Genomic DNA, 91593 nt, shown 5'->3' with positions numbered 1-91593 from the left:
ATGACCCAGCCAAAAGGCGCGGGTAGGGTTGAGTTCACAGGTCATGGTGATCTCCAAAACCAACAAGAGATCATTAGTGTGAAGAGGCGTAATTAGCTTGAGTAGATGGGTTTGGTGGCTCGCTTACAATCAAAGTAGCGAAGCCGTCGCCTCCAGCTCTACGCAAATTGCCAGCGGCAGCCAGGATCTCGCTTCGCGTACAGAGCAACAAGCCGCAGCTTTGCAGCAAACCGCCGCGAGTATGGATGAAATTTCATCGATTGTGCAGCAAAACGCAGATACTGCCGGTCAAGCACAGCAATTGACCCAGGACGCCGCGCAACAGGCGAATAGTGGTAAGCAGGCATCTGAACGCACCAGCCTACTGATGCGGGAATTAGAAGAGACCTCGCACAAAGTCCATGACATTATTCAGGTGATTGACTCAATCGCCTTTCAAACCAATATCCTGGCGTTGAATGCATCGGTAGAAGCTGCCCGGGCTGGCGAGCACGGTAGAGGCTTTGCGGTGGTGGCCAGCGAAGTTCGCTCCTTAGCCACCAAGACCTCCACCTCATCGAAAGAAATACGCACCATGATTGAAGATATCTCACAGCGTATTGTTGTCGGTGCGGAACAAGCAGCGAAAAATGGCCATGATATGGCGGAGATCAACGAAGCTATTCGTAAAGTGACGGAAATGATGCAAGAGCTTGCTCTCGCCGCAAAGGAGCAGGAGTCGGGCATTAGCCAAGTCAGCACAGCGGTATCCCAGATGGACTCGGCGACCCAGGAAAATGTATCGCTGGTTGAAGAGACCAGCACCGCGTCAGCCTCACTCCAGGATGAAGCTACTCGTTTGGCCGAGTTAGTCACGACCTTCAAACTTAAGCGCGTAACGCACGGTGGCTCGGAATCCCCCACCGCCTCTTCATCACCGCAGGCACTTGCAGCGTCTAACGCTTACTCAACTAGAAAACTGCCCAATGCCACACCTGATTGGGAAGAGTTTTAATTCATGTTTTTGGGCCAGCTTGACTGGCCCTTTTTCCATTGGTCTTCCGCTTCAGGTCATAAAAATTAGCGGCTCGTTAAATGCGAATATCGACATAATACAACTTGCGGATGGCGCCCTGTATGCCGCTAAAAGCAAAGGCAAGCATCAGCAAGCGATTCACAAACCTTAGTCGCTCACGTCAAAACAGTGCTGCAACTGCTGCTCAGCGACGTCGCTGCCCATCGCCGTTAACTTAGCGATATTGCGCTCAGGAATCGCGTCGGTATCGCCGTAAAACTCGATCGCCTTTTCAACACTCTCTTCACGTAGCAGATGCACCATGGCATAGGGAGAGCGATTGGTATAGTTGGCAGCGTCATCGGGCTCAGCCCCGTCGAAGCAGTAATCGGGATGAAAAGTAGCGAGCTGATAGACCCCTTCATATCCCTGATCGACCAAGATACTTTCGGCCAGCTCAACAAAATCCAGGTAGTGATCAAAGCTTTTAAAAAGCGTAGGAAATACCAGCAACGTCGTTTCAGTTTCAGGGTGTTCGTCCAGCCACGCTACCTCGACCATCAGCTCTTCAAGCGCCACTTCAATTTTTTTAGAGCGCACAACCTCAACGCGGATGGCTTCACGCGCTAGCTCCCGCTGAGCGAACGGGCAAATATCGTGGGCGACAATGAAGGTGCGCACCCAGTTCAGCGTTTGCGCGGCTACTTGGTCATCTGCGTGTTGGTTATCTGTGTGCATAGCACCCTCATGATCATGGTTAGGTCGGCGATGGCCGACGCTTTATGCGCAGCAGTTTACCAACTGTTCATGACCAACTACACGTGCTCTTGGTAGCGCTTCAGGGCGACTTCATAGGATTTATGGATATGGTCGTCCATTAATTCACGCGCTGCTTTAGCATCCCGCTGTAGCGCCAGCTCCACCAGCTGATGATGCTGCTCGTCCAGCTCTTGACGTATCGTCGGCATTTTTGGCCCCAAACGTCGGTAGCGATCGAACTGGTCGTGTAACTGCTCAATAAAACGCAATAACCAGACTGACCCACACGGCGCCACCAGGGTGCGGTGAAACTGTGTATGCAGATGCTCCCACTCTTCGCCTTTATCCAGGGTTATATCGGCCCGTTTCAGGCGATGTGCGGCGGCAAGCAAATCGGCCTCCCAAAGCGAGTCACCGTTAGCAATAGCTCGCTCTAGCGCCATCCCCTCCATTTCCAGGCGCATTTGGGCAATATCGTCCAGTTCATCCCGCGATAGCTTCGGCACCCGAAAGCCGCGCTGATTCTCCTGCACCAGCAACCCATAAGCCGCCAATCTATTGAGCGCTTCTCGCAGCGGGCTCAAACCGACTTGATAGCGCTCTTTGAGCGCATTGATAGCGAGCTTTTCACCGGCCACAAAACGCCCACCCACCAAATCCTTGCGTAAATGATCAAACACGCGACTTGATGCGGTACCCGCTGGCCCCACTGGCCCTACTGACTTGGCTGACGTAGGTAGAGAATTATTCATCACGATGTCCTTTGTTTATCTCAGTTCCCGCTGTCCATTCTGTTTTGACTGTTGACGTTGGGTCGGGCACTACCTATATTCTATTTTAGACAAGATAATCGATTTTTTAACCTACAAACGATAAATAAGGTCTAGGTATGCTTCTGATCTCCTCTTTGGCTTCGCGGGATATGCATCAATGACACCACCCGCCACCTCCTGGCAACTTTTCTGGGCCTTTTTCCGCATCGGCATCTTTGGTTTCGGTGGCGGCCCCGCCATGATCCCATTAGTGCGCGCCGAGGTCGTCACCCGTCACCATTGGTTAACCGATGAAGAGTTTGCCGATGTACTGGCGATTGGTAATACCTTACCCGGCCCCATTGCCACCAAGATGCCCGGCTATATTGGCTATCGTGTAGGTGGAGTCGTCGGCTGTATTGCGGCCGTCATTGCTATTATCGTCCCGATGATTGTGGCGATGATTGTCATGTTAGGCATTTTCAGCCGTTACCGTGATGTGGCTTGGATTCGCGGCATGGGCCAAGCCGTGGTGCCGGTGGTCATGGTGATGATGGCGCAGCTCACATGGGACTTTTTTGATAAATCCCAGGCCGCTCTTGGCTGGCTGGTCAGCATTGCCATGGCCATCATTGCCGCCGGGCTGATCTACTGGCTTGGCATTCACCCAGGCTGGGTGATTGGCGCCATTCTACTTGCCGCCCTCCTGCGCCCTGCCGGTAAGAAAAAAGCGGAGGGAGCGGCATGATTTATTGGGATCTCTTCCTAGCCTTTTTTATCCCAAACATTATCGGCTATGGCGGCGGCCCGGCCATTATTCCACTGATCGAAGCCGAAGTGGTTGGCCGTTATGGCTGGATGACCGCACAAACCTTCGCGGAAACATTAGCCCTCGGCAACGCATTACCTAGCCCTATCGCGACCAAAATGGCCGGCTATGTGGGCTATGAAGTAGCGGGTATTGGCGGTGCCTTCATTGCCGTAGCTGCCACAGTGATCCCTACGCTGCTACTCATGTTAGGCGCGTTAGGGTTGCTCTACCGTCATCGTGATTCCCCCCGGGTTAAGCGCATGAGCCAATGGGTGCGCCCAGTCATCGCCATGATGATGGCCTGGCTGACCTTGGGGTTTCTGCTCGAAAGCCTTAATACCAGCGGGGCGATTCATACCCTGATCATTGGCATAGTCGCCGCTATAGCACTGATTCGTTTTAACACGCACCCCGCCTTTGTGGTTATGGGCGCCCTGGTTTATGGAGGGCTTATTATTCCGTAAAGATAACTCAAACTTTACAAAAACTTATAAGTAACACCACTCAACACGCCAAAACTCACAACAATTCATGGATCAATGGGGTAAACAATGACACTTAAATCGCTATTCACTACCACCGCCTTAGCAGCAGCACTTTCTATACCCGCCTTTGCAACAGCTGCTGATAATTATCCTGAAAAGCCAATCGAATTTATTGTGCCCTGGGGGCCAGGTGGCGGCAGCGACTTGCTAATGCGTTTGGTAAGCAAACATCTTGAAACAGAGTTAGGCCAAGCGGTGCCTGTGATTAATATGCCTGGAGCAAGTGGAACGGTAGGACTGCGTGAAGCCTCACGCCGAGATAGCGATGGATACACTATTTCGCAAATACATGAAGGTTTGCTGATCGCGCACCATTCGGGGGTGACAGACCTCAACTGGGACGATTTTGATGTCGTTTCCATGATGACCAGCGATAACTCGGTCATCGTAGTAAATGCCGATACTGGTTGGGAAACACTCGAAGACATGCTCGAAGATGTCACCTCAAACCCAGGTGAGTATCGGATGGGCGTTACATTAGGTGGTATTCCACACTTATGGGCAGTGCAATTTGAAGAATCCACAGGCACTCAGTTTGGCTATGTGGGGTATGAAGGGACTGGAGAAAGGTTACGTGCGCTCGCGGGTGGGCATATCACAGTGGCTATAGAGGACTATTACTCAGCACGCGCCTTCGTAGAAAATGGCGATTTGAACGTGTTAGCAGCGGCTACTTCTGAACGCATTGAAGAACTACCTGATACACCCACACTTAAAGAACTGGGGCATGATCTTGAGTTTTTAGTTACTCGTGGGGTTGTTGTGCCCAAAGGAACACCCGAGTCGGTCGTTTCAACACTGGAAAGTGCGCTTAAAAATGTCGCTAATAGTGAAGGGTTTAAAACCGACATTGAGAATGTAGGCGGCACAGTGCGTTACCTTAACAGAGAAGACTATACCGCTTATTTAGAGCGTAATAACGAGTTCATTGAAAACAACGCCCACCTCCTTAATTAAGGTAACGTTGTGCTTTAGGAGGTTTTTATGGAGCGCAGAAGCGCAGAGACAGCTCTAATCCCGGCGTTACAAGTGCTGTCTTACCTTATCATCGCCCTCGGTGCTTTATTCATGGCCTTCAAGGCCGGCTCATTGCCGGCCTCTCGTTGGGAACCCATGAGTGCAGGTACTTTCCCACAAATTATCTTTTTCAGTATTGCAATTTTATGCGGCATGGCAGTTATCTTTGAACTCTCCAAACACGGCTTACCGCGTACAACCTTTTGCATTGCCTGGAGAAGACTAACCGCACTTAAAGCCGTCATCATCAACCTGGTGCTATTTACTGTGTATATGATAGCAATGCCTATTGCGGGATTTATTATCAGCACTTTTGTATATCTGCTTACTACACAGCTTTACCTAGCCCCCAGGAAGGCTACTACCGTAGCGATTGCCATCTTCGTCGCCATTCTCTTTTCTGCTGGGCCTTACTATTTATTTTCTGAGGCCTTCAACATCTATCTTCCTCGTGCTCAATGGTAACGTAACCTATGACTGATGCTTTCCTCGTAGCGCTAGGGGGCGTGACCGAGCCCTATACGCTATTACTCATGGCAGTAGCGACTTTTGCAGGTATTGTTGCCGCCGCAATACCCGGCTTTACGATTACCATGGCCATAGTCCTTACGTTGCCTCTTACATTTGCCATGCCCCCCATGCAGGGCATTGCGGTCATGCTATCTGTCTACGTAGGTGGACTAAGCGGTGGCTTATTTAGTGCCGCTCTGCTGGGCATCCCAGGCACGCCCTCATCAGTTGCAACCACCTTTGATGCCTTCCCTATGGCTCGACAAGGTCATCCTGGGAAAGCACTATCCTTGGGATTATTTGCTTCATTCGTGGGCTCTATTATTTCTATTGCTGTGCTGATCGTGGCCGCGCCTCCACTCGCACTTCTAGCGGTTAAGTTAGGACCCTGGGAATATTTTGCGCTTATTATTTTTGCTTTGACTGTCATAGCAAGCCTAGTGGGTGACTCTCTTATCAGGGGGCTAATCGCGGGTCTAATCGGGATCGGCATCGCCACTATTGGGCCTGACCCACTCATGGGGCGCGAGCGTTTTACCTTTGGCTATGAAATCCTGACCGCGGGCATACCGTTCCTGGTTGTATTAATAGGCATGTACGCCATGAGCCAGCTACTCTCCGAATTAGAGCCTGCCGCCGGAGACAAACAGCCCTCTTCTGGCGCATTAATCAGTGGAGACATGCGCCCTCACCTTTGGCAAACCATAAAAGACATCTTATTGAAGCCCGCCAATGTTATACGCTCATCATTGCTCGGTGTGTTTATTGGTGCAGTACCCGGTGCAGGTAGCTCAATTTCTAATCTATTAGCTTACGACCAAGCTAAACGAGCGTCTAAGCACCCAGAAACTTTTGGTAAGGGTGAACCACAGGGCGTTGTTGCTTCTGAGTCAGGCAACTCATCAACGGTAGGCGGCAGCTTAATACCATTGATAGCGTTAGGCATACCAGGGTCTCCCGCCGATGCAGTTCTCATGGCAGCCATCATGGTACACGGCATCAGCATTGGCCCGCGCTTAATACTTGATCATCCCGACTTGGTTTACAGCATGTTTATTGCCATGGCGATAGCTTCTGTCTTCATGCTGTTAATAGGCGTTATTTTAATGAGGGCTTTTTTACGCCTACTAAATGTACCTAAGTATATTGTTGTTCCCGTTGTATTAGCTTGCTGTGCAATTGGTACTTACACCCTGAACAACCGCTTATCCGACCTTTATCTACTTGCCTGCATTGGTGCAGTGGGATATCTGCTTAAAAAACTGGATTATCCGCTAGCACCTCTTGTACTTGGCGTTGTATTGGGCCCTATAGCAGAAACCAACTTAAGACGGGCCTTCCAGACAAGCACTGACTGGACGCTCTTCTTCACTCGGCCAATATCAGCGCTGCTGCTTACACTGGCGGTTGTTTCTGTGATTTACAGTATTTATAGCTATATGAAACAGCGCCGCCTAATGGCTCGCCGTCTAGATGCCACATCTAAATAGGAATCACAATGCATACTGACCCACACTATTACCCTTCCGCCTCACGTCGTATGGTCACGTTTGGAAAACGTGGAATGGTCGCTACGTCTCAGTCGCTTGCTGCACAAGTCGGCATAGATATGTTACGAAAAGGTGGCAATGCCATTGATGCTGCCATTGCTACAGCTGCTGCTTTAACCGTCGTTGAGCCAACCTCTAATGGTATTGGTAGCGATGCTTTTGCTCTTGTGTGGGTAAAAGGTGAGCTACATGGCCTCAATGCTAGCGGCCCTGCGCCAAAGAGTATTTCATGTGATGCCGTCAAGGCCCTGGGTCATGAGGAAATGCCCGCCCATGGATTAGTGCCAATCACAGTACCCGGTGCGCCAGGCGCCTGGGCTGCGCTTTCAGAGCGTTTTGGTAAACTGCCTTTTGAGCAGCTGTTAGCGCCAGCAATAGAATTAGCTGACGAAGGTTTTGCTGTATCAGCAGTAGCCAGCCAACTCTGGAAAAGTGCAGAAGAGCGTTATGGAAAATACGGGACAGATGAATTTGCCTCCTGGTTTACGCACTTCACTCCCAATGGGCAGGCTCCCAAAGCAGGTGACATTTGGCGCTCTCCTGATATGGCAAAAACGCTGCGTGAAATTGCCAATAGCCATGCGGATGCGTTTTATCAAGGCAGCCTAGCGGATGCGATGGATGCCTTTTCACGTCAGCATGGCGGCTTCTTACGCAAAGAAGATTTACAAGCTTTCAAACCAGAATGGGTCAAACCCATAAGTGTCCGATATCGCGGCCATGATATTTGGGAAATTCCTCCCAACGGCAGCGGATTAATTGTGCTTCAAGCCTTGGGTATTCTTGAATCTTTAGGCGAACAGTCAAATGATCAGATAGACACTATCCACCGCCGGATAGAGGCTACAAAACTTGGTTACGTAGACGGCTTAAACTACATTACTGAACGCTCATCTATGCAGCCGAGCGTTGAGCAGATGCTATCGAATGAGTACCTTTCGCAACGCGCAGAGCTTATTGGCCAAGACGCCATTGACCCCATTCATGGCAATCCATTAAGGGGGGGCACCGTTTACCTGGCAACCGCTGATGATGAAGGTAATATGGTGTCATTCATTCAAAGCAACTTTGAAGGCTTTGGCTCTGGCATCGTAGTACCGGGCACCGGCATTAGCCTGCAAAACCGTGGCTGGTCGTTCTCCCTCGACCCGCAGCACCCTAATGCACTAGCCCCCGGCAAGCGCACCTACCACACCATCATCCCAGGCTTTATCACCAAAGATAACCAAGCCGTTGGGCCGTTCGGTGTGATGGGTGGCTATATGCAGCCCCAGGGCCATGTGCAGGTGGTAACGGCGATGCTTGAGGATCAACTGAATCCTCAGGCGGCGCTCGATATGCCGCGTTGGAAATGGACCAAAGGCAAAACCATCGAAGTTGAAGCCGACTTCCCCAATCACTTAGCGCTTGCCCTGGCACGCCGCGGCCACGACATCGTTAAAGTCGCCGATTCAATCAGCTTTGGCCGTGGCCAAATCATTCTGCGCGATCCTGACACCGGCGTACTCCAAGGTGGCACCGAGCCACGCACCGATGGGGCTGTGCTCCCCTGGTAATATCTCACCACTAAACTGGGTCTCCGCCGTGTTGCCGTTGAAGGCAACCGGCGGCTGAGCTGGCTATCCACGCTCAACCACCGCATCATGGCACTCTTTTTTTCGTCGGTACTTTTTGCCAGCCTAACTATGTCTCCACCACCTTCTGAATCGACTTCCTCACCACTAAGCGGCTTTTTTGGCGTATTTCGCTATAGCCGACGTGCACTTGGCTTAGTCTGGGAAACCTCTCGCTGGATGATGCTTGGGCTGGCGCTGTGCACGCTGGTCGCAGGGGTTCTGCCTGCCGTGGCGGCCTGGGTGGGTCAGTTGATTGTGGATGGGGTGGTGAGTGCCATGGAAGCCCATCAAGCAGCCACTGATCCCAATCTGCTAGCGTCCATCACACCGGTGCTAACGCTGGTGGGGATCGAAGCCGTGATTATTGCGCTCATTGCCCTGGCCCAGCGCGGCCTCTCAGCCCAACAGTCACTGCTGCGTGCGCTGCTGGGGCAGAAGGTCAATGTGATGATTCTGGAGAAAGCGGGACAACTGTCACTTAGCCAGTTTGAAGATTCAGAGCTTTACGACCAGCTCACGCGAGCGCGCCGTGAAGCATCTACGCGCCCGCTTGCACTGGTGAATAAAACCTTTGGGCTGCTGCAAAACGCTATCTCGCTGGGTAGCTTCGGCGTGCTACTGGTGCAGTTCTCCCCTTGGGCGCTGCTGATTTTGGTGGCAGGCGCCCTACCGGTATTTATCTCAGAGGCCAAATTCTCGGGCGATGCTTTCAGGCTGTTTCGCTGGCGCTCGCCGCAAACCCGTATGCAGATCTATTTAGAGACGGTGCTTGCAAGGGAAGACAGCATTAAAGAGGTCAAACTGTTTGGCCTTGAAGGGCTGTTTCTCAAGCGCTATCGCGACATTTTTACCAAATTGTTTGCTGAGGATCGCCGCCTAACTTTGCGTCGTGAAAGCTGGGGGTTTCTGCTCGGCCTGCTTGGCACCTTAACCTTTTACGCCGCCTACGCCTGGGTGGTGATTGAAACGATTGCCGGGGCGCTTACCCTGGGCCAGATGACCATGTACCTGATGGTCTTCAAGCAGGGTCAGGCCGCGCTCTCCGCAAGCCTCACCGCGATCAGCGGCATGTACGAGGATAACCTCTACCTCTCCAATCTTTATGAGTATCTTGAGCAGCCAGTGGAGGGAGAGAGCGGTACACTCACTCAGGGGGCACTGCCCGGTGACGGGCTGCGCTTTGAGCACGTTAGCTTCTCCTACCCTGGCGGCGACTCTGTTCTCCAAGATCCGGTTCTTCACGATATCTCACTGCACCTCTGCCCTGGGCAGAGCCTGGCTTTGGTAGGCGAAAACGGCTCGGGTAAGACGACCCTTATCAAGCTGCTCACGCGGCTCTACCACCCAACCCAAGGCCGAATTCTGTTAGATGGTAGCGACCTGCGGGATTGGAGTACCCAAGCACTACGTGAACGCACCGGGGTGATTTTTCAGGACTTCGTGCGCTATCAGTTGCAGGTGGGCGAAAACCTTGGTGTCGGCGATACTCATGCCTTTAACGACCAAGAAAGGTGGCAGAACGCCGCTCGTCACGGTATGGCGGATGAGTTTATTACTCGCATGGCCAACGGCTACAAAACCCAGCTTGGCCGCTGGTTTAAAAATGGCCAAGAGCTCTCTGGTGGCCAGTGGCAGAAAATTGCCCTCTCCCGAGCGTATATGCGCGAAAACGCGGACATTTTGGTACTGGATGAACCTACCGCTGCCATGGATGCTGCCGCAGAAGCCGAAATATTTGCCCGCTTTCGCGAGCACAGCCGCAATAAAATGGCGATATTGATCTCTCACCGTTTTTCCACAGTACGCAGCGCTGATCTCATTCTGGTTATTGATCAAGGGCATATCGTTGAACGCGGCACCCATGAAGAACTCCTGGCCACTGCAGGCCGCTATGCGAAACTATTTCAACTCCAGGCAGCGGGTTATAAATAGCCACTAAAATATTAATAATTCTTATTATAATTATGTTTAAACTCTTACCACGCTAATTAAAATCTCGAACGTGAACAAACGTCACAAGCGTTACAAATCTGTCGACCGTTCTAACGCTTTAAAGGTAATGTGCTCTCATGGTTTGACACTACAGGAGTGGCACATATGAACCGTCTTCATCAGATAAGAGTTAAGTATGCTCTTGCCTTTATCAGCGTTGCGTTAGCACTACTGGTTATTGTGGTAGCCGATGCACTGCTGGTTAATATGGTAAAAAGCCGTTTAGATACGTTTATCACCAACTATATTCCGGCGACTTCAGCCACACTCAACGGCGACCGAGACCTTTATCAAGCACGCGTTGCTGAGATTGAGTATCTGTTATCTGACCCCAGCTCCGAGCGAGCAACAGCGTTAATCGCCGAGTTTGAAGAGAATGCTCAGCAGGCTTATGACCGCATGGGGCTCTACGCCGAACTAATGCAGAACTACCCAGAGCTAACCAAGCAACTAGCTAACTTTGAAACGCTGTATAGCGATTGGAAACAAGAGGCAACACGTGTTTTTGAGCTGCACCAAAGCGGTAATACCGCAGCAGCATTAACGATGCTATCCGGTTCATCATTAGACGACTTTAATGCACTGCGTGATATATATGATGTATCGGGAATAAATATTGAGACAGCCACTTATCAAGCAGAAGCAGCGGTGGTTGATAGAATCCAAGTGCAGCAAACATCCACTATTATTGTTGCTTTAATCATCTTTATTGCTGCAACGCTTATTGCGCTACTGGGGCCGCTAATGATGTCTCGGGCTATCCGTCAAATTAGTGGACGTATTAAAGAGATTACCGAAGGCGATGGCGATTTAACCGCGCGGATTGAGAGTCAACGCCGTGATGAAATTGGTGAATTGGCACAACAGTTCAATGCCTTTATTAAACGCATTGACGATACGCTTCAGTCAGTTAGCAGCAGTACCGTTAGCCTGCAGCATGCATCTACTGAAATTGCCAAAGGCAGTCAGGAGCTTGCGGCACGTACTGAGCAAGCTGCTGCGAATTTACAGCAAACCTCTGCTTCGATGGAGCAAATCGCAGCAGTGGTCAACAACGCCTCTGATTCTGCCCAGCAGGCTGACCAGTTGGCGCTTTCAACCCGGGATCTCGCTCAACAGGGTTTGCACTCCATGCACAGTGTTGAGCAGACAATGGATACGATTAACGACTCTTCCTCTGAAATCAGCAGCATCGTCAACCTTATTGATAGCATCGCTTTTCAAACCAATATCCTGGCGCTGAATGCGTCTGTAGAGGCCGCCCGCGCAGGCGAGCATGGCCGAGGCTTTGCGGTAGTTGCCCAAGAGGTACGTATATTGGCCAGCCGCTCAAGTGATGCATCCAAAAACATTGCCACTCTGATCAATACGTCGTTAAACCGCACAAAGGTGGGCGTTGACCAAGTGAAACAAACCGGCGTCACCATGCAGGAGATGGTAAAAAGCATCGAGCGTGTGGCGGACGTGATTGCTGAGATCAGTGCTGGTGCTAAAGAACAGAGTGTAGGTATCGGTCAAGTAAATGACGCAGTCAACGAGCTGGATAGCATGACCCAGCACAATGCCTCCATGGTAGAAGAGTCCAGCGCTGCGGCGGCGGAACTAAGAGAACAAGCCGACCGACTGGGCGTGCTAGTGGGAGGCTTCAAGCTCAGCAATGCTAACGCGCAACCAGCTCTTGGCAAAGCAGCGCTTGCCCCTACAGCTAATAAGCCCTCACCTACGCCTAATGTCCCGCGTCGTTTAGCGAGCTCACAGCAGCCTGAATGGGAGTCGTTTTAAGCAATCTCCCTTAGTTTTCTAAGTATCCTTGGACTCATACTGAGTCCAAGGAAGTTTCGTTACCGGCTTATATGCTCATCCATTTCAGCAAGCTCTTCGTCTAGCCGCAGCCGCTCATCGTAGTCATCAAAGGTATATGTATGCTGTCTGGTGCTTTAATTATTGATGATGATTGTAGTGTCCAACTATTGGGCAGAATGCTACTACGCCAGCACGGTTATCAGGTGGTGACGGCAAGCAGTTTTGGCGAGCTGGTGCGCCAACCCGACCTACTCAATGTCGAGCTGATCTTGCTTGATCTCGGGCTAGGTGAATTTACGAGCCTTGATATTCTGGAATATCTTTATGATTTACGCTTAAACGCTTCAATTTTATTAATTAGCAATTATACGGAAGAAACTGCCGCGCATGCGCTTGCAGCAGGTGAAGCAAAAGGCTTGAAAATGTTAGGTTTCCTATCTAAATCCAAGCTACTCACCGGTCTAACGACATTTCTGGGGCCATTAAAAAAAGCGCCCAAAGCGCCTACAAGCGTTGAATTGGCGAAGGCCATTCGTGAACAACAGCTTTTTCTAGCTTTTCAACCCCAAATAAGCCTGCAACAAGGCACTCAACAAGGGCAGGTTATTGGCGTTGAAGCGCTGGTACGCTGGCAAGACCCTCAACGCGGCGTGCTATACCCCGACAGTTTTATACCTCTAGCAGAGCAAAACGACCTGATGCTTCCACTCACTTGGTACGTTATTGAGCTTGCCATGAAGCAGCAAGCCCAATGGTTGTCACAAGGGTGGGACTTAGACGTCTCGATAAATATACCGGCGGCCTTTATTCAAGCAGAAGGCGTACTAGACGCGTTTGATCAACTCACCCAAGCGCATCATGCTGTGCTTAGCAAGATCACCCTGGAACTCACCGAAACAGCGGGGGTTGAGTGCTTGGGCTACGCTAGCTACGTGCTCAAAGCGTTGCGACAACGGGGCTGCAAACTGGCGTTAGATGACTTTGGTACCGGCCACTCTTCGCTGACACAGCTCTATCGGTTGCCTTTCAGCGAGCTCAAAATTGACCGTAGCTTTGTCTCACTGATCGATCAGGACAAAGAAGCACTGGTGATAACAGAGTCGATTGTCGACTTAGGCAAACGCCTGGGACTGACTGTTGTCGCCGAAGGTATCGAAACGTCGGCACAGTTCACTCGGCTTGTTGAAGCCGGGTGCACTGTTGGACAAGGCTACGGTATTGCACACCCGTTAACCGCCGACGCTTTCAACACCTGGTTACGCGAGTACTCACCGTCCGCCCCCTAATAACGCATCAAACGAACATGCTTTCTTGCTCCAAAGCCAGCTTAGTAGTGGCCTCAAGAGCAACTAAACGCTTCAGATAGATCATCAATTCGCTTAATGGGGCTTCTAGCGCTGCTTGCTCCAATTGGCTTGCTTGCTCAGCAATCGCAGCACAGCCTAGAGAGGAAGCGGCACCCTTTAGTGAATGGGCTTCTAGGCACAAGGCTTGTCGATCCTCTGACTGCCAGTAGGCATTCAAGCGAGCGATACGTTCACCAAGCCGTGTTAAAAACGTGGTCAGCAGCGCATCCAGTGCCTTGGGTTCAAAGGTACTTTGCAGCTCTTCGCAAAGACGCTTATCGAGTACTTGAACTGCCCCAGCGCTATCACCCAGCGATTCGGGGCTTTTAATAGGAACGGTAGCGTGAATACTGACAGATTCAACGCTTTCATCATTTAACAGATAGCGGCCAATCACCTGATGCAACTCATCGCGCGTAAAAGGCTTGTGAATCATATCGTCCATGCCGCTTTGAATGCAGCGCTCTCGGTGCTCAGGCATCACATTGGCGGTCATCGCCACTATGGGCAACTTAGGCAGTTGATGCACAGCTTCATAATCGCGCCAGCGTTGGGTGGTTTCCGTGCCATCCAGCTTAGGCATCTGCATATCCATTAACACCAAATCAAATCGACCATGGTCTGCTTTCAACTGATCGAGCGCTTCCTGGCCGTTCTCTGCAACCGATACCTGCTGGCCAAGGCGCTCAAGCATGACGCGTGCCACCGTTTGATTTAGCGGGTTATCCTCTACCACCAAGATATGGTGATGGGAGGGCATTGCTGGCAGGTGTTCACCGCTTTGGTAAATGGCCAAAGGTTCGGTTTCCGGCAGGCTGACGGTGAACCAGAATCGACTGCCGAGCCCCTGCTGGCTGTTAACACCTATCTCGCCCTGCATGGCATCGACCAACCGCTTACAGATTGCGAGCCCAAGCCCCGTGCCTTCGTGACGACGCGCCATTGAGGTATCCACTTGCGAGAACGCCGAGAACAGCTGTGCTTGATCCGCTTCCGCGATACCACAGCCAGTATCGTGTACCTCCATAAGAATATTATCGTCTCCAAGAGGTTTTATCTGGCATTTGACGAACCCCTCTTCCGTGAACTTCAAGGCATTATTGATTAAGTTCATCATGACTTGGCGCAGCCGCGCGATGTCTCCCAGCACATAACGGGGCAGCGCCGGGTCGATAGCGTAACTAAAGGAGACCTTCGCCTTTGGTTCGCGGAGGGTATAGCTTTCACAAAGCTGGTCGATGCATTGGTGAAGATCAAACGGCTGGATATCCAGATCGAGGCGCCCCGACTCAATTTTGGTGTAGTCGAGAATATCGTTGATCACCGCGCGTAGGCTCTCCGCACTGCGCTTAAGAGCGGCTAAATAAGTCTCTGCACTTGTTGTTTTAACCTCCTCGCTTAACAAATCCGCCATACCCACGACACCATTTAACGGGGTTCGAATTTCATGACTCATCACCGCCATAAACTCAGATTTTGCCAGACTCGCTTTCTCTGCTTGCCTAGCTGCCTCATTTAGCTCTTGGCTCTTGGTTTCTAACGCCTGAGCCTTACGATGACTGGAGCGCCCTTCTAGAATCAGCGCGCGAACCAACATGCCACCTGAAAGCATTAACAGGACAATAAGCAACAGCACCAATCCGTTGAGACTTGTCAATGCGCGGTGTTCCTCACTATGCATATGGGAAACATGGGCGTTGGTTTCGATCAAAATGTTACCGCTGAGTTGCTGTAGCTCAGCCGTTTGCTGCAGGAGGATAGCCGTTAACTCGCTATTTAACTGGGTAGGGTTGTCCCATACCGTTTCGAGTAGGGTTTCCATCTCTAGAATGCGGATGTGAGCTTGTTGAATGACCGCCTCAATATCCTCGAGTTTCGCCACGACTTTTCCTATTTCACCTTGAAAAAAAAGTGATTGTCGGCTGAAGAGAATCTCAAAACGCAGCAACACATCATCAACCGTAGCCTTCCCAGCACTCGTTTCGAATAGCGACAAGCGCAATTCGCGCACCTCTCGATCAAACTGATACCCGGCCCATAACACATTTTCGAGCAACCGCTCCTCCTGCGCATGCTGACGGTTATAAATAACCCCACCGGTGGTTAGCGCTGAAAGAAAAAAAAGGATCGCCGAGAATGTAGCGACCCTGGTACGGCGGGAAAAATAGAACTTAAAAAAAGCCAGCATGATTGCTACTCGGTTATATTACTCAACGTCGATTCGTGTCACCTGCCACACAGAGCGCGAAAATATCTCTTCATCTAGCAGTTCGGGGTGCTGGTCAAAGGGGTAAATGACAAATAGCGGCCCCTGATCACGAATTCGCAGCGCTTTGCCGTTTGCCTGCATAGCCAGAATGACATCGTAATTCTCAAAATCGCTGATAGGCACCGTCGCGGCGTACTCATTCAACGCTACCACACGAATATTCTCCCCCTCGGCACCGACGGCTTCCAGGATAGCTCGCCCCAATGGGCCAGAGAAGCGCATCACGCCGTCGTGCCAGGGCGTGCGGGTAATCGTTTCGTGCTGCGCCAAGCCTTCTAGCATCGCTTTATCAAAATGGGCTTCGTCACCCACATTCGTCTGCCCCACCTTTCCACTCACCACCAATATCACCGGGCCTTCAGGTACTTCCAGGGCGATAGTGTGGGTCGACAGCAAGGCAAGTCCTACCGCGACGATGAAAACCACGAATTTAACAACCATAGGGCGACGTATCATGCTGCACCTCGGTGCTGACCGTTGAAAGTGCAGAAATTGTATATCGGCCGTTGGCGGGCTAACTGTGAACCTTTGTGTCAACGCATCATCATCCACTAAACTTAACGCGTGAGCTTGCCGCCTCTACACGGGTGACATTTATAAGACGACAATAAGGGAAATTAGCATGCATATTGGCGTACTTGAAGATGACCTCGACCAACAGGCCTTTATTGAGCAGTGCCTACTAACGGCAGAACACCAAGTCTCGCTGTTTAGTCGCTCTAGCGAGCTTCGCCGGGCGACGCAGCAGCACACCTTTGACCTGCTCATTATCGATTGGCGCCTGCCCGACAGCGACGGCATGGATGTGGTTGCTCATCTTCGCCAGCACGACAGCTGGCATGGGCCAATCCTGTTTATTACCGCCAGCCAGGGCGAAGACGATGTTGTTAAAGCCCTGGAGCGAGGCGCCGATGATTTTCTCGCCAAGCCCCTTCGCCCCAGTGAGCTGATTGCCAGAGTGAGTGCGTTAGGTAGACGCTCTGGCTATGCCACATCGCGCCCTGCACCGGCCTGTCCCGAGATATTTACCCTGCATACCGATGAGCACTACATCAGCGTGGCGGGCGACGCCATTGATTTAACCGAACGTGAATACCGGTTAGCCACGCTGTTTTTCTCTAAAATGGGTGAGCTAATTACCCGTGCGCACTTACTAGAGCTGGTGTGGGGCATTAAAGGAGATATTTCGACGCGTACCGTTGACACCCACGTAAGCCGCCTACGCCGCAAGCTGGAACTGGATGGTCGGCATGGCCTGCGTCTACGTAGCGTTTACCAATCGGGGTATCGCATGGAAACTTGCCAGCCCCCCCACCTTGAACAAGTCGCTAAATAGATTGACGCTCATATAAGCATCGGTTAAAACATAAGAGCTCCCCTTTAAGGGGCAGTTCTTTTTTATTAACGAAACTTTTTCAGAGACCTTCTCATGCGCTGGCAAATCCCCGCGACACGAATGAATAAGCTGCATCGCATTATTAATAATGCGGTATCAGCTTATTATTGTCGCGCGCCAGAGATGTAAAGAGGAAATTGGCCGCGGCAAGTGTCGCGGCCATGTTGTTTTATCGTTACCTTTGAGACTCCCTGATCGCGATGTTGCCCGGCCTCCTAACCCAGGAGACCGACCCCATGGCAATCGCAACCATTACCCGCAAACTACTCAGCGCTTTCACCCACTATCGTACCCAGCGGCGCTTTTACGAAGACCCGCGCTTTCATGACCCGCACCTGTTAAAAGATATCGGTTTACGCTGGGAGCAGGGCCATCTGGTATCCATTCATGGTGTAGAGGAACCAAGTCAGCGCAACCAACGCCATCAGGCTGAAACCCGCGATGCCTACGAAAAATGTCCACACTGTGGGAGTAGGTTGGCATAGCCAACGCCCCGGTCACAGGAAGTGGCCGGGGCGTTTTCACTTTATAACTCCCACACACGCTCATTTTTACGTGCCAGCCAAGAGCCAGACTTGTTCTTGGCATTGAAAAAAAACAGAGGTCTTGTTATTTTGAACCACCATTTCTTTTTTAGAGAACAACGATTCGGAGTATCTATGGAATTTCGGCAAGCTATCCACAGTGAACATGCGAAGCAACTAGACACCCAAGGGCTTCGCGACCAATTCTTAATCGAAGAGTTATTCGTAAAAAATCAGTTGACGCTGGTATATAGCCACCTTGATAGGCTCATCGTTGGTGGTGTAATTCCGGTCGACCAGCCCGTCCCTATATCTACGTCCATGTGCAAGCATACAGGCACCGATTATTTCCTCGAGCGCCGAGAACTAGGCACGATTAATATCGGTGGGCCTGGGAAGATTACCGTGGATGGTACGCAGCATTCTGTGAATACCCATGAAGCACTTTATATTGGTAAGGGAGGCCGTGAAGTGCAGTTTGAAAGCACTGACACTTCCAATCCTGCCGCTTTTTATATCTGCTGCACCCCAGCCCATCAGACTTACCCCACACGCAAAGTCACGCTGGATGAAGCATCTCCCCAAACACTAGGCAATGCCGCGAATAGTAACGAGCGCACCATTTATAAATACTTGGTACCCGACGTGCTTCCAACCTGCCAGTTACTCATGGGCATGACGCGCCTGGAAGAAGGCAGTCTCTGGAATACCATGCCTTGCCACACCCATGAGCGTCGTATGGAGGCATACCTCTATTTCGATATGGCTGATGATAGCGTGGTCTTTCATATGATGGGCGAGCCACAAGAAACGCGGCACTTGGTCGTCCGCAACCGACAGGTGGCCCTTTCACCCAGTTGGTCCGTTCACACCGGAGTTGGCACAGGTAGATACACCTTTATCTGGGCAATGGCGGGTGAAAACCAGACTTTCTCCGATATGGATCATATTGTGATGGATGACCTGCGCTAACGTACAAGGAGCCATAATGAGTAATGCTTTATTCAATCTAAGTGGCAAAACAGCCATTATAACCGGCTGCAATACCGGACTTGGCCAAGGTATGGCCTTAGGGCTCGCGGAGGCGGGCTGTAATATTGTTGGGGTTAATCGACGTTCACCTGCAGAAACCCAGCAAGGCGTCGAAGCAATGGGAGTGCAATTCCTGGCGATTGAAGCCGACTTGGGAAGTACCACGCCTATCGCTGAGATAATGCACAAAACCGAGCAGCAATTTGGAACAGCTGACATCTTAATTAATAACGCTGGCATTATTCGTCGCGCTGATGCGTTGGAGTTTACTGAGCAAGACTGGGACGACGTTCTCGACGTAAATCTCAAGAGCCTATTCTTTCTTTCCCAGGCATTCGCACGAGCCTGCATTCATCGGAAAGGTCGAGGAAAGATCATCAACATCGCATCAATGCTATCTTTTCAGGGCGGCATAAGGGTGCCATCGTACACCGCCTCAAAAAGCGGTGTGCTGGGTCTAACACGGCTAATGGCGAATGAGTGGGCCCACCTAGGCATAAACGTTAATGCTATCGCCCCTGGTTATATGGCTACGAACAATACAGAAGCGTTAAGAAATGACCCGGAGCGCAGTACGGAAATTTTAAAACGTATTCCAGCTGGCCAATGGGGCTCGCCCGAGGATCTTGCTGGTGCTGCGGTATTTCTCGCCTCTAACGCATCCAATTATGTACACGGTCATACACTCGCTGTCGATGGCGGCTGGCTTGCTCGCTAGCCATAGCCTTCCTTCAAACAAAAGGCGCCAACTATTAAGTCGGCGCCTAATGGCTCTGATGCCAGGTGCTTTGATTCCCACATTACTAAATTTAAGAAGCTTCTACAGGGTCAGAAAATTTGTACTCATGAAAACCCAGTCCAGAAGAAACACGTTGCCCGGCCTTAAACAGTAACTTGATATACTCGTCTCGCTTTTGCTCATCGTAACGAACAACAGGAAAAGACAAGCTTAGCGCCGCCACCGCCTTACCAAATCTATCAAATACAGGCACTGAAAGGCAGCGCACCCCCAGCTCAGCCTCTTCCCTGTCTTCAGCAACACCAGTAGAACGAATTTTAGGCAATTCATTCATCACGGCTTCCGTGCTAGTCAACGTATGTTGAGTACGTGCTATGAACTCTGTGGTTTCAAGAATCTGACGCGCTTTATCTTCATCCATCCAGGCTAATAAGGTCTTGCCCATGGCAGTTGAGTACACAGGGCTACGTCTTCCAATGCGCGAATTCATGCACAGATTGAAATGAGAGTCATATTTATGCAGATACACAATATGCTGGCCATCTTCATCCAGAGCGCCTAAATGAATAGCCTCATGGGTGTACTCAGACAGCGCCCGCATTTCAGTATTAGCCAGCTGAATCATATCCACGTTTTCGAGAGCCGCCCCACCCAGCTCAAAGAGCTTCAGCGTAAGAGCATATTTTTCCGTCTCCTCTTCCTGTACGACATACCCAAGCTCTTTCATGGTTTGCAGAAAGCGATACGCCGTGCTTTTAGAAGTGAAAGAGCGCTGCGAGAGCTCAGAGAGGCCTATGCTCGGTTGCTCGGCAAGCCCTTCAAGAATAGCGAAAACCTTCATGACGGCTGCCACATTGTCAGGCTTTTGCGAAGCGGCCATATATCACATACCTCGTTTCATAAAAATTGGACTGATGGTCTGAATTTACCTCAAAAAACATCTAATTGCCATCTCCATAAGAGAGCAACCCAATCGGAATAAGGCAGAAACTCGACCAAAGCATAAAAGAAACGCCGTTTCAATTTTAAAGACACGATGATACATTAAATACGAACCCGAGGGCCATTAAATGAAATTCTCATTCATAACGCTTGAACACGGCATGGGTTCGGACACTATCTAATAACACTAACAACGGAGAAAATATGACTATATTCCGCCAGGGGAAATGGGTAGCAGGAATCGCGGCAACCTGTACTGTACTGACGCTTTCCAGTACCGCATGGTCGGCAGAAAACATTCTGACTATGAAGTTAGAGCAAACGACCAATGATCATGCTTTAACGCTTCCCAAAATTGCTATTACACGGATATTTGAAGACTCCTCATCGTTAATGTTCGAAAAGTCTTGGTTCTGGCAAGATGGCGTTCATGAAAGCGGCTGGCCAAAACACGATGAAGCATTCGTTAATTACTCTTTCCCCTCGTTCCAGCTAGACCAACAAAATCAGTGGTCATTGACACCACAGGTTGGTGCAAAATTCAGATCCAACGTAACTCGCGCCCTGGCAGGCTTAAGGATAGGCTACAAAGGAGATGGCTGGGGGTTAGCAGGACGCTACCGTTACGAACATGACACTAGCCATGAAACTGCAATAGAAAGCCGTGCGGGACGGATAGATCTATATGCTACCTATAACGTAAATGACGACTGGATGCTGCTTTATAATCCCCATTACCATTTCAAACATGAAAGCAGCTCTCCAAACTTCGGCACTGGCGACCGCGACTACGTAGAACATGAATTCCTTGTCTTCAATAGCTTGAACGCTAATAACACTATCTTCGGCGGGTATGTTCATAGAGATCGCAATAGCTCAGATGCTGGCATGGATCCTGGGCAACGTAACAGTTCTTTGCTAATTGGTTATCAGTATAAATTTTAGTGTATAAAAAGGTAGGAGAAATTAATTTCTCCTACCTACTATCATCTCTGGACTAGGTAAACTGATAGCTAATTAGCAAACAAAAAGCACTTAAAGCTAAGAGAGAAATTACAATGCTAACAATACACGCCGCCATGGACAAAATATTAAAGCTCACATGCTGCCTACTTTTTATATCGATGGTGGGTGTCGCTAGTTGGCAAGTAATAGCTCGTTATGTACTCAACACACCTAGCACGATATCAGAAGCCCTGCTCAGATTTTCACTGGTATGGTTATCAATGCTAGCAATTGCTTACGTTACCGGCCAACGAGAGCATGTCAGCTTAACGTTACTCACCGACAAATTAACAGGAAAATGGAAAATTGGCTGCGACTTTTTAATGGAGTTTTTATTTATTGTATTCTCTGCCGTAGTACTTATTTATGGAGGCATGCAAGCGACCTCAAATAGCATGAGCCAAATTTACCCAATGCTTAATATACCCAAAGGTCTTCTCTACCTATCACTTCCTGCATCTGGAGCAATTATTATTGTTTACTGCCTTAATAATTTCTGCCTTATTTATAAAAATATATTTTTAACCAGGAGTCAGGCGTCATGATGTTAGATGCTGGCATTATATTAATAGCAACATTTCTTGGCCTGCTTATCATTGGCGTGCCGATTGGCATTTGTATTGCTGTCTCTTCAATGGCAACCATACTGATAGCCCTACCGCCTGAAATTGCTATTTTCACGACTGCTCAAAAAATGGTATCAAGCTTGGATAGCTTTACACTTTTGGCAGTACCCTTTTTTATTCTTTCCGGGGTTTTGATGAATCATGGGGGGATCGCTTTAAGATTGGTTAACTTTGCCAAGTTGTTCAGTGGCCGGATCCCTGGCTCGCTAGCACATACCAATATCATGGGTAATATGATGTTTGGTGCTATTTCCGGATCCGCGATTGCTGCCTCTACCTCCATCGGTGGTGTGATGGTACCCATGAGTGAAAAGGAAGGCTATAGTCGCCCTTTTTCTGCAGCTGCCAATATCGCTTCCGCTCCAACGGGTATGCTGATCCCCCCAACTACTGCTTTCATCCTTTACGCGCTAGCAAGCGGAGGTACATCTATTTCAGCGCTCTTTGCTGGCGGCTTGGTCGCTGGCTGCTTGTGGGGGCTAGGCTGTATGCTAGTTGCCTATATGACGGCGAAGTCTCGTGGCTACACCACAAAAATTGATTTACGTAACTCATCAGTGTGGAAGGTAATAACAGATGCCCTTCCAAGCCTGTTTTTGATTGTAATCATTATTGGTGGGATCGTACTTGGCGTTTTCACAGCCGTAGAAGCATCTGCTATTTCAGTTATATATACGATGCTGCTAACTATCTGCTTTTATAGAACCATTAATTTTTCGACGTTTCAGTCAGCGCTTATAAAAGCACTTGAAACGACGGGTGTTATTATGTTTTTGCTAGCAGCCTCTGCTGCAATGTCATTCGCCATGTCGATTACCGGGCTGCCCTCCGCCTTAAGCAGCATTATTCTTGGACTTTCTGACAACCCTGTAATTGTATTGCTAGTCATCACTGTGATGCTGTTAGCTATCGGATGTTTCATGGATATCGGCCCAGCCATCTTGATTTTCACACCAATACTATTGCCCATCACTAATCAGATAGGGCTTGATCCCGTCCATTTTGGGATCGTGATGGTATTCAATCTTTGCATTGGTACCATTACCCCGCCTGTTGGAACCGGTTTATTTGTAGGCGCTGGCATCGCAAAAGAGAAGGTAGAAAACTTACTTCTCCCACTATTACCTTTTTATATTGTCATTATGTTTACGCTGCTTTTGATCACCTACATCCCACAAATAACGCTATTCCTACCCAGACTCATGGGCCTTTAATCTCATAATCATAAATGGAGCATATCCACATGCAAGTATTTAGTGTAAAGCACAGCACTCTTTTAAGGCAGAACGAGCGGTTTATTGAAAAAAATGAAGTAACTGATCTGATCAATAAAACCATTCACAACCTGATTAATATACAGGATGAAACGGGTGAATTTCTGCTGCACCTTGATGATGGGAGAACCATAGATACCAAGGGCTGGGCCGGCTGGGAATGGACACATGGCATTGGCCTCTACGGCATTTATAAGTACTACGAACAAACTGGTGATAGCAACGCTTTGGACATTATTGACAAATGGTTCAAAGAGCGATTCAACGAGCGCTTAGCAACAAAAAACGTAAATACAGTATGCCCTTTTCTAACCCTTGCCTACCGCTATGAAGAGACTGGTCGTAAGGAGTGGCTCCCCTACCTGCAAGCTTGGGCCGAGTGGGTGATGTATGACATGCCCCGTACAGAAAAAGGGGGCTTACAGCATATTGTTTATAACAATGAGAACCATCAGCAAATCTGGGATGACACATTAATGATGAGTGTTCTTCCGCTAGCTAAGATTGGCCTCTTGCTAAATAAACCTGAGTACGTAGAGGAAGCCAAATACCAGTTCTTAATTCACATCCAATACTTAATGGATAGACAAACCGGTGCCTGGTTTCACGGCTGGACATTTGACGGCAACCATAATTACGCCAACGCTCTTTGGGCTCGAGGTAATAGCTGGCTCACCATTGTTATCCCTGAGTTTTTAGAACTATTGGATTTACCCGACAGCGATTCTTTCAGACGTTTCCTTATCCAGGCGCTTGAGTCCCAGGTAGAGGCACTGGGCAAATGGCAATCAGACTCTGGCCTTTGGCATACCCTGCTGGATGACTCTGACTCTTATCTTGAGGCGTCAGCAACAGCGGGATTTGCTTATGGCCTTTTAAAGGCAGTAAGACTGCGTTATATCGATGCTGCACATTTCCCTATGGCTGAAAAAGCCGTCAAGGGTGTTATCGAAAACATCAATTCAGAAGGTGAACTTGAACAGGTTTCTTTCGGAACAGCGATGGGAGAAAACCTCGATTACTACAGAAACATCCCTTTAACTTCGATGCCTTATGGCCAGGCTATGGCTATTTTGTGCTTATCTGAATACATGCGGACATATCTGTAACTGCAGTAAGTCCATAGGACGCTCTACACCAATAATATCAAACCAAGGAGTTGATCATGACCACGCCACATTACGCAAAAACACTTTTAACTGCTGCGATTGCTGCACTCTCACTAGGTACTGGGGCTGTTCACGCCCAGGACAATATCAATCTTAAGCTAGCCTATGCGCAAAATTCACAACCGGTAAAAGACGCGTTAGCCCTCTTTGGAGAGCTTGTTGAAGAGAAAACGAATGGCTCCATCAGCGTATCTTATTTTCCCGATAGCCAATTAGGGGGCGAAAGCGAACTGGTTGAATTACTCCAAGCTGGCGCTATTGATATGACCAAGGTTTCGGGCGGGCTAATGGGAAGCTTTTCGCCTCTTTATGATGTTTTTTCAATGCCTTATCTATTTGACGATCAGGAACATTTTTATCAAGTCATGAACGATAAAGAAATCATGCAAAATGTTTATCACTCAACAGAAGACCAAGGTTTTGTTGGCGTTGGCTGGTACGACTCAGGCCAGCGTAACTTTTATACTACCGGCGACCCAATAGAGAGTGTTGAGGATCTATCGGGTAAAAAAATCCGCGTAATGCAAAGCCAAACCGCCATTGATACGATGGAGTTACTCGGAGCGTCCCCTGTAGTTATGGCCCAAGAAGAAGTTTACACCGCTTTACAACAAGGCGTTTTAGACGGTGCGGAAAACAATGAATTTGCCCTTACCGCCGCCCGCCATGGAGAAGTTGTTGATCATTACACTCTTGATGGCCATACGCGTATTCCCGATATTATCCTCATTAGCAACAGAGTTCTTGAGTCGCTCTCTGAGGAACAGCGTAATGCTGTCACGGAGGCCATCCATGAATCGACTGAATTCCAGACTGAGCAGTGGCTGGAAGCTATAGCTAGCGCTAGAACTCAAATTAGAGATGAGTTCGGCGTTGAAATTAACGAAGTAGACATCGCTCCTTTCCAGGAAGCTGTACAGCCCATGTATGAAGAACTTGAAAACGTGCCAGAGCAGTACGCTATATATCAGCAAATTAAATCGGTGAATACGCAGTAACCATGTAGGGCTAAGAGGTGTGGCGCGGATCATCACGTCATACCTCGTCCACTTTTATTACCCTCCTCTCACGATAAACTTCAGCGAAATGGGTCAAAAAGTTCGCTATTTCGTGCGTGCTTGTATTTTGGAGATTTTATGAATATTGGCATTAGAGCCCATGACCTGCCTATGCAGTCACTAGAAAGCCTTGTGGAAGATATTTCGCATAGAGATATCAGCTCAGTACAATTAGCGCTAAATAAATCATTTGACTTTAGAACTGAGCCCGGCTTTTTAACACCGGGTTTGGCAAACCATATTAACAACGCTTTTCGCCAAGCTAATATTCAAATTGCTGTCCTTGGCTGCTATGTCAATATCATACACCCAGATATTAACCAAAGGCAGCAAGCCTTAAATCGTTTTAAAGAACACCTGCGATATGTGCGCGACTTTGGCTGCAGCATAGTTGGCACTGAAACGGGTAACATAAACGCTGACATTATATATACGGAAGAAAATTTTGCAGAGGCACCTTTTCTAGCAATGGTGGATAGCGTTAAGGAGCTGGTAGCGGAGGCAGAAAAATTTGGTGCTATCGTGGGTATAGAGCCTGGCGTTAACCACCCGCTTCATAGCCCGGAGAAAGTAAAACGTCTGCTTGAAGAGGTAAAATCTAACAATTTACAGATAATCTTTGACCCCGTTAACTTTTTAACAAGTGATAATTATCTTAACCAGAATGAGATACTTCAGGAAGCCATCAACTCATGGGGCGATAGAGTAGTTATTCTCCATGCCAAAGATTTCATTGTGGAAGAAGGGAATTTACGCTTTGTGCCCCTGGGTCAAGGCTGGCTGGATTACGACCTTATCTTTGAGAAACTCGTCTCCCGAAAGCCACACATAAGTATCATTATGGATGAAATCGATCAAGGTGATATAAAGAAAAGCTCTGAATTTATTACCAAAACAAACAATAAATTCATTTGAATTATTGACAGCTATAAAAGCGACGGAATAAATCCGTCGCTAATTAAATGACAATATAGGAAAATGCTAAAGAACTATCTTAGCCTGCTGAGTTTTGGCCTTCCCATTTCATCCATAAGGGCGTTGCTACAAACCAAACGACCGTAACTGCTAGGATAACTCCTTTCATTGTTGATTCATTCACTGCATCAAACAGGTAAAGCAGTGGAAAAATTACCGTTAAAATGAGCATTGAAAATGAAATAATTTGCAGTAGCGAGCGCATTAGGTTGACTCCTGTGTTGATACAGAAGATGCCATGCCTGTGGATCGGCCGGCCTTTGCCGATGATCGAACACCTTGCTCAGTCCGTTGGCGCTGTGTAATAAAGCTAAGAACAATAAAAAGTGCCGCTGCGATAAACCACCCAGGCAAGGCTACAAAAAATATTTCAATACCGGCAAATTTTGCCATAAACAAGCAAATAACCAAGGTGATTAACCAAGTCCCTATCACCGGCACAGTGAACTTATGTCCAGCATGCTCTGCATAAAAGCTTTTTAACCCAAGCCTTGGTAATACCCAATAGTCGATAAAGATCACGGCGCCAATGGGCATTAGCAACAAACCGTAAAGAGCAACGAAACCCAATAGCTGCATTGCAACACCAGGGAACAGCGCCACAAAGGTGGTGAGAAGCCCCGTCCCAATCGTGACTTTAAAGCGTGAAACAGAAGGGATAATCGCCTGGAATGCTAACCCCGCCCGGTAAATAGTTGGGTTCGCCGTTGTCCAGCCGGCAATGATGACGCAGATTAATCCGGCCACCCCGAGCGCTTGGTCAGCAAGTGGCCCTGGCAAGGGGTTGGGGATCTGGCCAGCTTCCGAGGCTGCAATAACCGCAGCATCACTGGTCAATCCTGCCTCGTACATTTGAAAGGCAAAGAGCATAGAAGCCGACAACCAAGCCATAAAGTGGCCCACATACATTCCTGCGGCCGAGCCTATGCTATACCAACTCTTGCGGGCAAAGCGCAGTATCGTTAAATCAGCCATCCCCACGTGCATGGCCATATTGGCAAACCAAGCAAAGAAGATAACGTGCCAAATTGAAAAACTGGGCTGACCGGGCACTTCAACACCCGTCCAGATAGCCGTCTCCGCCAGCATCCATAAATCGCTTGCCGAGCTTGCTTCTGCGCCGGTGGCATCAATAAACCACTTCAAGGAAACAATGCCAAAACCCAAAAACATCAGTACCATCCAGGGGGCAGCGATGTTGGCAAACCAGGAAACAAAGCGATAACCATAGGCAGCGACCAACGTAATCACGATGCCAACACCGATAACACTAAGTACCCAGCCAAGACTATTGGGCAACAAATCGGCAAGGGTTGGCAGAGGAAAACCAAACCATACGCCGACTGCCGTGGCAGATACGGTAATCATTGCGCCAGCAAGAAAGCAGAAGGCCAGCCCGTTAGCTAAGTTATAGAGTATGACGGTATAGCGGCCAGCAATTTTTTCCAGATGACAATACAGTGTTAACCGAACCCGCGTTGCAATCGGTGCAGTGAGTAACAGCCAGCTCAATACCGCTAGTAAGTTACCGATTAAAAGCCCTACTACTACATCAAAAGCGGCGACCCCTGCTAATACAAAGAGCGGACCAATCATCAACTCTGTACCTGCAGTGTGCTCACCTGCATACATACCGATAAAACTTTTGAAGCCCAGCTGAGCCTTTTCTGGCACCGGCGTACGCTCATACTCTCCACCCCCAACAGCAGGCTTTGCTGCCGCTGGGGCTGAGTAATTTGCACTACTCATGGCGTGTACCTCTATTGTTGTTAGCGTTGCGTATCAAGCCTCCAGATACACCACATGGCTATGGGTATATTCATAAAGACCGTGCTTACCATCCGCCCCGCCGATACCTGACTTACGGACGCCGGCGTGGAAGCCTTGCATTGCTTCAAAGTTCTCTCGGTTGATATAGGTCTCGCCAAAATCAAGCTCACGGCAGGCCTGCATGGCGTTATTAAGACTCCGGGTATAAATCGATGAGGTAAGGCCGTATTCACAGTCATTGGCCAGTGCTATGGCTTCATCAAGGGTATCAATGATTTGAATGGGCAGAACCGGGCCAAAAATTTCCTGGCGCATAATGGCCATGTCTTGACGACAGCCCGCCAGCACCGTCGGCTGATAGTGAAATCCGGCCCCCAGATCAGCCACATTTCCGCCGGTAATCAATTCAGCCCCATTCCCACGTGCGGTTTCTACCATTTGGGCCACTTTATCCAGGCCAGCTCGGTTAATCATGGGGCCCATCTCAACATCGCTATCCGCTAGCGGGTCGCCATAGCGGGTGGCTTCCATTGCTTTAGCAATACGCGCAATAAATTCATCCGCAACGCCACGCTGGACATAAACGCGCTCGGCGCAATTGCATACCTGCCCGGTATTAATAATCCGTGAACTGCGGATCGCATTCACCGCCAGGTCGAGATCCGCATCATCCAGCACAATAGCAGGGGCTTTACCACCCAACTCCAGGTTGAGCTTGGTGATGTTGTTAGCGGCATTGGCCATAATGCGTGAACCCGTTTCCACGCTGCCGGTAAAGCTGATCATATCGACCTGCTGGCTAGCAGTAAGCGCGTTACCCGCTTCAGCGCCTGTGCCGCTGACCACGTTGAAAACACCTTTTGGCAAGCCAACTTCATCGAGCAAGCGGGCGAACTCAAAACAGTTATTGGGCGTTTCTTCGCTGGGCTTAATCACGATGGTATTGCCCGTGACTAATGCCGGTGCCATCTTGCGTGCGATCAGGAAAAACGGGAAATTCCAAGGCAAAATACCAGCCACCACCCCAAGCGGCTTGCGGAAAAGGAAAATGTTCTCTTTAGGGCGATCGCTTTGAATGATTTCACCTTCAATGCGGCGCCCCCATTCGGCCATATAATCCAAGTAGTCGGCAGTAAAGTTAACTTCAACTTCCGCCAACCCACTGATTTTGCCCTGCTCTTCCGTAATGGTACGTGCCAAATGGGCAACGTTATCACGCAGTTTATTGGCTAAACGGTGTAGAAATGCAGCACGCTCGACGGCAGGCGTCGCTGCCCAGCTCTTTTGCGCTGCACGCGCTGCATCTAACGCTCGTTCGACATCGTCAGCATTGGAGGCGGGAACACGCGATAATAATGCCTGGTTGGCGGGGTTAAATACTTCCAAGTGCTGCTGGGCCGCTTCAAATGAGCCGTTGATATAGTTTTGATAAATGGTTGGCTGTGTCATTCTGGTTCTCCTATTGTGATTATATTGGCCTTGATCAGACCATCTGCTGGTAAGTGCTAAATTGATCAATGCTGATTAAGAAGTGCTTACTAACAAGCACTAAGTTAATAAGTGCTGGAAGACTGGTTCGCGGCTTGCCCCTTGTAGCGTGCAACGGTTGCAAGCGCGCCCTGGCGAAGAAGGCTAATATCGATCCCCACCGCAATAAACTGGCAGCCAAGCGCCTGATAGCGGCGTGCGTCGTCTTCAAGCGGCGCCAGGATACCCACTGGCTTACCCGCCGCCTGCACCGTTTTAATAACCTTCTCAATTACTTTTTGAACGTCTGGGTGCCCCGGATTGCCTGGATGCCCCATTCCCACTGAGAGGTCGGCTGGGCCAATAAAGACCGCATCAACGCCATCCGTTGTTGCAATCGCTTCCGCCTGTTCAACGCCTTTAGGTGATTCAACCTGCACGATTAGGCAGATCGACTCATGCGCCTTAGTTAGGTAGTCATCCACGCCATCCCAGCAGGTTGCACGCACTAAGCCACCGCCGACGCCGCGTATGCCATGGGGTGGGTAGCGAGTAGCACGTACCAGGGCCGCGGCTTGCACTGCACTTTCCACCATTGGCACCATCAGTGTCTGAACGCCAATGTCGAGTAGTTGTTTGATCAACGCAGAGTCCTGGTTAACGCTGCGTACCACCGGCACCGCTGAATAGGGCGCCACTGCCTGTAGTTGAGCCAAAATAGTCGGCACCGTATTGGGGGCATGCTCACCATCAATCAGTAACCAATCAAAACCAGTGCTCGCCACTATTTCAGCGGCATAACCAGTCGCAAAACCAGCCCAGCAACCCCACATGGGGTCACTTTTAGCCAGCGCGCTTTTAAATGTATTAACAGGCATTTGCATGCAGTAGCTCCTTGAAAAGCGATAAAGACCGTTTACTGCAGATTGACGTACATGCCCCCATCAACCAGCAGCGAGGCACCAGTGACGTACTGCGCCATTTCTGAGGCGAGGAAAACGATAGGGCCAGCCAGATCCTCAGGACACCCTAAACGGCCCAAGGGGGTACGGCTTGCCATATAATCGCGCTTATCCTGATCGGCAAGGTCGTCTTTGTTGATATCTGTTTCGATCGTTCCGGGCAGGAGTGCGTTACAACGAATGCCATAGGGGCCTAATGCAATAGCGCAAGATTGCATCAGTGATAACAGCCCGGCTTTTGTGGGGGTGTAGTGGGTTTGCATGCCGCCGCCCACCAGAGCGCTGATAGAGCTGACCGCGATGATGGCGCCACCACGGCCCTGGCGCTTCATCTGATTCGCTGCCGCCTGTACGGCAAAAAAGGCGCCGTTAAGATTGGTATTGACCGTTTCAAGGTACAATTCGCGCGGCATATCGAGAAAGCTGTGGAACGGACAAATACCCGCGTTATTGACGAAAACATCGACGCCGCCAAAATTACTGACGGCGGCTTCTACCAGTAGCTCACCGGTCTCCGGATCACCCGCTGGGGCGCCAACGGCCACCGCTCTCTGGCCTAATGCTTCAATTTCTCGAATTAGCTCCTCAACCGCTGAGCGACTGGAGGGGCTACCACTATAGCCAATGACGACATTGGCCCCTTGTCGTGCGCACTCCAGAGCGGCAGCGCGGCCAATGCCCCGAGAGGCACCGGTGATAATGACGTTTTTATCAGTCAACAGCATAGTCAATTCCTTTTCAGTGATAGGTTCTGTTTACAAGTGGTAAATACGCTGCGCGTTCCCCACAAACAGCGCGTGCTGTTCCTTTTTATTGGCATCGGCGATCACCTCGGCATAGGCGTGCCAAATATCTGCATAGCGCGCGTAGAGTCCGTCGACAGGGTAATTAGAGGCAAATAGGCAGCGTTCGGTACCGAAAGCGTCCAGTGACTCAAGAATCAGCGGGCGAATACTGCCCAGCGTCCAGTGATGATCCAACATCCCAAAGCCACTCAGCTTTACGACGACATTATTCTGGGCGGCCAACAAGCGCATACCATCGCGCCATGCACGCCAGCCCTCTACCCCTTGGCGGTCGACGTACATGCCAGCATGGTTGAGCACAAACTGTGTCTCAGGATGGCGAGCAGCCAGAGCGGCGGCCTGAGCCATTTGCGAGGGATAAATCTGTAAATCAAACGAGAGCCCTAGGCGCGCGAGCTGGGCGAAATTTTCTCTCCATAGGGGCTCTTGCATATAGTGCCGGCCCACGTAGTCATACAGTGGGTCGCTATGCACATTAAGAATTTGGCGGACGCCACGCACACGCGCTGAAAGTGCACATTGGGTCTCCAACTGCGCTTGAGCATCGGGTTGAGAAAGATCCACGCCGGCGACTAGCGCCCAGTTAAGCTTATCGTGTTCAGCCAGTTCACCGGTTAGCCACTGTGTTTCGGCGATAGGATTAACGGCATCGGCTTCGACATGAACCAGCCCTAGCAGCTCAATATCACCACGCTCTTCAAGCAATGTCTGTGGCCCAAAGTCGCGGGCCATTGGAGTATAGTCACCCAACAAATTAACGGTTGGGTGTTCAAGCCAAGGCTGATTGCCTTGGCCAAGGGCCCAGAAATGTAAGTGCGGATCGACTACTTGCATGGCTGCCCTCCTGGGAGAAATGCGAACACTTCATCAAGAGGTACACTGACCGGCGAGTGATCGTGCTCCGTCTCCATGATGTCAGCCATATAGGCCCACCAGCGCTGCATTACCGGCAGTTCAGAAAGCTGATCGACCTGGTGATCATCACGCATGGCCATAATCGCAAACAGGTGGTGACTGTGCGGATCCAGAAAAATGCGGTACTCCTCAATGCCAGCATCGGCCAGAGCTTTTGAAAGCTCCGGCCAGAGCGCATCATGCCTGCGCCGGTATTCATCTGCTTGACCAGGATAGAGGGTCATTCGCAGTGCCTTGATTAGCATAAGTGGCTCCTTAAGTAGCAAATCGATGAGTATAAAAGACCACATTAACGCCGTCGGATACCGCAATCGCTTGCGCCTGCCCACTCCCCCTAGGTGATTCAACCTGTTGCATAAACTGCTCCTTCTACGCCAGTGGTACTAGTCAAAAGCCCCAAGCAGGTCAGGTAGGCCAAGTGTTAAGAAGGGTAAATACATGATGCACAGCAACCCAATAACGAGAACCATGAAGAAAGGCACGAGTGGGCGCATTGTCTTCATGTAATCAACCTCAGCGATCTTGCAACCCAATAGAACGATTAAAGCCACTGGTGGCGTCAGCGAGCCTAAAAGCAGAGCAATAATGACCACGACTGAAAAGTGGATCATGTCGAATCCGAACATTTGGGCAATCGGCGTCAATATCGGCACCATCAAGATCAGCGCTGAAATTGTCTCGATAAACATGCCGACGAGGATCAGTACCAGCACGATAAGCAGTAGCACGATGGCAGGCTCGCTGGTCATGCTAGAAAGCCAAGTAGCTAATGTTGCGGGCACGCCCTCTCGAGCAATGATCCAACTGAACAAGGCGGCACTGCCGAGAATGATCAGAATGCTCGCGGAAGTGATTACCGATTGAAGGGCAAAGCGGTAGGTATTTCTGACATTTAGGCGATGAGAAACCAGTCCATACCCGAGCCCATAGGCGACGGCCACAATACCTGCCTCGGTAGGCGTGAATAAACCACTCTGGATACCACCTACAATGATCACCGGCATCACCATCGCGGGTGCTGCTTTCAAAAACACCTTGCCGGTTTCGCCCAGGCTGGCTCTAAGATGACGAGGTGCACCGATTTCATCAGCTTTCCAGTAAACCAGTGCCATCATGATCATGGCGAGAAATAGGCCTGGAACGATACCGGCCAAAAACAGCGTACCAATGGAAAGCCCCGTCATAGCGCCATAGATCACCATGAGTAGACTAGGTGGAATAATGGGCCCCAAGATTGCCGAAGCGGCGGTAATCACTACCGCCCATTCTGGCTTGTAGCCCTCCTTTTTCATCGCCGGAATCATCATCCCTCCGACTGCAGCCACATCTGCCGAAGCCGAACCGGAGATTCCCGAGAACAGCACGCTCGTCAGGATATTCACCTGGCCTAATCCGCCCCGTATATGGCCCACTAAGGAACGGGAAAAACCAACGATTGACGAGGTGATACCACCGTAATTCATTAGATTCCCGGCGAAGATGTAGAGCGGGATGGCCAGCAAGGGGAAGCTATCCAAAGAGCTGAAAAAGCGCTGAGGCAACACCAGAAGTGGTACCCCGCCATCAATGACCAGGACGGCAACGGCGCTAAGCCCCATGGCGAAGGCGATGGGCACGCCGAGAGCGAGAAGAGCTGTAAATAATCCAAACATTAAGGCAACGATCATAGTAGCTCCTCTACGTCTGATGCTTTTTTCACTTCATCACGACGAACAATGAAAGCAAGGATCGTCAGCACGCCCCCAATGGGGATGGGTGTATACAGCCAAGCTCTAGAAATACCCAACGAGGGTTGCATGGTGCCCAAAGCGCGTAGTGTGAATAGGTACCCCCAGTAGGCTAAAACGGCACAGAAAATAATTGAGATGGCTGCTACTGCGAAACGCCTCACCCTTTCAAAGCGTCCGTTGTTAAACCGAAACAGCTCCACCTTTATTTCATCGCATTTGTAAACCACCACAGGGGTTCCCATAAGTACCAGCCAAACCAGCAGCATCCTCACCACTTCTTCTGTCCAGAAAAGTGGCAGCCCCAGGAGAAACCGGTTGATGACCTGTATGAAAATCAACGCCATGATCGCCGCAAAGATGGCGACGGTCATGGCGCCAAGGGTGGCAAATGCATTATCCAGATAACGACGCATTTGCGAGCTCCTTTTCAGAGTCACTGCTGTCCAATGGACTCAAGGAGTTCTACGGCACCAATATTGGCAGCAAACTCCTCGCGAAAGCCTGCCAGCGCTTCCTGGAAGGGCACGGGATCCACCTCATTGATAGCGATTCCCTCTTCTTCTAGCTGGCTAAACCAGGACTGCTCACGCTCAAACCACTCACTGCGTTGCATTTCAGCCGCTTCCCGGGCGGCCCGGTTTACCGCTTCACGGTCACTATCAGAAAGGTTGTTGTAAAAGGACTCGTTGATGGCAAAACTACCGTCGAAAAGAATATGACGTGTTTTGGACAGTGACTCGGCAACCTCAAATATGCGGAAGGTGTAACCAACTTCTGGGGTGCCTTCCATGGCATCGACAACACCTGCCTGTAACGCGGTGTAGACTTCCGGCATGGGTACAGGCGTCGGCTGAGCTTCCAGTGCGGAGAAGGTGCCCACAAACACGGGGGATTCCGGTACGCGAATCTTCAAGTTATTGAAATCGTCCGGGCCATCGATTTGGCCTTCGGCCAGATAGGTATCTCGATAACCTGCCAGAATCCAGTTAAGCGGCCTGATCCCGGAGGTGGTAACCAATTGCTCAATCAATTGGCCGCCTATTTCACCTGCCACCACGTTTTCCCAGTGATCAACGTCGCGATAAAGGTAAGGTAGTGTCAGCAGACCAAATTCGGGTACATAATTGGCATAGAGGCCCGATTCGCCATACCCCATCTCCAGTACGCCAAGCTCAACAGACTCAATAATTTCTCGTTGCCCTCCCATTTGCCCGGCGGGAAAGATTTCCACCTGGACTTCACCGTCACTGTATTCAGCTGCGAGATCGCGAAATCTTTCAGCTGCTAAATGCTGCTCGGAATCAGTCGAAATATGGTGTGCGAAACGAATTTTCGTTTCAGCATAGGCAGTGCCAAAGGGCATCATGAAGAGCAAGCCAGCGGCACCAACAGTAGTCAGTTTGGAGATTAAAAGACGCGAGGTGTTATTCATTTTCATTGTAGTTTCCTCTGGTATTACTGGGTTCAGTCCCCCTACTTTTTAGCAGGGGTCACTGCTCATCAGGCCGTCATTTAATGTTGGTAAGGCCTAGAAAGTTCACAGTCTGGATTAAGGCGTACGCCAAACCCTGGCTTGTCGAGCTTAGAAGCCGCCATACGGCCATTTTCAGGCACCGGCTCATCCAGCAGCAGCGGATTAAACATGGGCACGACTTCATCGGCTTTCGGCGCCATCATCAAGAACTCAGAGAACGGGCTGTTGTGGCGTGTGATCACAAAGTGGTAGCTGTAAACCGACGAACCGTGGGGTACAACCAGCTTGTTATGCGCGTCGGCCAGCGCTGAAATCTTGATCAACTCTGTAATACCACCGCACCACCCCACATCCGGTTGGATAACGTCACAGCACTCCATTTCCAGCAGCATACGGAAGCCCCAACGGGTGGCCTCGTGCTCACCAGTATTCACCAGCATGCCTTTGGGTACATCTCGCTTGAGCTGCGCGTAGCCCCAGTAGTCATCGGGTGGAAGCGCTTCTTCGATCCATTTCAGGTCGTATGCCTGGGCCCCCTGAGCTAGCCGTGTAGCGTAATTGACATCAAGGCTCATCCAGCAGTCATACATCAGCCAGAAGTCATCGCCGACAGCGCTGCGCATTTTCGCCAAGTGCTCCAGGTTCTTCCGTAGCCCTTCATCGCCTTCAGCTGGCCCATGAACGAGGGGCATTTTGCCGCCAATAAAGCCCATTTTCTTGGCGAGGTCAGGACGTGCGCCAGTGGCGTAAAACACCAGCTCATCGCGAACCGGGCCACCTAATAGCTGATGCACCGGCAGTTGCCGCACCTTACCCAGCAGATCCCAAAGCGCTAGATCAACGCAGGAAATCGTATTAATCACCACCCCTTTACGACCGTAATAGAGCGTGGCGTTAAACATCTGATCCCAAATTTTTTCGATTTCAGTTACCTGTTTACCCTCAATAAAGCGAGCAAGATGCTTCTCGACAATCCAAGCACCAATTTCGCCACCAGTGGTCACAGCAAACCCTACGGTTCCATCGCTTGCCTCTACCTCAACCACCAAGGTGCCCAGAACATTGAGTCCAAAGCTTCCACGTGTCATGCGGTACTCTGGGTACTTGCTCATGGGCGTCGCGATCTGAGAATCGATCCAGTGACCTTCGGCTTGGTCATGGTAGTCAGCACCGCCACCCCGGACGGTGTAAGCGCGCACCTGTTTGATAGTGGGTTCGCTCATAAACACTCCTCGTTATGCTTGTTAATGTCATCTTGTTGAGGAAGTTCTAAGTAAAATCGAGCAAGGTAGCCAATGATTATCTGGTTCGTCTCAATACCTTTAAGTTATCACGGAGCGTTAAGCCAGCAATGGCGCCAGCTTGCGCGAAACCGCTCAATAATTAGAATCCGAACCACTAGACTAATGTCGCACAGCCAACTGAAGTGCAAACACCATACCGTTTGGGTATCAATTCAACAGCGAGATGAGAATGGAAAGCTTTCAATTGTTGGTAGCAAGGCTTCGTTATAAGCACCTTCTTATGCTCTCGACATTAGGCAAAGTGGGCAACCTACACCAGACTGCCGTGGCCATGCATATGTCACAGCCTGCCGCGACACGTATGCTGAGTGAAATTGAGCGGGTGTTTGCGTGCCAGTTATTCGAGCGCATGGCAAAGGGAATGCGTCCGACCAAAGTGGGCGAAATGCTGGTGGAATTTGCTGATAATGCGTTAACCCGTTTGGATCGATGCGCCGAAGAGGTTCACCGCTACCAACTGGGTGGACGCGGACAATTAACCGTTGGCGCCATTATGGGGGCCGCGCCTGACCTGGTGGCTCAAGCTATCATCGAGATGAAACGCCTGCGTCCCATGTTACAAATTCGTTTGATGGGTGAGACAAGCGATCAATTAGTGGCGCTACTCGAGCAGGGTAAAGTGGATATAGCAATCGCTCGCTATGCGACCTCCATCCAACATAATCAATTCGATTTTGAGCCATTGGGCAACGAAAATATGGTCACTGTGGTACGCCGTGGTCATCCATTAACCGATGAGCATTTGCCGCCTCTTGAGCAACTACTAGAAGACTGGCCCTGGATACTTCAACCGATAACCACACCAGCACGCCAAGCGCTCGAAAAAGAGCTGGAGATGGAAGGGTTAATGTCGCCACGCGATATCATCGAATGCGGCTCAATCTTTGCCGCCTTACAGCTAGTGCAAAAAAGCGATGCACTGTTAGTAATGGCTGAATCCGTTCTTAGAGACCATCTCAATATAGGGCTAATTGAGATGCTGCCACTGACCCTTGGACGAACGCTTTCACCGTTTGGGTTATTGACCCGAAAAGATACGTTTTATGGTGAACCGGTGACCGGCTTTTGCGACATTTTGCGCCGTAATGCCGTTCAGTGGGAGTAAATAAAAAAGCCGACCCATTGGATCGGCCAAACTGATGGGACATTGCACAGTATGGGGAATACTGCGCAGAGATGCCTGGGGAAGGCATCGCCAAAACGCCGGGTTAGGCGGCTTGGCGATGCCCTCCCAGAGAATTGCGTCCTTTCCGGGAGTAGCTCCCTTTACCTTTTTTCGGGGTTTGCTGCTGCATTTTAAACATCGGCGTTCGCAGCTGCGCTTTTAAAGCGTTGTCTTTTATCTTGCGCTGTTTCATCGTTTTCTCCATTCTTTTAAAGATGCCTGCCTGGGCAGGCACCCACTACGACACATACTATTAATTGAAGTTCATCGTTTAGCGTTTCAAGTCCTGGTTATTCATTCCTCTTACTCATCCCAGAGCGGCGCTATTTCAGGGTTGGCGATACGCTCTTTACGATCCAACTTGGCGATTTCCGTCATCTCGCTGTCGCTCAAGACTAAGTCAAAGGCGGCAATGTTGCTTTGAATATTTCGCGCTTTGGTCGATGAAGGAATCGTAATCATATTGCGCTGTTTTACCCAAGCAAGGGCAATTTGCGCGGGCGTGGCGTTATGCGCGTCGGCGATCTGCTTAAGGGTTGGGTCATCCATGACTTTACCCACGGCCAGGGGCATAAAGGCAGTAATCTGAATGCCATGCTGCTCGCAGTGCTCGGCTAGCTTACGGTTCTGTAAGAAAGGATGAACCTCGATCTGATTGGTGAGAATCTCACCTTTGCCCAGAATGCTGACCGCTTCGTCCACCTGTGCGATGGTAAAGTTGGAAATACCGATATTGCGCGCTTTACCCTCGGCTTTGACCTCTTTTAGCGCCGTCAGGTAATCGACCATTGGCACTTCGTCCTTAGGTGATGGCCAGTGGATTAACAGCAAGTCGACATAATCAGTGCCCAATTTCTGCAGACTTTCGTCCACGCTGGCTTTCAGCGTGGCGGGCTCCAGCTTATCAAACCACACCTTGGTGGTTAGGAAAATATCGCTGCGTGGCACGCTGCTGTCGCGAATTGCCTCCCCCACACCGGTTTCGTTACCGTAAAACTGCGCCGTGTCGATGTGGCGGTACCCGGCCTCAAGCGCCGCGTGAATACTCTGCTTGAGCGTATCGCCTTCCAGGCGAAACGTACCAAAACCGGGGTTAGGCATCACATTTTGCATCATTAACATCCTTTTCTATTGATAGCGTGTTAACTAACATGGGGTGGCTACAGCACCACTTCAACCCTTTGCTATTGAAACTCTTACCATGATGACGCCATGATCTTCGCTAACGAAACATCCGCCCGTGGCGAAGCGCCCTTACTCCCGCTTCACCGCCAATCAGGCTTTTTAAGTTTTTTGCTGTCGCGATTAGCCGCGGTATTTGCCATGCAGATTCAGGCCATTGTAGTGGCTTGGCAGGTTTACGATATCACCCGGGACCCGATGGCACTGGCCTATGTGGGTTTGGCGCAGTTCCTGCCAATGGTGCTATTGCTGCTACCTGCAGGGGATTTCGTTGATCGCTTCTCGCGCAAACGTATTTTGCAACTTAGCTGGTTGGTGCAAGGGCTATGCAGCGCCCTGCTGCTAACCCTTTCGCTGAATGAAAGTCATAATGTGGGCGGCTATTACGCTGTTCTGGCGCTGTTTGGTGCCGCACGCGCCTTTACCGGTCCTGCCTTACAAAGCTTGCTGCCCAATATTGTGCCCCGGGCGCAGCTTGCCTCTGCGATTGCCTTGAATAGCTCTATTATGAAAATTGCCGTGATCGCCGGCCCGTTATTGGGCGGCATTCTGTATGGGTTAGGCGGTGGCAGCCTTGCCTACGGCGTGTGTTTAGGCTGTTTTATTGCGGCACTTGTGCTGCTGCTCCCGGTGCCCATTCGCTACGCTGAAACCGCCAAAATACTGGAAAGCACTGCCATAAAGCGCTTTACCGCAGGTATTCGTTACATCCGCCATCAGCCGATTATTTTGGGCGCCATTTCGTTGGATCTGTTTGCCGTGTTATTGGGTGGCGTCGTGGCGCTACTGCCTATCTACGCCCAGGAAGTGCTGCACGTTGGGCCGGAAGGGTTAGGCGCGCTGCGTAGCGCCATTGCGGTGGGCGCCCTCCTAATGGGGCTCTACTTAGGCATCCGCGGCATTCAGCGCCGCGCCGGGTTGGTAATGTTTATGGCGGTGGCGATTTTTGGCATTGCGAATCTGGTGTTCGCCTTTTCAACGATTTTTTGGCTCTCCCTGATAGCCATGTTGGTGGCGGGCGCCGCCGATATGATTAGCGTCTACGTGCGCATGACGCTGATTCAGCTTGCCACCCCAGATGAGATGCGCGGCCGAGTGAATGCCGTCAACATGCTGTTTATCGGTTCCAGCAATGAGCTAGGCGAGTTCCGCGCGGGCAGCATGGCGGCAGGGTTTGGCGTAGTGCCGGCGGCCATTATTGGCGGCGTGGGCACTTTGGCGGTGGTCGGCGCCTGGATGAAGCTGTTCCCAACCTTGCGCCGGGTTGACCGTTTTGACGATGCGCGCTGATAACACTCCATCCCACCATCCTTAACGCACTAACAGAGCAATCACCACAATAGCCAGCGCTAGCGATGCACCTTTCCAGAACAGCACCGGATCACGTTCCAGCAGCGGTAACTGGGCGCGCTTCAGCATGTCTGGGCTTGGCGAGCGTAGCTCGAAGATAAACTCCGAAAGCGCCGGAAAGCGTTTGTGGGGAGTGGGATGTAATGCCTTTTTGAGCACCTCATCCACCCAGGCGGGCAGTTCACGGTTCTCGCTAAGCGCCGATTGGTAGGCAAGCTTATGCTGCGCTGCCCGAGTGCGAGTTTTGGCCACCTCGGTGCCATAGGGCAGCGTGCCGGTTAGCATCTGATAGGTAATCACTGCCAGTGAGTACTGATCCGAACGGGGCGTGCCTCCTTCACCCAGAAAATACTCCGGCGCGGTGTACTGGACAGTGCCTAGAATATCGTCGCTAGCCGCCCCGACCTCTTCGGCAAGGCCCGCCACCTTGGCAGCGCCAAAATCGATCAGCTTCACCGTTCCGTGGCTATCGATCATGACGTTATCGGGGCGTAAATCCTGATGCAGCATTTCCAGGCGATGAAAGGCGCGTAGCCCCTTGGCAATCTGCTCGACGATGGGACGAACGCTGGCTAATTCGGCGTTGGGGTGGTCACGCATCCACTGGGTCAGGGTTTGCCCTTCGATATACGCCAGCACGGTGTAAAGGTAGCGGCGAGGGCGCTCTTGGGCGGGGGCTTTAAGCACGTGCTGATTATCGATGCGTCGGGCAATCCACTCTTCGCGCACAAACCGCTCGATACTCGCCGGGTCTTGGCTTAGCTCGGTTGAGAGGGTTTTTAGTGCCACCTTCTCGCCACTGGCAACATCTTCCGCCAGGTAGACATGGCTACGACTGCTGGCATGCAGTTGACGCACAACGCGGTAGCCGTCCAGCTCGCTTCCTGCACGCAATTCAGACGGTGACGGCAGGGTGCTAAGCGCCGCGTAGAGTTCATTAGCGTGGCGCTCAGGCAGCGAATCAATGCGCACAATTTGCACGGTGAGGTTGTCATCGCTGCCATGATCGATTGCAGCCGCGATTAGCGCCTCAGCCGCCGCATCGAGATCGCCCCAATGGGCGTGAATCAGCGCGGCCATTTCAGCGCCGGTTAGCCACTCATAAACACCGTCGGTAGTGAGTACAAACACATCGCCCACACTCAGCGATACGGCGCAATAATCCAGCTCCAGGTGCTGGCTGGCCCCCATGGCGCGGCTTAAATGACTAACTTCCCGGGATGCCCAGAAGCGATGATCCTCGGTCAGAGGCTCCAGCGTATTGCCGACGAGCTGATAGATACGGCTATCGCCAACGTGAAACAGGTGCGCAGTGGTGGATTTAATCACCATCGAGCTCAGGGTACACACATAGCCACGATCCAGGTTGTAGCGGTACTGGCTTTGCCGGGTTTGGGCGTAAAGCCACGCATTGGTGGCCTGCAGTACCCGCTGGGCGGAGGTTTTAACCGCCCAGGTGGCCGGGGTGGCATAGTAGTCTGTTAAAAACCCGCCTACTGCTGCCTCGCTCGCTTCCCGGCTCACTTCGCTGCTGCTGATCCCATCCGCTAACGCGATCGCAATGCCTTTGGTGGCGCGCTGGGGGTCGCTGGGTAGATAAGCGCCATAAAAATCCTGATTGCTGGGCTTGCGCCCTTTATCAGAGTGCTGGCCGAGCGAAATGGTCAGCGCTGCCATTATGCTTCCCCTAAAAAAAGCCTCCGCCGGAGCGAAGGCTTGGTTAATGACAAACGGCTACCTATCAGATCATAGGGCTTTTTGCGGCGCGGTACGCACGTGAGTGGTGTAGAGCGTAAGCCCCGTCAACGCCAAACCTCCAATCAAGTTACCCAGCACTACCGGAATTTCGTTCCAGATCAGGTAATCCATAATCGAGAAGTTACCGCCCATCATCAGGCCGGATGGAAACAGAAACATGTTGACCACCGAGTGCTCAAAGCCCATACCGAAGAACAGCATAATCGGCATCCACATGGCAATCACCTTACCGCTCACCGTGGTTGAGATCATTGCCCCCACTACTCCCAGCGATACCATCCAGTTACACAATATGCCGCGAATAAAAATCGTCGCCATGCCGCCTGCGCCATACTCTTTGTAACCCACGGTGCGCCCTTCACCTACTTCACCAATGACCCGCCCCACTTCGCTGGGTTCGGTGCTAAAGCCGTAGGTAAAGACAATTGCCATTAGAAAGGCAACCGTTAATGCCCCACCAAAATTACCGATAAACACAATGCCCCAGTGCTTGAGAATACGATTAATCGTTACCCCAGGCCGTTTATCCAGCCACGCCAGCGGCGTTAACACAAATACCCCGGTCAACAGATCAAAGCCCATTAGATAGAGTATCGAGAAGCCGACCGGAAACAGGATGGCGCCGATAATCGGGTAGCCGGTTTGCACCGCTACGGTCACCGCAAACACCGCCGCGATGGCCAATATAGCCCCCGCCATAAAAGCGCGAATCAGTGCATCACGGGTAGACATATGCAGCTTGGCTTCACCAGCATCGACCATCTTGGTAGCAAATTCGGCAGGCAATAAGTAGGACATAGAGAGCGTTTCCTTTGTTGTGGGTTTCTAGGTCAGAAGAGTAAAACGCGCACCGCAAACCCTGCCGCTAAGGCGCGGTTTGCGGTGCAGAACAGAAATTGGAGGCTAGGGCAGCGGGCGTCGTGGCGACTCTTTGCACCACACTGCCCACCACAATCAAACAGGGTGACGGTAAGGGAGTTGCGGCGAGTTTTTCGGGCATATCCGCCAGCGAGCCCACCAGCGACTGCTGATCACTCTGGCTGGCGTTAGCCACCAGCATGACCGGCCACTCATCCGGCAGGCCTGCTTGGCGTAGGCCGTGGCAAATTGCACTCACTTTTGAAAGCCCCATATAAAACACCAGGGTTTCATCCTTGCGCGCCAGCGATGCCCAATCCGGCGTACCGTCTTCGCGGCATAGCTGGGCAGTCACAAAGCGCAGTTGCTGCGCATGACCGCGATCGGTGAGCGGAATGCCCATGCAGGCAGCGGCGGCTGAAGCAGCGGTGATCCCCGGCACAATGGCAGCGGGGATCTCGGCAGTGGCCAGGGCATCCAGCTCTTCGCCCATCCGCGCAAACACCGCCGGGTCGCCGCCTTTCAAGCGCACCACCGATTTACCTTCCCGGGCGAGTTTTACCATCAGCTCGCCGATCTCCGTTTGGGGTACACTGTGGTGGCCGCGGGCTTTGCCAACGTAGTAGCGTTCGCTGCCGCTAGGAATCAGCGCCAGAACGTCATCGCCCACCAAGCGGTCATATACCACGGCGTCCGCCTGCATAAGTAAGCGTGCGGCCTTGAGGGTTAACAGCTCCGCATCGCCGCTGCCTGCGCCAACCAGGTAAACCTGCCCGGCGCGGCACTCGCCACGCAGTGGCAAACGTATGTCTACAGCCTGCTGAACCCACGGCGTTAGCGCGCGGTGCGATAACCGCATAAAGGCGTTAAACCACTTCTGTAGCAAGGGGTTGCTTAGTGCGGGCATTGGGCCGCTCCTCTTCAATAAGTGATTTCAATTCGGGAATACAGCTACCGCACTGGGTGCCGCAGGCGAGCCTGGCGCCCAACGCTTCTACGCTGGTGTCGCCCTCTCGGATAGCGCTGACGATGGTGGTTTGGCCCACTTGGTGGCAACTACACACCACCGGCCCGGTATCCGCAGCACCGTCGTCGCAGCCCGCCAATAGGCGCCGGCGGTGGGTATCGCTCAGCGCCGCCTCGTTAAAACGCGCTTCCAGCCACGCCAACCCTGGCAACTCTTTGGGCGGGCCAACCATCAGCCACCAGCGCAATTGACCGCTTTCCACGCAGGCGGCGCGCAGACGTCCGTTAGTAGGGTCTTGGCTGATAACCGATACGTCGCCGGGCAGCCACGTTTTCAGTTGCGCCAACCAGTCATTAACCGACTGCGTATTGGCAAGCTGCCAGCGTTGGCAGCCGCGCATGGGAATACGTGTCCAGTAGGCACTGGTGCACCAAGGTGTTGATTCCGTTGCCCCTTCGGCGATCAGTAGAGTGGCCTGCCAATCAGTAGCAAGCGGCGCCAGCGCCACGGCGCCGTGCTTCGATTCAGGCTGCCCAGAGAGCGGATCGGTAATGCTGTCGATCAACGCGCTGCTTCTGGCCTGCTGGGTGAAGCAGTCAGTCCAGTGGATGGGCACGAAGACCTCACCACGGCGTTGAGCATTGGAGACCCGCACCCGAGCGCGAAATTCGCCTTTCTCGGCGGTTAACACCGCCAGCCCTTGATCGGTTACACCAGCGGTGTGGGCATCCTCTGGGTGAACATCCATAAAAGGTTCGGCGCGGTGATTCATTAACCGCGGTGAGCGAGCGGTGCGGGTCATGGTGTGCCACTGATCACGAATCCGGCCGGTGTTCAGACGCAGTGGGTAGGCGGCACTCAGCGCCTGTTCAGGCCCTTTGGGATGGATCGCCAGCAGCTTGGCGCGACCATTGGCGGTGGCAAACTCGCCATCCTCAAACAGCCGAGCAGTGCCATGGGGTGCGGCCTTTGTGACCGGCCATTGAATGGGGGCTAAGGCGTCGTAGCCATCCCGGCCCAGGCCCACCAAACCCGATATATCAAACAACCGCTGCGGGTTGCCGGGCACCGTGCTGTTATCAACACCGTTTTCAAACCCAGAGAGCTTGGCGTGCTCGTCGAAAATCTCCCAGGGGTGCGCGTAGTTAAACGCCTCGGCAAACCCCAACCGTTTCGCCACTTCGCAGATTATCCACCAGTCGTGGCGGGCCTCACCTGGGGGCGGCAGCATGCCCCGCTGGCGAGAAATACGTCGCTCGGAGTTAGTCACGGTGCCATCTTTTTCCGACCACCCCGAGGCGGGCAGCACAATGTCGGCATAAGGCAGTAGGTCGGTATGGGCAGCGCACTCGGAAACAATCACCAGCGGACATTTTTCCAGCCCAGCACGCACCCGCGCAGCATCGGGAAGGCTAATCGCGGGATTGGTGGCCATCACCCACAGCGCTTTTATTTCGCCACGCTCAATGGCTTCAAATAGCTCTACTGCTTTATAACCGGGCCCTTCCGGCAGGGTCGGCGTCAGGCTATCGGTGGCCCAGAAGCGGCTGACTAGATCGAGGGCGCCTGGGGTGTGGTAATCCATATGCGCGGCTAGCTGGTTGGCCAGCCCGCCTACTTCGCGCCCACCCATGGCGTTGGGCTGGCCGGTAATCGAGAACGGCCCTGCCCCTGGCAAACCGATTTTGCCGCCAGCCAAGTGACAGTTAATAATCGCGTTGCACTTATCGGTACCACTGGCGGATTGATTAACGCCCTGAGAGTAGAGGGTAACCACATGCAGTTGACTAGCGAACCAGTAGTAGAAGGTTTCCAGGCGCTCGGGGTCGACATCACAGGCCACCGCTACCTCTGCCACCGAGTTCGCGGTTTGCTGGGCCACCGCCAGGGTATCGTCAAACCCTTCAGTGTGGCGCTCAAGGTAGAGGGTATCGAGCTTGCGGCGCTTCGCCATCCACGCTAGCAGGCCGTTAAACAGGTAAGCATCGCTGCCTGGCTTAATCCCCAAGTAAAGGTCGGCGATTTCGCAGCTGTCGGTGACGCGGGGGTCGATCACCACCAAACGCATCAATGGATTGCGCTCTTTGGCCACTTTGATGCGCTGGTAAAGTACCGGGTGGTTCCAAGCCAAGTTGGAACCCACCAACACGATCAGTTCCGCCTCTTCCAAATCTTCGTAGTTACACGGCACCGCATCCGCACCGAAGGCGCGCTTGTAGCCAACCACCGCTGAGGCCATGCACAGCCGCGAATTAGTATCTAAATGGGGCGTGCCTAAAAAGCCTTTAAACAGCTTATTGGCGACATAATAGTCTTCAGTCAGCAGCTGACCTGAAAGGTACGCTGCAACTGTATCATTGCCATGCTCGGCCCGCAGGGTGTTTAAGCGTTCGGCAGTAGTGCTTAGGGCAGTGTCCCAGGAGACCTCAACACCATCAACGCGAGGGTGAGTCAGCCGCCCCTGTTGTCCCAAGGTTTCATGTAGCGCAGAACCTTTGACACACAGCCGCCCGAAGTTCGCCGGATGCTCGCGGTCGCCTTCTACAGCGCTCAGCGTGCCCGCTTCAACGGTTGCCGTTACACCACAGCCAACGCCGCAATAGGGGCAGGTGGTTTTGGCTTGCTGCGTCGTTGTGGACTGCTGCCCTGCTTTTGCCCCTCGCATAACACCTCCTCGGGTCGAACCTGAACGCCGTATATACGTATATAAATGCCGGGCATAAAAAAACGCCCAGTCCCATTCTCTAATGCGCTATATAAACGCATTAAGAGAAGAGGGCTGGACGTCGTTGCCACAGCGCACCTTCATCGGTGCATTACTTTTTACAATAGTCTCTTCAAACAAATGAAGATTTACTAACAGCTACACATTTTCTAACGGCTACTTATTTTTCTAACGGCTTTGGAATTGTTCGCTGCCATCGCCAAACAATGAGCGCTTATCCCTTGTTAACTTACTTATTGCCTTGGGAACTGCAAGAGCCAAGCCGACAACCGGCCATATAAAATTTAATCATTTAAAAACAGATAGTTAAAAAATTAAAAATCATCACACAACGCTCTTTTTCGCACTGTGCACACGCTAAATGGTGCTTGAGAGTGCAGGCCACCTCTCTTTTCGCACCATCACCGTGCAGTCTATCCGAAGAGCCTGGCCACCGCTTCCCCATCACCTAAACATAAGCAGCTGAAATTATTTAAAAAAATATGCTATACGGCCAGTTGGCTAGCTCCTTGCTTGTTACAGGGTAAGGTTTTTAATCAGCTGGCAGCCAATGGCGGTTGTCGCGTATTTAAAACGACGCTATCGGGCAACGACGCCCCTGTTACGCACGCTTTTGCGATTATTTGCAAAGAGGTGCGCGACAGGGGCGTTTTTTTGTTTGGTGCTCAAGCAGCCGCAAAGACACAGAGGAGCCCCCCATGGAAACTACTTCCCGGTGCTCATCCAACGACCATCTGGTGGTCATTGGCAATGGTATGGCAAGCCACCGCCTAATTGAGGCGTTGGTAAAACAGCCCACACGCCCCCAGCACATCACGGTGATTGGCGCAGAGCCAACCCCTGCCTACAACCGTATTCTGCTTTCGCCACTGCTGGCCGGTGAGATGCAGCAGGAGGCGCTTACCCTGCGCGATACCCAGTGGTACGCCGAACAGGGCGTTACGCTGATACTGGGTGAAAAGGTCGAGACGCTTGATCGCTCACGCCAAACATTGACCGCCGATAGCGGCCGATCGCTTGATTACGATCATTTGGTCATCGCCACCGGCTCGCGCCCAGCGCTGCCCGATGTTCCTGGGATAGAGCTTGAGGGCGTACATGGCTTTCGCGACCTGCAAGATGCCGAATCACTAGAAGCCATTGCCCAGCGTGGCGGTGACGCTGTCGTGATTGGCGGCGGCCTGCTGGGTCTTGAAGCGGCTGAGGGGTTACGTAAACGCGGCAGCGACATCAACGTAAGCGTGCTCCAGCGCAGCGAGCGGCTGATGAACCGTCAGTTGGATACCACCGCCGCCCACCTGCTTAAAAACACCCTCACTCAACGCGGTCTACAGATCATCACCGGCGCGCAGTTAGCGAGGCTAGAGAGTGACGCCCTGGGCCGGGTAGCTAAGGTGCATCTTGCCGATGGCCGCCAGTTGAACGCCTCCAGTGTGATCGTTGCCGCGGGCATTACCCCTAATGCGGAACTTAGCCGCCAGGCAGATCTGCGCACGGATCGAGCTATTGTGGTGGACGAATGGCTCACCACCAGCGACCCGGCGATCTCAGCGCTGGGCGAGTGCTGCCAGTTCGATGGCACCACCTACGGCCTGGTGGAGCCGATCTGGCGTCAGGTAGAAGTGCTCGCCGCGACGCTGTGCGGCACGCATACCCAAGGCTACGCGGATGCTCCCAGCGCTACCAAACTCAAAATTAGCGGTGTAGCGCTCTACGCCTTTGGCCCCACCGAGGCCAGCGCCGAGCATGAAGTGCTGAATTACCACGACCTTGAGCGCGGCGATTACCGCCGCCTGCTCTTGCGCGACGGCCAGATTGAAGGCGCAGTGCTTTACGGCGACACCAGCCAAGGCCCCTGGTACTTCGAACAGGCGCTCGCGGGTACCGATCTCAACGCTTACCGCCAAGCCTTGTTGTTTGGTGGTGCTGATGTCGAGGTGCTCCGCGAAGCATCTAAACACAGCCCTGATTCTTCTGAACTCTCTTCAAAGTACTCTTCTTCAAAACAATCTTCTTCTACAACGTCGGAGGCGGCTTAAATGTCTACCCAACAGCAGCTTATTATTATTGGTAACGGCATGGTCGGCCACCACTTGGTCGAGCAGTTAGTCGATAACGGCGCCCTTGAGCGCTATCAGGTCACCGTGTTTGGCGAAGAGCGCCACCGCGCCTATGACCGAGTGCATCTATCTGAATACTTCAGCGGCCGCAATGCCGATTCGCTAGCGCTTTGCGAAGCGGATTACTACGCCACCAGCGGCGTGGAGCTGCGCACAAGCGAAGCCGTCATTGAGATCGACCGCAACTCACAAGAGGTGGTCACCGAACAAGGCCGTTACCCTTACGACCGCGTGGTGCTAGCCACCGGCTCCTTCCCCTTTGTGCCGCCGATTCCCGGTAATGACCGCGATGGTTGTTTGGTGTACCGCACCTTGGACGACCTAGACGCCATTCAGGCCGCCGCCGAAAACGCCACCACCGGCGTGGTCGTGGGCGGCGGTTTGCTGGGCCTTGAAGCGGCAAATGCCCTGCGCGGGTTGAACCTGGATACCGCTGTAGTGGAGTTCGCCTCACGCCTAATGCCCATGCAGGTGGATAATGAAGGCGGCGAGCTACTACGGGAAAAAATCGAAGCGCTGGGCGTACAGGTGCTTCTTGAACGGGCCACACAGCGTATTGAAGATGGCGAGGCAAGCCGCCACCGTATGGTATTCCAAGACGATAAGGTGCTGGAAACCGACCTGATTGTGTTCTCGGCAGGCATCCGCCCCCGCGACCAGTTGGCCCGTGACTGCGGCCTGGAGATTGGTGAACGCGGCGGCGTGGTGGTGGATAACCAGTGCCTCACCAGCGACCCGGCCATTCTGGCGATTGGCGAAGTGGCGCTTTGGAACCAGAGCATTTTTGGCCTGGTCGCCCCCGGTTATCAAATGGCCAAGGCGGCGTTTTCGACGCTAACCGGTGGCGATACCCAGTTTGGCGGCGCAGATATGAGCACCAAGCTCAAGCTGCTGGGCGTGGATGTGGGCTCGATTGGTGATGCCCACGGCAACCAAAACCCCAGCGCACGCATGTTCCGCTACCTAGACCCCATCAAGCAGGAGTACCGCAAGCTGGTAGTCTCCAGTGACGGTAAAAAGCTGCTAGGCGCGATGCTGGTAGGCAACAACGGCGTTTACGACACGCTGCTACAGTACTACTCCAACGGCATTGAGTTGCCCGACGAGCCCGCCTCATTGATTCTGCCCCAAAGCAGCGGCGCCGCGCCCACTCTCGGCCCTGGGGCGCTGCCGGAAACCGCCTCCATCTGTTCTTGTCATAACGTCACCAAGGGCGATATTTGCGCCACTATTGACGCTGGCGCGGAAGATCTAGGCGGTGTCAAAGCGGCCACCAAAGCCAGCACCGGCTGCGGCGGCTGCACCGCGCTGCTTAAAAGCGTGGTTGACCATGAGTTGGAAGCCCGCGGTGTCGAAGTTGATAAATCGATTTGCGAGCACTTCGCCCATACCCGCCAGGAGCTTTACGATATCGTGCGCGTTGAAGGTATTAAAACCTTCACTGACTTGATTGAAAAACACGGCAACGCCGACACCCATCGCCTGGGCTGCGATATCTGCAAACCCGCCGTGGCATCCATCCTGGCCTCCTGCTTCAATGAGCCGATCACCGACGCGGCGCATATTCCCCTGCAGGATACCAATGACACCTTTATGGCCAACATGCAGAAAAACGGCACCTACTCAGTAGTGCCGCGTGTTGCCGGTGGCGAGATTACCCCGGACAAACTAATCGTGCTGGGCGAAGTGGCCAAAAAATACAGCCTCTACTCCAAGGTCACCGGCGGCCAGCGTATCGATCTGTTTGGCGCCCGCCTGGAAGACCTGCCGGATATCTGGGGCGAGCTGATTGCCGCAGGCTTCGAGACCGGCCACGCCTACGGCAAGTCGCTGCGCACGGTAAAATCCTGCGTGGGCAGCACCTGGTGTCGCTACGGCGTACAGGACAGCGTCGGCATGGCGATCCAGCTAGAGAACCGCTACAAGGGCCTGCGCTCACCCCACAAGATCAAGTTTGGCGTTTCCGGCTGCACCCGCGAGTGCGCCGAAGCCCAGAGCAAAGACATCGGCATTATCGCTACCGAAAACGGCTGGAACCTCTACGTTTGCGGTAACGGCGGTATGCGTCCCCGTCACGCCGAACTGTTCGCCACTGACCTGGACGACGAGCAGCTCTACCGCACCATTGACCGCTTCTTGATGTTCTACGTGCGCACCGCCGACCGCTTGCAGCGCACCTCAGTATGGCGCGAAAACCTCGACGGCGGCCTGGACTATCTCAAAGAGGTGATTCTGGAAGACAGCTTAGGCATCAACGACGAGCTAGAGCGCCAGATGCAAACCGTGGTGGATACCTACCAGTGTGAATGGGCCGACGCTATCAGCGACCCGGAGAAGCTCAAGCGCTTCCGCAGCTTCGTCAACGACGACCGCCCGGACCCGTCAATCATCATGACCTCCGAGCGCGGCCAGCTGCGCCCCGCTTAAGCGACGCTGGGCCCTGACACTGACAACGACACTGATTCTGAATAAAAACGAGGCAACCCATGACCGCAACGGCACTGAAAAAAGAGATGGATATGGCGGATGTTCAAAACAGCGAAGCTTTTGAAAACCATGCTTCTGAATACAACACGGCGTGGCAAAAAGTCTGTACCAAAGATGATCTGGTAGCGTTCTCTGGCATCGCCGCCTGGCTGGAAACCGCCGACGGCCCCGCCCAGGCAGCTATTTTCTACTTGCCCGGGCTGCGAGGACAGGGCGATGAGCTTTATGCTCTCGATCATCATGACCCCTTCTCAAATGCTAACGTGATCGCCCGGGGCATCGTTGGCGACCTTAAAGGCGCGGCGGTCGTCGCCTCGCCTATCTACAAGCAGCACTTCCGCCTTGAAGACGGCCAGTGTTTAGAGGATGAGGACGTTAAGCTACGTACCTGGAAGGTTGAATTTAAAGGTGATGAGGTGTGGGTTGAGGGGTGATAACGCTGCTTAACACTGTTAAGGGCGGCCAGAACCGCTCTTAACATTATTGAAACACACCTCAATCGCAGCTTGCTTTAGAATCGACTGCATCTGGCTATCGAAAACCTGATTGCCTGATGCAGAATCTCCTTACGCTTAGGTGACGGAAGCTCTACTTTTGACGATCGTTATTTTTTTGAAGGGATTACCATACCGCACCATTTTAATATTTTCTTAAAAGAAAAACGTGAGAGTAGCGTCGTTGTTGAAGAGTGCTGAGTAGTGTCATGATGACATAGCAACGTTTCACCTTGAATAACCGCGCAAGTTTTAGGCATTGGCTGCCCACCCTGCTCTGGCGGAAGGCTGATAACTTCATCCTCAATAAACGCTAACCACCACTGCTTCAGGCGGCGCCCAGGCTCACTGGTTAAGGGAAAGGCCTGTTCAACCAACAGCAGCTGAGAGGCAGCATGATCATACTCTGCATGATCCAATAAAAGACTGTTTACCATAATAAAAAGCGTATGCCACGCTTGCAATTGGTCTTGTTCGGAGGGGCTCTGTTTCAGGTATTCGATAAATTCACTAAAGAAATTATTACTAAGCGCCATGGGGCTGCCTGCTTTTTCAAGGCGAGCATCATGTTGTCTAATATCGTTTAGGAAATCTTGTCGCCCTCCCCCTCTTTGCATAGAGCTAGGTTCATATTCATCGCTAGTCAATGGTGCAGTCATATACACATAGAGTTCTTGTATCAAACGTGCGCGATCCAACGCATCAGGCGCATCCAGAGCGACTTCTAACGCCAGGTTAACCAAGCGCTCGTTCAGTTCTTTGAAACAAGTGCAGATTGATGAACTAAGGTTTGCAGAACACTCTGAAACAAGCCACATTAAATGCTCATGGGGTACAAAACGACTGCCCGCTCGGTTATGAAATGCTACTAATGGCTGAGCAATAGACACCCAGTTACGGGCTTTATTTTCAGCGGTAGCGACATACTCAAAAAGCTCTTTTTCAGACTCACTTAGCTCATTCGACATTGTGTCCTCATAGGACAATCTTTGCTCTGAACTAACCGCTTGATAAATTTCAGTAGATATAGACTCAAGACCTTCTTCTAACTCTGCTAGCAAACCAGCAACATTTTCATGATACGTATCATATAAAAAAACGGCTAACTTATTGTTAGCAATATCAATTTTTTCATTTTTACTTATTGCCATTAAGACACTGCCCAGCACAGAAGCACCGTGCTGTTCAAAGGCGTTCACTACAGCATGAGTAATGCGCTTTGCATGCCATTCCAGGGCGTATTCAAGCTCTATCATTGACACTTCACTGAAGTGCCCGGCACGCCGCTGCTGGTTAATACTATCTAATAAGGTAGATTTATTAAGTTGCTGCCACTCGTATAATACATTGTTAACCGTATCAGGCTTTAACATACTTTCGGCTGTTAAATTGTGAACCGACAAGTTAAACCTAGCAAATGGTGGGCTCAGCGAATCCTCATCAAGCTGCCCCTCAACCGCTTGGAGGGCTTGGGTAAAACCAACACCTGGCAACCACGCCACCTCTGCTTTCAAACGCATAGCAGAGTCCACTAGAGCAGACTCGATCATGTTGGCCTCTTCAGCATTTAAGCAGGATTGCTGAACGTTATGCCGCAGCCGATGCTTTAAATCCGTATGGCTATTACTGGGCGAATAGTTTAAAAGGCAAAAAAGATTGTCATTTAATGAAAATGAGGAAATTTTCATTTCTCGAAGAGCGCTGACTTGCGCCTGCATACGGCCATTCATAGTACGTCCTAAATTAAAAGAGAGAAAACATTAACATCAGAAAATATAAAAACAACAACTAATCAACAGCAAGTCCTTAAATACAACCACTTCTTTTTAAAATGTGGCATAGGTTAAGAAACTGACTCCAAAACTCAGCCGCACTTCTAACATCCTGATCAACCCTCTACCAAATAGACAACATCACCATCATCAGGCTTTATTCAGACCAATTGTCAAATCAGTCTGGTTATCAACGAGCGCCTTCAGTAAACCAAAAACCCCCAATCCGACGGGCATATAAAGAATAAACCCAAGTCCGCCAAAGTAGAGAGACACGATTAGCCCCCCGAGGGTGTAGAGCAGCATAAAGACAACCATCGCCTTCCCGAATCGCTCTCTTTTCTTCATAACACTCGCTAGGCGATCCTTGTCTTCAGTCCCAATCAGCAACTCACCTTCACAATTTGGGCAAGTAGCCTTATTGGCTTTCAAAAGGTCGGCAATCCATGGTGAATCTTCGCAGAAACAAGAGCTGCATGAGGGACACTCGAAATCAATGTTTTCAACTAAGGCTTTCTCTTCTTTTGTGCAGGCTTCTTTTTCACTCAATGCTGTACTCTCCAATACTGGGTTATTGATACACTATCGCTAAGCGACCTGGTTGCGCACCCACTCTCGGTTCTTCAGGCTGAGAGTAGCGTTTCCTCTGCATAAACCTCGGCGAAGATAGCCGTGATCGGCCGGTTTGGCTGTTGCGCATGGCGCTGCTTGACTTCTTTTGATAGGCGCGTGAGCTCTTCGCTGGGCTTGACCCACTGTTCTTCGGGCAAGGGGTGCGACCACTCATCAAGGCTCGCAGGCAGGGTCTTCTGACCGGCTTTTTGGATGATGTTTATCTCCAATTCGGCAAGATGAAAAGGTATCGTCCATAGGTCGAGAATGTGCCACAGGTACCACATGGTGACCGCGAACAGGCCTATTTCGCCCTCGCGGTAGCGGCGATGCAACCGGCGCCGGGCATTGTGGAAGGTGTGCACGCCCTCGTAGGGCGGATCACCGGGGCGATGTAGGCCGTGGGGGTCTTGGAGTTCTTCGCGAGTATTGACCTCGTACTCCATATAAGCCCGCACCGCTTCCCAAAGCCCCAATGCCAATGGCATGCCGGGCTGTGATAATTCCAGGAAGTGCTGCTGCCCGGTTTCAGGCTCGATAAAGCTTATCCCCAAGCCATACTGACGCTGCACACCGTATTGCGTTACCCCTTGCGCCTGGGTCACCCAGGCTGCCACGTTTTCCCAGGGCACGATGATGGGCGGTTTTCCGCCACCCGGCGCAAAGGCCACCTCACGGCGCTGGCGATGAAAACGGGTGGGGACAGCCTCGCGAAACTTGAAGTGGTAGTGGGCTTTGATAAACAAGGCGAGAATCAGTATCAAGGTGCAGATCACAGAGGCCTTGGCAAAGGCTTCATTAAAAAGCCCGGCAACCCCTACATAAAATAGGGCAATATCCTTTCCAATGAACCACATTAGCCCTCCCCCCAACATTGGAATAACAAAAACAAACATTAAAAAACTAATAAAAGGGCCTCCCAGTACTACTTGCCATGTAAATGGAGTAGGGAGACTTCCACCAAAGTCCAGATAAGCGTCGTTCACTTCCCCAATAGCTTGGTTGAAATCCAGAGGTGCGTAATTCGTGGGCAAGGGAGTCGGCGACAGGTAAATAACCTTGCCACCTGGAAAGGACTCAATATCACCAGCCCGGTGGGGCTGGAGGATATCGGGCTGAGGCAAGTCCGCTGCCTTTTGGCTCATCTCTGACGTCCTTGTCGCGTTAACATGATCAGGCTTCGAGCCCCTGACGCCGGTAGGCTTCGGTGAATACCATTTCAATAGGCAAGGCAGGGTCGTGTTCGCGAATACGGCGCACCTCTTCAGAGAGTCTGGTCAGCTCCTCACTAGGCTTGGCCCACTGCTCTTCAGGCAAGGGTTTCGACCACTCCACCATATCAGCAGGCAATAAGTTAGGCCTCGTTTTGCGCAGGCGCTTGTTATCCCACTCCGTTAAGTAACCCGGCAGATTCCAGAGCTGAATAATGTCAATCGCGTACCAACAGCTCCAGTACAGCCAACCGATTTCACCGTTGGCCCGGCGCTGATTGATATGGCGGCGTGCATTACGCAAAGTGTGCACGCCTTCCCAGGCTGGGTCATTTTTGCCCCTGACCACTTGCGGGTCTTGCACTTCGGCAAGTGAATTAACCTCGTACTCCATATAAGCACGCACTGCTTCCCAGTGACTGATGGCCAGGGGTTTTGCCATGGCCATAAACTCCAGTTTGAGCCATTGACCCGTTTCCGGGTGGGCGTACCCCATGCCCATGCCGAACTGCTGCTGAACGCCGTATTGGGTTACGCCACGGGCTTCTACCACCCAGGCCATCAGCGACTCCCAGGGGACGATGACGGTTTCCTGGGTGCCCTCCAGCACAAAACACACCTCGCGGCGCTGGCGATGAAAGCGCACAGGCGGGGTATCACGCAAACGCTTAAGTCCTGTCCAGTGACCAGAGTACATGGCTAAAAAACCAATCCCCCCTCCCCCTAGACCTGTCAATAAAAAAGCGCTGTAAAAAAACAGGATGAACTCGTACGAAGAATCCAGCATTGTTAATAGAAAAAGACTTGGAACAAGCACGCCGCATAATAAAAAAAAGCCAAACGTCACGCTGATCAATAGCTGCCACCCAAAAGCATCCATATACCCCCCTCCCATATCCAGCCAGGCCTCGTTAAGACTGCTAATAGTTCCGTTCAGATCCAGCGCCTCATGCGCCGTTGGCAGAGGGCTTGGGGCCAGGTAGGTAATACGGCCACTGGGGATGGCTTGGGTTTCCCCCGCCTGATGGGGCTGACTCGAATCGGGCTGAGGCAAGTCCGGTGCCTTTTGACTCATCTCTGACGTCCTTGTCGCGTTAACATGATCAGGCTTCGAGCACCTGACGCCGGTAGGCTTCGATGAATACCATTTCAATAGGCAAGGCAGGGTCGTGTTCGCGAATACGGTGCACCTCTTCAGAAAGTCTGGTCAGTTCCTCACTAGGCTTGGCATACTGTTCTTCAGGCAATGGTTTAGACCACTCCAACATCTCGGCAGGCAATAAATTAGGTCGCGTCTTCATTAGCCGCTTGTTGTCCCACTCCGTTAGATAGCCTGGCAGATTCCAGAGCTGAATGATGTCAATCGCGTACCAACAGCTCCAGTACAACCAACCGATTTCACCGTTGGCCCGGCGCTGATTGATATGGCGGCGTGCATTACGCAAAGTGTGCACGCCTTCCCAGAGTGGGTCATCTTTCCCCCTGACCACTTGCGGGTCTTGCACCTCGGCAAGTGAATTAATCTCGTACTCCATATAGGCACGCACTGCTTCCCAGTGGCTGATGGCCAGGGGTTTAGCCATGGTCATAAATTCCTGTTTGAGCCACTGGCCGGTTTCCGGATGCGCGTAGCCAAATCCCATGCCAAACTGTTGTTGAACGCCGTATTGGGTCACGCCACGAGCCTCTACCACCCAGGCCATCAGTGATTCCCAAGGAACGATCACCGTTTCTTGGGCGCCCTCTAATACAAAGCACACCTCGCGGCGCTGGCGATGGAAACGTACTGGCGTCGTTTTCTTTATGCTTTGAATACTGAAGTAATGTGTTGGTAATGCAATAAGTAAGCCAGCCCCTCCCCCCCCCAGCCCTGCCCATAAAAAAAATTTATAAGTCTCCCAAATGAACTCGAAGGGTGCATCCAGCATATTTAACAGAAGAATAGTTGGAGCAAGGACTCCAAGTAATAGAAAAAAACCAAATATCCCCCCCGTGATTAACTGCCAACCAAAGACAGACAAATATCCTCCTCCGATGTCAAACCAGGCATCGTTGAGCGTGCTAATGATGCCGTTTAGATCCAGCGCTTCATACGCCGTTGGCAGAGGCTTTGGGGCCAGGTAGGTAATACGCCCACCGGGGATAGCTTGGGTTTCCCCCGCCTGATGGGGCTGACTCGAATCGGGCTGAGGCAAGTCCGGTGCCTGCTGACTCATAATTGATACCCTGTTTGCATTAACATAAAAAACTTAAACCTCAATTAGCTGCCAGCGACCAGGATCGCCGCGCCGCGAAAAAGTGGAAGGCGTGTAGCGCTTGCCACTGCCGACCCCGCCACGGGGATCAATATAGATATATGCTTCGCTTGCTTGGTAGTCGCCTTCACCATCAAGTTGTTCAAGCTGGATACCGATAACCCAGTGCTCGGTGGTATAACCTCGCTCCGTGGGGCGGTGCGCGGGCGTGCTGCCCGAAAAAATGGCATGGTTATCTTTCTCGGCGTTTATTATTAGCGCCTGCGTCAACTCCGCTGAAGCATCTAACCAGCGTTCTGCGGCTTTGAGTGCGCCATCTCGTGGTCTTATTTTGACAGGTTGTACCTGCCATGCTTTAAGGGACAGGCGCACTGGGGCTTTGCCAACTAGAGGGGGCTGCAGCGCCCCAGGGGTTATCCCTGGCAAATGCAGCGCCAGAATATAGTGATCTGGGTCGCGTACAAAATTGGGTACCCAGCTATCTGAATAGACTTCTTCCAAGGTGATATGCGCCGCTTGGGTAATTCGCTGCAACTCTTGCAAGTAGTACTCCAAGCGCTCATTTCCGCCTTCTACGCCCCACGGTGAATTTAGCAACCACTGGTCATGTTGGGATATATTGTGGCGGTTATAGAACCAAGTGGCGCCAAGCTGTAAAACTGTAAAGGCCAGCCCGACGACATTAACGCGCCAGAAAACCGAGCCAAGGTAGGAGCCGGCCATCGACCATGTAGTGGCTTTGCTTAACATTACGCTAGCCCCCGTACGGAGAGTTGAAGAGAGCCCATAACCGTAAGTTCCCATCAACCCTGCATCGCCTACCATAGACACTGCCGCTGCAATTTGAGCGTTATCGTTACCGCTACGCACGGCACTCTGCCAGTTATTATGGTTGTTATTTAGGCTAAAGGCTGCTGCTGCAAAACCAGCTAGATAACCAACAAACCCAAACCCAAAATGCATCTTACCTAACTGAGCATATACCCCGTTTGATTGGCTTGTGCTCAGCGCTCTAGCCAGAGTTTGAGCGCGTGCCTCAAACGCCGTATTGCCGATACTTTGTGCTGCCATAAAGCCTGCTGCGACAGTGGCAGTAAAGGCTCCAGCGAAATCTATTCTCGCTTTGCTTATTTCCTTATCATCACCACTACGTGCGTCATTCCATGCTTTGGAGGCAGCCCATAAATTTACCGCTTGCCCAACGAAAACCAATAGCCCAACGCCATCTCCCAACAACGCTACGGGCGGGGCTCGATAAATGCCCTGCCGAAGGTTGCTGGTAACCCTGCCCACCGCCACCGCATTTGCTGCGTCATCAAACTCCAGTAACAACCCTGCGCTACCGGCCCCACCTTGCGATAACACCAGATCATTGGCACCCGCGTCGCCAACCGGGCTGAGTGCCGCGGCAAGTTTATGCTCGCTCGCCGCAAGGCGGCTTTGCAGATCTCTACGTTGAGCACTTAGCCTGCTGCGCTCACGACCTGACGCCTGCTGGCGCCTATTATTTAGGCTAGTCAGTTGCTGGCGCATACGAAGTGTTTCTTTGATAAGCGCCATTAGGTCATCCAGGCTGGCGGCCGACACCACAAACCTTGCCTGGTTGACCCTGGCAGCATCCACAATGCGTGCCCAGGTAGCCGGTGGATTGAGTTGGCGAAATAGATCTTCCAGAGGAGGTATTTCAACACTGCTTTGACCAGTTACTTGCGTCACCTGCTCCATGATCTTCGCAAAGCCAATACCCATCGCAGGTGAGAGGTTAGCTTGAACAGCATTGGCAAGCGCCTGCACCGAAGCAGGCAACTCGGCCACATCAGGCAACTTACCACGCTCGGCTTGTGTTAGCGTTTCTATCCAGCTTTGGATATTGGAAATAACACCATAACCAGCAGCAAAAAGGGCAGTGTAGTCTTTTATCAGCGTCGCCTGCTCCTGCAGGCTACGGGTATGGAATAGCGGCCGGTCATAGTGGGAGTTTTCGGTCAACCACTGATGGATCTGTTCGATGACGTCATCATCTCGACAGATATCGCGGATACAGGCATATTCAGTGGAAAAGGCAGCTTCAACCTGGGCTTCATCATCTGCATCGAAATACCACGCGGCGAGATGAAAATAGCTAGAGCACAGCATCTTGGAGCGATCCTGGCTGATTTTGGCGAGCAGCTCGTTCCAACGGGCTAACTTTGGTCGCTGCTCCGCTAGGAAGGCATCCATCTCTGAACGATTAACTAGGTCATTGATACCTCGTTGTCCAAAAGAGGCCCCTTCTAACATGTCGCGTACGCGCCGATTATTGCTACGCTTCAGGTCGATTATCGTATCTAAATGCTTGTCAATGTAATCAGGATCGCCATTACTCATACTTTGTTTGGCGTAGTAGCGGCGGATAGCGTCCTGCTGTTGCTGCACTATTTCATAGGCATTTGTTCGACTGGGCTTTTGCCCAATATGGTCAATAGATGCTTGTAGGTCTTCAGGTAAGTCAGGGCTATAGGGCTGAGGTAATTGTTCATCTTCATTTAGGTAATCAAGTATTGCGCTTCTTGTACGCTCTCGATCTTCGTCATCCAACGCTTCCAAATCTTGCCACAACGCATGCTCAGGAGAACCCTCCTCGCCAGGCGCTAGCTGCTGCATGTTCTCAGCAGTTAGCTGAGTAATCGACTCTATATAGCAGCCCAACACATAGTTGCGCTCTGTGCGGCCCTCATCCTCTTCAACCCATTCGTCCAGCCAATCCACCACGTTATCCTGAAACTGCGCCAAATCACGCATCACGCCAATATCATCACGCGCAATCAAGCAAAGGCACTCGTCACGATCCTCCACCTCATGCTGAGCTAGCAGCTTGCCTAAACGCGTTTTGTGGTAGTAGTGATCATTTTCCCAGAGATAGGGCTCCGCCTCATGCTCGTAACCTTCTTCCGGCACCTCTAGCTCGGCGTCTTCTGCAAACTCGGCTACCCACTCTTCTGCCTGGGCTGTCGTGATCAGGTGCTCGCCACCACCGGTGGCCGGGTTGGCACTGGCAAGATTGACCGCTTGCATAAAGGCATCGCGATCCTCTTCGCTTTCCTGCACCTGGGCGCGTTTTGCGCCCGTCCACTGGATCTCCGAAAAGCAGACATAAAGGGTGCGGTCGGTCTCATATTCGAGCTTGCCGCCATTGTGCCCCTTAAGGGTGTCCCCTTGATCGCGATACTCGTACTCGTGCAGTTCGTTGCTTTCGCCATCCAATACATAAAGAAAGCCATTGCGCAGCAGGCGTATCCCTAGCGGGCGAGCTGTCAGTGAGTAAGGCATGCTTTTTTCTGGTTCAAGCTCTTCTACAATGCCGTAACGAAGCGGCACCAGCCTCACTTTGCCGGTGAAGAGAGGGCAAGTAGCGGCTTCTTCGCTATCCCGCGAGGAGAGTTCGTGGGCGGCAAATTCGGCATTGTCACGGTCATCTGAGGGACGTTCAAACGCAGACATCGTTAGCTTCCTTATATCGCCGCAGCGGCGGTGTTTGGTGACCCAGTTTTTGGTGAAGTAGTGGCTAGCGCTTGCTTTAGGCGCTGCAGGGCTGAATCGCTGCTGGCGATTAACAATGGATAAACCGAATGCTGTTCTAGCGCTTCCCAGGAGGTGAGGTTCAAACGAGCCATTAAGGTGCACAGCAGCGCCCACTCTTTAGGCGAGTTAAAGCCGTAATGACGCGCGTCCTCAACTAATAACGCGAGTAACCGAAAACGCTGTAGGGCTGAGTCGGCACATGGCCATCCGTCATGATGCTGTTCTACAAATGTCATCAGGTGGCGAATGTCGCGGCGTCTATTGCAGGCCTGCAATCGTTGGTGCTGCTCTTCGCTCAATTGATAGCCACTAACATCAATCATTAGCGGTGCCGTGGCGGAGTGCCCGGGCTCTGGATGCTGCCACGCGCTCTTCACTGCATCCGGCAAATGTAATTGCTGTATGGGCCCCCATGGGGCCGTGGCCGTTGAGCTATTATTCGGCAGCATGGCGGCAATAACAGCGGGGTCAGCCACTCTTAGCATCATGGGTGTTCCCAAGGGGTGTAACACGACCAATAGTTGGCGGTAGTGTTTTGCCACGTCGGTTAGAGAGGCGTCACTTTCGATTAAATAGCCCCACTCAGGCAGCGTTCCTTGAGCCAGATAGCTTTTCAATACCAAATCCTGGGGCCCCGAAAGCTGGATTAGCCATGGTGAAATGTCATTCAATGATGACAAGGGCGTGCCTGCATAAAGTAATTCAGCGTTTAGGTTGCCGTCTGACCAGGTATATAAGCGCTGTGCGATTTTTTTGACCCTTACGCCATCTAATATAAGAAAAACGTTTCGGTTACGCGGCCATTGCCAACTTGTGGCGTTGAGCAAGTGGGTAGGCTGATTAACAGTGGCCATGGTTACTTCGCCTCCTTACGAGGGGAGCACAGTGGGCATAACGCACTTTCTTGCAACAGCGCGGCGTATTGCGTAGCTGGCTCAATATCACTACTTAATAACGGCGAGTGCCCTATCGCTTCTGCCCGGTCATGATCTTTACCTTCTAACACCGGTGGCAGTTTGGGCGGCTCGGCCGCTTGCCCGGTGCCGTTACCGGGGCTGCCACCGGCGTTGATCTTGACTTGGGGGCCGACGATGGTGATACCGCTGGCGTCGAGCTTGATAAAGCTGCCGCCTACCTTGAGGGTGATTTCGCTACCGGCTTCGAGTACCGCTTTTTGGCCTGACTTGATATGCAGTTCCTGACCACTTTCGCTTAACCAGGCCTGCCCGGCACGCATATGCATAGTGCCTTCAACATTTAAATGTTGGGCGCCTTCGGTGTGCTCAAAACGGTGGCGATGCACCGTGTGGTGCTCGTCGTTATCGATCTCGCTGATGCGGTCGTTATGCACCTTTAGGTGGCTGTCGCGTTTGATCTCTTCAGTGCGGTCGTTAAGCGTCAATAACTCCAGGTCTTTTTGAGCGTGGAGCCAGATCTGCTCCTGGTCGGTGGCGTCCTCAAAGCGCAGTTCGTTAAAGCCTTCCGACTTATGGCTTTGGGTGCGGATCACCGTGCGGGTTTTGTGTTCCGGTAGCGTATACGGCGGGGTGTTCACCGCGTGGTAGGTGCGCCCGGTGACCAGCGGCTGGTCTGGGTCACCCTCTAAGAACGACAAAATTACCTCATGGCCGATCCGGGGGATCGCCATGCTGCCGTAGCCACCGCCTGCCCAGCCCTGGGCCACCCGCACCCAGCAGCTGGCGGTCTCGTTGGGTTCGGCGTAGCGATCCCAGGGAAACTGCACCTTGACCCGGCCATGTTCGTCGCAGTAAATCTCTTCGCCCTCCGGCCCCACCACAAAGGCCACCTGGGGGCCATCCACGCGCGGTTTGGGATTGGGCTCAGGGCGGAAGGTCTGATCCTTGGGCATGATCACCACGTCGTTGTGGTAACGGGTCATTAGCTCGCCCGACTGGGCCGAAGGTGCACTGCTCCCATTGTTCCCCCGGGCCATACCGTCCTCTTCCAGCGCCTGGGGCTGCTCGCCGTGGTGAACCACCGAGACCACCTGCCACGCTTGGTTAAGGCTATCGATATCGTGGTCGGTGAGGGTAAAGCAGATGCCGGGAGCGAGTTCAGGCAAATCACTTTCCGCTTCGGCGGTGGTGGCGTCAGCGCGCAGGGACTCTAAGCGGTGGCGGGTAAACGGCTTGCCGGAGGCGTCCTTCTTGTAGCGGCCGGGGTAGTCAAAGTGTTCGTAATCCTCCCGCTGGTCGTGTTCGCCCAAGTTGGGAGCGAGGTGCTCATGGATCTGCGCATAGGGCGGGTTTTTAAAGGTGTAGTCCTTGAGCATCGCCGAGGCGGGGCGCACCCGGCTAACCTGACGCAATTTACGCAGGTGGCGTCGGGGCGGTGTGCCCCCGGCGCGACTGTGGTAGGTGCGTTCGCCCACGCTGGGCAGCACCACGGTGGCATCGGCAAATACCAACTGGTGTTTACCGCCCTCGGTGTTCTCAAACTCATGAAAATAGAAGCAGCCCTCTTCGGCGGCTAAACGCTCGATAAAGGCCAGATCGGTCTCGCGGTACTGAACCAGAAACTCCCGATCAAGGGGCGTGCGGGTGGTGGCAAAGCCGATATCGGTGAGGCTACGCTCATTAGCGAGGGTGGTGATGGCATCAAACGGCGAGGTGTCCTGAAAGATACGCGAATTATGGCGTAGCGATAACCGCCACAGCGCCGGACGAATCTCGACACGGTAGAAGCTGCGGCGGTGTCCCCTATCGCCGCGGTGAAGCTCTGCGATTATCCCATGCACGCGGCGTAGCGGCTCGCCATCCTGCCAAATGGTCAGGGTGGCGTTTTGATCCAAGCAGTCGCTGGGCGACAGGTCGTGGGTGCGGCTGGCAAACTCAACCGAGAGCGCAAACGGCTCCGACAGCGCCTCGCGATGGGTAAAACGCACCACGGCGGTGTCATCGGCCCCGGGTAGGGTCAGGGTAAACTGTAGGCCCGTTTTGTCCGCCATCGCTCCGCTCCTTGGATCATCAACTGCTAATGAGAGGCAGTCAGGATAGCGAGCCAGGGGCAGAGGGCAACCCCTTGAGGGCACGAAGCGTCAATGTCTTACACGCTTGTAAGAGATCTCTTACAAAATAGAGCCGAAGACTCATCAAACAGGCAGCCAGCATTCAATAAGCCACTGACGTTGTGACCAACAAAGTTGCTATGCTTATTGGCTATTTTGACTATGTACACTGGAAGAAACCTTCGTGAAGACAGAATCAAGCACTTTAGCGTTCTCCGCTTTTATGGCGCTGTTAATTGGTTGTGCAGGCATCGTGGCCACACTCGCCTCCAACTCCCAGGCGATCCTACTGGATGGGCTGTTTAATCTGATCTATTTCAGTGTTGCCCTGGTGACGATCAAGGTGAGCAAGTTAGCCAGCCGCCCCGATAGCGAATCCTACCCGTTCGGCTATAGCTACTTTGAGTCGCTGGTGAATTTGTGCAAAGGGCTGCTTATTTTAGGCGTGTCTATTTTTGCCTTGGTCGATGCCATTGCCGCCCTGCTCACCGGCGGCCGTGAGATCGCGGCAGGCTTGGCGGTGCTGTACGCGCTATTCGCCACCGCGGCTTGTTCACTTACGGCTTGGGTGATGCACCGCAGCCAGCGCCACGTAAGCAGCCCACTGGTGGCGGCAGACAAACTCAACTGGCTAGTCAACAGCGTTATCTCTGCCGCTGTACTCGTCGCCTTCTGCCTGGTGATGCTGTTTGAGCGCCTAGGCTGGCAGACTATTCTGCCTTACGTGGATTCGGTGTTGGTCATTGCGGTGGTGTTGCTGTGTTTAGGCGTGCCGGTGCGGATGGCCTCCCAAGCCTTGAATGAGCTACTCAACAAAACTCCGGAAGAGGCTATCGCGGTGCCCATTCGCCAAGCCGTGGCGAATGCCCTGGCAGATACCGACACTCAAGAGGTGCGGGTGCGCATGGTTCGCCCTGGGCGCCTGCTGTATGTGATGGTGCATGTGGTACTGCCCGACGCATCCGATGTTTCGGTCTCCACTCAGGATTTACTCAGGGCACGCGTCGATGACGAAGTGCGCCGCTACTACTCTCCCGTGGTGTGTGACGTGGTGTTTACTGCCGACACCCGCTGGGCAGCGCCCTCTTGTGGTCTATTGGTAGAGAAGCAACCCTAGGCTCTGTCTGAAAACTGGCTGCGCTCGACCATACGGCGTTAAAAATCGGCTCAAAGTACTCATTTACAACACGTAAACTCCGTCTTTTCGCCGATTTTTGCCTTGTCTGGCCTTCGCTCGCCGACTTTTCAGACAAAGCCTAGACCCGCTATCCAGATTACCGAGCCTTGCGCAATAGAACTAGCGTGGCGATCACGCCCACCAGTAGCGCAAGGCCAAATAGCGTTAACGCCAAGGTATGCCCTACAGCATCAATGAGTACCCCAGTAGTGATCACCGGGATACTGAAGCCCAGATAGGCCATCAGAAAATAGCCCGCGCTGGCTTGGGTGGCTTGTTGGCTAGCCGAGCCGTCCGCAATCGCCAACACGCCGCTTAATCCCCCCAGGTAGATAAACCCATAGCAGGCGCTGCTTGCAGCTACCGTGCCCAGCAGCACCGCCACAAGATTTCCGTGAACAGCGCCCCAAGCGATCAACCCATAGGCAATTGGCAAAATCACCAGACCCAGTTGGGTAGCGCTGCGCGGCGCAAGTCTTCTCGCCCAGGGCTGAAACAGCACCCCGCAGCTGCAGATACCGAAGGTGGCGAAGCCACTCCAGGCGGATAAACCGTGTTGGCTTAATGCCGAAGGCAGAATCGCAATCACTAGCCCCACCAACGCCCAGGCCAACAAAATCGCCAACCCATAGGAGATAGCCCCTTGGGGATAGCTGGGCAAACGCAGCATAGGACTTTTAGTGGTGCTCGGTGCACGATCCTTAAGCGTGGTGACCACCACCAGCGCCAACGAAGCGGTAGCCAAATAAATCCACAGGCTGGGTGGCGATACGCTTGGGGTGTGGAAAACAAACAGGCTAGTCACCGCGGCCCCTAGCCCAAACCCGAGAGCGGTACTGGCCGTTACATAGTTAGTCGCCACACGGTTGTCCTCACCACCCAACAGCATCTGCATATAAGCGGGAGCTACCGCAGACGTTAGCCCCGTACTGATACCCAGCAGAAAGCGTGCAACACCCAGCGCCAGCAAACCGGGCGCTATCAGGGTGATCCCGGTCGCCAAGAGACATAACAACAGCGCAGTCATAATTAGTGGCTTGCGCCCTACCCGATCGGCCAAGCCATTTAACCCCAGCAGCACCGGTATAATACCCACCACATAGCAGGCAAAGGCGATGCTGGTGGCGCCAACGCCCAAACCATCCCGCGCCGCCAGCGCATCGTAAAGTGGAGCCTGTAAATTAACCGCCGTGGTAATCATACATAGCGCAAACGCCAGGCAGGCTGCGCTCCTTCTATTGATCGCGCGATTGACAGTGCGGCTCATAGCTAAGTCCTAAATAAGTACGTCATTGAACCGCTACCCTCCCACGCTTACCTCGCGGCGGTAAGGTACACTTAACCTCCACTTTCCAGACACTGTTCCGCCCTTTTAGCGAACAGTTGAAAGCCATAGGGAACGTTATGAAACTAGAGGTTAATCGGCACGCCACGACGCCCATCGCCCAGCAGCTCGATGTGGGTATTCGCGCTTGGATTGCAGCGCACGGTGCAGGTGGTGGCCGTCGTTTACCCTCTATTCGTCGCTTAGCCGCCACCCACCACATCAGCCGTAATGCGGTGATTGAAGCCTACGAACGGCTTGTCGCTTCTGGCTTAGTGCGCTCACGACCCGGTTCAGGTTTTTATGTGGCGGATAGCGCGGCAGCACTGGTATCACAACCCGCAGCTACGAGCGGATTGGAAGAGGTCACCAACGGGCTATGGGGGCTTTTCAGTGCAAACGAGCACGCGCTCAAGCTGGGCTGCGGCTGGCTGCCCAGTGATTGGCGCGAAGGCGATGACCTCACTCACGCCATTCGCCAAGTGGCACGTAAAAGCCGTTCGGGGATTTTCGAGTACAGTACCCCTCAAGGGCCGCAGGATTTACGCGGCTTAATCCAGGAACGCCTGCGCCCACTGGCGATTACTGCGGAAGCCCAGCAGATCGTGATGACCGGTGGCGGTAGCCATTCGCTGGATCTACTAGTGCGGATGCTTCTTGAGCCTGGCGATGTGGTCTTCGTGGAATCACCAGGCTATTACAATCTGTTCGGCCTGCTGCACTTACAGCGAATCCGCGTGATTGGCGTGCCGCGATTAGCCGATGGGCCTGATATCGAGCGCTTGGAGGTGTTGTTGGCCGAGCACCGCCCAAAGCTGTTCTACATCAATAGCGTTTTTCACAACCCCACGGGCAGTACGCTCACCCCGGCGGTGGCGCACCGAGTGTTACAGCTCGCCGAGCAACACGATTTTCAGATTATTGAAGACGATATCTACGCGGATTTTCAGCACACCCCCACCACCCGCTTGGCAGCGCTAGACGGTTTGAGCCGGGTGTTCTACCTGGGCAGCTTTTCGAAAAGCCTCTCCTCTTCACTGCGAGTAGGCTTTGTCGCCGCCCCCGTGGCTTGGGTGCAGCGCCTTGTGGATATCAAGATGTTGACCAGCATCTCCGCTTCGCGGTTTGCCGAGCAAGTGGTCACGACCCTGCTGCAAAACGGCAGCTACCGGAAGCTTACCGAACGGCTGCGCATCAAGCTCGCCAATCAAATGGCAATGGCACTAACGATGCTGAAAAATGCCGGCTGGGAGGTGTATACCCAACCGGCTGGTGGGATGTTTGTGTGGGCAAAACCACCGGTAGCCATCGCCCCTGAAACCCTGAGTGAACTGGCTAACCGGTGGAAAATCACGCTATCGCCGGGGCATCTGTTTTTCGCCGACCACCAGCCAACGCCCTGGCTCCGGCTTAATGTAGCCTATATACAAGATCCCAGAGCCAAAGGGTTTATTGAGGCGGCAAGTTAGGATTAAAGCGGCTCTTCTGATATCGCTGAAGGGGGCTGGTAACCCCCCGTTAATTACAGCTCGCGTTTGCCGTCAACTAACCGCGACACCTTCAGCGGGTTGCCCTCTTTCAGCGCATCGGGCAGTAAGCCTTCTGGCAGGGACTGGTAACAAACCGGACGTAAGAAGCGGTGAATGGCCGCCGAACCGACGGAGGTCGAGCGCGAATCAGAGGTGGCCGGGAACGGGCCACCGTGCACCATGGCATGGCACACCTCGACACCCGTGGGCCAACCATTGGCGAGAATACGCCCTGCCTTGCGCTCAAGCGTAGGCAGCAGCGCTTTAGCGGCATCCAAATCGGCGTCGTCCATATGCAGTGTGGCGGTGAGCTGGCCTTCCAGCTGTTCAGCAACACGTTTTACTTCCGACGCGTCTTCGCACTCAACAATCAACGAGCTGGCACCGAACACTTCCGCTTGCAGCGCTTCAGATGCGAGGAAATCGCTCGCTGAAGCGGCAAACAGGCCTGTCTGGCACTGATAGTCGCTGCCCGTCTGGCCGCGGGCGATTTCGCGCACTTTAGCTGCGCCGCTCAGGCTGGTCACGCCCTCTTGATAGGCGCGGTGGATACCCGGTGTCAGCATTGTCTGCGCGCCGCTGGCTTCCACGGCGCCTCGCGCTGCCTCAATGAAGGCATCCAACTCAGGACCTTTTTCCGCAATGACCAAGCCAGGATTGGTGCAGAACTGGCCCGCGCCCATATTGAGTGAGCCAACAAAGGCTTCGCCCAGCGCTTTACCGCGCGCTTTAAGTGCCGCCGGTAGCAAGAACACAGGGTTAATACTGCTCATCTCAGCGTAGACCGGGATCGGCTGAGGCCTTGCTTGCGCCGTTTTCATCAGCGCCATACCGCCACTGCGCGAGCCGGTGAAACCAACCGCTTGAATACGCGGATCATCCACCAGCGCCTGGCCAATTTCGTTACCGGCACCAAACAGCAGCGAGAAAACGCCTTCCGGTAAATTGCAGGCTTTTACGGCTTTTTGAATCGCCTGGCCCACTAGCTCAGAGGTGCCTGGGTGCGCAGAATGACCTTTCACCACCACCGGGCAGCCAGCCGCTAGGGCCGAAGCGGTATCACCACCCGCAACCGAAAATGCTAGCGGAAAATTGCTGGCGCCAAATACAGCGACAGGCCCCAGGGCGATATGGCGCTGACGCAGGTCAGCACGCGGCAGCGGTTGGCGATCCGGCATGGCCGGGTCGATGCGTACATCAAGCCATTCACCGGCACGCACTACTGAAGCGAACAGTCGCAGTTGCCCGCAGGTTCTACCCCGCTCACCCTCGATTCGTGCCTGGGGCAGGCCCGTTTCAGCCATGGCACGCTCAATCAGCTCACTACCGATCGCTTCTATTTCACTGGCGATGGTTTCTAAAAACGTAGCGCGCTCTTCGAGAGACGTTTCGCGGTAGATGGCATAGGCCGTTTCAGCCAGCTCGCAGGCTTGTTCAACATGGGCTCGACTGCCGCCAGTATAGACAGGCTCTAGTTTTTCACCGGTGGCTGGGTTAACAGCTTGAATATTGGCTTGGGTGCCGGTCACTGATTGTTGACCTATCAGCATTTCGCCTCGAATCGTCATATGTTGCTCCTTATATGGGTCAGTGGTATCACTGGTCGCGATACTGGGCGTATGTATTGCGCGCCCGATTAAGGTGCTGGTACATGGTTTCGCGAGCTGCTTGAGCATCACGAGAAAGAATAGCTTCGAGAATGTAGGCGTGTTCTTCCTGAACTCGCTCTAAATAGCGCTCTGAGGAGGTCGGGTTAATATCAATACTCAGCAGCTTGGCGCGGGGAATCACGCTCTGGCTCCACTGCTTGTAGAAAGATTGAAAGAAAGGATTTTTGGTCGCCGTGGCAATAGCAAAGTGAAACAAATAATCCTCTTCTCGAGCTTGGGTTTTTGCAGCATACGCATTGCTAAAAGCAAGGTGCTGCGCTTCGAGCCGTTGACGATCTTCATCATCATGGCGTAAGGCAGCCAGTTCAGCTGCCGCTGGCTCTAAGGTTAGCCGCAGTTCCAGCAGGTGCAAGATATCTTCCACGGTGGTCGGGTTTATGCGCTCTGCAGGCCGCGCCTCTACCGTAGAAGAGCGCAGCACCGAAGTGCCTACACCACGTCGGGTCTCAACAAGCCCCAGGGATTTAAGGTGTGTGATGGCCTCACGTATGACTGTGCGGCTAACGCCAAAGGAGTCACAAAGACTGTTCTCAGTGGGCAGTTTTTCTCCCACACCTACTTTCCCCTGGGTGATCAACGCTTCCAACTGGTCGGCCACGTGCACGGACAAGCTTCCCTGCTGTGTCACTTTACTTATTTGAAGCGGTTTTAGGGCAGATGCCGCTGCGCTGGTTTTGACCATGGAAGCTATCCTTCATTAATATCCAAGTTGTATTATATCGTACAACCTAGGTCTTGGAAGTGCCAATAAACGGCTTCTGAATGACCCCAGACAGCCTGTTTTCTATTTTTAATGCCATCACGAGTAATAACAAATATTTTTTCATACCAGATATAACACATCATACAAGAAAAAAGGTAGGCCTGGTTATTGTGCAAAGCAAGCATAACTAACGAAATCTAAACCAAAGTTAAAGTAGCACTTTGATAAAATCAGCTCATCAACATTACGGTCTCACATACCTTACCCCCCCTTGCTTATGGCGCAATCGGTGCATGCTTTTTGTTGCAGCCTTGTATGATGTAATACAATATGTGGTTCATAGAGGAATCCAAAGGCGATAAGACTTAACGCAACCCTCATACCGGCGAGATCACACAAGGTTCTTTACTTGCATAGCGCCACCTTGGGTGGATAACCCGCAGCCCTTAATAGAGTAATCATCAAGGAGTATCACCATGCTTTATGATCACCGCACTTATACCTGCATGCCTGGCACATTGAAAAAACAGATGGCGCTTTATGAAGAGCATGGCTGGGCTATCCAAAAGCGTCACCTTGGCGAGCCTCTGCTGTACGGGCCGGTCGAAACCGGCAATGTGAATTCATATGTGCATATCTGGGTATTCAAGGACGTCGCTGACCGTAGCCAGCGACGCGCCGCCATGCAGAGTGACCCTGAGTGGGCTGCCTATCTCAAGAAAAGCGGAGAGGCAGGTTATCTAATCAGCCAAGAGAACAAGATTGTGGTGCCCGCCCCCTTCTTTAAAGACTGACCTCGTTATTGATGAATATCTTCATGAACTGGCTTTCACTGAACGCAGTGCCGTGACGGTAGTGCGTGTCGAAATCCGCTCTGGGTCGGTGACGAGTTCAATCACGGCAGGGCGACCCGACGCCATAGCCCGCTCCAGAGCGGGCTTGAAACTGACTGTGTCACTGACGCGCTCAAAATGCGCACCAAGCCCTGCTGCCAGCTGGCCGAAATCCGGATTCATTAGATCGGTTCCCGAGACGCGGTTGGGATGTGCACGCTCCTGGTGCATGCGAATCGTACCGTAAGTACCGTTATTGAACAGCAGTACGATGGGCCGTCCGCCATGCTGTACGGCGGTGGCAATCTCAATACCGCTCATCATAAAACCACCATCGCCGACAAACGCCAGCACACACTTTTCGGGTTCACGTAAAGAGGCCGCCACGGCGGCAGGAACCGAATACCCCATCGCACCGCAGGTTGAGCCAATAATCCGCCCAGGACGCTGGTAAGCCAGAAAGCGCTGCGCCCATCCGGTGTGGTTTCCGGCGTCTAGCGTGACGATACACTCCTTCGGCAGGCTGTCGCGCAACGCATGCATTGCCGCGCCCATATCGAGTGGGTAATCGTGCGGTGGGGGCAGCGTATCGGCTAGGTACTCATCGCGAAGCGTTTTGCACCACTCACTCCAGCGGCTGCGCTGCCCCCAGTCGTGAGTTGCTAACGCTGCGGCCAGCTTATCAGGGGCCGAAACTACGCCCAGCGCTGGACTAAACACGCGGCCTATCTCATCCGGGTCGATATGCACGTGTATCAGTGTCTGGCTAGGGTTAGGAGAAGCTAGCGTAGTATAGGTTCTGGTAGTCATCTCGCCGAGCCGGGCACCGACGACCAACACTAGGTCAGCCTCGGCAAGACGTTTAATCAGTGAAGGCACAACAGCGGTGCCGAAATCGCCCACATAGCAGTCTGAGGCGTTGTCCAAAATGTCCTGACGTCGAAACGAGCAGGCCACTGGAATACCGTTAGTTTCAGCGAAGGTGCGTATCTGCCCACAGGACTCATCCGTCCAGCCCGACCCGCCTACCAGCATTAACGGACGTTCGGCACGAGAGACCAGGGCAGCGATTTTCTCGATTTCCTCCACGGCAACGCCCGGCCTTGACGGCGTGTAGGGAACAGCGTCTTCGACTTCGACGATATCGGTTAGCATATCCTCAGGTAGCGCCAGCACCACCGGGCCTGGGCGGCCTGACGTCGCTACCCGGAAGGCGCGCGCCATGTATTCGGGAATTCGGTGAGCATCCTCTATCTGTGCCACCCACTTGGCCACACCGCCGAACATCACCCGATAGTCAATTTCCTGGAATGCTTCCCGATCCATCGAGCCACGGTCGACCTGACCTATTAGCAGGATCATTGGCGTCGAATCCTGCTGGGCAATATGAACGCCAATAGCGGCATGGCAAGCGCCAGGCCCGCGTGTCACCAAGCATATACCGGGGCGTCCCGTCAGCTTGCCATACGCTTCGGCCATGTTCGCTGCCCCGGCCTCATGCCGCGCATTGTAGAGGGTGAAGTGCTCACGCTGATCATAGAGCGCATCGAGTACTTCCAGGTAGCTCTCTCCGGGCACACAGTAGCCACTATCAGCCCCATGGATCAGGAGTTGGTCAACCAGTACTTTTCCCCCGGTACGCGGTAGTGGGCGAGTTTTTATTGTCATGTTGGCATCCTAATGGCAGAGAAGAGCGCCCCCAGCCGTTCGTGATGATCAATACAGGAGGCGCATAGCGAGTAACAGAAACCAATCTTGTTGTGTACAAATGTTTATTAAGATCACGGAATGGCATCAAGCTTCGACTTCTTGCGCAGAATCAGATAGGCGAAAACGACGGTTAATGCCAGGAAAGCAAGGCTGTCTAAACTCGTCAGAAAGACTATCGGGTTACCGTCATTGAACGATAAGGAGCGTCGCAAATACTGCTCCAGATCCGGCCCCAAGATGAAGCCTAGCAACATGGCCACAACCGAATAGTTATGTTTGCGCAGGAAGAAAGCCAACACACCAAACACTAGGGCTAAAAACATCTGAAAAACTGAGTAGGTCGCCACATAACTTCCGACGAGCGCTACCACGGCGATGGCGCTGTAGAGCAAACCACGGGAGATTGAGACGATGCGAATAAAGTACGGCCCGAACAGGAACAGCGTCAGCGGGATGAGGATCAAGGCGCTCACAAACAAAGAGGCAAACATGGGCGCTATTAGATCAGCCTGCTGCTCAATGAGACGTGGCCCTGGCTGTAAGCCATTGATAACCAAAACGCCTAGTACAATAGCCGTGGTAGGGTCGCCCGGAATCCCGAACATCAGCATCGGCACAAAAGCACCGCCGCACATGGAGTTATTCGCCGATTCAGCCGCGGCAATACCTTCTCGACTGCCGTTGCCATACTCCTCAGGCTTCTTCGAACCGCGTTTGGCATCAGCATAAGCCACAAAAGCGGCCATCGAGCCACCCGCGCCGGGAAGGATGCCAATCGCATAGCCAATGAAGGCGCTCTTAATATAGGTAAAGAAGCCCACTTCGCGGATTTCAGACCAGGGGGGGATAAAATCGCGCCGACGTATTTTTAAGCCCTTCGCCCTATTCAGGGAGCCTTCCAGAGAGAGGTTCCAGTTCTGCGCCTGTACCAGCAGCTCACTGACCGCAAACGCACCGATGACCACCGGCATTAAGCCGATACCTTCGACCAGCAGTTCGGTGCCGAACTCAAAGCGAGGAATCGGCTGAAGTACATCGATGCCTACGGTGGCCAGCATGATACCCAGCGTGGTGGCGACAATTCCCTTGGCGATAGCGCCCTTATCGACAATGATGATCACCACCAACGCAAAAAGCACCAGTGAGAACTTCCCTGGGGTGCGGATCAGCAGCGCCAGCTCACCGGCAATGGGCATGAACGCCATGAGCAGTAACGCGCCGATTGACCCACCGATCATCGAGCCCAGCGCCGCGTGCCCCAGCGCATTGGCGCCCTGCCCTTTTAACATCAAGGCGTTGCCTTCCACAGCGGTCATCATCGAGGACGGCGCACCGGGAATATTGATGGTCGTGGCCGTGATACTGCCGGAGTACATCCCCGCCATAAAGATCGAGGCACACATGACCAGCGCGGGTACTACGTCGATCGTATAGGTAATAGGTAACAACAGCGCAATGGCTAGCACTGATGTGAGGCCTGGCATCGCACCGAAAAAGGTACCAATCAAGAAACCGGCAATCATGAAGCCAAGCACTTCCCAACTCAGCAATGCTTCGAAACCGCCCAGAAAACTGACAAAGGTCTCCATCAGAACCCTCCTAACAGGGGAGGTAACCGCACCCCGAAAATACCGGCGAACAACCCATAAAAGAGCGCTGTGACGGCGATCACATAAAATACAAACAAGGCAGGGCGCTGTTTTTCAAAGTCAAAAATAAGGAAGAGTGCTACCAGGAAACCCAGCGTAGCTGGCACGTATCCCAAGGGACGAAACACGCCGATGTAAATGCCTGTCGCTACCACAATCAGCAATGGCCTTAGCAAAGAGCCACCAGCAGCCGCCTCTGCTTCTTTGCGCCACTCCCCTACAATGACCACAACCAGCGCTGCATACATGATGAATGCCATAAGGATAGGCATAAAGCGTGGCCCCACGATGGTGTCACCACCAAACTGAGAGCGTATGCTCAAGGCTTCCGCCAGGTAGATCGTAGTCAATATCAGCAAGAAGACTGGAAACAGTAGTGCCGACCTTCTAAAGCGTTCGACGTTGTTCATTGACTCAAAATCCTCTGCTTGAGTTAGCCGTGGCACCGGTAACCGGCGCCACGCTCTTTGAGTAGCGAGTTACTTGGACATCACGCCTGCTTCTACCAGCGCATCCATTTCGCTGAACAGTGACTCGGCCGTTTCATCAGCCCAGACAGTCACCTCATCGGTACCCAGCCAGTTCGGCGTAACACCAACGTTGGCAACCCACTCTTGAAACTCATCACTGTCGTAAGCCGTTTTGTAAGCGCTTTCCAGTACGTTAATGGCTTCTTCCGGGGTGTCTGCTGGTGCGGCGAAGACAATAAAGCTGCCAATCTGGAGGTCGATCCCCTCGTCTGCGGTGGTAGGCACATCGGGATACGTCGGGTTTTGCGTATCGGAGAACTCAACGAGACCGCGTACGGTGCCATCTTCCAGGAGATTGGAAAAATCGCCCAGGCTGGTAAGTGCAACATCGACCTCATCGGACAGAATGGCCTCTTTCTGAGGAGCAGCTCCGCCAGGATAAGAGACGATTCGGAACTCCGTACCGGTCAGCTCTTGAAGCTGTAGAATCGCTAGATGGATACGCCCGCCAAGATTCTGAATGGCTACGCGAATCTCACCAGGATTTGCCTTAGCCGCTTCAATAAGGTCATGAATCGTTTGATAGTCGGAATCGGCGTCAACAACGATAGCGTCGGGCTCGCTTGTTACTCGTGCAATCAGCTTCAACTTATCAATATCGTAACTGGGCAGCATGGCTTGCCAAGGCACGGTCACCAGGCTGTCGTAGGTTAACGCGCCAATGGTATAGCCGTCGGGCCGGGCGCTCATAAGCTGGCCAATACCAGTGGCACTCACGCCACCCTCGATGTTTTCTGCATACATGGAAACATCAAGATTTTCTTCAGCGATGGTGGTCAGTTTTCGAACGATTCCATCGGTACCCCCTCCGGCCCCCCAAGGCACAATCACGCGAATATCGCGCTCGGGGTAGTCAGCAAACGCCACGCCAGTTAGTGAGGATAAAGCGACGGCAGCGGACAGTGTTAGCAGGGCTTTGTTGTTTTTGTACATTGTGTACTCCTTGGTTTAAAACCTATCAGCAAACTATTTCTTATGATCAAGTCATACATCATACAACCTGAAACTTAGTGTGTTCTTGTTAGCGCTACAATAGAGAGATGTAAAAACTAGACCAAAGTCGAGCGCTTACCTAACTGACCACATCTCTCTATCGGTAATACGTCTGGCTAAATCCATCATCATCGAGAAAGTACTTTAACGAACGAGTGCGGGACGCTTAGGATCAAACTCCCACCCAGGAATCAAAAACTGCATCGCCATAGCATCATTTCGCTGTGTGGTATCCAACGATTTATAAAGACTATGCGCCTCCATAAGCTTCTCTTCATCAAGCTCAACCCCCAGCCCTGGGGTGGTGGGCACCTTGAGTTTGCCATTGCGAATGAGCAATGGGTCTTTAGTGATTCGCTGCCCGTCTTGCCAAATCCAATGGGTATCAATCGCGGTAATCTCACCCGGGCAAGCCGCTGCGACGTGGGTCATCATGGCGAGCGAAATATCGAAGTGGTTATTACTGTGAGAGCCCCAGGTCATGCCCCACTCGTTGCAAAGCTCACCCACTTTTACCGCACCTTGCATGGTCCAGAAATGACAGTCTGCCAAAGGTATATCCACCGAATTGAGCTGAACGGCGTACTGCAGCTGTTTAAAATCGGTCGCAATCATATTGGTAGCGGTGGGTAGGCCGGTTCGCTTCTTAAACTCGGCCATAGTCTCGCGCCCTGAATAGCTCTCTTCCTGGCCACAGGGGTCTTCAGCATAGCTGAGCAGATGCTTGATAGGCTCCAACACGCGCACCGCTTCATCCAGTTTCCAGGCACCGTTGGGATCAAGCGTCAATCGAGCATCGGGAAATGCTTCATGGAGCGCCCGTATGCAATCAGCCTCCTCTTCCCCACGTAATACACCGCCCTTTAGCTTGAAGTCTTTAAACCCATAGCGCTCATAAGCGGCTTTGGCCAACTTAGCCACGGCCTCGGGTGTTAGCGCTTCTTGGTAGCGTATTTCATCCCAGCTATCCTGTGGGTTATACGCGTTAGGGTATGGCAGGTCTGTCTTGCCCGGGTCACCCAGTAAAAACAGGTAGCCCAATGCCTCGACTTCATCACGCTGACGGCCGTACTGCCCCAGCAGGTCGGCGACGGGTAGCTGTAGTGCCTGCCCATAGAGGTCTAACAGCGCCGACTCAATTCCGGTGATCACGTGTACCGCTACGCGCAAATCAAACGTCTGACGCCCCCGCTCTTCGCGTCCGTTCTGAGCCAATCGCAGGCGAACCTGATTGAGGGTGTGCTTGATGTTATTGATTTGCGAGCCTTCCACCAGCTCACGGCACTGCTCCAGCCCCTTAAGAATGCCGCCACTGGAAGGGATCTCACCCACGCCTTGATTACCTGCATTATCCTCAAGGATGACCACACAGCGGATAAACCAGGGGGCATGACCGCCACTGAGATTTAATAAGAAACCGTCGTAACCTGCGACAGGTACCACTTTCATTGATTTAATTTTTGGAAACATATGTCGTACACCTCTCTTATTATTGACCCAAGTTGAAACTTTATTCAGGTGATCAAGTCACTGGCGCAGGATTAAACAACACCAAATCGTTATGAATTCCCAGCCGGTCGGCAGCGGCCTGTTGGCGCCCACTGGCCACCTCAAGAATGAGATGAAAAAGCTCCCAGCCCACCTCTTCGATACTGGCATCGCCGGTGGCAATGCGACCGGCATCGAGATCGATAATGTCGTGCCATCGTTTTCCCAGCGCTGAGTTGGTGGAAACTTTCAGCACCGGCACCATGGCCAGGCCATAGGGTGTACCCCGCCCGGTGGTGAATACCTGCAGATTCATGCCCGCAGCTAACTGAAGCGTGCCACAGATGAAATCGCTGGCCGGGGTCGCGGCGAAGGTCAGCCCCTTACGGCGTAGCCTTTCACCAGGGCCGATGACATCGACAATCGGCGAGTTGCCCGACTTGATCACCGAGCCCAGCGCCTTCTCAACGATATTGGAAAGCCCCCCCTTCTTGTTGCCCGGTGAGGTGTTGGCGCTACGGTCTGCTTGGCCTTGAGCCAAGTAGTTGTCGTACCACGCCATCTGCTCAATCAGTGCCCTACCCACGTCTTCGTCAATAGCCCGCGGGGTTAACAGATGTATGGCGTCGCGCACCTCGGTAACCTCTGAGAACATCACACTGCCACCCGCTCGCACGATCAAATCGGTCGCAAAGCCCACTGCGGGGTTAGCTGTCACCCCCGAAAAGGCATCGCTGCCGCCACACTGCATGCCGACGACGAGCTCGGACGCCGGGCAGGTTTCACGCTGGCGTCGATTGAGTCGCTCAAGTTGTCGTTCGGCCATGGCCAAAATACCCTCAACCATCTCGCCGAAGCCCTGAAAAGAGTCATCCTGAAGGCTCAACACGTTGGCTTCCGGGTCGGCCGCCTCGGTGTTTTCATAAATTTTCACCGGTCGATCGGAAAGCAGTGTCGAGGGTTGCAGCTTCTCGCACCCCAAACCGATGATCATTATTTCGTTGCCGAAGTTGGGATTCAGGGCGATATTTTTAAGCGTTCGAATGGGCACAATAGCCGCAGGCGCATTAATGGCGACCCCACAGCCATAAGAGTGATTAAGCCCCACCACATCATCCACGTTAGGAAATCGCGGCAGCAGCTCGCGTTTGATCCGCTGCACGACGAAGTCGACGGTACCCGCGACACACTGCACGCTGGTGGTGATACCCAGTACATTTTTGGTGCCGACGCTACCGTCAGGGTTACGAAAGCCCTCGAAGGTATAACCTTCAAGCGGCTCGGTTTTCGGTGCCGGCCGAGTCGCCAGCGGTAGATCCGCAAGCGGCGGTGGTGTCGGCATGTGCAAGTTGGTCTCACTGACGTGGCCGCCTTGGGGAATAGGCGTAGCTGCCGTACCGATCACTTCACCGTAGCGAATGATGCGCTCACCCTCCGCCAGATCGACAAGGGCCACCTTATGCCCCTGCGGGACAGCCATTGTGGTGGTAACTCCTCCCTCAATGACGGCACCCTCAGCAAGACCGCCCGGTTCAACCACGATGGCGACATTATCGTTGGGGTGTATGCGAATCACGCGCGTATTAGTCGTTGTCTGTTTCATGACCCTTTCCTGAGGCTGTGCGTGTACTGCCAGTTACCTGGGTCAGCTCCATTTTTTGCCTGGCGCGGGATTTGAAGCCCATGACGATGGCGAACATTACCGAGGCGACAATCAACCCCCACAGCACCATGGCGATGGGACTCTTGGTGAAAAAGATCGAGAAAGTGCCGAACGACTCCAGGCTCTTGACGAAGTAGACCTCGGCTTGGCTGCCCAAGATAAAGCCAATAATTAGCGGGGCCACTTCCAAACCAATTTTCTGCACCAGGTAGCCTAAAATGCCGAAAATAAGCAGCGTCCAGACGTCAAACATAATGCCGTAGTTGATGGCATAGGCCCCCACTACACACATCATCACAATGATGGGGAAGAGAATATGCTTTGGCACCATCACCACTTTGGCGATGTACTTAATGGCATAGAACATTAAGAAGAACATCACGATATTGGCGAACACCAAAGCCGTCATCATGACGTACCAGGTCTCGGTATTCTCAGGAATAAATAGCGGCCCTACCTGGATGCCCTGCAGGGTGAACGCACCAATCAGTACCGCCGTCGTCGAGTCGCCAGGAATACCTAGCGATAGCAGTGGAATCAAAGCCCCACCGGTCAACGCATTATTGGCGGACTCCGAGGCAATAAGCCCCTGAGGCGCCCCTTTACCCATTTGCGATGAATCACGGGTTAAGTTTTTCTCTTGGGTATACGCCAGCACGGAGGCAGCGCTGCCACCGACCCCTGGCAACATGCCAACAAAGGTGCCAATAAACGACGAACGCACCAGATTGGTCAGGCGTCCATTAAAGATTGAAAGCGAAAAGCCGCCTCCTTTGCTGATCTTTATGCGTTCGTTGACTAGCCCGCTCTTTGCCCCCTTTTCCGCCTCAAGCAGAATCGTGGAAATACCAAAGACACCGATCAGCACCGGCAGCAGGGAAAACCCTTCAAATAAGTAGGGTTCCATAAAATCGAACATCAGCCGGGTCTTGCCATTTCCGCCATCAGATATGCTGTAGTCGCCAATCAGGCTCAACCAGATGCCGATAACGCCACTAAAGATGCCAATCAGCATGCTGCTGGACAGCGAAGCAATGACACTCAGCGCTAATAAAATGATCAAAAACTTCTCTACATAAGAGAACTTGATCGAGAAATCGGCCAGCAGAGGCGCAAACAAGAACAGTATAGCGGCGCTAATAAGCCCGCCGACGACTGAAGCGATGACACAGATCTTCAGCGCTTTCTCACCCTCACCCTTTTGAGCCATCGGGTAGCCATCAAAGGTGGTGGTAATGGAAGAGGGAGTGCCGGGAATATTGAGCAGAACGGCGGGCACCATACCGCCCGAGATACCCCCCACGTACAGCCCCAGTAGCAGCGCCAGACCGTGGTGTAGCCCAAGGGCATAGGTGAGCGGTAAGCAAACAGCGACTGCCATGGTGGCGGTCATGCCGGGGATCGCGCCGAAGATGATGCCGACCAGAGCACCGAACCCGGCGAGTAAAAAGAAGGTTATATCGAGAAGTGAGAGGAATTCCATGGTGGCACTCGCTCCGGTCACGGTAAGGTGATAGTGAACAGCTTGGCGAGAACGAACCAGGCCAGACTAGGTGCGACGATGGCATTGACTACCACAATGGTAAGGCCCTTTTTCGTCCAGTCATGCAAATAGAGCAGTGACATAAGGAATACGAAAGTTATCGAAACCATCAGAAAGCCATAGCCGGTATAGGGGAATAGGTCACCTACCACTGCCATTAAATAAAAATACGCCGCGATCAAGACGAGCGTGCCCAAGAAACGGAAATTATCCCTAGCCTCACCCACAATGGGCAGTGTGCGCTCTCCTCGTTTCACTGATGCCATGAAGGGAGCTACCTTTGTCATTAAAATCAAGACAAAGAGTCCCGCCATGATCCAGTGAATAATCCTCGGGAAAAACAGGTGGGAGGTCTCGAAATCGATGGAGACACTAAGCAGACTTGAAAGACCTGATTCCATAACAGCTCCGGGCATTAGCAGCAGATACCCTGCTTACTATTGTTCTTTCTATAGCGGTTCTATAGCGACTCACGCATAGGTGAGGCAGCCGCCGCTCACGCAGCGGGCGCCATACCTTTACTTGATGTTGCTGATGATTTCTTCGTAGCGAGCCATTTTCTCGGCAAGATACTCAGAGGCTTCATCAGAAGGCTTGAAGTTGGGGATAAAGAAGGCGTTCTTCTGAGTCTCCTGTATTTCACCTTCCGCATAGATATCCGTTAGCGCTTCATCGATTTGCTCAACAATCGCTGGATCCATGTCTTTGTTGTAGAGGAAGAAGAACTCCTTATCGAATGTAAAACTCTCGTCATCGCCCATTGTGACGTGCACGTTTGGCTCTACATACTCCAGCAGTTGCTCACGAGACGTTTGGCCAAGCCCCTCTTCCGGAGCCTGTTCAATGGTATCTTGACGGGCCGTCAACCAGACAAAACGCATCGCTTTCTGGTCATCTTCAGGTAACCGCGTGTACTGCTCGTTAGCCTGCACGGTGCCATTAATCACATCGGCTTGGCCGTCAAAAAGTTGCTGGTTTTTGTCGGATTGAGAACCGGTATTGACAGCGACCAGGTTGTCTTCCTGCCCAGGATGCTCAATAGCGATGGCATTTTTCAGGGCACTGAAACCAATTTCAGAGACGCCACCTGGCTGGATTGCGACACGCACAGTGTCGCCATTGCCTACGGCAGCAATGATGTCGTCGAGAGTTTGGTAAGGTGAATCTTTAGGCACCAGGTAGGCATTGCCTGGGTTGATTGCAAGCGTCGGCCCGACGGTATATTTCTCAAAAATATCGTCGTAGCCCTCAACCCCATACAGATGGCCAAGATAGGACTGATCGTGGAAGATCATCAGCGTATTGCCACGAGAGTCCCGATCGAGTGTGCGAAAAGCAGAGCTTGCACCAACGGCATCCACCTTCATGTTGAGATCCAGCCTTTCAGCTAGCTGATCCACCACAATAGTAGAGTTTTGATACGTATCCCCGCCGGTGGACGTTGAACCGATAACCACACGGATATTGCCGCGCAGCGGGCCATCCTGCGCCATGGCTACCCCAGCGCTGACGCTCAATGCTGCCATCAGCGCTGCGGAACCGACACTTGTCATTAATCTATTGGAAATGCGCATACTTTCACCTCTTTCGCTCGTTATTAAATTGTTATAGCTCAGTGGTTTAATGGCTTAGTGAGTTGGCGCTTTATTACTATTTAACGCGATCTATCAACTTTTTAAGCTCCTGACACTCCGCCTGGGTTGGCATTGTCAGCGGCGCACGAACACTGCCGGCGGGACGGCCAGCAATGTCTGCGCCTGCTTTGATCAGGCTAACGGCATAGCCCGCTTTTCGATCCCGGAGGTCTACGAAAGGAATAAAAAAGTCGTTAGTGATCTGTTTCACAACGTCTTTATTACCTTTTCGCAACTCCTTGTAGAACTTCACTGCCATCTCCGGCACGAAGTTGAAAACAGCCGATGAGTAGGTATTTACGCCAATGGAGACATAGGCCTCGGCAAAAATTTCAGCCGTGGGAACGCCGCCGATATACACCAAACGGTCACCCACGGTTTTGACGATTTTGTTGAGCGCCTGAATATCGCCTTTGCCATCTTTTAGCCCCACCAAGTTAGGGCAGTGGTCGGCGAGCTGCTGAACAGAATGAGCATTCAGGATGCCATTACCGCGGTTGTAATAAATCACGTTGACTGACGTGGCATCACTAATCTGGCGGGCATACTCCACCAAGCCATCCTGCGGGCACTCGGTAAGGTATGGCGGCATCAGTAGAATGCCGTCAGCGCCCACTTCTTCGGCCGCTTTTGCAAAGGCCTTGCCGGTTTCAACGCTTAAGCCCGCGCTGGCAATGACGGGCAAGCGACCGTCGATTACTTCGACGGCGACGCGAACAATCTCGCGATACTCATCAAGTGACAGGTTAAAAAACTCCCCCGTGCCACCCGCGACGAAGACCGCCGAGATCTCGTGGCTGATGAACCACTCAAGCCGCTTGCGGTAGCTCGCTTCATCGAAACGACCTTGACTATCGAAATCGGTAATCGGGAACGATAGCAGACCATCGCCGATGGCTTTTGTTACTTCTTGTCTTGAAAACGTCACTTTGCGCCCTCTTTAAAATGTGTTGACCACTGAATGAGCAGACATCATTTGCTAGCCAACAACCTTATGTCATACATCATACAACTTAGAAGATAAGTATCCTGCTAGCAGGGTGCAAGCAGAACTATCGAAATTTAAACCAAAGTAGCAGCCATACTCTGTAAACCTGTTGAGGATTAAAACACCTTTAGCTAATCACCCGCCAGCTCGCAAACAGAGCGCCATAGCATGTCATCGACAACAATCGGCCTCTCTCCATATCGCTGATTAGCGGTGGACTCGCCCGGCCAGCGCACTGGGCGCCCCGGCTCGGCAGGCGTGGTGGCGGCCAGATGAGACTGAATGCCTTCGACAATGCTATCGCAAGCTTCGCGACCGCCGAGTTGTACCGGGTCAAACACCATAAACACCTGACTGCAACCACCACCACTGCCGCGCTGAACCTTATCAATGGCATGGCTAGGACGCCCTTGAGCGAGCAGTGCTGCTAACGCATCCAGTAGGATCGACAACCCAGAGCCTTTCCAGTACCCGGTCGGCAACAAGCGACGCGTCGCAGCGATCGCCGCAGGATCACGGCTCAACACTCCACGCTCATCAAAACCGCCGTCAACGGGCAAATGCTCGCCCTTCAGCTGAGTCGTCTGTAGCTTCCCATAGGAGAACTGAGACATCGCCATATCAAGCACCAGAGGCCCGGTACTATGCGGTACGGCCATCACCAACGGGTTATTGCCAATCGATTGGGAAGCACCACCCCAGGCAGGCATGCACGATTCGGTATTGGTCCACATAATCGTAGCGAACCCTTGCTCAACCGCATGCCAACCATAGCTTCCGCCCCGCATCCAGTGGGTTGTATCGCGTAACGCCACCAGCCCCATACCATGCTCACGCGCCAACGCCATGGCACGCTCTGTGGCATGAAGTGCATTGACCACACCTATTCCAAAACCTCCATCAAGCACCTCAATCGCGCCCAATCGTTGGACAAGGCTTGGCCTAGCGTCGATATCGACCCAGCCTTTCCCGACGTACTCAATGAAGCGTGGAACCCGCCCGATACCATGCGAATGTACGCCGTCGCGGGTACTTTCAGCATGGATTTGCGCGCAGGTCTCAGCATCAGCGGGCTTTAGCCCCGCCTTCAATAGTGATTTCTCAATCGTACTGCGCAACGTCTCAAAATCGATATTAGCCATCACTTACCCCCACCATTAAAAAAGCCCACTCCGCGAGTGGGCTTCAACACCCCAGCCGCCTCGAATGGCGGCCATGGACTTCAAGCAGCGTCAGACGCCGCGTCTTGTTGACGAGTACGGTAGTTCTGCCACAGTGTCAGCGCCAGCAACCCAAAGGCGATGACTAAAAAGGTAACGCTGATGGGCCGGGTGAAAAACGGTGTCCAATCACCACCGAAGGTCTGCAGCCCCCGTCTCAGATTAGATTCCGCTATAGGCCCCAGAATTAAACCCAGTATTACCGGAGCGGTTCCAAAGCCATATCGGTTGAGAAAATAGCCGAGCAATCCAAAAGCCAGCATTATGTAGAGGTTAAACACATCCCCATCAACTCCGTAAACACCGATAAAACAGAAAACAATGATAGCCGATATCAACTGTTTTCTTGGCACTAGCAGTACACGAACAAACAGCTTGATACCTAAACACATGATGATAAGCATGAAGAAGTTAGCGACTAAGTACGCTAAAAATATCCCGTAAATGATGCCGCTCTGGCTTTCAAATAGCATCGGCCCCGGTGTAACGCCTTGAATCATTAAACCACCCAATAGAACAGCAGTCGCGGCCTCGCCAGGGATACCCAGCGCAAGCGTAGGAATTAACGCCCCACCTAACAAAGCATTGTTCGCACTTTCAACTGAGACAATGCCAGCACTATGTCCTGTGCCAAACTTTTCAGGTGTTTTAGAAAAACGACGTGCTTGGTCGTAGGCTACCAGTGAGGCGATACTGCCCCCAGCGCCAGGCACTGGGCCCACGACAGAACCAGACACGATACCGACGAGAAGAGCGCGCCAATTGCGCAGCGTTTCAATAAACCGCGGGCGTGCAATATCGACCTTATGGGGGCTATTCTGAAGTTTATTGGAGGGGTCATATTCGAAGGCATCTTTCAGCACTTGTGATACAGCGAATAATCCAATCAGCGCCGGTAAAAGGTTAATCCCGGTCAATAAAGACAGCTGTCCAAACGTAAAACGGTCGACCCCCGCAATAGGATCTGTACCGATGGTAGAGCAAAAGAAACCTATCAGGCCTGCAATCAAACCTTTCAGGAGGGACTTACCCGCAACAGAAGCAATAATGACTAGCCCGAAAATGCTCAGCGAAAAATACTCCGCAGCACCAAATCGCAATGCAAACTCAGCGATAGGTGGTGCGAGAAGACTTAACACCACCATACTAGCTACACCGCCAAAGAAAGAGGCAACAATTGCCAGCCCCAGGGCTCTCCCCGCTTCCCCCTTTTGAGCCATTGGAAAGCCATCGAACGTAGTCGCGACCGAGGATGGCGTTCCTGGAATATTCAACAATATGGCGGGTATCGAGCCACTGGCACCAGCACCACACAGGGTACCCAGCAGCATACCAATACCCATCACAGGCGGCATTCCAAAGGTTACCGGCAATAATAGGGCTATCGCCATGGCCGATGTTAAGCCTGGCAATACCCCCATGATAATGCCTAGGAAAGTCCCACCGGCAATCGCCAATAATGTACCCAACTGGAAGACCAGCCCCAAACCATCAATATAACCCGTTAGCATCTCACTTCTCCTTCTTCAATCCGGCAGTGGGATATTGAATAGTTCGGTAAATACATAATAGATAACCAATGATAAAGCGAACGCAAAAACTGTATACGCTGCTAGGTTTCGAAGTTTTCGACTATTGCTTAATTTTTGAAATTCACCGCTAGTTATGACAAGGCAAACGACATTTAAAAAGCAAAATATCGCTGTGCTTGCGATATACCCCAGCCGCTCGAAAGAGTTGATATAAACAATAATCAAAGCCACGATGGTCAGCCATTGCAAAATGCCTTTCTTCGGAGCAGTGGCACTAAGGGCTGTTGTGTCTTCCCGCACTCGCTTTGCAACAAGCCATTCGTAAGAATCACGTATTAAGCAGGGCACGGCACACACAAAAATCAAGCCAGAAATCAACTTTGGAAAAGAAGCGGGGGAAAGCCCCCCCGCCATGCTGACTGCTGGCAGCGTAGTGGCCATATAAAACCCAATTGCCGATGCCACCACAAGAAACAGATCAAAGATCGGTTTACCTATATCCTTTGCCATCAGTCACTAACTCCTTATTTTATTTAGCAGCTAAGTCGCCAGCACTGTCTTTCATCACTTCAGCAGATTCAGCGATAAACGCCTCTAGCTCATCTCCATACAGCGGTACCATATCCAAGCCCAGATTCGAGGCAGTCTCTTCGAAGGATCCTTCGTCTACAATTTCTTTAATGGCGTTGACCCACGCTTCCTTAGCCTCTTCCGGTAGGCCATCAGGGCCCGCGATGCCGCGCCATACTGTCAGAGACAGGTTGTAGCCTTCCTCTTGGAAAGTAGGCACATCAGGCAGCGACTCGCTACGCTCTGCGTAGGACATACCCAAGGCTTTCAGACGACCTGACTCTAGCGCCGATCGAAGTTCCGCCCCACCTAGCACCACGGCATCCACGTGCCCGCCCATAGCAGCGGAGATAGTCTCAGAACCACCGGGATAGGGAATGAAGTTAAAATCGACTTCAGCGGTATCAGCAAAGGCCACCGCCGCGATGTGAGCTGATGACCCTACCCCCGAAACCCCAACTTGCACCGAGGTGCCTTCCTTTGCAGCCTCGACCATAGCGTCCAAGTCGGCGTATTCACTGTCTTCACCAACAGCGATGACGTAGGGCTCTTCAAGAATCTTGGCGACAAAATCAAAATCTTCGTAGGTAAAGTCAACATTACCCAACGCCTCCAAGGTCAGCAGTGCATTGCTGGCGGCAGCTAAGGTATAGCCATCTGAATCTGATGCCTGAGCACGCGTCAGCCCCACGGCTCCGCCGCCGCCCGAGATATTGCGAATGACCAAGTTGGTATCGAGTTTTTCTTCCAGAAGCGGCTGTAGTGCGCGGACGAAGGTGTCGTTGCCGCCACCGGCTGAGAAGGGCACGATCATATCGATGTTTTGCTCAGGATATTCAGCAAATGCACCAGCACTGGCCATCATTGCTGTTGCCACAGATAAGCTTAGCGCTAACTTTTTCATTGTAATGTCCTTCTTTGTCATGTTTAGGGTATTCACTCAGCGCACTAACGCTGGCTTTTTCGGATCAAACTTCCAATCATCTATCAAATACTGCATTGCCATCGCATCATCCCGAGCACCAGCAGGCAGTGAACGATAGAGCTTATTAGCCTCCTCTATGGCCTTCATATCGATGTCGACCCCAAGCCCCGGCGCATCGGTTACGGCCACTTTGCCACCCACAATCTCCGGCGGATTGCGAGTCAGGCGAGCGTCGCCCTCCTGCCATATCCAGTGGGTATCAAGCGCGGTTGTGCGCCCCACGGCGGCGGCCCCCACCTGGGCGAACATGGCAAGCGAAATATCGAAATGATTGTTGGAGTGCGAGCCCCAGGTCATACCATGATCCTGGCAGAGCTGGGAGACACGTACAGCACCGGAAAGTGTCCAGAAGTGCGGGTCGGCTAATGGAATATCGACTGAGCGCAGCATCAGCGCGTGGGCCATTTCCCGCCAGTTGGTGGCTACCATGTTGGTGGCGACAGGCAGACCGGTGGCATGGCGAAACTCAGCTAAAATCTCGCGACCGGAAAAGCCCTGTTCTGCCCCGCAAGGATCCTCTGCGTAGGCAATCACACCGTGGAGATCCTTGCACAGCCGGATCGCCTCTTCGAGCGACCAAGCACCGTTAGGGTCAATGGTCGTGCGCGCATCCGGAAACGCATTGTGCAGCGCCTTGACGGCCGCTATTTCTTGCTCGCCAGCCAGAGCCCCGCCCTTTAACTTAAAGTCTTTAAAGCCGTATCGATCGTGCGCCGCCTGAGCTAGCTCAACAATGTGCTGAGGGGTCATGGCCGCCTCGTCGCGCAAACAGTACCAGTCGTGATCCAAGCCCCCGGTGCCACGGCGGAAATCCAACGGCGTAGCGTGCCCATCACCGATAAAGAATAAGTATCCCAGCACGTCAACGCTGTCACGCTGCTTGCCGTTGCCTAGGAGCTCTGCCACCGGCACTCCCAGAAATTTCCCCATCAAATCAAGTAACGCCGCTTCAAGCGCGGCAACTGCATTGATGCGTAGCTCAAATGTCCAGGATCCTTTACCGAAATCTTCAAAATCGGCACTCCGTCCGGCATTGTGCAACGACGCAATCATGGAGCGCATTTTTCCGATCGACTGACCGACCACCATCTCTCTTGACTGCTCAAGTGACGTCTGAATCGTCTCGCCACCGGGGGCTTCGCCCACCCCTACATTACCGTGACTATCCTTGAGGATAACCAGGTTGCGGGTAAAATACGGCGAGTGCGCTCCACCGATATTGAGTAACATGCTATCGCGCCCTGCCACGGGAATGACCTGCATATCGGTTATCGTGGGAGTGTCGTGACTCGACATAAAACAATTCTCCATATAGGCGGTGTTAGCGCGCAGATCAGCATCCCGCTCATTGCCGCATTAAAATAACGAAGGCGGACAAACGCAGCCCTTGTTGGTCAATCAAAGACTTTTAAACTCAAACCCACTCTTCGCTGCTTGGCATAGGCGATCTAATTATCCGGATCAATATGTCATACATCATACAAACAAGAAGATAAGTAGCATGACTTTCAGACGCAAGCAGCAGTAGTGAAAATTAAACCAAAGTAGCACTTGCTGGCATGACTGCCAGCAAGTGATTAACAACCTAAAAAAGACATTAAATAACTGATTTTATTTATTTTTATACTTCAACCACCCAGCCTGGCTTAAACACCGCTGGAGTAAACTCATCAGGGTATCCACCAGGGTTGGCAATGATACGCGTGCCGTTACGCAGAATATCCACGGGTTCGTGAACATGTCCGTGTACCCATACATCCATATTGCCCATTAAATGAGGCAAGTGGGAAGCAAACGCGGGGGATAACGCGTCGCCCAGATATTGGCCTGGGATACAGTCGTGTAGCGGGGCATGATGGCTAACCACCACCTTAGGGCCATCAAACGGCTGGGACAGCTCTTTTTCGAGCCAAGCAAGCGCTTCTGCATGCACCTGCTGGCTTGCCTGAGGTGTGAATGTCTCCCCTGGCGAGGTTTGAACGATTTTAAAGTCGGGCATGTAGCGCAACGCCTTAGACTCAGTATCGGCGGGGTTTTGCGTTGGGTCACCGGCGTACAACGCAAAGTCAGTCCATAGCGTTGTACCGTAAAAGCGTACGCCATTGAAGGTGACGGCACGATTATCCAGAAGCTCAATGTCGAGCCGCTCGGCTTCGAGCGCCAGCTCATCACGCAGCAGCGGCATGCAGGTACCGTAGAACTCATGGTTGCCTGGTACATAGATAATCGGCGTGTCTGGAAACTGGTGGCGCGCCCAGGCAAGGCCTTCGCACTTACGGTGAATATCCCCCGCCAGAACCACTACATCTGCCTCCACCTCAGGCAGCTCGCGGTTCCCGTCAAAAAACTCCAGGTGCAGGTCAGACAAAATACGCAGACGCATAGGGCTCCTCGTAACAAATACCTATTTAAACGATCTTACCCGGCCTAGGACACGTTGTCGCAGGGCATCGGTGTCACGTCAAGGCATGCTGCATTGCAGCAAAAATAGGCTATAATAACGATGTCGTCCCAATAGGAGGACCGCACAATGACTTTTTTAATAACCCCCCCTGCACGCGATAATGAAGTTCTAGAGTTCTGGAGCTTGAATGCTCAATGGCATCGTGCCGCAGTTGAAGCGCTGAAAGCCTATTTAGGCTAATTCAGGTGCTTTTGCGCCCTTTAGACCAAAGATAATCACCGAAGCCGGGATATTTTCCGGCTTTTTTATACCTATGAAAACCTTTTCCATTCAAAGACCTAATATCCAAACACAGATATTTGTAAGCCATGGCTTACGAAAAATGGCAAATCACCTACATCGTTAGGACTAGCCCTGAGTAAAAAAAGCTCTTAATATCCGACCACAGCTAAATTGCTGCCATGCACAACACAGGCTGTGTACAACATAAGCTTTCTACAACTTGAAGGCTTTACAACATGAGTTTTACAACAAGGTCTCATCGCATTCCCTGTCCCCTGAAAGAGGAGTGAACGCCATGCAACACTTAGTCACCCCAACACAAGCGTTGGAAGTAGATGTTATGGAAGTATGGGCACAGCGTGCCCGCCAACAACGTGCGGCACTTGACGCTATTAAAGCTTACCTGCGCTAAGTCCCCAAACGTCATATTGGTTCAACGCCGCTCAACGCCTCGTTTCAGCGAGGCGTTTTTTACCTAGTTAAATGGAC

77 protein-coding genes are annotated in these 91593 nt (G+C 52.4%); 28 read left to right on the top strand and 49 right to left on the bottom strand.

Annotation, left to right across the window (positions count from 1 at the left end; genetic code table 11):
- Positions 1-97 precede the first annotated feature (97 nt).
- Positions 98-994 carry a methyl-accepting chemotaxis protein gene (locus tag E0L35_RS05015; protein WP_249362094.1) on the top strand — a complete coding sequence of 299 codons (897 nt, stop codon included), beginning with the start codon at positions 98-100 and terminating at the stop codon, positions 992-994.
- Between the two features lie 168 nt (positions 995-1162).
- Here E0L35_RS05015 and E0L35_RS05010 read toward each other — a convergent pair whose 3' ends face one another.
- Both E0L35_RS05010 and E0L35_RS05005 read right to left on the bottom strand, forming a co-directional pair.
- A complete protein-coding gene (locus E0L35_RS05010; protein ID WP_027959910.1) occupies positions 1163-1732 on the bottom strand; it encodes a DUF1415 domain-containing protein in 570 nt (189 codons plus the stop codon).
- 77 nt (positions 1733-1809) lie between these two features.
- A complete protein-coding gene (locus tag E0L35_RS05005; RefSeq protein ID WP_022520673.1) occupies positions 1810-2505 on the bottom strand; it encodes an FCD domain-containing protein in 696 nt (231 codons plus the stop codon).
- A 178-nt stretch (positions 2506-2683) separates the two neighbouring features.
- On the opposite strand from E0L35_RS05005, the gene E0L35_RS05000 reads away from it, so the two are divergent.
- The 9 genes from E0L35_RS05000 to E0L35_RS04960 all read left to right on the top strand — a co-directional run bounded on the left by E0L35_RS05000 (position 2684) and on the right by E0L35_RS04960 (position 13635).
- On the top strand, positions 2684-3253 hold the full coding sequence (locus E0L35_RS05000) for a chromate transporter (RefSeq protein WP_009287174.1): 570 nt from the start codon (positions 2684-2686) through the stop codon (positions 3251-3253).
- Positions 3250-3780 (top strand): chromate transporter, encoded by a 531-nt coding sequence (locus E0L35_RS04995; RefSeq protein ID WP_027959912.1) that lies wholly within the window; start codon positions 3250-3252, stop codon positions 3778-3780. Before E0L35_RS05000 ends, E0L35_RS04995 begins: the two co-directional genes overlap by 4 nt.
- Before the next feature lie 87 nt (positions 3781-3867).
- Complete coding sequence (locus E0L35_RS04990; RefSeq protein ID WP_027959913.1) at positions 3868-4818, top strand: tripartite tricarboxylate transporter substrate binding protein; 951 nt, start codon at positions 3868-3870, stop codon at positions 4816-4818.
- 27 nt (positions 4819-4845) lie between these two features.
- On the top strand, positions 4846-5343 hold the full coding sequence (locus E0L35_RS04985) for a tripartite tricarboxylate transporter TctB family protein (protein WP_027959914.1): 498 nt from the start codon (positions 4846-4848) through the stop codon (positions 5341-5343).
- A gap of 8 nt (positions 5344-5351) precedes the next feature.
- Complete coding sequence (locus E0L35_RS04980) at positions 5352-6878, top strand: tripartite tricarboxylate transporter permease (RefSeq protein ID WP_027959915.1); 1527 nt, start codon at positions 5352-5354, stop codon at positions 6876-6878.
- Between the two features lie 8 nt (positions 6879-6886).
- Positions 6887-8494, top strand: a complete 1608-nt coding sequence (locus E0L35_RS04975; RefSeq protein WP_027959916.1) for a gamma-glutamyltransferase family protein — start codon at positions 6887-6889, stop codon at positions 8492-8494.
- A gap of 129 nt (positions 8495-8623) precedes the next feature.
- Positions 8624-10486: an ABC transporter ATP-binding protein gene (locus tag E0L35_RS04970; protein ID WP_027959917.1), complete on the top strand. Its 1863-nt coding sequence runs from the start codon at positions 8624-8626 to the stop codon at positions 10484-10486.
- A 165-nt stretch (positions 10487-10651) separates the two neighbouring features.
- Complete coding sequence (locus E0L35_RS04965) at positions 10652-12328, top strand: methyl-accepting chemotaxis protein (RefSeq protein WP_035538592.1); 1677 nt, start codon at positions 10652-10654, stop codon at positions 12326-12328.
- A gap of 140 nt (positions 12329-12468) precedes the next feature.
- Positions 12469-13635, top strand: a complete 1167-nt coding sequence (locus E0L35_RS04960; RefSeq protein ID WP_027959918.1) for an EAL domain-containing response regulator — start codon at positions 12469-12471, stop codon at positions 13633-13635.
- Positions 13636-13642: 7 nt separating this feature from the next.
- Here E0L35_RS04960 and E0L35_RS04955 read toward each other — a convergent pair whose 3' ends face one another.
- Both E0L35_RS04955 and E0L35_RS04950 read right to left on the bottom strand, forming a co-directional pair.
- The gene (locus tag E0L35_RS04955; RefSeq protein ID WP_138799815.1) at positions 13643-15883 is read right to left on the bottom strand and encodes an ATP-binding protein; all 2241 of its coding nucleotides are present in this window, start codon (positions 15881-15883) and stop codon (positions 13643-13645) included.
- 18 nt (positions 15884-15901) lie between these two features.
- Entirely contained in the window at positions 15902-16420 is a 519-nt protein-coding gene (locus tag E0L35_RS04950) for a molybdopterin-dependent oxidoreductase (protein ID WP_223828005.1), read from the bottom strand.
- Positions 16421-16586: 166 nt separating this feature from the next.
- On the opposite strand from E0L35_RS04950, the gene E0L35_RS04945 reads away from it, so the two are divergent.
- From E0L35_RS04945 to kduD, 4 genes are all read left to right on the top strand, one after another.
- Entirely contained in the window at positions 16587-17300 is a 714-nt protein-coding gene (locus E0L35_RS04945) for a response regulator transcription factor (RefSeq protein ID WP_009287164.1), read from the top strand.
- 296 nt (positions 17301-17596) lie between these two features.
- Positions 17597-17845, top strand: a complete 249-nt coding sequence (locus E0L35_RS04940; protein WP_027959921.1) for a hypothetical protein — start codon at positions 17597-17599, stop codon at positions 17843-17845.
- 174 nt (positions 17846-18019) lie between these two features.
- Entirely contained in the window at positions 18020-18856 is an 837-nt protein-coding gene (gene kduI, locus E0L35_RS04935) for a 5-dehydro-4-deoxy-D-glucuronate isomerase (RefSeq protein ID WP_138799814.1), read from the top strand.
- A 16-nt stretch (positions 18857-18872) separates the two neighbouring features.
- Positions 18873-19634, top strand: a complete 762-nt coding sequence (gene kduD / locus E0L35_RS04930) for a 2-dehydro-3-deoxy-D-gluconate 5-dehydrogenase KduD (protein WP_138799813.1) — start codon at positions 18873-18875, stop codon at positions 19632-19634.
- Positions 19635-19725: 91 nt separating this feature from the next.
- Here the strand turns inward: kduD and kdgR are convergent, their stop codons facing one another.
- Positions 19726-20535 (bottom strand): DNA-binding transcriptional regulator KdgR, encoded by an 810-nt coding sequence (gene kdgR / locus E0L35_RS04925; RefSeq protein WP_138799812.1) that lies wholly within the window; start codon positions 20533-20535, stop codon positions 19726-19728.
- Positions 20536-20801: 266 nt separating this feature from the next.
- Between kdgR and E0L35_RS04920 the strand changes: the two genes are divergently transcribed.
- From E0L35_RS04920 to E0L35_RS04895, 6 genes are all read left to right on the top strand, one after another.
- Positions 20802-21542 (top strand): oligogalacturonate-specific porin KdgM family protein, encoded by a 741-nt coding sequence (locus E0L35_RS04920; RefSeq protein WP_138799811.1) that lies wholly within the window; start codon positions 20802-20804, stop codon positions 21540-21542.
- A gap of 113 nt (positions 21543-21655) precedes the next feature.
- The gene (locus E0L35_RS04915) at positions 21656-22147 is read left to right on the top strand and encodes a TRAP transporter small permease (protein ID WP_138799810.1); all 492 of its coding nucleotides are present in this window, start codon (positions 21656-21658) and stop codon (positions 22145-22147) included.
- A complete protein-coding gene (locus tag E0L35_RS04910) occupies positions 22144-23442 on the top strand; it encodes a TRAP transporter large permease (RefSeq protein ID WP_212751661.1) in 1299 nt (432 codons plus the stop codon). Before E0L35_RS04915 ends, E0L35_RS04910 begins: the two co-directional genes overlap by 4 nt.
- Positions 23443-23471: 29 nt before the next feature.
- Positions 23472-24611 (top strand): glycoside hydrolase family 88 protein, encoded by a 1140-nt coding sequence (locus E0L35_RS04905; RefSeq protein ID WP_138799809.1) that lies wholly within the window; start codon positions 23472-23474, stop codon positions 24609-24611.
- Between the two features lie 56 nt (positions 24612-24667).
- A complete protein-coding gene (locus tag E0L35_RS04900) occupies positions 24668-25669 on the top strand; it encodes a TRAP transporter substrate-binding protein (protein ID WP_138799808.1) in 1002 nt (333 codons plus the stop codon).
- 138 nt (positions 25670-25807) lie between these two features.
- Positions 25808-26644, top strand: a complete 837-nt coding sequence (locus E0L35_RS04895; RefSeq protein ID WP_138799807.1) for a sugar phosphate isomerase/epimerase — start codon at positions 25808-25810, stop codon at positions 26642-26644.
- Between the two features lie 79 nt (positions 26645-26723).
- On the opposite strand, the gene E0L35_RS04890 is transcribed toward E0L35_RS04895, so the two are convergent.
- The 11 genes from E0L35_RS04890 to rhmD form a co-directional block, all read right to left on the bottom strand.
- Entirely contained in the window at positions 26724-26909 is a 186-nt protein-coding gene (locus tag E0L35_RS04890; RefSeq protein WP_138799806.1) for a hypothetical protein, read from the bottom strand.
- On the bottom strand, positions 26909-28378 hold the full coding sequence (locus E0L35_RS04885; RefSeq protein WP_249362093.1) for a hypothetical protein: 1470 nt from the start codon (positions 28376-28378) through the stop codon (positions 26909-26911). Before E0L35_RS04885 ends, E0L35_RS04890 begins: the two co-directional genes overlap by 1 nt.
- 108 nt (positions 28379-28486) lie before the next feature.
- The gene (aldA, locus tag E0L35_RS04880; protein WP_138799804.1) at positions 28487-29923 is read right to left on the bottom strand and encodes an aldehyde dehydrogenase; all 1437 of its coding nucleotides are present in this window, start codon (positions 29921-29923) and stop codon (positions 28487-28489) included.
- Positions 29924-30027: 104 nt separating this feature from the next.
- Entirely contained in the window at positions 30028-30825 is a 798-nt protein-coding gene (locus E0L35_RS04875; RefSeq protein WP_138799803.1) for an HpcH/HpaI aldolase/citrate lyase family protein, read from the bottom strand.
- Between the two features lie 32 nt (positions 30826-30857).
- The gene (locus E0L35_RS04870) at positions 30858-31628 is read right to left on the bottom strand and encodes an SDR family NAD(P)-dependent oxidoreductase (RefSeq protein WP_138799802.1); all 771 of its coding nucleotides are present in this window, start codon (positions 31626-31628) and stop codon (positions 30858-30860) included.
- A gap of 30 nt (positions 31629-31658) precedes the next feature.
- Complete coding sequence (locus E0L35_RS04865) at positions 31659-32543, bottom strand: amidohydrolase family protein (protein WP_138799801.1); 885 nt, start codon at positions 32541-32543, stop codon at positions 31659-31661.
- Positions 32534-32869 carry an L-rhamnose mutarotase gene (gene rhaM, locus E0L35_RS04860; RefSeq protein WP_138799800.1) on the bottom strand — a complete coding sequence of 112 codons (336 nt, stop codon included), beginning with the start codon at positions 32867-32869 and terminating at the stop codon, positions 32534-32536. The genes E0L35_RS04865 and rhaM overlap by 10 nt, the downstream gene beginning before the upstream one ends.
- A 138-nt stretch (positions 32870-33007) precedes the next feature.
- Positions 33008-34291 carry a TRAP transporter large permease gene (locus tag E0L35_RS04855; protein WP_138799799.1) on the bottom strand — a complete coding sequence of 428 codons (1284 nt, stop codon included), beginning with the start codon at positions 34289-34291 and terminating at the stop codon, positions 33008-33010.
- A complete protein-coding gene (locus tag E0L35_RS04850; RefSeq protein WP_138799798.1) occupies positions 34288-34767 on the bottom strand; it encodes a TRAP transporter small permease in 480 nt (159 codons plus the stop codon). Before E0L35_RS04850 ends, E0L35_RS04855 begins: the two co-directional genes overlap by 4 nt.
- Before the next feature lie 20 nt (positions 34768-34787).
- Positions 34788-35792, bottom strand: a complete 1005-nt coding sequence (locus E0L35_RS04845; protein WP_138799797.1) for a TRAP transporter substrate-binding protein — start codon at positions 35790-35792, stop codon at positions 34788-34790.
- Positions 35793-35866: 74 nt separating this feature from the next.
- Positions 35867-37051, bottom strand: coding sequence for an L-rhamnonate dehydratase (gene rhmD, locus E0L35_RS04840; RefSeq protein WP_138799796.1), 1185 nt, complete (start codon positions 37049-37051; stop codon positions 35867-35869).
- Positions 37052-37352: 301 nt separating this feature from the next.
- Between rhmD and E0L35_RS04835 the strand changes: the two genes are divergently transcribed.
- Positions 37353-38237 (top strand): LysR family transcriptional regulator, encoded by an 885-nt coding sequence (locus E0L35_RS04835; protein ID WP_249362092.1) that lies wholly within the window; start codon positions 37353-37355, stop codon positions 38235-38237.
- 103 nt (positions 38238-38340) lie between these two features.
- Here the strand turns inward: E0L35_RS04835 and arfA are convergent, their stop codons facing one another.
- Both arfA and dkgB read right to left on the bottom strand, forming a co-directional pair.
- Complete coding sequence (arfA, locus tag E0L35_RS04830) at positions 38341-38490, bottom strand: alternative ribosome rescue factor ArfA (RefSeq protein ID WP_008957724.1); 150 nt, start codon at positions 38488-38490, stop codon at positions 38341-38343.
- A 110-nt stretch (positions 38491-38600) separates the two neighbouring features.
- Entirely contained in the window at positions 38601-39419 is an 819-nt protein-coding gene (gene dkgB / locus E0L35_RS04825) for a 2,5-didehydrogluconate reductase DkgB (RefSeq protein ID WP_138799794.1), read from the bottom strand.
- Positions 39420-39509: 90 nt separating this feature from the next.
- Here dkgB and E0L35_RS04820 point away from each other — a divergent pair, with 90 nt between their 5' ends.
- On the top strand, positions 39510-40769 hold the full coding sequence (locus tag E0L35_RS04820) for an MFS transporter (RefSeq protein ID WP_138799793.1): 1260 nt from the start codon (positions 39510-39512) through the stop codon (positions 40767-40769).
- 21 nt (positions 40770-40790) lie between these two features.
- On the opposite strand, the gene E0L35_RS04815 is transcribed toward E0L35_RS04820, so the two are convergent.
- The 4 genes from E0L35_RS04815 to E0L35_RS04800 form a co-directional block, all read right to left on the bottom strand.
- Positions 40791-42506: a bifunctional protein-serine/threonine kinase/phosphatase gene (locus E0L35_RS04815; RefSeq protein WP_138799792.1), complete on the bottom strand. Its 1716-nt coding sequence runs from the start codon at positions 42504-42506 to the stop codon at positions 40791-40793.
- Positions 42507-42575: 69 nt separating this feature from the next.
- On the bottom strand, positions 42576-43385 hold the full coding sequence (locus E0L35_RS04810) for a formate/nitrite transporter family protein (protein WP_008957727.1): 810 nt from the start codon (positions 43383-43385) through the stop codon (positions 42576-42578).
- Positions 43386-43452: 67 nt separating this feature from the next.
- Positions 43453-44352, bottom strand: a complete 900-nt coding sequence (gene cobA / locus E0L35_RS04805; protein WP_027959925.1) for a uroporphyrinogen-III C-methyltransferase — start codon at positions 44350-44352, stop codon at positions 43453-43455.
- Positions 44312-47077, bottom strand: a complete 2766-nt coding sequence (locus E0L35_RS04800) for a nitrate reductase (RefSeq protein ID WP_138799791.1) — start codon at positions 47075-47077, stop codon at positions 44312-44314. Before E0L35_RS04800 ends, cobA begins: the two co-directional genes overlap by 41 nt.
- Before the next feature lie 758 nt (positions 47078-47835).
- Between E0L35_RS04800 and E0L35_RS04795 the strand changes: the two genes are divergently transcribed.
- The 3 genes from E0L35_RS04795 to nirD are packed head-to-tail and all read left to right on the top strand — an operon-like array spanning position 47836 to position 52178.
- Positions 47836-49176, top strand: coding sequence for an FAD-dependent oxidoreductase (locus tag E0L35_RS04795; protein ID WP_138799790.1), 1341 nt, complete (start codon positions 47836-47838; stop codon positions 49174-49176).
- The gene (gene nirB / locus E0L35_RS04790; RefSeq protein WP_138799789.1) at positions 49177-51684 is read left to right on the top strand and encodes a nitrite reductase large subunit NirB; all 2508 of its coding nucleotides are present in this window, start codon (positions 49177-49179) and stop codon (positions 51682-51684) included.
- A 59-nt stretch (positions 51685-51743) separates the two neighbouring features.
- Complete coding sequence (gene nirD / locus E0L35_RS04785; protein ID WP_138799788.1) at positions 51744-52178, top strand: nitrite reductase small subunit NirD; 435 nt, start codon at positions 51744-51746, stop codon at positions 52176-52178.
- A gap of 170 nt (positions 52179-52348) precedes the next feature.
- Here the strand turns inward: nirD and E0L35_RS04780 are convergent, their stop codons facing one another.
- The 8 genes from E0L35_RS04780 to tssI form a co-directional block, all read right to left on the bottom strand.
- Positions 52349-53968 (bottom strand): hypothetical protein, encoded by a 1620-nt coding sequence (locus tag E0L35_RS04780; RefSeq protein WP_138799787.1) that lies wholly within the window; start codon positions 53966-53968, stop codon positions 52349-52351.
- 192 nt (positions 53969-54160) lie between these two features.
- The gene (locus tag E0L35_RS04775) at positions 54161-54559 is read right to left on the bottom strand and encodes a hypothetical protein (protein ID WP_027959931.1); all 399 of its coding nucleotides are present in this window, start codon (positions 54557-54559) and stop codon (positions 54161-54163) included.
- 74 nt (positions 54560-54633) lie between these two features.
- Positions 54634-55767 (bottom strand): hypothetical protein, encoded by a 1134-nt coding sequence (locus E0L35_RS26580; protein ID WP_249362091.1) that lies wholly within the window; start codon positions 55765-55767, stop codon positions 54634-54636.
- 28 nt (positions 55768-55795) lie between these two features.
- Positions 55796-56908: a hypothetical protein gene (locus E0L35_RS26575; protein WP_249362090.1), complete on the bottom strand. Its 1113-nt coding sequence runs from the start codon at positions 56906-56908 to the stop codon at positions 55796-55798.
- 28 nt (positions 56909-56936) lie between these two features.
- On the bottom strand, positions 56937-58049 hold the full coding sequence (locus E0L35_RS26570; protein ID WP_249362089.1) for a hypothetical protein: 1113 nt from the start codon (positions 58047-58049) through the stop codon (positions 56937-56939).
- 33 nt (positions 58050-58082) lie between these two features.
- Positions 58083-61568, bottom strand: a complete 3486-nt coding sequence (locus E0L35_RS04755; protein ID WP_138799786.1) for a toxin VasX — start codon at positions 61566-61568, stop codon at positions 58083-58085.
- An 11-nt stretch (positions 61569-61579) separates the two neighbouring features.
- Positions 61580-62503 (bottom strand): DUF4123 domain-containing protein, encoded by a 924-nt coding sequence (locus E0L35_RS04750; RefSeq protein WP_138799785.1) that lies wholly within the window; start codon positions 62501-62503, stop codon positions 61580-61582.
- Positions 62504-62505: 2 nt separating this feature from the next.
- Positions 62506-64617: a type VI secretion system tip protein TssI/VgrG gene (gene tssI / locus E0L35_RS04745; protein ID WP_138799784.1), complete on the bottom strand. Its 2112-nt coding sequence runs from the start codon at positions 64615-64617 to the stop codon at positions 62506-62508.
- A gap of 244 nt (positions 64618-64861) precedes the next feature.
- Here tssI and E0L35_RS04740 point away from each other — a divergent pair, with 244 nt between their 5' ends.
- A complete protein-coding gene (locus E0L35_RS04740) occupies positions 64862-65794 on the top strand; it encodes a cation diffusion facilitator family transporter (protein WP_022521768.1) in 933 nt (310 codons plus the stop codon).
- A gap of 157 nt (positions 65795-65951) precedes the next feature.
- On the opposite strand, the gene E0L35_RS04730 is transcribed toward E0L35_RS04740, so the two are convergent.
- Complete coding sequence (locus E0L35_RS04730) at positions 65952-67121, bottom strand: MFS transporter (RefSeq protein WP_022521769.1); 1170 nt, start codon at positions 67119-67121, stop codon at positions 65952-65954.
- Between the two features lie 137 nt (positions 67122-67258).
- Between E0L35_RS04730 and E0L35_RS04725 the strand changes: the two genes are divergently transcribed.
- Positions 67259-68647: a PLP-dependent aminotransferase family protein gene (locus E0L35_RS04725; protein ID WP_138799782.1), complete on the top strand. Its 1389-nt coding sequence runs from the start codon at positions 67259-67261 to the stop codon at positions 68645-68647.
- Positions 68648-68700: 53 nt separating this feature from the next.
- Here the strand turns inward: E0L35_RS04725 and E0L35_RS04720 are convergent, their stop codons facing one another.
- Both E0L35_RS04720 and E0L35_RS04715 read right to left on the bottom strand, forming a co-directional pair.
- Positions 68701-70275: an aldehyde dehydrogenase (NADP(+)) gene (locus tag E0L35_RS04720; protein ID WP_022521771.1), complete on the bottom strand. Its 1575-nt coding sequence runs from the start codon at positions 70273-70275 to the stop codon at positions 68701-68703.
- A 28-nt stretch (positions 70276-70303) separates the two neighbouring features.
- Entirely contained in the window at positions 70304-71059 is a 756-nt protein-coding gene (locus E0L35_RS04715; protein WP_171051118.1) for a FadR/GntR family transcriptional regulator, read from the bottom strand.
- A 497-nt stretch (positions 71060-71556) separates the two neighbouring features.
- Here E0L35_RS04715 and E0L35_RS04710 point away from each other — a divergent pair, with 497 nt between their 5' ends.
- Positions 71557-71874, top strand: coding sequence for an NIPSNAP family protein (locus E0L35_RS04710; RefSeq protein WP_138799781.1), 318 nt, complete (start codon positions 71557-71559; stop codon positions 71872-71874).
- Positions 71875-71895: 21 nt separating this feature from the next.
- On the opposite strand, the gene E0L35_RS04705 is transcribed toward E0L35_RS04710, so the two are convergent.
- From E0L35_RS04705 to E0L35_RS04630, 16 genes are all read right to left on the bottom strand, one after another.
- Complete coding sequence (locus tag E0L35_RS04705) at positions 71896-73581, bottom strand: thiamine pyrophosphate-binding protein (protein WP_138799780.1); 1686 nt, start codon at positions 73579-73581, stop codon at positions 71896-71898.
- Between the two features lie 113 nt (positions 73582-73694).
- The gene (locus E0L35_RS04700; RefSeq protein ID WP_138799779.1) at positions 73695-75212 is read right to left on the bottom strand and encodes a tripartite tricarboxylate transporter permease; all 1518 of its coding nucleotides are present in this window, start codon (positions 75210-75212) and stop codon (positions 73695-73697) included.
- Positions 75212-75682, bottom strand: coding sequence for a tripartite tricarboxylate transporter TctB family protein (locus E0L35_RS04695; RefSeq protein WP_138799778.1), 471 nt, complete (start codon positions 75680-75682; stop codon positions 75212-75214). Before E0L35_RS04695 ends, E0L35_RS04700 begins: the two co-directional genes overlap by 1 nt.
- Positions 75683-75751: 69 nt before the next feature.
- Positions 75752-76735 carry a tripartite tricarboxylate transporter substrate binding protein gene (locus tag E0L35_RS04690; protein ID WP_138799777.1) on the bottom strand — a complete coding sequence of 328 codons (984 nt, stop codon included), beginning with the start codon at positions 76733-76735 and terminating at the stop codon, positions 75752-75754.
- A gap of 204 nt (positions 76736-76939) precedes the next feature.
- Complete coding sequence (locus E0L35_RS04685) at positions 76940-78265, bottom strand: enolase C-terminal domain-like protein (protein ID WP_138799776.1); 1326 nt, start codon at positions 78263-78265, stop codon at positions 76940-76942.
- Positions 78266-78317: 52 nt separating this feature from the next.
- Positions 78318-79886, bottom strand: a complete 1569-nt coding sequence (garD, locus tag E0L35_RS04680; protein ID WP_138799775.1) for a galactarate dehydratase — start codon at positions 79884-79886, stop codon at positions 78318-78320.
- A complete protein-coding gene (locus E0L35_RS04675) occupies positions 79867-81429 on the bottom strand; it encodes a tripartite tricarboxylate transporter permease (protein WP_051051997.1) in 1563 nt (520 codons plus the stop codon). Before E0L35_RS04675 ends, garD begins: the two co-directional genes overlap by 20 nt.
- Before the next feature lie 17 nt (positions 81430-81446).
- Positions 81447-81890, bottom strand: a complete 444-nt coding sequence (locus E0L35_RS04670) for a tripartite tricarboxylate transporter (RefSeq protein ID WP_138799774.1) — start codon at positions 81888-81890, stop codon at positions 81447-81449.
- 117 nt (positions 81891-82007) lie between these two features.
- Positions 82008-83063, bottom strand: coding sequence for an ABC transporter substrate-binding protein (locus tag E0L35_RS04665; RefSeq protein ID WP_138799773.1), 1056 nt, complete (start codon positions 83061-83063; stop codon positions 82008-82010).
- Between the two features lie 76 nt (positions 83064-83139).
- Positions 83140-84051: a 5-dehydro-4-deoxyglucarate dehydratase gene (gene kdgD / locus E0L35_RS04660; RefSeq protein ID WP_138799772.1), complete on the bottom strand. Its 912-nt coding sequence runs from the start codon at positions 84049-84051 to the stop codon at positions 83140-83142.
- Between the two features lie 191 nt (positions 84052-84242).
- The gene (gene yiaK / locus E0L35_RS04655) at positions 84243-85253 is read right to left on the bottom strand and encodes a 3-dehydro-L-gulonate 2-dehydrogenase (protein ID WP_138799771.1); all 1011 of its coding nucleotides are present in this window, start codon (positions 85251-85253) and stop codon (positions 84243-84245) included.
- Positions 85254-85333: 80 nt separating this feature from the next.
- Positions 85334-86788 (bottom strand): tripartite tricarboxylate transporter permease, encoded by a 1455-nt coding sequence (locus tag E0L35_RS04650; protein WP_249362088.1) that lies wholly within the window; start codon positions 86786-86788, stop codon positions 85334-85336.
- Between the two features lie 69 nt (positions 86789-86857).
- Positions 86858-87373: a tripartite tricarboxylate transporter TctB family protein gene (locus E0L35_RS04645; RefSeq protein ID WP_138799769.1), complete on the bottom strand. Its 516-nt coding sequence runs from the start codon at positions 87371-87373 to the stop codon at positions 86858-86860.
- A gap of 19 nt (positions 87374-87392) precedes the next feature.
- Positions 87393-88337, bottom strand: a complete 945-nt coding sequence (locus E0L35_RS04640) for a tripartite tricarboxylate transporter substrate binding protein (RefSeq protein WP_171051117.1) — start codon at positions 88335-88337, stop codon at positions 87393-87395.
- Between the two features lie 36 nt (positions 88338-88373).
- The gene (locus E0L35_RS04635) at positions 88374-89714 is read right to left on the bottom strand and encodes an enolase C-terminal domain-like protein (RefSeq protein WP_138799767.1); all 1341 of its coding nucleotides are present in this window, start codon (positions 89712-89714) and stop codon (positions 88374-88376) included.
- Between the two features lie 325 nt (positions 89715-90039).
- Positions 90040-90801, bottom strand: coding sequence for a metallophosphoesterase (locus E0L35_RS04630; protein WP_138799766.1), 762 nt, complete (start codon positions 90799-90801; stop codon positions 90040-90042).
- Positions 90802-91593 lie beyond the last annotated feature (792 nt).

The organism is Halomonas sp. ATBC28 (assembly GCF_005937175.1).
Lineage (GTDB): Bacteria > Pseudomonadota > Gammaproteobacteria > Pseudomonadales > Halomonadaceae > Vreelandella > Vreelandella titanicae.
Note: the sequence above shows the minus strand (reverse complement) of the source record. Positions and strands in the feature narration are given on the sequence as shown.

Excerpts from the sequence above, each read along its gene's own strand:
- E0L35_RS05010 (WP_027959910.1), bottom strand. The coding sequence starts at position 1,732 with ATGCACACAGATAACCAACACGCAGATGACCAAGTAGCCGCGCAAACG.
- E0L35_RS05005 (WP_022520673.1), bottom strand. The coding sequence starts at position 2,505 with ATGAATAATTCTCTACCTACGTCAGCCAAGTCAGTAGGGCCAGTGGGG.
- E0L35_RS05000 (WP_009287174.1), top strand. The coding sequence starts at position 2,684 with ATGACACCACCCGCCACCTCCTGGCAACTTTTCTGGGCCTTTTTCCGC.
- E0L35_RS04995 (WP_027959912.1), top strand. The coding sequence starts at position 3,250 with ATGATTTATTGGGATCTCTTCCTAGCCTTTTTTATCCCAAACATTATC.
- E0L35_RS04990 (WP_027959913.1), top strand. The coding sequence starts at position 3,868 with ATGACACTTAAATCGCTATTCACTACCACCGCCTTAGCAGCAGCACTT.
- E0L35_RS04985 (WP_027959914.1), top strand. The coding sequence starts at position 4,846 with ATGGAGCGCAGAAGCGCAGAGACAGCTCTAATCCCGGCGTTACAAGTG.
- E0L35_RS04980 (WP_027959915.1), top strand. The coding sequence starts at position 5,352 with ATGACTGATGCTTTCCTCGTAGCGCTAGGGGGCGTGACCGAGCCCTAT.
- E0L35_RS04975 (WP_027959916.1), top strand. The coding sequence starts at position 6,887 with ATGCATACTGACCCACACTATTACCCTTCCGCCTCACGTCGTATGGTC.
- E0L35_RS04970 (WP_027959917.1), top strand. The coding sequence starts at position 8,624 with ATGTCTCCACCACCTTCTGAATCGACTTCCTCACCACTAAGCGGCTTT.
- E0L35_RS04965 (WP_035538592.1), top strand. The coding sequence starts at position 10,652 with ATGAACCGTCTTCATCAGATAAGAGTTAAGTATGCTCTTGCCTTTATC.
- E0L35_RS04960 (WP_027959918.1), top strand. The coding sequence starts at position 12,469 with ATGCTGTCTGGTGCTTTAATTATTGATGATGATTGTAGTGTCCAACTA.
- E0L35_RS04955 (WP_138799815.1), bottom strand. The coding sequence starts at position 15,883 with ATGCTGGCTTTTTTTAAGTTCTATTTTTCCCGCCGTACCAGGGTCGCT.
- E0L35_RS04950 (WP_223828005.1), bottom strand. The coding sequence starts at position 16,420 with ATGATACGTCGCCCTATGGTTGTTAAATTCGTGGTTTTCATCGTCGCG.
- E0L35_RS04945 (WP_009287164.1), top strand. The coding sequence starts at position 16,587 with ATGCATATTGGCGTACTTGAAGATGACCTCGACCAACAGGCCTTTATT.
- E0L35_RS04940 (WP_027959921.1), top strand. The coding sequence starts at position 17,597 with ATGGCAATCGCAACCATTACCCGCAAACTACTCAGCGCTTTCACCCAC.
- kduI (WP_138799814.1), top strand. The coding sequence starts at position 18,020 with ATGGAATTTCGGCAAGCTATCCACAGTGAACATGCGAAGCAACTAGAC.
- kduD (WP_138799813.1), top strand. The coding sequence starts at position 18,873 with ATGAGTAATGCTTTATTCAATCTAAGTGGCAAAACAGCCATTATAACC.
- kdgR (WP_138799812.1), bottom strand. The coding sequence starts at position 20,535 with ATGGCCGCTTCGCAAAAGCCTGACAATGTGGCAGCCGTCATGAAGGTT.
- E0L35_RS04920 (WP_138799811.1), top strand. The coding sequence starts at position 20,802 with ATGACTATATTCCGCCAGGGGAAATGGGTAGCAGGAATCGCGGCAACC.
- E0L35_RS04915 (WP_138799810.1), top strand. The coding sequence starts at position 21,656 with ATGCTAACAATACACGCCGCCATGGACAAAATATTAAAGCTCACATGC.
- E0L35_RS04910 (WP_212751661.1), top strand. The coding sequence starts at position 22,144 with ATGATGTTAGATGCTGGCATTATATTAATAGCAACATTTCTTGGCCTG.
- E0L35_RS04905 (WP_138799809.1), top strand. The coding sequence starts at position 23,472 with ATGCAAGTATTTAGTGTAAAGCACAGCACTCTTTTAAGGCAGAACGAG.
- E0L35_RS04900 (WP_138799808.1), top strand. The coding sequence starts at position 24,668 with ATGACCACGCCACATTACGCAAAAACACTTTTAACTGCTGCGATTGCT.
- E0L35_RS04895 (WP_138799807.1), top strand. The coding sequence starts at position 25,808 with ATGAATATTGGCATTAGAGCCCATGACCTGCCTATGCAGTCACTAGAA.
- E0L35_RS04890 (WP_138799806.1), bottom strand. The coding sequence starts at position 26,909 with ATGCGCTCGCTACTGCAAATTATTTCATTTTCAATGCTCATTTTAACG.
- aldA (WP_138799804.1), bottom strand. The coding sequence starts at position 29,923 with ATGACACAGCCAACCATTTATCAAAACTATATCAACGGCTCATTTGAA.
- E0L35_RS04875 (WP_138799803.1), bottom strand. The coding sequence starts at position 30,825 with ATGCAAATGCCTGTTAATACATTTAAAAGCGCGCTGGCTAAAAGTGAC.
- E0L35_RS04870 (WP_138799802.1), bottom strand. The coding sequence starts at position 31,628 with ATGCTGTTGACTGATAAAAACGTCATTATCACCGGTGCCTCTCGGGGC.
- E0L35_RS04865 (WP_138799801.1), bottom strand. The coding sequence starts at position 32,543 with ATGCAAGTAGTCGATCCGCACTTACATTTCTGGGCCCTTGGCCAAGGC.
- rhaM (WP_138799800.1), bottom strand. The coding sequence starts at position 32,869 with ATGCTAATCAAGGCACTGCGAATGACCCTCTATCCTGGTCAAGCAGAT.
- E0L35_RS04855 (WP_138799799.1), bottom strand. The coding sequence starts at position 34,291 with ATGATCGTTGCCTTAATGTTTGGATTATTTACAGCTCTTCTCGCTCTC.
- E0L35_RS04850 (WP_138799798.1), bottom strand. The coding sequence starts at position 34,767 with ATGCGTCGTTATCTGGATAATGCATTTGCCACCCTTGGCGCCATGACC.
- E0L35_RS04845 (WP_138799797.1), bottom strand. The coding sequence starts at position 35,792 with ATGAAAATGAATAACACCTCGCGTCTTTTAATCTCCAAACTGACTACT.
- rhmD (WP_138799796.1), bottom strand. The coding sequence starts at position 37,051 with ATGAGCGAACCCACTATCAAACAGGTGCGCGCTTACACCGTCCGGGGT.
- E0L35_RS04835 (WP_249362092.1), top strand. The coding sequence starts at position 37,353 with ATGCTCTCGACATTAGGCAAAGTGGGCAACCTACACCAGACTGCCGTG.
- arfA (WP_008957724.1), bottom strand. The coding sequence starts at position 38,490 with ATGAAACAGCGCAAGATAAAAGACAACGCTTTAAAAGCGCAGCTGCGA.
- dkgB (WP_138799794.1), bottom strand. The coding sequence starts at position 39,419 with ATGTTAATGATGCAAAATGTGATGCCTAACCCCGGTTTTGGTACGTTT.
- E0L35_RS04820 (WP_138799793.1), top strand. The coding sequence starts at position 39,510 with ATGATCTTCGCTAACGAAACATCCGCCCGTGGCGAAGCGCCCTTACTC.
- E0L35_RS04815 (WP_138799792.1), bottom strand. The coding sequence starts at position 42,506 with ATGGCAGCGCTGACCATTTCGCTCGGCCAGCACTCTGATAAAGGGCGC.
- E0L35_RS04810 (WP_008957727.1), bottom strand. The coding sequence starts at position 43,385 with ATGTCCTACTTATTGCCTGCCGAATTTGCTACCAAGATGGTCGATGCT.
- cobA (WP_027959925.1), bottom strand. The coding sequence starts at position 44,352 with ATGCCCGCACTAAGCAACCCCTTGCTACAGAAGTGGTTTAACGCCTTT.
- E0L35_RS04800 (WP_138799791.1), bottom strand. The coding sequence starts at position 47,077 with ATGCGAGGGGCAAAAGCAGGGCAGCAGTCCACAACGACGCAGCAAGCC.
- E0L35_RS04795 (WP_138799790.1), top strand. The coding sequence starts at position 47,836 with ATGGAAACTACTTCCCGGTGCTCATCCAACGACCATCTGGTGGTCATT.
- nirB (WP_138799789.1), top strand. The coding sequence starts at position 49,177 with ATGTCTACCCAACAGCAGCTTATTATTATTGGTAACGGCATGGTCGGC.
- nirD (WP_138799788.1), top strand. The coding sequence starts at position 51,744 with ATGACCGCAACGGCACTGAAAAAAGAGATGGATATGGCGGATGTTCAA.
- E0L35_RS04780 (WP_138799787.1), bottom strand. The coding sequence starts at position 53,968 with ATGAATGGCCGTATGCAGGCGCAAGTCAGCGCTCTTCGAGAAATGAAA.
- E0L35_RS26580 (WP_249362091.1), bottom strand. The coding sequence starts at position 55,767 with ATGAGCCAAAAGGCAGCGGACTTGCCTCAGCCCGATATCCTCCAGCCC.
- E0L35_RS26575 (WP_249362090.1), bottom strand. The coding sequence starts at position 56,908 with ATGAGTCAAAAGGCACCGGACTTGCCTCAGCCCGATTCGAGTCAGCCC.
- E0L35_RS26570 (WP_249362089.1), bottom strand. The coding sequence starts at position 58,049 with ATGAGTCAGCAGGCACCGGACTTGCCTCAGCCCGATTCGAGTCAGCCC.
- E0L35_RS04755 (WP_138799786.1), bottom strand. The coding sequence starts at position 61,568 with ATGTCTGCGTTTGAACGTCCCTCAGATGACCGTGACAATGCCGAATTT.
- E0L35_RS04750 (WP_138799785.1), bottom strand. The coding sequence starts at position 62,503 with ATGGCCACTGTTAATCAGCCTACCCACTTGCTCAACGCCACAAGTTGG.
- tssI (WP_138799784.1), bottom strand. The coding sequence starts at position 64,617 with ATGGCGGACAAAACGGGCCTACAGTTTACCCTGACCCTACCCGGGGCC.
- E0L35_RS04730 (WP_022521769.1), bottom strand. The coding sequence starts at position 67,121 with ATGAGCCGCACTGTCAATCGCGCGATCAATAGAAGGAGCGCAGCCTGC.
- E0L35_RS04725 (WP_138799782.1), top strand. The coding sequence starts at position 67,259 with ATGAAACTAGAGGTTAATCGGCACGCCACGACGCCCATCGCCCAGCAG.
- E0L35_RS04720 (WP_022521771.1), bottom strand. The coding sequence starts at position 70,275 with ATGACGATTCGAGGCGAAATGCTGATAGGTCAACAATCAGTGACCGGC.
- E0L35_RS04715 (WP_171051118.1), bottom strand. The coding sequence starts at position 71,059 with ATGGTCAAAACCAGCGCAGCGGCATCTGCCCTAAAACCGCTTCAAATA.
- E0L35_RS04710 (WP_138799781.1), top strand. The coding sequence starts at position 71,557 with ATGCTTTATGATCACCGCACTTATACCTGCATGCCTGGCACATTGAAA.
- E0L35_RS04705 (WP_138799780.1), bottom strand. The coding sequence starts at position 73,581 with ATGACAATAAAAACTCGCCCACTACCGCGTACCGGGGGAAAAGTACTG.
- E0L35_RS04700 (WP_138799779.1), bottom strand. The coding sequence starts at position 75,212 with ATGGAGACCTTTGTCAGTTTTCTGGGCGGTTTCGAAGCATTGCTGAGT.
- E0L35_RS04695 (WP_138799778.1), bottom strand. The coding sequence starts at position 75,682 with ATGAACAACGTCGAACGCTTTAGAAGGTCGGCACTACTGTTTCCAGTC.
- E0L35_RS04690 (WP_138799777.1), bottom strand. The coding sequence starts at position 76,735 with ATGTACAAAAACAACAAAGCCCTGCTAACACTGTCCGCTGCCGTCGCT.
- E0L35_RS04685 (WP_138799776.1), bottom strand. The coding sequence starts at position 78,265 with ATGTTTCCAAAAATTAAATCAATGAAAGTGGTACCTGTCGCAGGTTAC.
- garD (WP_138799775.1), bottom strand. The coding sequence starts at position 79,886 with ATGAAACAGACAACGACTAATACGCGCGTGATTCGCATACACCCCAAC.
- E0L35_RS04675 (WP_051051997.1), bottom strand. The coding sequence starts at position 81,429 with ATGGAATTCCTCTCACTTCTCGATATAACCTTCTTTTTACTCGCCGGG.
- E0L35_RS04670 (WP_138799774.1), bottom strand. The coding sequence starts at position 81,890 with ATGGAATCAGGTCTTTCAAGTCTGCTTAGTGTCTCCATCGATTTCGAG.
- E0L35_RS04665 (WP_138799773.1), bottom strand. The coding sequence starts at position 83,063 with ATGCGCATTTCCAATAGATTAATGACAAGTGTCGGTTCCGCAGCGCTG.
- yiaK (WP_138799771.1), bottom strand. The coding sequence starts at position 85,253 with ATGGCTAATATCGATTTTGAGACGTTGCGCAGTACGATTGAGAAATCA.
- E0L35_RS04645 (WP_138799769.1), bottom strand. The coding sequence starts at position 87,373 with ATGGCAAAGGATATAGGTAAACCGATCTTTGATCTGTTTCTTGTGGTG.
- E0L35_RS04640 (WP_171051117.1), bottom strand. The coding sequence starts at position 88,337 with ATGAAAAAGTTAGCGCTAAGCTTATCTGTGGCAACAGCAATGATGGCC.
- E0L35_RS04635 (WP_138799767.1), bottom strand. The coding sequence starts at position 89,714 with ATGTCGAGTCACGACACTCCCACGATAACCGATATGCAGGTCATTCCC.
- E0L35_RS04630 (WP_138799766.1), bottom strand. The coding sequence starts at position 90,801 with ATGCGTCTGCGTATTTTGTCTGACCTGCACCTGGAGTTTTTTGACGGG.